General features: G+C 65.9%; 111 protein-coding genes, 1 tRNA gene and 1 pseudogene (1 of these 113 cut by a window edge). 40 read left to right on the forward strand and 73 right to left on the reverse strand.

Going from position 1 to position 114901, the window contains the following annotated elements; translation table 11 throughout:
• Nucleotides 1–445 precede the first annotated feature (445 nt).
• The 7 genes from ACSYG9_RS00005 to prfB form a co-directional block, all read right to left on the reverse strand.
• Nucleotides 446–1276: an EamA family transporter gene (locus ACSYG9_RS00005; protein WP_454843050.1), complete on the reverse strand. Its 831-nt coding sequence runs from the start codon at nucleotides 1274–1276 to the stop codon at nucleotides 446–448.
• Between the two features lie 20 nt (nucleotides 1277–1296).
• Nucleotides 1297–1770 carry an SsrA-binding protein SmpB gene (gene smpB, locus ACSYG9_RS00010; RefSeq protein WP_169685965.1) on the reverse strand — a complete coding sequence of 158 codons (474 nt, stop codon included), beginning with the start codon at nucleotides 1768–1770 and terminating at the stop codon, nucleotides 1297–1299.
• A gap of 68 nt (nucleotides 1771–1838) precedes the next feature.
• On the reverse strand, nucleotides 1839–2744 hold the full coding sequence (gene ftsX, locus ACSYG9_RS00015; protein ID WP_440125281.1) for a permease-like cell division protein FtsX: 906 nt from the start codon (nucleotides 2742–2744) through the stop codon (nucleotides 1839–1841).
• Between the two features lie 55 nt (nucleotides 2745–2799).
• Nucleotides 2800–3489: a cell division ATP-binding protein FtsE gene (ftsE, locus tag ACSYG9_RS00020; RefSeq protein ID WP_169685961.1), complete on the reverse strand. Its 690-nt coding sequence runs from the start codon at nucleotides 3487–3489 to the stop codon at nucleotides 2800–2802.
• A 31-nt stretch (nucleotides 3490–3520) separates the two neighbouring features.
• Nucleotides 3521–3970, reverse strand: a complete 450-nt coding sequence (locus ACSYG9_RS00025) for a hypothetical protein (RefSeq protein ID WP_440125282.1) — start codon at nucleotides 3968–3970, stop codon at nucleotides 3521–3523.
• Nucleotides 3967–4803 carry a mechanosensitive ion channel domain-containing protein gene (locus ACSYG9_RS00030; protein ID WP_440127478.1) on the reverse strand — a complete coding sequence of 279 codons (837 nt, stop codon included), beginning with the start codon at nucleotides 4801–4803 and terminating at the stop codon, nucleotides 3967–3969. Before ACSYG9_RS00030 ends, ACSYG9_RS00025 begins: the two co-directional genes overlap by 4 nt.
• A gap of 104 nt (nucleotides 4804–4907) precedes the next feature.
• The gene (gene prfB / locus ACSYG9_RS00035) at nucleotides 4908–6026 is read right to left on the reverse strand and encodes a peptide chain release factor 2 (RefSeq protein ID WP_169685957.1); all 1119 of its coding nucleotides are present in this window, start codon (nucleotides 6024–6026) and stop codon (nucleotides 4908–4910) included.
• Between the two features lie 39 nt (nucleotides 6027–6065).
• Here prfB and hisN point away from each other — a divergent pair, with 39 nt between their 5' ends.
• The 4 genes from hisN to ACSYG9_RS00055 all read left to right on the forward strand — a co-directional run bounded on the left by hisN (nucleotide 6066) and on the right by ACSYG9_RS00055 (nucleotide 11486).
• Nucleotides 6066–6854, forward strand: coding sequence for a histidinol-phosphatase (gene hisN, locus ACSYG9_RS00040; RefSeq protein WP_440125283.1), 789 nt, complete (start codon nucleotides 6066–6068; stop codon nucleotides 6852–6854).
• A 149-nt stretch (nucleotides 6855–7003) separates the two neighbouring features.
• Nucleotides 7004–8395: an acyl-CoA dehydrogenase family protein gene (locus ACSYG9_RS00045; protein WP_440125284.1), complete on the forward strand. Its 1392-nt coding sequence runs from the start codon at nucleotides 7004–7006 to the stop codon at nucleotides 8393–8395.
• A 29-nt stretch (nucleotides 8396–8424) separates the two neighbouring features.
• Complete coding sequence (locus ACSYG9_RS00050) at nucleotides 8425–9636, forward strand: acyl-CoA dehydrogenase family protein (protein ID WP_440125285.1); 1212 nt, start codon at nucleotides 8425–8427, stop codon at nucleotides 9634–9636.
• Between the two features lie 236 nt (nucleotides 9637–9872).
• Nucleotides 9873–11486 (forward strand): acyl-CoA synthetase, encoded by a 1614-nt coding sequence (locus ACSYG9_RS00055; protein WP_440127479.1) that lies wholly within the window; start codon nucleotides 9873–9875, stop codon nucleotides 11484–11486.
• Nucleotides 11487–11727: 241 nt separating this feature from the next.
• Here the strand turns inward: ACSYG9_RS00055 and ACSYG9_RS00060 are convergent.
• Nucleotides 11728–11804, reverse strand: a tRNA-Met gene (locus ACSYG9_RS00060).
• A gap of 422 nt (nucleotides 11805–12226) precedes the next feature.
• On the opposite strand from ACSYG9_RS00060, the gene ACSYG9_RS00065 reads away from it, so the two are divergent.
• Entirely contained in the window at nucleotides 12227–12745 is a 519-nt protein-coding gene (locus ACSYG9_RS00065) for a transglycosylase family protein (RefSeq protein WP_454840662.1), read from the forward strand.
• Between the two features lie 104 nt (nucleotides 12746–12849).
• Here the strand turns inward: ACSYG9_RS00065 and ACSYG9_RS00070 are convergent, their stop codons facing one another.
• Nucleotides 12850–15861: a UPF0182 family protein gene (locus ACSYG9_RS00070; protein WP_440125287.1), complete on the reverse strand. Its 3012-nt coding sequence runs from the start codon at nucleotides 15859–15861 to the stop codon at nucleotides 12850–12852.
• A gap of 164 nt (nucleotides 15862–16025) precedes the next feature.
• On the opposite strand from ACSYG9_RS00070, the gene ACSYG9_RS00075 reads away from it, so the two are divergent.
• Complete coding sequence (locus ACSYG9_RS00075) at nucleotides 16026–16625, forward strand: PPA1309 family protein (protein ID WP_440125288.1); 600 nt, start codon at nucleotides 16026–16028, stop codon at nucleotides 16623–16625.
• Between the two features lie 34 nt (nucleotides 16626–16659).
• Here ACSYG9_RS00075 and ACSYG9_RS00080 read toward each other — a convergent pair whose 3' ends face one another.
• Complete coding sequence (locus ACSYG9_RS00080; RefSeq protein WP_454840663.1) at nucleotides 16660–17685, reverse strand: YlbL family protein; 1026 nt, start codon at nucleotides 17683–17685, stop codon at nucleotides 16660–16662.
• Nucleotides 17686–17772: 87 nt separating this feature from the next.
• On the opposite strand from ACSYG9_RS00080, the gene ACSYG9_RS00085 reads away from it, so the two are divergent.
• The 3 genes from ACSYG9_RS00085 (at nucleotide 17773) to ACSYG9_RS00095 (ending at nucleotide 21537) form a co-directional block, all read left to right on the forward strand.
• Nucleotides 17773–19200, forward strand: coding sequence for a zinc-dependent metalloprotease (locus ACSYG9_RS00085; RefSeq protein WP_454840665.1), 1428 nt, complete (start codon nucleotides 17773–17775; stop codon nucleotides 19198–19200).
• Between the two features lie 92 nt (nucleotides 19201–19292).
• A complete protein-coding gene (locus tag ACSYG9_RS00090; RefSeq protein ID WP_440125291.1) occupies nucleotides 19293–20174 on the forward strand; it encodes a TOMM precursor leader peptide-binding protein in 882 nt (293 codons plus the stop codon).
• 37 nt (nucleotides 20175–20211) lie between these two features.
• Complete coding sequence (locus tag ACSYG9_RS00095; RefSeq protein ID WP_440127480.1) at nucleotides 20212–21537, forward strand: AarF/UbiB family protein; 1326 nt, start codon at nucleotides 20212–20214, stop codon at nucleotides 21535–21537.
• Between the two features lie 45 nt (nucleotides 21538–21582).
• Here ACSYG9_RS00095 and ACSYG9_RS00100 read toward each other — a convergent pair whose 3' ends face one another.
• Nucleotides 21583–21894 carry a WhiB family transcriptional regulator gene (locus ACSYG9_RS00100; RefSeq protein WP_440127481.1) on the reverse strand — a complete coding sequence of 104 codons (312 nt, stop codon included), beginning with the start codon at nucleotides 21892–21894 and terminating at the stop codon, nucleotides 21583–21585.
• 121 nt (nucleotides 21895–22015) lie between these two features.
• Nucleotides 22016–22183, reverse strand: a complete 168-nt coding sequence (locus ACSYG9_RS00105) for a hypothetical protein (protein ID WP_440125292.1) — start codon at nucleotides 22181–22183, stop codon at nucleotides 22016–22018.
• A gap of 105 nt (nucleotides 22184–22288) precedes the next feature.
• Here ACSYG9_RS00105 and ACSYG9_RS00110 point away from each other — a divergent pair, with 105 nt between their 5' ends.
• Both ACSYG9_RS00110 and ACSYG9_RS00115 read left to right on the forward strand, forming a co-directional pair.
• Complete coding sequence (locus ACSYG9_RS00110; protein WP_440125293.1) at nucleotides 22289–22648, forward strand: VOC family protein; 360 nt, start codon at nucleotides 22289–22291, stop codon at nucleotides 22646–22648.
• 256 nt (nucleotides 22649–22904) lie between these two features.
• Nucleotides 22905–23795 (forward strand): alpha/beta hydrolase-fold protein, encoded by an 891-nt coding sequence (locus ACSYG9_RS00115; protein ID WP_440125294.1) that lies wholly within the window; start codon nucleotides 22905–22907, stop codon nucleotides 23793–23795.
• A 24-nt stretch (nucleotides 23796–23819) separates the two neighbouring features.
• Here the strand turns inward: ACSYG9_RS00115 and ACSYG9_RS00120 are convergent, their stop codons facing one another.
• Entirely contained in the window at nucleotides 23820–25955 is a 2136-nt protein-coding gene (locus tag ACSYG9_RS00120; protein WP_454840668.1) for an ATP-dependent DNA helicase UvrD2, read from the reverse strand.
• Between the two features lie 130 nt (nucleotides 25956–26085).
• Here ACSYG9_RS00120 and ACSYG9_RS00125 point away from each other — a divergent pair, with 130 nt between their 5' ends.
• Nucleotides 26086–26355 (forward strand): mycoredoxin, encoded by a 270-nt coding sequence (locus tag ACSYG9_RS00125; RefSeq protein ID WP_440125296.1) that lies wholly within the window; start codon nucleotides 26086–26088, stop codon nucleotides 26353–26355.
• Nucleotides 26356–26406: 51 nt separating this feature from the next.
• Here the strand turns inward: ACSYG9_RS00125 and ACSYG9_RS00130 are convergent, their stop codons facing one another.
• Nucleotides 26407–27267: an SDR family NAD(P)-dependent oxidoreductase gene (locus ACSYG9_RS00130; protein ID WP_440125297.1), complete on the reverse strand. Its 861-nt coding sequence runs from the start codon at nucleotides 27265–27267 to the stop codon at nucleotides 26407–26409.
• A 114-nt stretch (nucleotides 27268–27381) separates the two neighbouring features.
• On the opposite strand from ACSYG9_RS00130, the gene ACSYG9_RS00135 reads away from it, so the two are divergent.
• A complete protein-coding gene (locus tag ACSYG9_RS00135; RefSeq protein ID WP_454840670.1) occupies nucleotides 27382–28002 on the forward strand; it encodes a TetR/AcrR family transcriptional regulator in 621 nt (206 codons plus the stop codon).
• Here ACSYG9_RS00135 and nudC read toward each other — a convergent pair.
• Both nudC and ACSYG9_RS00145 read right to left on the reverse strand, forming a co-directional pair.
• Nucleotides 27992–28891 carry an NAD(+) diphosphatase gene (gene nudC / locus ACSYG9_RS00140; protein ID WP_440125299.1) on the reverse strand — a complete coding sequence of 300 codons (900 nt, stop codon included), beginning with the start codon at nucleotides 28889–28891 and terminating at the stop codon, nucleotides 27992–27994. The genes ACSYG9_RS00135 and nudC overlap by 11 nt on opposite strands.
• A 10-nt stretch (nucleotides 28892–28901) precedes the next feature.
• Nucleotides 28902–29637, reverse strand: a pseudogene (locus ACSYG9_RS00145) (potassium channel family protein); the annotation flags it as partial.
• 34 nt (nucleotides 29638–29671) lie between these two features.
• On the opposite strand from ACSYG9_RS00145, the gene ACSYG9_RS00150 reads away from it, so the two are divergent.
• Entirely contained in the window at nucleotides 29672–30061 is a 390-nt protein-coding gene (locus ACSYG9_RS00150; RefSeq protein ID WP_440125300.1) for a DoxX family protein, read from the forward strand.
• A gap of 7 nt (nucleotides 30062–30068) precedes the next feature.
• Here ACSYG9_RS00150 and ACSYG9_RS00155 read toward each other — a convergent pair whose 3' ends face one another.
• The 3 genes from ACSYG9_RS00155 to ACSYG9_RS00165 are packed head-to-tail and all read right to left on the reverse strand — an operon-like array spanning nucleotide 30069 to nucleotide 37458.
• Entirely contained in the window at nucleotides 30069–30752 is a 684-nt protein-coding gene (locus tag ACSYG9_RS00155; RefSeq protein WP_440125301.1) for an alpha/beta fold hydrolase, read from the reverse strand.
• A gap of 5 nt (nucleotides 30753–30757) precedes the next feature.
• Complete coding sequence (locus tag ACSYG9_RS00160; protein ID WP_454840673.1) at nucleotides 30758–34108, reverse strand: ATP-dependent helicase; 3351 nt, start codon at nucleotides 34106–34108, stop codon at nucleotides 30758–30760.
• Nucleotides 34105–37458, reverse strand: coding sequence for a PD-(D/E)XK nuclease family protein (locus ACSYG9_RS00165; protein ID WP_440125303.1), 3354 nt, complete (start codon nucleotides 37456–37458; stop codon nucleotides 34105–34107). Before ACSYG9_RS00165 ends, ACSYG9_RS00160 begins: the two co-directional genes overlap by 4 nt.
• 145 nt (nucleotides 37459–37603) lie before the next feature.
• Between ACSYG9_RS00165 and ACSYG9_RS00170 the strand changes: the two genes are divergently transcribed.
• From ACSYG9_RS00170 to ACSYG9_RS00180, 3 genes are read left to right on the forward strand one after another with little or no spacing between them, the layout of a single operon-like run.
• Entirely contained in the window at nucleotides 37604–38332 is a 729-nt protein-coding gene (locus ACSYG9_RS00170; protein WP_440127482.1) for an alpha/beta fold hydrolase, read from the forward strand.
• Between the two features lie 2 nt (nucleotides 38333–38334).
• Nucleotides 38335–38628, forward strand: a complete 294-nt coding sequence (locus ACSYG9_RS00175; RefSeq protein ID WP_440125304.1) for an MGMT family protein — start codon at nucleotides 38335–38337, stop codon at nucleotides 38626–38628.
• Between the two features lie 43 nt (nucleotides 38629–38671).
• Entirely contained in the window at nucleotides 38672–40414 is a 1743-nt protein-coding gene (locus ACSYG9_RS00180) for an NTP transferase domain-containing protein (RefSeq protein WP_440125305.1), read from the forward strand.
• A 5-nt stretch (nucleotides 40415–40419) separates the two neighbouring features.
• Here the strand turns inward: ACSYG9_RS00180 and ACSYG9_RS00185 are convergent, their stop codons facing one another.
• From ACSYG9_RS00185 to ACSYG9_RS00220, 8 genes are all read right to left on the reverse strand, one after another.
• Complete coding sequence (locus ACSYG9_RS00185; RefSeq protein WP_440125306.1) at nucleotides 40420–41139, reverse strand: CbiX/SirB N-terminal domain-containing protein; 720 nt, start codon at nucleotides 41137–41139, stop codon at nucleotides 40420–40422.
• Nucleotides 41136–42269: a uroporphyrinogen-III synthase gene (locus ACSYG9_RS00190; protein ID WP_440125307.1), complete on the reverse strand. Its 1134-nt coding sequence runs from the start codon at nucleotides 42267–42269 to the stop codon at nucleotides 41136–41138. Before ACSYG9_RS00190 ends, ACSYG9_RS00185 begins: the two co-directional genes overlap by 4 nt.
• Nucleotides 42266–42703 (reverse strand): nitrite reductase small subunit NirD, encoded by a 438-nt coding sequence (gene nirD / locus ACSYG9_RS00195; RefSeq protein WP_440125308.1) that lies wholly within the window; start codon nucleotides 42701–42703, stop codon nucleotides 42266–42268. The genes ACSYG9_RS00190 and nirD overlap by 4 nt, the downstream gene beginning before the upstream one ends.
• 88 nt (nucleotides 42704–42791) lie before the next feature.
• Nucleotides 42792–45326, reverse strand: coding sequence for a nitrite reductase large subunit NirB (nirB, locus tag ACSYG9_RS00200; protein ID WP_454840675.1), 2535 nt, complete (start codon nucleotides 45324–45326; stop codon nucleotides 42792–42794).
• Nucleotides 45327–45376: 50 nt separating this feature from the next.
• Nucleotides 45377–46807 carry an MFS transporter gene (locus tag ACSYG9_RS00205; protein ID WP_440125310.1) on the reverse strand — a complete coding sequence of 477 codons (1431 nt, stop codon included), beginning with the start codon at nucleotides 46805–46807 and terminating at the stop codon, nucleotides 45377–45379.
• Between the two features lie 132 nt (nucleotides 46808–46939).
• Nucleotides 46940–47794, reverse strand: a complete 855-nt coding sequence (locus tag ACSYG9_RS00210; RefSeq protein WP_169685901.1) for a TIGR02569 family protein — start codon at nucleotides 47792–47794, stop codon at nucleotides 46940–46942.
• Between the two features lie 141 nt (nucleotides 47795–47935).
• Nucleotides 47936–49138 carry an adenylyltransferase/sulfurtransferase MoeZ gene (gene moeZ, locus ACSYG9_RS00215; RefSeq protein WP_440125311.1) on the reverse strand — a complete coding sequence of 401 codons (1203 nt, stop codon included), beginning with the start codon at nucleotides 49136–49138 and terminating at the stop codon, nucleotides 47936–47938.
• A 63-nt stretch (nucleotides 49139–49201) separates the two neighbouring features.
• Nucleotides 49202–50182 (reverse strand): DUF3152 domain-containing protein, encoded by a 981-nt coding sequence (locus tag ACSYG9_RS00220; RefSeq protein ID WP_440127483.1) that lies wholly within the window; start codon nucleotides 50180–50182, stop codon nucleotides 49202–49204.
• A 307-nt stretch (nucleotides 50183–50489) separates the two neighbouring features.
• Between ACSYG9_RS00220 and ACSYG9_RS00225 the strand changes: the two genes are divergently transcribed.
• Nucleotides 50490–51152: a TetR family transcriptional regulator gene (locus tag ACSYG9_RS00225; protein WP_440125312.1), complete on the forward strand. Its 663-nt coding sequence runs from the start codon at nucleotides 50490–50492 to the stop codon at nucleotides 51150–51152.
• An 88-nt stretch (nucleotides 51153–51240) separates the two neighbouring features.
• Here ACSYG9_RS00225 and ACSYG9_RS00230 read toward each other — a convergent pair whose 3' ends face one another.
• Both ACSYG9_RS00230 and ACSYG9_RS00235 read right to left on the reverse strand, forming a co-directional pair.
• Entirely contained in the window at nucleotides 51241–51471 is a 231-nt protein-coding gene (locus tag ACSYG9_RS00230) for a DUF3107 domain-containing protein (protein WP_132470929.1), read from the reverse strand.
• A 46-nt stretch (nucleotides 51472–51517) separates the two neighbouring features.
• Nucleotides 51518–52222, reverse strand: a complete 705-nt coding sequence (locus ACSYG9_RS00235; protein WP_440125313.1) for a ferritin-like fold-containing protein — start codon at nucleotides 52220–52222, stop codon at nucleotides 51518–51520.
• A 202-nt stretch (nucleotides 52223–52424) separates the two neighbouring features.
• Between ACSYG9_RS00235 and ACSYG9_RS00240 the strand changes: the two genes are divergently transcribed.
• Both ACSYG9_RS00240 and ACSYG9_RS00245 read left to right on the forward strand, forming a co-directional pair.
• The gene (locus ACSYG9_RS00240; RefSeq protein WP_440125314.1) at nucleotides 52425–54101 is read left to right on the forward strand and encodes a DEAD/DEAH box helicase; all 1677 of its coding nucleotides are present in this window, start codon (nucleotides 52425–52427) and stop codon (nucleotides 54099–54101) included.
• 4 nt (nucleotides 54102–54105) lie between these two features.
• Nucleotides 54106–55338: an Rv3212 family protein gene (locus tag ACSYG9_RS00245; protein ID WP_454840679.1), complete on the forward strand. Its 1233-nt coding sequence runs from the start codon at nucleotides 54106–54108 to the stop codon at nucleotides 55336–55338.
• Nucleotides 55339–55373: 35 nt separating this feature from the next.
• Here ACSYG9_RS00245 and ACSYG9_RS00250 read toward each other — a convergent pair whose 3' ends face one another.
• The gene (locus tag ACSYG9_RS00250) at nucleotides 55374–56174 is read right to left on the reverse strand and encodes a ParA family protein (RefSeq protein ID WP_454840680.1); all 801 of its coding nucleotides are present in this window, start codon (nucleotides 56172–56174) and stop codon (nucleotides 55374–55376) included.
• Nucleotides 56175–56284: 110 nt separating this feature from the next.
• Between ACSYG9_RS00250 and ACSYG9_RS00255 the strand changes: the two genes are divergently transcribed.
• On the forward strand, nucleotides 56285–56755 hold the full coding sequence (locus tag ACSYG9_RS00255) for a GNAT family N-acetyltransferase (RefSeq protein ID WP_440125317.1): 471 nt from the start codon (nucleotides 56285–56287) through the stop codon (nucleotides 56753–56755).
• On the opposite strand, the gene ACSYG9_RS00260 is transcribed toward ACSYG9_RS00255, so the two are convergent.
• Nucleotides 56735–57208: a hypothetical protein gene (locus tag ACSYG9_RS00260; protein WP_440125318.1), complete on the reverse strand. Its 474-nt coding sequence runs from the start codon at nucleotides 57206–57208 to the stop codon at nucleotides 56735–56737. The genes ACSYG9_RS00255 and ACSYG9_RS00260 overlap by 21 nt on opposite strands.
• A 47-nt stretch (nucleotides 57209–57255) precedes the next feature.
• Between ACSYG9_RS00260 and ACSYG9_RS00265 the strand changes: the two genes are divergently transcribed.
• A complete protein-coding gene (locus ACSYG9_RS00265; protein WP_440125319.1) occupies nucleotides 57256–58218 on the forward strand; it encodes a diacylglycerol kinase family protein in 963 nt (320 codons plus the stop codon).
• 6 nt (nucleotides 58219–58224) lie between these two features.
• Here the strand turns inward: ACSYG9_RS00265 and ACSYG9_RS00270 are convergent, their stop codons facing one another.
• On the reverse strand, nucleotides 58225–58425 hold the full coding sequence (locus tag ACSYG9_RS00270) for a hypothetical protein (protein ID WP_454840682.1): 201 nt from the start codon (nucleotides 58423–58425) through the stop codon (nucleotides 58225–58227).
• 17 nt (nucleotides 58426–58442) lie between these two features.
• On the opposite strand from ACSYG9_RS00270, the gene ACSYG9_RS00275 reads away from it, so the two are divergent.
• Complete coding sequence (locus ACSYG9_RS00275; protein WP_132470936.1) at nucleotides 58443–58697, forward strand: WhiB family transcriptional regulator; 255 nt, start codon at nucleotides 58443–58445, stop codon at nucleotides 58695–58697.
• Between the two features lie 112 nt (nucleotides 58698–58809).
• Here the strand turns inward: ACSYG9_RS00275 and ACSYG9_RS00280 are convergent, their stop codons facing one another.
• Nucleotides 58810–60282 (reverse strand): histidine kinase N-terminal domain-containing protein, encoded by a 1473-nt coding sequence (locus ACSYG9_RS00280; RefSeq protein WP_440125321.1) that lies wholly within the window; start codon nucleotides 60280–60282, stop codon nucleotides 58810–58812.
• 17 nt (nucleotides 60283–60299) lie between these two features.
• Nucleotides 60300–60515, reverse strand: a complete 216-nt coding sequence (locus ACSYG9_RS00285; protein WP_169685882.1) for a biotin/lipoyl-binding carrier protein — start codon at nucleotides 60513–60515, stop codon at nucleotides 60300–60302.
• A 104-nt stretch (nucleotides 60516–60619) separates the two neighbouring features.
• Between ACSYG9_RS00285 and ACSYG9_RS00290 the strand changes: the two genes are divergently transcribed.
• On the forward strand, nucleotides 60620–60694 hold the full coding sequence (locus ACSYG9_RS00290; protein WP_022597109.1) for a 50S ribosomal protein bL37: 75 nt from the start codon (nucleotides 60620–60622) through the stop codon (nucleotides 60692–60694).
• A 112-nt stretch (nucleotides 60695–60806) separates the two neighbouring features.
• Here the strand turns inward: ACSYG9_RS00290 and rsrA are convergent, their stop codons facing one another.
• Nucleotides 60807–61085 (reverse strand): mycothiol system anti-sigma-R factor, encoded by a 279-nt coding sequence (gene rsrA / locus ACSYG9_RS00295; RefSeq protein ID WP_440125322.1) that lies wholly within the window; start codon nucleotides 61083–61085, stop codon nucleotides 60807–60809.
• Nucleotides 61082–61732 carry a sigma-70 family RNA polymerase sigma factor gene (locus tag ACSYG9_RS00300; protein ID WP_440125323.1) on the reverse strand — a complete coding sequence of 217 codons (651 nt, stop codon included), beginning with the start codon at nucleotides 61730–61732 and terminating at the stop codon, nucleotides 61082–61084. Before ACSYG9_RS00300 ends, rsrA begins: the two co-directional genes overlap by 4 nt.
• Nucleotides 61733–61968: 236 nt before the next feature.
• Between ACSYG9_RS00300 and ybaK the strand changes: the two genes are divergently transcribed.
• Entirely contained in the window at nucleotides 61969–62466 is a 498-nt protein-coding gene (gene ybaK / locus ACSYG9_RS00305) for a Cys-tRNA(Pro) deacylase (RefSeq protein ID WP_440125324.1), read from the forward strand.
• 23 nt (nucleotides 62467–62489) lie between these two features.
• Here ybaK and ACSYG9_RS00310 read toward each other — a convergent pair whose 3' ends face one another.
• On the reverse strand, nucleotides 62490–63236 hold the full coding sequence (locus ACSYG9_RS00310; RefSeq protein ID WP_454840683.1) for an SOS response-associated peptidase: 747 nt from the start codon (nucleotides 63234–63236) through the stop codon (nucleotides 62490–62492).
• Nucleotides 63237–63315: 79 nt separating this feature from the next.
• Here ACSYG9_RS00310 and aroA point away from each other — a divergent pair, with 79 nt between their 5' ends.
• Together aroA and rsgA are read left to right on the forward strand one after the other, a co-directional pair.
• Complete coding sequence (gene aroA, locus ACSYG9_RS00315) at nucleotides 63316–64602, forward strand: 3-phosphoshikimate 1-carboxyvinyltransferase (protein WP_454840685.1); 1287 nt, start codon at nucleotides 63316–63318, stop codon at nucleotides 64600–64602.
• Complete coding sequence (gene rsgA, locus ACSYG9_RS00320) at nucleotides 64569–65588, forward strand: ribosome small subunit-dependent GTPase A (protein ID WP_440125327.1); 1020 nt, start codon at nucleotides 64569–64571, stop codon at nucleotides 65586–65588. Before aroA ends, rsgA begins: the two co-directional genes overlap by 34 nt.
• A gap of 72 nt (nucleotides 65589–65660) precedes the next feature.
• On the opposite strand, the gene ACSYG9_RS00325 is transcribed toward rsgA, so the two are convergent.
• From ACSYG9_RS00325 to ACSYG9_RS00350, 6 genes are all read right to left on the reverse strand, one after another.
• Entirely contained in the window at nucleotides 65661–66896 is a 1236-nt protein-coding gene (locus ACSYG9_RS00325; RefSeq protein WP_440125328.1) for a fatty acid desaturase, read from the reverse strand.
• A gap of 61 nt (nucleotides 66897–66957) precedes the next feature.
• Nucleotides 66958–68253, reverse strand: coding sequence for a fatty acid desaturase (locus ACSYG9_RS00330; RefSeq protein WP_440125329.1), 1296 nt, complete (start codon nucleotides 68251–68253; stop codon nucleotides 66958–66960).
• A 47-nt stretch (nucleotides 68254–68300) separates the two neighbouring features.
• Complete coding sequence (locus tag ACSYG9_RS00335) at nucleotides 68301–69431, reverse strand: 2Fe-2S iron-sulfur cluster-binding protein (protein WP_440125330.1); 1131 nt, start codon at nucleotides 69429–69431, stop codon at nucleotides 68301–68303.
• A 74-nt stretch (nucleotides 69432–69505) separates the two neighbouring features.
• Nucleotides 69506–69976 carry a DUF6912 family protein gene (locus ACSYG9_RS00340; RefSeq protein WP_454843051.1) on the reverse strand — a complete coding sequence of 157 codons (471 nt, stop codon included), beginning with the start codon at nucleotides 69974–69976 and terminating at the stop codon, nucleotides 69506–69508.
• 36 nt (nucleotides 69977–70012) lie between these two features.
• Nucleotides 70013–71425, reverse strand: a complete 1413-nt coding sequence (locus tag ACSYG9_RS00345; RefSeq protein ID WP_440125332.1) for a wax ester/triacylglycerol synthase family O-acyltransferase — start codon at nucleotides 71423–71425, stop codon at nucleotides 70013–70015.
• Entirely contained in the window at nucleotides 71422–71874 is a 453-nt protein-coding gene (locus ACSYG9_RS00350; protein WP_440127484.1) for an HAD-IA family hydrolase, read from the reverse strand. Before ACSYG9_RS00350 ends, ACSYG9_RS00345 begins: the two co-directional genes overlap by 4 nt.
• Before the next feature lie 328 nt (nucleotides 71875–72202).
• Between ACSYG9_RS00350 and ACSYG9_RS00355 the strand changes: the two genes are divergently transcribed.
• Entirely contained in the window at nucleotides 72203–72547 is a 345-nt protein-coding gene (locus ACSYG9_RS00355) for an Rv3235 family protein (protein WP_440125333.1), read from the forward strand.
• Nucleotides 72548–72553: 6 nt separating this feature from the next.
• Here the strand turns inward: ACSYG9_RS00355 and secA are convergent, their stop codons facing one another.
• The 15 genes from secA to ACSYG9_RS00430 all read right to left on the reverse strand — a co-directional run bounded on the left by secA (nucleotide 72554) and on the right by ACSYG9_RS00430 (nucleotide 90151).
• Complete coding sequence (gene secA, locus ACSYG9_RS00360) at nucleotides 72554–75358, reverse strand: preprotein translocase subunit SecA (RefSeq protein ID WP_454843052.1); 2805 nt, start codon at nucleotides 75356–75358, stop codon at nucleotides 72554–72556.
• 185 nt (nucleotides 75359–75543) lie between these two features.
• On the reverse strand, nucleotides 75544–76212 hold the full coding sequence (gene hpf, locus ACSYG9_RS00365; protein WP_440125334.1) for a ribosome hibernation-promoting factor, HPF/YfiA family: 669 nt from the start codon (nucleotides 76210–76212) through the stop codon (nucleotides 75544–75546).
• Between the two features lie 215 nt (nucleotides 76213–76427).
• Complete coding sequence (locus tag ACSYG9_RS00370) at nucleotides 76428–77072, reverse strand: ComF family protein (protein ID WP_440125335.1); 645 nt, start codon at nucleotides 77070–77072, stop codon at nucleotides 76428–76430.
• 30 nt (nucleotides 77073–77102) lie between these two features.
• Nucleotides 77103–78887: an MtrAB system accessory lipoprotein LpqB gene (lpqB, locus tag ACSYG9_RS00375; RefSeq protein ID WP_440125336.1), complete on the reverse strand. Its 1785-nt coding sequence runs from the start codon at nucleotides 78885–78887 to the stop codon at nucleotides 77103–77105.
• On the reverse strand, nucleotides 78884–80587 hold the full coding sequence (gene mtrB, locus ACSYG9_RS00380) for an MtrAB system histidine kinase MtrB (RefSeq protein ID WP_440127486.1): 1704 nt from the start codon (nucleotides 80585–80587) through the stop codon (nucleotides 78884–78886). Before mtrB ends, lpqB begins: the two co-directional genes overlap by 4 nt.
• 50 nt (nucleotides 80588–80637) lie before the next feature.
• The gene (gene mtrA, locus ACSYG9_RS00385; protein WP_281499284.1) at nucleotides 80638–81315 is read right to left on the reverse strand and encodes an MtrAB system response regulator MtrA; all 678 of its coding nucleotides are present in this window, start codon (nucleotides 81313–81315) and stop codon (nucleotides 80638–80640) included.
• A 5-nt stretch (nucleotides 81316–81320) separates the two neighbouring features.
• Nucleotides 81321–81986: a dTMP kinase gene (locus tag ACSYG9_RS00390; RefSeq protein WP_440125337.1), complete on the reverse strand. Its 666-nt coding sequence runs from the start codon at nucleotides 81984–81986 to the stop codon at nucleotides 81321–81323.
• 38 nt (nucleotides 81987–82024) lie between these two features.
• Nucleotides 82025–83494: an adenosylhomocysteinase gene (gene ahcY / locus ACSYG9_RS00395; RefSeq protein ID WP_440125338.1), complete on the reverse strand. Its 1470-nt coding sequence runs from the start codon at nucleotides 83492–83494 to the stop codon at nucleotides 82025–82027.
• 96 nt (nucleotides 83495–83590) lie between these two features.
• Nucleotides 83591–84208: a TetR family transcriptional regulator gene (locus ACSYG9_RS00400; RefSeq protein WP_440125339.1), complete on the reverse strand. Its 618-nt coding sequence runs from the start codon at nucleotides 84206–84208 to the stop codon at nucleotides 83591–83593.
• 46 nt (nucleotides 84209–84254) lie between these two features.
• Nucleotides 84255–84440, reverse strand: a complete 186-nt coding sequence (locus ACSYG9_RS00405) for a rubredoxin (protein ID WP_440125340.1) — start codon at nucleotides 84438–84440, stop codon at nucleotides 84255–84257.
• Entirely contained in the window at nucleotides 84437–85702 is a 1266-nt protein-coding gene (locus ACSYG9_RS00410; protein ID WP_440125341.1) for a fatty acid desaturase, read from the reverse strand. Before ACSYG9_RS00410 ends, ACSYG9_RS00405 begins: the two co-directional genes overlap by 4 nt.
• A gap of 190 nt (nucleotides 85703–85892) precedes the next feature.
• Nucleotides 85893–87131 (reverse strand): mannose-6-phosphate isomerase, class I, encoded by a 1239-nt coding sequence (manA, locus tag ACSYG9_RS00415; RefSeq protein WP_440125342.1) that lies wholly within the window; start codon nucleotides 87129–87131, stop codon nucleotides 85893–85895.
• Nucleotides 87131–88213: an SIS domain-containing protein gene (locus ACSYG9_RS00420; protein ID WP_440125343.1), complete on the reverse strand. Its 1083-nt coding sequence runs from the start codon at nucleotides 88211–88213 to the stop codon at nucleotides 87131–87133. The genes manA and ACSYG9_RS00420 overlap by 1 nt, the downstream gene beginning before the upstream one ends.
• A gap of 94 nt (nucleotides 88214–88307) precedes the next feature.
• Entirely contained in the window at nucleotides 88308–89678 is a 1371-nt protein-coding gene (locus ACSYG9_RS00425) for a phosphomannomutase/phosphoglucomutase (protein WP_440125344.1), read from the reverse strand.
• 77 nt (nucleotides 89679–89755) lie between these two features.
• Nucleotides 89756–90151, reverse strand: coding sequence for a DUF3499 domain-containing protein (locus tag ACSYG9_RS00430; RefSeq protein ID WP_440125345.1), 396 nt, complete (start codon nucleotides 90149–90151; stop codon nucleotides 89756–89758).
• Between the two features lie 104 nt (nucleotides 90152–90255).
• Here ACSYG9_RS00430 and ACSYG9_RS00435 point away from each other — a divergent pair, with 104 nt between their 5' ends.
• Nucleotides 90256–90753: a metallopeptidase family protein gene (locus tag ACSYG9_RS00435; RefSeq protein WP_440125346.1), complete on the forward strand. Its 498-nt coding sequence runs from the start codon at nucleotides 90256–90258 to the stop codon at nucleotides 90751–90753.
• A gap of 128 nt (nucleotides 90754–90881) precedes the next feature.
• Here ACSYG9_RS00435 and ACSYG9_RS00440 read toward each other — a convergent pair whose 3' ends face one another.
• A complete protein-coding gene (locus ACSYG9_RS00440; RefSeq protein WP_169686803.1) occupies nucleotides 90882–91142 on the reverse strand; it encodes a WhiB family transcriptional regulator in 261 nt (86 codons plus the stop codon).
• A 344-nt stretch (nucleotides 91143–91486) separates the two neighbouring features.
• On the opposite strand from ACSYG9_RS00440, the gene cofD reads away from it, so the two are divergent.
• Genes cofD through ACSYG9_RS00455 form a run of 3 tightly spaced genes read left to right on the forward strand, consistent with a single transcriptional unit; the run spans nucleotide 91487 to nucleotide 94400 of the window.
• On the forward strand, nucleotides 91487–92476 hold the full coding sequence (gene cofD / locus ACSYG9_RS00445) for a 2-phospho-L-lactate transferase (RefSeq protein ID WP_440125347.1): 990 nt from the start codon (nucleotides 91487–91489) through the stop codon (nucleotides 92474–92476).
• A complete protein-coding gene (locus tag ACSYG9_RS00450; RefSeq protein WP_440125348.1) occupies nucleotides 92476–93846 on the forward strand; it encodes a coenzyme F420-0:L-glutamate ligase in 1371 nt (456 codons plus the stop codon). Before cofD ends, ACSYG9_RS00450 begins: the two co-directional genes overlap by 1 nt.
• A 2-nt stretch (nucleotides 93847–93848) precedes the next feature.
• On the forward strand, nucleotides 93849–94400 hold the full coding sequence (locus ACSYG9_RS00455; protein ID WP_440125349.1) for an NUDIX domain-containing protein: 552 nt from the start codon (nucleotides 93849–93851) through the stop codon (nucleotides 94398–94400).
• 19 nt (nucleotides 94401–94419) lie between these two features.
• Here ACSYG9_RS00455 and ACSYG9_RS00460 read toward each other — a convergent pair whose 3' ends face one another.
• Genes ACSYG9_RS00460 through rfbD form a run of 4 tightly spaced genes read right to left on the reverse strand, consistent with a single transcriptional unit; the run spans nucleotide 94420 to nucleotide 98123 of the window.
• Nucleotides 94420–95205, reverse strand: coding sequence for an SGNH/GDSL hydrolase family protein (locus tag ACSYG9_RS00460; RefSeq protein ID WP_454840690.1), 786 nt, complete (start codon nucleotides 95203–95205; stop codon nucleotides 94420–94422).
• On the reverse strand, nucleotides 95198–96283 hold the full coding sequence (locus ACSYG9_RS00465; protein WP_440125351.1) for a mannose-1-phosphate guanylyltransferase: 1086 nt from the start codon (nucleotides 96281–96283) through the stop codon (nucleotides 95198–95200). The genes ACSYG9_RS00460 and ACSYG9_RS00465 overlap by 8 nt, the downstream gene beginning before the upstream one ends.
• Nucleotides 96280–97197, reverse strand: coding sequence for a glycosyltransferase (locus ACSYG9_RS00470; protein WP_440125352.1), 918 nt, complete (start codon nucleotides 97195–97197; stop codon nucleotides 96280–96282). The genes ACSYG9_RS00465 and ACSYG9_RS00470 overlap by 4 nt, the downstream gene beginning before the upstream one ends.
• Nucleotides 97198–97256: 59 nt before the next feature.
• Complete coding sequence (gene rfbD, locus ACSYG9_RS00475) at nucleotides 97257–98123, reverse strand: dTDP-4-dehydrorhamnose reductase (RefSeq protein WP_440125353.1); 867 nt, start codon at nucleotides 98121–98123, stop codon at nucleotides 97257–97259.
• Between the two features lie 237 nt (nucleotides 98124–98360).
• Here rfbD and ACSYG9_RS00480 point away from each other — a divergent pair, with 237 nt between their 5' ends.
• From ACSYG9_RS00480 to ACSYG9_RS00510, 7 genes are all read left to right on the forward strand, one after another.
• Entirely contained in the window at nucleotides 98361–99887 is a 1527-nt protein-coding gene (locus ACSYG9_RS00480; protein WP_440125354.1) for an LCP family glycopolymer transferase, read from the forward strand.
• 37 nt (nucleotides 99888–99924) lie between these two features.
• On the forward strand, nucleotides 99925–100635 hold the full coding sequence (locus ACSYG9_RS00485) for a TIGR03089 family protein (RefSeq protein ID WP_440125355.1): 711 nt from the start codon (nucleotides 99925–99927) through the stop codon (nucleotides 100633–100635).
• Between the two features lie 83 nt (nucleotides 100636–100718).
• The gene (locus ACSYG9_RS00490; RefSeq protein WP_440125356.1) at nucleotides 100719–101111 is read left to right on the forward strand and encodes a hypothetical protein; all 393 of its coding nucleotides are present in this window, start codon (nucleotides 100719–100721) and stop codon (nucleotides 101109–101111) included.
• Nucleotides 101111–101845, forward strand: coding sequence for a putative T7SS-secreted protein (locus ACSYG9_RS00495; RefSeq protein ID WP_440125357.1), 735 nt, complete (start codon nucleotides 101111–101113; stop codon nucleotides 101843–101845). The genes ACSYG9_RS00490 and ACSYG9_RS00495 overlap by 1 nt, the downstream gene beginning before the upstream one ends.
• The gene (locus ACSYG9_RS00500; RefSeq protein WP_454840693.1) at nucleotides 101842–102234 is read left to right on the forward strand and encodes a hypothetical protein; all 393 of its coding nucleotides are present in this window, start codon (nucleotides 101842–101844) and stop codon (nucleotides 102232–102234) included. The genes ACSYG9_RS00495 and ACSYG9_RS00500 overlap by 4 nt, the downstream gene beginning before the upstream one ends.
• A complete protein-coding gene (locus tag ACSYG9_RS00505) occupies nucleotides 102231–102863 on the forward strand; it encodes a hypothetical protein (protein WP_440125359.1) in 633 nt (210 codons plus the stop codon). Before ACSYG9_RS00500 ends, ACSYG9_RS00505 begins: the two co-directional genes overlap by 4 nt.
• Before the next feature lie 65 nt (nucleotides 102864–102928).
• Nucleotides 102929–103687, forward strand: a complete 759-nt coding sequence (locus tag ACSYG9_RS00510) for a hypothetical protein (RefSeq protein ID WP_454840695.1) — start codon at nucleotides 102929–102931, stop codon at nucleotides 103685–103687.
• 39 nt (nucleotides 103688–103726) lie between these two features.
• Here ACSYG9_RS00510 and ACSYG9_RS00515 read toward each other — a convergent pair whose 3' ends face one another.
• The 5 genes from ACSYG9_RS00515 to ACSYG9_RS00535 all read right to left on the reverse strand — a co-directional run bounded on the left by ACSYG9_RS00515 (nucleotide 103727) and on the right by ACSYG9_RS00535 (nucleotide 108795).
• A complete protein-coding gene (locus ACSYG9_RS00515) occupies nucleotides 103727–105193 on the reverse strand; it encodes a Fis family transcriptional regulator (RefSeq protein ID WP_454839453.1) in 1467 nt (488 codons plus the stop codon).
• Entirely contained in the window at nucleotides 105186–105539 is a 354-nt protein-coding gene (locus ACSYG9_RS00520; RefSeq protein ID WP_054806697.1) for a helix-turn-helix domain-containing protein, read from the reverse strand. The genes ACSYG9_RS00515 and ACSYG9_RS00520 overlap by 8 nt, the downstream gene beginning before the upstream one ends.
• Nucleotides 105536–106696: a tyrosine-type recombinase/integrase gene (locus ACSYG9_RS00525; protein ID WP_440126680.1), complete on the reverse strand. Its 1161-nt coding sequence runs from the start codon at nucleotides 106694–106696 to the stop codon at nucleotides 105536–105538. The genes ACSYG9_RS00520 and ACSYG9_RS00525 overlap by 4 nt, the downstream gene beginning before the upstream one ends.
• A gap of 201 nt (nucleotides 106697–106897) precedes the next feature.
• Nucleotides 106898–107287: a hypothetical protein gene (locus ACSYG9_RS00530; protein ID WP_440125361.1), complete on the reverse strand. Its 390-nt coding sequence runs from the start codon at nucleotides 107285–107287 to the stop codon at nucleotides 106898–106900.
• A 65-nt stretch (nucleotides 107288–107352) separates the two neighbouring features.
• On the reverse strand, nucleotides 107353–108795 hold the full coding sequence (locus ACSYG9_RS00535) for an MFS transporter (protein ID WP_440125362.1): 1443 nt from the start codon (nucleotides 108793–108795) through the stop codon (nucleotides 107353–107355).
• Between the two features lie 146 nt (nucleotides 108796–108941).
• On the opposite strand from ACSYG9_RS00535, the gene ACSYG9_RS00540 reads away from it, so the two are divergent.
• Nucleotides 108942–109421, forward strand: a complete 480-nt coding sequence (locus ACSYG9_RS00540; RefSeq protein WP_440125363.1) for a MarR family transcriptional regulator — start codon at nucleotides 108942–108944, stop codon at nucleotides 109419–109421.
• 2 nt (nucleotides 109422–109423) lie between these two features.
• Here ACSYG9_RS00540 and ACSYG9_RS00545 read toward each other — a convergent pair whose 3' ends face one another.
• The 5 genes from ACSYG9_RS00545 to purE all read right to left on the reverse strand — a co-directional run.
• Nucleotides 109424–111868, reverse strand: coding sequence for an FtsX-like permease family protein (locus ACSYG9_RS00545; RefSeq protein WP_440125364.1), 2445 nt, complete (start codon nucleotides 111866–111868; stop codon nucleotides 109424–109426).
• Nucleotides 111865–112650, reverse strand: coding sequence for an ABC transporter ATP-binding protein (locus tag ACSYG9_RS00550; RefSeq protein ID WP_454840698.1), 786 nt, complete (start codon nucleotides 112648–112650; stop codon nucleotides 111865–111867). The genes ACSYG9_RS00545 and ACSYG9_RS00550 overlap by 4 nt, the downstream gene beginning before the upstream one ends.
• Before the next feature lie 113 nt (nucleotides 112651–112763).
• Nucleotides 112764–113396 (reverse strand): response regulator, encoded by a 633-nt coding sequence (locus ACSYG9_RS00555; protein ID WP_454843053.1) that lies wholly within the window; start codon nucleotides 113394–113396, stop codon nucleotides 112764–112766.
• A gap of 82 nt (nucleotides 113397–113478) precedes the next feature.
• Nucleotides 113479–114657, reverse strand: a complete 1179-nt coding sequence (locus ACSYG9_RS00560) for a DUF7134 domain-containing protein (protein ID WP_440125367.1) — start codon at nucleotides 114655–114657, stop codon at nucleotides 113479–113481.
• 11 nt (nucleotides 114658–114668) lie between these two features.
• Nucleotides 114669–114901, reverse strand: partial view of a 5-(carboxyamino)imidazole ribonucleotide mutase gene (gene purE / locus ACSYG9_RS00565; RefSeq protein WP_440127487.1) — the 3' end only. It continues 271 nt past the right edge of the window; the window shows 233 of its 504 coding nt (coding positions 272–504); its start codon lies off the right edge, out of view; the stop codon is at nucleotides 114669–114671.

The raw sequence follows: 114901 nt of genomic DNA on the forward strand, positions 1-114901 counted from the left end.
AGGCTTCTCCGTGTGCAGTCCGCTATGCCTCTACTTGGATCTCCCGGTCTCGCGAACAAGCCGTGATGACGATCCCAGTCACTGTTTGATGTCCCATCCGACTCCGTGACCGAGCCGGTAGGTAGAGCCCTCTAGCTGATGCCAGTACCCGACCCGAGGGCGAGATCGGACTGACAGACACGCTTCGCTACTTAGGCAGCGAGAGCGTAGTCGCGCTGATTGGAATCGGCGCTTAATTGGTTGCAGCGACGCTTACGGTGGTCTCTTGCCTGCACCGACACGCTTCCCTTGACTCAACGTACGTAGTCGAAACCGTTCAGCCCCGTACGCGCCTGCGACGTTCGCAGGACTACCTACATTAACGTCACCCGCACCCGATGTCATTCCCTTTTCCAGGATTGTCCGGATGACGCCGCTCACAACCCCTGATGACCGAGTCGAGCGCTCAAGTCGCGGAGGTGATCATCGCGACCGACACACACGCGAGCGCCATGCCTGTGTACTGGACGCGACCGAGTCGCTCTCCCAACACGACGAGCGCCAGCAGCACCGTGGCCGCGGGATACAGAGCTCCGACGACACTCACCAGCGAGAGCATCCCACCCTGGAATGCGAACATCATCGCGGCGTTCGACACCACGTCGAGCAGTGCGACGGCGACGACATGCGGGTACAACATCCGTGGCGGACCGGTGAACTGCCGCACGGCCACGGCAACAGCCCACACGACGGCGGTCGCGGAGAGACGTTGGAACACCAGCGGCCACAGACCGGTTCCATCGGGGACCTGGTCGAGCGAGATGAACGTGAGTGCGAACGCCACACCACCCGCTGCGGTGAGTCCCGCGACACGAATGGTGAAGGCCGGGTGGTTGTCGCCACCGACGGTCTCGTGCGACTCCCTGCTGACGAGCACGACCGCCACGAGCGCGACGACGATTCCGATCCCCGCGAGCGGCCCGGGACGCTCCCCTGTGACGAGGCCCGCGAGAACGGGGATTCCAGCTACGAGCAGCGCAGTCACCGGCGATACCACCGACATCGGGCCGGATGCGAGGGCACGGTAGAACCACCACACCGCGAAGCCACCGAACAGGCCCGACGCGGCACCCCAGACCAGAGATTCCGCCGTCACGTCACCGCCCGCGAACGGTGCGATCACAAGGACGATCACCAGCGACAGCGGATACGAGGCAACGACGAACGACAGTGCGGTGGCCCGCCGAGAAGCGACACCACCGAGAAAATCGCTGACTCCGTAGCCGATCGCGGCCACGAGAGCCAACAGGACCGCGGTCAGCGCATACCTTTCACCCGCCTGCCGAGTTCGCGGGTCACCTCGCGTTCGGCGGTACGACGGGCAAGATCCTGCCGCTTGTCGTAGTCCTGCTTGCCCTTGGCGAGTGCCAACTCGACCTTGACCTTGCCGTCCGAGAAGTACATCGAGAGCGGAACCAACGTCTGGTTGCCCTCACGGGTCTTGCCGACCAGCGCGTCGATCTCCCGCCGGTGCAGCAGCAGCTTGCGGGTGCGACGCGGAGCATGGTTGGTCCAGGTGCCGTGCCCGTACTCCGGGATGTGCAACCCGCGCAGCCATACCTCCCCGTCGTCGACCGTCGCGAACGCGTCGACGAGAGACGCCTTCCCTTCCCGTAGGGCCTTCACCTCGGTACCGACAAGCGCGATGCCCGCCTCGTACGTATCGAGGATGGCGTAGTTGTGCCGCGCCTTACGGTTCGTGGCGATGACCTTCCGGCCCTTTTCCTTCACGTGCAGGCCTTTCAGGTTCAAATCGGTCGAAGTGGAACACAGTCCAGCATAGGAACCCGCACAAATCGTTATTCACGCACGTACAAGCGCAACGTCGCGTACGCGGTGATCGCCGCCATGCCCACGCCGACGAGTACGAGGAAGGGAGCGACGAGCAGGATGTCGCTGTCGGTGATTCTCGCAACGATGTTCGCGCCGTAGACCTCGGCGAGCATGTCGTCGACGAACAGCGACTTGGCAGCGAACAATCCGCCGATGGCAAGGGCTGCACCGACGATCGCGGCCACGACGGCTTCGAGGAGGAACGGCAGCTGGGTGTACCAGCGGGTTGCACCGACCAGGCGCATGATGCCGACCTCGGTGCGGCGAGTGAAAGCGGCAATCTGCACGGTGTTGGCGATGAGCAGGATCGCCGCGACGGCCTGGATGGTCGCGATCGCGAAGGCCGCGTTACGGATGCCTCCGAGCACACCGAACAACCGCTCGACCAGGTCTTGCTGGTTGAGGATGCTGTCCACACCCGGCCGCTCCGCGAAATCGGTCTGAATGATCGCGAAGCTCGACGGATCCGACATCTTCACCTTGAACGATGCGGGAAAACTCTCGGGACTGACGAGCTCGGCCAATTCGGGTTGGTCCGCGAAGACACGCTCGGTGGCGTCTGCCACCGCATCGTCGCGACTGAGGTACTGGACGGACACCACGTCGTCGGTGTTCTCGAGGTCGGTGCGCAGGGTGCTGCAGAGTTCCTGTTCACATTCCGGGTCGAGCGACGAAATGTCCTCGGTGAGGAACACTTGGATCTCTACTCGGTCGAGGAAGATCTTCTGCGTCTTGTCGGCCATCTGGACGACGAGCAGACCCGCACCGAACAGCGCAAGCGAGATGGCGGTGGTGAGAATCATCGCAACGGTCATGGTGAGGTTGCGGCGCAGGCCGGTGGTGACCTCGCTGAACAGGAAGCTGACGCGCATGGGAGTCAAGGTCCTTCGGTTGCCGGATGGACTGGTCTCGGAACGGGCGACCGGGTCAGCGACCCACGCCGTACACACCACGTGCTTCGTCGCGGACCACCCGGCCCAGGTCGAGTTCGACGACGCGGCGACGCATTGCGTCCACGATGTGGTGATCGTGGGTGGCCATGAGCACCGTGGTGCCGGTGCGATTGATCCGTTCGAGCAGAAGCATGATGTCCTGGCTGGTCTCGGGATCGAGATTGCCGGTGGGCTCGTCCGCCAGCAGAACCAGCGGCCGGTTCACGAACGCGCGCGCGATCGCGACACGCTGCTGCTCACCACCGGACAGTTCGGTGGGAAGGCGCCCCGCCTTGCCGGACAATCCGACGAGGTCGAGGACTTCGGGCACGGTCCGTTCGATCACGGAACGGGGCTTGCCGATGACCTCGAGCGCAAACGAGATGTTCTCCGCCACGGTCTTGCGCTGCAACAGACGGAAGTCCTGGAAGACGCAGCCGAGATTCTGGCGCAGTTTCGGGACCCGCCGCGCCGACAACTTGTTGACGTGGAAATCCGCTACATGGATCTCACCACTCGTGGGCGTGTCCTCGCGCAGCAGGAGGCGCATGAAGGTCGACTTTCCGGAGCCGGACGGGCCGATGAGGAAGACGAACTCGCCTTTGTCCACCTCGACGGACACGCCGTCCAATGCGGGTCTGGTCGACGTCTTGTAGGACTTGGACACATTTTCCAGGCGGATCACGACGCCATGCTAGCCGTTACCGGATGGTGACCTATTGCCCCGGCTCGCCGGTCGGTTCTGTGCCCGACTCCCCGTCGAATCCTGGGAGTCCCGGGATCTGCGGCAATCGGAAGGGATTCGCATCGGTCGTAGTGGTCTCGGGTGGCCGCGTACCGGTTGTCGGGGCGGGCGTGTCGCCCGGTGCCGTCGTGGCAGTCGTCGGTTCGGACGAGGGCGCAACGTCGGTGGTGGTGGTCGGAGGCGCCTGTTCAGTGCTCGACGCGGGTGGAACGTACGGCACGAAAGGTGTCTCGGAGATGATGACTGCTCCGGTGGGCGGAGTTCCCGTTCCGTCGGCCTGGCTCTTGTCCTGATTGAGAGTCAGATATGCCGCCCACAGGACGAGCCACACAATGCACAGCGCGAGGGTGCTGGTGCGTACGCGCCCGTGGAGCAGATGAGCCGGGATCCGGATGCGGTGCGATCGCTGGTCGTCGGTCACGGTTCCCCCGATCGTTCGACGACGCTTGCAGTGTCGAGTTGCGGACTCACTGTGATTCCCTTGGCACGAAGGGCACCGGCGATACGGGCGCGGAGCAGACGACCAACCTGGAACTGCTTCCCCGGCAGAGTTCGGGCGACGATCCGCATGCTGACCTGGTCGACCTCGAGGCTCTCGACGCCCATCACGCTCGGCTCGTCGAGCAGGAGTTCTCGCACGCGCGGCTCCTTGTACGCGGCGACGCCCACATCACGGAGGATGTCACTGACCGCACCGATATCGGCACTGACCGGAATCGGGACGTCGATTACGGCGCGCGCCCAGTCCTTCGACAGGTTGATGGCCTTGTTGATCTGGCCGTTCGGCACTGTGATCACTTCGCCGGCAGCGCTGCGGACCCGAGTCACCCTGAGGGTGACGTCCTCCACGGTGCCTACAGCGTCCTCCGACGACCCTGTGACCGAGATCTGCACGGTGTCACCGAATCCGTACTGACGTTCGGTGATGATGAAGAAGCCGGCGAGAATGTCCTGCACGATGCGCTGCGCGCCGAAACCGACAGCAGCACCCACAACGGTTGCCGGTGCCACGAGCGAACCGATCGGCAGGCTGAGATAGTCGAAAATCTTGAGCGCGGCAACGATGTAGACGAACGCGATCACCATCCACGTCACGACCTGTGCCACCGAATGGCGATGCTTGGTCGCCTCCGAGCGCACGAGGTCGTCGGACTGCCGGTAGCGATCGTCGATCCGCCGGGTCACCCGGCTGCCGGTCCACGAAACGAACCGGGCGATGATGACGGCACCGAGGATCGTCAGAGCGATCAGCAGTCCGCGGGTGGTGACCCAGTTCAGCAGGACATCGGTGGGAAACAGCGTTCTTTCCTTCGAAGAGGGACCCGGGCCGGGATCCTGCCCGCCACGGACCTACCGGCTCACGCGTTCTGTTCCTCGCCCATCCGCCAGCGGATGCCGGCTTCGAGGAAGCCGTCGATGTCGCCATCGAGAACCGAGGACGGGTTGTTGACTTCGTACTCGGTGCGCAGGTCCTTGACCATCTGGTACGGGTGCAGCACATAGGAGCGCATCTGGTTTCCCCACGAGCTGCCGCCGTCGCCCTTGAGGGCATCCATCTCGGCGCGCTCTTCCTGACGCTTCCGCTCGAGGAGTTTGGCCTGGAGGACGCGCATCGCAGACACCTTGTTCTGCAGCTGCGACTTCTCGTTCTGACAGGTGACGACGATGCCGGTAGGCACGTGTGTGAGGCGGACTGCGGAGTCGGTGGTGTTGACCGACTGTCCGCCGGGGCCGGACGACCGGTAGACGTCGACGCGGACGTCGTTCTCATCGATATCGATGTGGTCGGTGGTCTCGACCACCGGCAGCACCTCGACCTCGGCGAACGAGGTCTGGCGTCGGCCCTGGTTGTCGAACGGACTGATTCGAACGAGGCGGTGCGTGCCCATCTCGACGGACAGAGTGCCGTAGGTGTAAGGGGCCTTGATCGCGAAGGTCGCCGACTTGATGCCTGCTTCTTCGGCGTAGGAGGTGTCGTACACTTCGACGCCGTAGCCGTGCTTGTCGGCCCACCGGATGTACATGCGCATGAGCATCTCGGCCCAGTCCGCGGCGTCGACGCCGCCGGCACCGGAACGGATGTTGACGAGGGCATCACGTTGGTCGTACTCGCCCGACAGCAATGTCCGCACTTCCATCGCCTCGATGTCGGCGCGCAGGGTCTCGCGCTCGGAGTCGGCGTCGGCCAGCGCAGCTGCCTGCGCTTCGCCTTCTTCGTCCTCGGCGAGCTCATAGAGCACGGGGAGGTCCTCCAGTCGCTGGCGTAGCTCTTCGACGCGGCGCAGTTCGCTCTGCGCATGGGAAAGCTGACTGGTGACCTGCTGGGCATGCTCCTGGTCGTTCCACAGGTCGGGATCGGCCGCCTGATGTTCGAGCTCGTCGATACGGCGGCGCAGCTCTTCCACATCGAGAACCGACTCCACCGTCCGGAGGGTCGTCGCGAGCTCGGCCAGGTCTGCGGAAACATCGGGATGCACGATTCTCTAGGCTACCGGCTAGGGGCTAGCGTCTGACGCATGGCCACCGACTACACCGCCGATCTCGAACTCGCACTACGTCTCGCCGACGCCGCAGACGCCCTCACCCGCGACCGTTTCCGCGCGCTGGACCTGAAAGTCGACGACAAACCCGACCTGACACCGGTCTCCGACGCCGATCTCGCGGTGGAACGCCTGGTGCGGGAGACACTCTCCTCCGAGCGGCCCGGCGACGCGATTCTCGGGGAGGAATTCGGTGGCGATCCGGTCTTCGAAGGCCGCCAATGGGTGATCGATCCGATCGACGGCACCAAGAACTTCGTGCGGGGTGTGCCGGTGTGGGCGAGCCTCATCTCCCTGATCGTCGACGGTGTCCCGGTTGTCGGCGTGGTCAGCGCTCCGGCACTGCACCGCCGGTGGTGGGCCTGTTCGGGGGCCGGCGCGTGGTCCTCGCACGACGGCGGTGAACCACGTGCCATCGCGGTGTCCGAGGTCGGATCGCTCGCGTCGGCGTCGCTGAGCTTTTCGAGCCTCTCCGGCTGGAACGACCGCAACATTCGTGAGCGGTTCGTCGATCTGACGGACGAGGTGTGGCGCGTGCGCGCCTACGGCGACTTCTTCTCCTACTGCCTCTTGGCGGAGGGCGCGCTCGAGATCGCGCTCGAACCCGAGGTGTCGCTCTGGGATCTGGCAGCGCTCGATGTGCTCGTCCGCGAAGCGGGCGGGGTGTTCACGAATCTCGACGGCAGGGCAGGACCACACGGGGGAAGTGCGATCGCGACGAACGGTGCACTCCACGACGAGGTCCTGAGCCGACTGAAGTCCTGATGCCCACCCGACACTGCCCGCGCTGCATTTCACCTGCGGCGCGGGCAGTGTCGTCCTGCCCGGACAGCCGGGAACTTACTCGAGAGTAGACACATACCTTACTCAGGAGTAAGATTGATCTCTGTCCGCTCCGATACAAGAAACTTCTGGTGATCATGAGCAAGCAAGACAGTGTGGCCCGGAACACCCCCCGAGACACGTCCGCAGTCGGCCTCAACCCGATCAAGCGGGACGCCATGGGAGCAGCGATGCGCGTGCTCACGCGGATCACCGGGTCCGAACTCGCCGACCGCTACAACTTCCGGCAGACGATCGACCGGGTCACGTACGAGTCCACCAAGACCGGATTCAAGACCCTCGGCGCCGCGACCCGCACGTTCAAGAAGGTGTCCGGCGGCAACGGCCCCGAGCGTCTCGCCGCCGCGAAGAACGCCGACTACTTCGACCTCACCCCTACCGACGATCAACAGATGATCTCGGAAACTGTGCGCGACTTCGCCGCCGAGATTCTGCGTCCGGCGGCGCACGACGCCGACGAAGCTGCAGCCGCACCCGCCGACCTGCTCGCCCGCGCCGCCGAGCTCGGCATCACGCTCGTCAACGTGCCCGAAGCGTTCGACGGCGCCGCCGCCGAGCGTGGAGTGGTCACCAACAGCCTCGTCGCCGAAGCCCTCGCCCATGGCGATATGGGCCTGGCGCTGCCGATCCTCGCGCCGAGCGGCGTCGCCGTAGCACTGACCGAGTGGGGCACCGACGACCAGCAGAAGACCTACCTGCCCGCATTCGCCGGCGAGGACGTTCCGCAGGCATCCGTCGTCATCGCAGAGCCCCGCGCACTGTTCGATCCGTTCGCGCTGCACACGAAGGCCACGCGATCCCCGAGCGGGTACCGGCTCAACGGGGTCAAGGCCCTCGTCCCGGCGGCCGGTAGCGCTGAACTGTTCATCGTGGCAGCGGAACTCGACGGCAAGCCCTCGTTCTTCATTGTCGAGGCCAAAAGCAAGGGTGTCGTCATCGAGGCCGATCCCAGCATGGGCCTGCGCGCCGCCGGCCTCGGCCGCCTCCTGCTCGAGGATGTCGCCGTGCCGCAGTCCGCGCTACTCGGCGACGAGAACCCGGACGTTCGTGCGGAGCAGTACGCCGACGCGGTCCGGTTGTCGCGCCTCGGCTGGGCGTCGCTCGCCATCGGCACCGGGCAGGCCGTACTCGACTACGTGGTGCCGTACGTCAACGAGCGCGAGGCATTCGGTGAGCCGATCAGCCACCGCCAGGCGGTCGCGTTCATGGTCGCGAACATCAAGATCGAACTCGACGGCCTCCGTCTCGTCACCCTCCGCGGCGCAGCCCGCGCCGAGCAGGGTCTGTCGTTCGCTCGTGAGGCAGCGCTCGCCCGCAAGCTGGCGACGGACAAGGGAATGCAGATCGGTCTCGACGGCGTCCAGCTACTCGGCGGCCACGGCTTCACCAAGGAACATCCCGTCGAGCGTTGGTACCGCGACCTGCGCGCCATCGGCGTCGCCGAGGGCATCGTCCTCGTCTGAGCGGCCCTGACATACACAAGGAACCTGTGATGATCAATCTCGAACTTCCCAAGAAGCTCAAGGCTTCCGCGAATCAGGCCCACCAGGTCGCCGCCCAGATCTTCCGACCCGTCTCTCGCAAGTACGACCTCGCGGAACACGAGTATCCCGTCGAGCTCGACACTATGGCGGCAATGGTCGAGGCACTCAACGATTCCGGCCAGGGCGCAGCGGGCGCGACGCTCGGCCGCGAAGGCAAGGCGAAGGAGTCCGATGACGACAACGCCAACGGCGGAAACATGGCCGGCCTTCTCAATGTCATCGAAACCTGTTGGGGCGACGTTGGATTGACGTTGTCCATCCCCTACCAGGGCCTCGGCAACTCGGCTATCGCCGCGGTGGCGACCGACGAGCAACTCGAACGATTCGGCAAGGTGTGGGCCTCGATGGCGATCACCGAACCCAGCTTCGGATCCGACTCGGCCGCGGTCACCACCACTGCCGTTCTCGACGGCGACGAGTGGGTCCTCAACGGCGAGAAGATCTTCGTCACTTCCGGCGAGCGCTCTTCACACGTCGTCGTCTGGGCATCGGTGGACAAGTCGAAGGGCCGGGCGGCGATCAAGTCGTTCGTCGTGCCCCGCGATGCGCCCGGATTGAGCGTCGCGCGGCTCGAGCACAAGCTCGGCATCAAGGCCTCCGATACTGCGGTACTACTGCTGCAGGACTGCCGCATTCCCAAGGACAACATCCTCGGTTCGCCCGAGGTCAACGTCGAGCAGGGCTTCGCCGGGGTCATGCAGACCTTCGACAACACCCGCCCGATCGTCGCAGGCATGGCGATCGGTCTCGGTCGCGCAGCACTCGAGGAACTGAGGAGCATTCTGTCGGAGGCCGGGGTGGAGGTCAGTTACGACACTCCGGCGAACAATCAGCACGCCGCTGCCGCCGAGTTCCTCGCACTCGAAGCCGACTGGGAAGCCGCGTATCTGCTCGCCCTGCGGGCGACGTGGATGGCCGACAACAAGAAGCCCAACTCGCTCGAGGCGTCGATTTCGAAGGCGAAGGCCGGTCGTACGGGTACCGCGGTCTCGCTCAAGGCCGTCGAACTCGCCGGCACCTACGGGTACTCGCAGCGCCCGCTGCTCGAGAAGTGGGCCCGCGACAGCAAGATCCTCGACATCTTCGAAGGCACGCAGCAGATCCAGCAGCTGATCGTGGCCCGTCGTGTGCTCGGAAAGTCGTCTTCCGAGCTGAAGTGACCGCGCTGCCGTAGACCCTGCTACAGCTGCTCGGAGTTCTCTTCAGGGGAGGCAGGGAGACCCTCGCCGCACTCGAGTGAGGCGAGGGTTTCGCCTTGTCGGGGCTCTCGAGATCCCGACATTTCCCCTCACGAGGGACCCCGGCGCCGCTACCGTGTGGTGAAATTCACCGCAGCGGAGGGGGCCCCTTGTCCGAGCAGGACGTTCTGGAACGACTCACCGGGGGTCGCACGAGCATGCGGCAGATCACCGACAGTCTCGGCGCTCTCGCGGTCATGCGACGCAGCGGCCTGTTGCATTTCCCGCGCATCGACCGAAGCCTCGCGACAATGGCCGCCGCCAGGAAGTACGGCCCCTTCGCCGGCGCGGTACATTCACACGCCAGCCGAGGCCTCGACGCCACGGCGATCTCCGACGAACGCGGCGATGTCACGTACATAGAACTCGACGCGGCTTCGAACGCGCTGGTCCGCGCATGGAAGTCCGACGGGTTGACACCCGGATCCATTGTGGGCGTGATGGCCCGCAACCACCGGGGTCTGGTGCTGACGATGGTCGCTGCCGCAAAACTGGGCGCGCGACTTGTGATGATGAACACCGGGTTCGCGCCGCGGCAACTCGTCGAGGTCGCGGTCCGAGAGAAGGTGTCGGCCTTCGTGTTCGATTCGGAGTTCGCGGCCGTCGCCGCAGCGCTTCCCGCCGATGTCCGAAGATATCTCTCGTGGCAGGACAATCCCGTTCAGGGGATTCCCACGCTCGACTCCGCCGCCGCGGGTTTCGACCGCTCCGCCGTTCCTCCGCCCGAGAGCTTCGGCGGCTTCGTCCTGCTCACGAGCGGCACCACCGGTACGCCCAAGGGCGCCCCCCGCGCCCGCACGTCACCACTGGCCTCTGCGCAGTTCGTCGACCGTGTCCCGTTGCGTGAAGGACAGACGATGGTGATGGCGGCACCGGCCTTCCACGGAACCGGTGTCTCGCAGCTGGCGCTCGCGCTGGCACTCGGGCAGACGGTCGTGATGGTGCGCCGATTCTCCCCGATCGATACCCTGCGCGCGATCGAGGCCCACCGCGGGAACGTCCTGGTCGTCGTACCCACCATGCTCCAGCGCATACTTGCGCTGGGCGCGGCGACGATCGCCGAGTTCGACACGTCGAGCCTGCGCATCATCTTTTCGGCCGGCGCGGCACTGTCTCCCGACATCTGTCGCCGCACCCGAGAGTCGTTCGGCGACGTCCTCCACAACCTGTACGGCTCGACCGAATGCGCGGTCGTGACCGTCGCAACGCCCGAGGACCTTCGTCGCGCACCGGGGACCGCGGGTCGTGCACCGGTGACCTGCCACGTCGAACTGTTCGACGACGACGGTGGCCGCATCACCGCACCGGGCGAGGTCGGCAGGATCTTCGTCAAGAGCGGACTGAGCTTCGCGGGCTACACCGACGGCCGCGACAAGGAACGCATCGGCGGCCTGCTCTCCACCGGCGACGTCGGGCACTGGGACGAGCAGGGCTATCTGTTCGTCGACGGCCGCGACGACGACATGATCGTCTCCGGCGGAGAGAACGTGTACCCGCTCGAGGTGGAGAACGTGCTGGCCGAACGCGAGGATGTACTCGATGTGGCTGTCGTCGGTGTTCCCGATCCCGATTTCGGTCACCGGCTGCGGGCCTTCGTGGTGCCGGACCCCGATTCCCAGCCCACCGCCGACGAGATCAAGACATTCGTCAGGTCCAATCTCGCCCGCTACAAAGTGCCGCGCGACGTGGTGTTCGTCGACCGACTCCCCCGCAATGCGACCGGCAAGCTCCTCCGTCGAGTACTCGAAGAAATGGACGCGCGCTCACAATAGGCTGATCACACCATGAATCCCGTCGTCTGGCTGCTCGTCGGCTCCGTCTTCATCTTCATCGGGTCGTCGCGTCAGGCATGGTTCGAGCTGCAGGAGTGGCGTCGGCAGCTGGAGTCGACACTCGGGCTCTGCCGTAGTCGCGCACGACCCCAATCCTCGAGCTCTTCTATCGCTGACCCAATCGCCGGGGGTCAACAGCCAAAAAAGATCGAGGCCGGACAATGTCCGACCTCGATCTTCGTGGTAGCGGGGACAGGATTTGAACCTGCGACCTCTGGGTTATGAGCCCAGCGAGCTACCGAGCTGCTCCACCCCGCGTTGCAAGAACAAAGTTACACGAGCGGGGAAACGAAAGGCAAATCGCCTGAGCCACCGAGGTTTTGAAGTCCAATCTGGTGACCCCGGTCACTTTTTGCTCATGATCCCCAACACATAACGGATGAATAACATCTTTGTGACGAGAGTGTAATTTTTGCTCATGACCTGCGGGAACACGCCGGACTATCTCACATTCTGGACATGAGTCGAGGAAATCTGCCGGATGACGCCTCCCCCGCTCCCCTTGTACGGTCGGTCCCGGTTCGACTCCACCGAACCACCACCGGACCGCCGCCGCTGAGTCTGCCCCGCGGGAACCGGTGCCTACGAAGATCTTCGGAGGGGCAGAAGCACCGCACACCCCATCACGACACGAAGTGTCGAGGAAGTGCTGGTGCCGCGAGCGGGAGAGGACCCACAGCATGACCACACCGTTGACCAAGCGCGCCCTTCGTACCGTCGTCGTGACCGGCGCACTCGCCGCCGTTCCGCTCGGCCTCGCCGCCGGGACGGCGTCTGCTGCACCCCACAACTGGGACGGTGTCGCGCAGTGCGAAAGCGGTGGCAACTGGGCGATCAACACCGGAAACGGGTACTACGGCGGCCTGCAGTTCTCACAGAGCACCTGGGAGGCCAACGGCGGTACCGGGAACGCGGCCCACGCCTCGAAGGCGGAGCAGATCCGGGTCGCCGAGAACACGCTGCAGACCCAGGGCCCAGGTGCGTGGCCCACCTGCGGCCAGTACCTGACCACTGAGAGCGCACCGGCGGCACCCGCACCGGAGGCGCCCGGCGCCCCGGTCCTACCCGATGCCCCCATCGCCGAGGTGCCGGCTCTCCCGGTCGAGGTCCAGCAGGCCATCGACGCTGCGGGCGATCTCGCCGCGCAGCACGGCTTCGACGCACAGTTCTCACAGCTCGTCAGCATCGCCGGACTCTGACACTGCCGATCGACGACACTGCCCGATCAACGACGAGGTCCCGCCCATGGGCGGGACCTCGTCGAGGCATGTGGCCTTGCGCCACGGTGCGTCAGAGCCGGTGATCAGCCGCCACTCGACTGGTAGCTCTCGACCGCACGCTGCACCCGCGCGAGGGCATTGCCGTAGGCGTCGAAGTCGCCACTGCGCTGCGCGTTCGCGAGCTCATCGAGCGCCGAATCCAGTTCGGTCACCGCAGCCTCACGGCTTGCCGGTGGCACCGCCACCGGGGGCGATCCCGGTTCCGGTTGCTGACCTTCGTCGGGCACCGCACCCTCGACCGTCTCGGAGCGAGTATCGTCCTCGACCTCCGCGCTCGACACCGCTGACCCACCGGGAGCCGTCGCGACGTCGCCTACACCTGGACCGAACACCTGATCCAAGGCCGCAGCCAGGGTCGGTGCGTAACCGATCCGCACGCCGCCGCCCGAACCCGGCTCACGGTAGCTGACCAGCACACGCGAGAGCTGCGGGAACGTCGATGTACTGCCCGCTGTCGGGTTGCGCTCGGTGTACATCGGCTGGACGTACAGGATGCCACCCTCGGCAATCGGCAACGTGAGCAGGTTGCCGTACTGGATCCGGTTGGATCTTTCGAGCAGCGTCCGCTCGGAGGCGACACGAGTGTCGGAGATCATCGCGTTCTGTGTCTGCTCCGGACCGAAGGTCTGCGTATCGGTCGGTAGTTGCAGGATCGTGAACTGCCCGTAGTTCTCCGGATCTGCCTCCACCGAGATGTACGCAGACAGGAACTGACGGTTGTAGCCCACCATCGCGGACGTCAACCGGAATCTGGCGTCGGCGGTCTCCTCATCACCCATCAACAGGTAGTACGGCGGCTGATTAGCGGTGGTGTCCACCGTCGGGTCTGCCGGGACCGACCAGAACGCGTTGTTGGTGAAGAACTCGAGCGGCTCGTCGACGTGGTACTTGGCGAGCATCTCCCGCTGAACCTTGAACAGATCCTCCGGGTAGCGGAAGTGCGAGCGGAGCTCGTCGGAGATCTGATCCTGCGCAGTCACTGCATCCGGGAAGACCCCCATCCAGGCATTGAGAACGGGATCCTGCTCGTCGACCTGGTAGAGCGTGACCGTGCCGTCGTACGCGTCGACGGTCGCTTTCACCGAATTGCGAATGTACGAGACTTCCTTGCGAGGCAGCAGACGTCCGGTGTTCTGATCGATGCTGTCCTCGAGGAGACCTTCGAGCGAGCTGCGCTGGGCATACGGATAGTTGTCGAGCGTGGTGTACGCGTCGACGATCCACACGATGCGGCCATCCACTGCTGCCGGGTAGGCGTCGCCGTCGGCGGTGAGCCACGGCGCAACCTTGGTTACGCGGTCGCGGGGGTCGCGGTTGTACAGAATCTTCGAGTCGCCACCGATCGCGCTGGAGAAGAGGATATTGCGCTCGGCATATGTCGCGGCGAATGCGAACCGGTTGATCCAGTTGCCGATATCGACGCCGCCCTCACCGGTGTAGGTGTAGGTCTCGGTGTCGGTGTCGTACTCGCGCGGTGCTGCGCCCTCACTACCACCGACGATCGCGTAATCGGGATCGGCCTCGGCGATCACCTCACCGAAGTAGATGCGCGGCTGTTCGACGGGGATGACCTGGTTGCCTGCCGCCTGCGAGGCGAGGTCGCTGATCATATAGACCGGGTAGCCGCTGTTGCTGTTCGCAGCTTCTTCCGCCGAGGTACTGGCGGCGGCGTTGACCCGATTCGCAGGAGCGGCGACCAGACCGTTGCCGTGGGTGTACACGGTGTGGCGGTTGATCCAGTCGGTCTGGTTCCCGGTCAGGCTTGTCGGAGACAACTCACGTGCGGCGACGATGTAGTCCTCGACACGACCGTCGACCTCGTAACGGTCGATATCGAGAGACTCGGGGTAGCCGTAGAAGTTCTTGAGCTGAGTCTGCTGAGTAAACGTACGTGGGAGCACATTCGGGTCGAGTAGTCGGGTGTTCGCGATCGTCGTGATGTCGGCGGGAACCTCTTCGGGAGAGACGGTGCCTACCCCGGGATAGTCCTCATACGTGACCTTGTCGTCGGTGATCCCGTATGCCTCACGCGTGGCCGCGATGTTCCGTTCGATGTACTCGCGTTCCTTGTCGGCGGCGTTCGGCCGGACGGAGAACTGCTCGACCATGAGCGGGTAGATCGCGCCGACGAGAATCGACGACAGCACCAGAAGCGCCGTTGCAAGAGCGGGGATCCGCAGATCGCGGAACACGATCGCCGCGAAGAACGCGATCGCACAGATGATGGCGATCGCCATCAGGATCAGCTTGCCGGGCAGAACTGCATTGATGTCGGTGAAACCTGCGCCGCTGAACGTGGGTTCCTTCCGGCCGCTCCACAGCAGTTCGTACCGGTCCAACCAGTAGGCCACCGCTTTGAAAGCGACGAACAGGCCTGCAAGGACTGCCAGCTGAATCCGAGCTGCATTGGAGATGTGGCCACCACTACCGCCCCGCCCCGCGAGGCGGATTCCGCCGAAGATGTAGTGGGTGACCAGACTCGCGAAGAACGACAGGATGATCGCGACGAACAACCAGTTGAGGACGAAACGGAAGAACGGCAGGTCGAACGCGTAGAACCCGACGTCCAAGCCGAACTGGGGGTCGGTGGTGCCGAACGATCCCCCGTTGAAGAACATCTGGACCGTCACCCAGCTCGACTGGGCGATGAGGCCGGACAACACGCCGATGCCGATCGGAATACCGAGCCCGAAGGCGCGCATCCGGGTCATGACCGTCGTGCGATACCGCGCGATCGGATCACCGGGACCGGCTGTCGGCACGAACACCGGACGCGATCGGTAGGCAAGGAACAGTGCAAGCCACAGCACCGCCGCAACAAAAAGGCCGACGACGAAGAACAGCACAACTCGCGTCAGGAGAACTTTGACGTACACGCCGCGGAAATCGACGGAGCCGAACCACAGCCAATTGGTATAGGTATCCAGGATTCTCGGGCCGAGAAGCAGCAGCACGGCCACCACCAAGGCGAGAATCAACAGAGCTTTGCTCCGCTTCGACAGACTCGGTACTCCGGTCGGGGGCCTCATGCCCACGTGCCACGCTCCCAACTCGTACGGCGACGCGGTGATCCGCGCCGTCTCCACCTCGTGTCACAACCCGGTGACCGTTTCGCCCTACTCTACGGAAACCGCGCGCCGCGGGTGCACCCACCGCTCCGGTGGACACATCCGGGTCTTCCGGATGTCAGGATAGGCATGTGAACGATCACCTTCCTGTTCCTTCCCCCGATGCGCTCTCACATGCCGTCCACGAGATCATCGATTTCGTCGATGCGGAGGGCTGGGACCGACCTCCGGTGATGTTCGCCCTCGTCCCCACTGCCTTGCTCGCAGCCGCGGAGCCGACCCTCAGCGACCAACTCGACGACGGCCACCAGTACACGCCGGTCGTCCAGGATCTGCTGCCCGACGACATCGAGGGCGGCAGTCCCGCACTGGAGGAGTTCCTCGCGACCACAAGCTGGCCGGCTTCGGTATCCGGCTGTGCGCTGGTGCAAGAGATCGTCGTGCTCCCCCCTGCCGCGGAAACCGACCTGGATGAGGCGCTCGTCCCCCTGCTCGCCGACAGACATGCTGCCGACGATGCCGCCCTCGGCGCAGCACATGCGCACCCGGATCGCCGCGAGGCGCGTCTGATCTCGGCGGTGCTACGCGACGGCCCGTCGATGAGCCTGCTCGAGCTGCGCCCCACCGACGACGATCCGTTCGCGGGCGCCGAACTGCGAGTCGCCGACGACCTCGCGCCGAATGTCGTCGAAGCGTTGTATGCGACGCTCGAGGCGGGCGAGGACGACTGAGCGGGGCACCCCGGCCACACCCGGTCACCGGGAATCAGCCGCAGGTGGGCGCGTCGCCTCCGGAGGTGACGGCCTCGAGTGCGTCGATTGCACCGTCGAGCGTTTCCACCTCGATCAGCCGGATACCGTCGGGCGTGTCGGACAGCGCTTCGGCGCAGTTGTCGGCCGGAACCAGGAAGAACTCGGCGCCGCCCTCGGCGGCCGCGGTCAACTTGTGGGTGATGCCGCCGATCGGCCCCACGACACCGTCGGAATCGATGGTGCCGGTACCTGCGACGTGCTTTCCACCGTTGAGTTCGCCCTCGCTGAGTTTGTCGACGAGGGCGAGGCTGAACATCAGGCCCGCCGACGGACCACCGACGTCGGCGAGGTTGAACGTGACGGAGAACGGGACCTCCGGGAGTTCCTCGGTGCCGATTCCGAGAAAGCCCTTGTCGGGGTCGCTGGGGCGTCCCCCCACCGTGACGGGAACAATCTCCTCGACGCCGTCCCGTTCGACCGTGATCTCCAGATCACTGCCCGGCGCGGTGTCGCCGACCACGCGCTGGACCTGGCCGGCGGTGCTGACCACCTCACCGCCCACCGCGAGGATTCGGTCGCCTTCATGGAGCAGATCCGTTGCCGGGGCGTCGTCGGCCACCTGCGCAACTCGGAGCGTGACGGGCATGTCCAGATAGTGGAGCGCAGCGAGTTCGGCACTCCGCTCGGACTGCGCGAACTGTGCGTGATCTGCCGCCTTGACCTCGTCCTTGCTACGCGTCGGCGGGTACACCTGTTCGCGCGGAGCGAGACCGTAGCGTCCGCTGAACCAGGCCAGGACCGTCTGGGCGAGCGTGAGGTTGTCGGTGACCCCCACCGTGGTCATGACCAGTTCGCCGGTAGTGGGGTCGGATTCGACACCCTCGATTTCGATGACCGGTGTCCCCTCGACCTCGCCGAGCGTGTCGAAGGTCGGCCCCGGACCGAGCGCAACATAGGGCACACGCACATTGAATGCCAGCACCGCGAGGACCAATACCGGGAGCAGAACGGCAAGGGGCAGCACGAAGCGTCGATTCACCCGGCCAGGGTAGCGGGCGCGCGCTGTTCGCGTTCAGCGTGACCACACCGGCCGTTTCCGACTCCGTCCCCTTGTACCGTTGACGGTATGAGCGACACCCCCTTCGGATTCTCCAACCCCGACGACGATCCCGACCGCAAGAAGGACGGGGGGTCCGACGGCGGTGCAAGCGGCTCCGAGGGCGGATTCCCGTTCGGTTTCGGAGTTCCCGGCAGCGGCGGCGACAACCCGTTCGGTGCGCAGGGCTTCGATCCGTCCCAGTTCGGGCAGATGCTGAGCCAGTTCGGCCAGATGCTCAGTGGCATGGGCAGCGCTATGGGTACAGGTGAGTCCGGTCCGGTCAACTACGACGTGGCCACCAAGCTGGCCCGTCAGCAGATCGGATCGGTGACCCCCGTGTCGGCGGGCGCGACGGACGCTGTGCGCGACGCTGCGCGCCTCGCAGAATTGTGGCTCGACGCCGCGACCACACTCCCCGCCGGCGCCACGAAGGCCGTCGCATGGACGCCGGTCGACTGGCTCGACAACACACTCGACACATGGAAGCGCCTCGCCGATCCGATCGCGGAGCAGGTCAACGGCATGATGGCGCAGGGTCTTCCCGAGGAGGCCCGAGCAATGGTGGGGCCGATGATGGGCATGTTCGCCCAGATGGGAGGCATCGCTTTCGGCTCGCAACTCGGCCAGGCGCTGGGTCAGCTTTCGAAGGAAGTGCTGACCTCGACAGACATCGGTATCCCGCTCGGTCCCGAAGGCACGGTGGCCCTGATGCCCGCGGCCATCGAAACGTTCGGTGAGGGTCTCGAACAGCCGGCTCAGGAGGTACTGGTCTTCCTTGCGGCACGCGAATCCGCCCACCAGCGGCTCTACAGTCATGTGCCGTGGTTGCGCCAGCGCTTGCTCGGTGCGGTCGAGGAATACGCGCGCGGAATCAAGATGGATTTCTCGGCGATCGAGGATCTTGCGCAGGGCATCGATCCGGCGGCGCTGACCGACCCGTCGAAGATCCAGGAGCTCCTGGGCCAGGGCGCGTTCGAACCTCAGACCACGCCGGAACAGAAGGCCGCGCTCGAGCGGCTGGAGACGATGCTCGCGCTGGTCGAAGGCTGGGTAGAGATAGTCGTCTCCGACGCTCTCGGTGATCGCCTCCCCGGGGTCGCAGCGCTGAGCGAGACTCTCCGCCGTCGACGCGCAACGGGTGGTCCCGCAGAGCAGACCTTTGCGTCGTTGGTAGGCCTCGAACTCCGGCCTCGGAAGCTGCGGGAGGCCGCGACGCTGTGGCGACGCCTCACCACCGATGCGGGTGCCGACGCACGCGACAAGGTCTGGGCACACCCCGACCTGCTTCCGGATTCCTCCGACCTCGACAATCCCACCGCGTTCGTCGACCGGGTGATCGGGGGCGGAACCGATGCATTCGACGATCCCATCGCGCAGCTGAAGGCGACCATGGAACGCGAGAAAGCCGAACACGACGAAAATTCGGACGACGAGAATCCCGACGCGTCGAACTGAGACCTCTTTGCTCTGGTCACAGGCGTTCAGCCCTGTGGATAACTCGGTGATCCGCCCTCGGCCGGAGCACCGCGGCTGCGATGCTTCCCGGTATGACCAGTTCCGTTCGTGCCCAAGCGCAGGTTGACACCGGTAGCGACACCGCCCTTTCGTTCGATCCCGCACTACTGGTGTTGAGACGCGCCGACGGTCGCGTGCAGGTGGGATGGGGACCCGAGACCGGTCGCGTCATCGTGCCGCCCGAGGGTCTCGACGAATTCGATGTGCGGACCGTCCTGCAGTTGCTGGACGGTGCGCACACGGACGACGAACTCGTCGAGACCGCAGTCGAGCGAGGCGCCGATGCCGCCGGCGTCCGGTTGTTGCTCGACGATCTAGTGGCAACCGGACTCGTCCGAGGGTCGGCATCGGCCAAGACCCGTGTCGCCCCGACGCCTCCGCATCGGATCAGGCTCTACGGCGATGGCCCGCTCGCCGATGCACTGTGCGCGCAGCTGTCGTTGCGGGACACCAAATGGTCCCGGTCGGGTAGATACACCGGCGACGAACGTCTCCAGGAGGGTCTCGCGTGCGTGGTCCTCGCCGATATCCAGGTGCCCGATCCGCTCGTTGTGCGCGACCTCATGCAGCACCGGGTCCCGCATCTTGTGGTCCGAACACGGGACGGGCGCGGAATCGTCGGTCCATTCGTCGTCCCTGGCAGCACGAGTTGCTTACGGTGCGCTGACCTGACCCGCACGGATCTCGATCCATCGTGGCCCGTTCTCGCCGCCCAGCTGTGGGACCGGCCCGGTCACGCGGATCGCGCGGTGGTTCTCGCCACCGCTGCCATCGCACTGGCCGAGCTCGATGTAATTCTTGCCGGGTCCCTGCCGCTCGCTGTGGCCGATCACACCGTGGAGATCGATCTGTCGTCGTTCCGGCTGTCGAAGCGCCGCTGGTTCCGTCACCCCGACTGCGAGTGTTCGATGTGACCGCCCCGGGTGGAAGATGATGTGGGGCCGGTCAGGCATGATGGTGTGCGTGGCCGACATCCCTCGCAAAAGCTCTTCCCGCACCGCCAAACTCGCGAGCATTCCGTTGGGGATCGCGGGACGCGCCGCGATGGGCTTCGGTAGGCGTCTGGCAGGGGGCGATCGCGACGAGATCGACGCCGAGATGGCGGCGAAGGCCGCGGAGCAGCTGTTCACCGTGCTCGGCGAGCTCAAGGGTGGCGCCATGAAGCTCGGGCAAGCGCTCAGCGTGATGGAGGCTGCGGTCCCCGAGGAACTCGCCGAACCGTATCGAGAGGCCCTCACCAAACTCCAGGCGGAGGCGCCACCGCTGCCCGCAAAGGCCGTGCACCACGTACTCGACCAGCAGCTCGGCACCAAGTGGCGCGAACGCTTCACCTCGTTCGACGATGTGCCGACCGCGTCGGCCAGCATCGGTCAGGTGCATCGGGCGGTGTGGTCCGACGGGCGGAAGGTTGCGGTGAAGGTGCAGTACCCGGGCGCCGACGAGGCGCTGCGCGCAGACCTCAAGACCCTGTCGCGGTTCGCGAGCCTGTTCTCGACCGTGATGCCGGGCACCGACGTCCGCGCGATCCTCGACGAACTCTCGGCGCGCACCGAGGAGGAGCTCGACTACCGCATCGAGGCCGACAATCAGCGTGCGTTCTCGAAGGCCTTCGACGACGACCCCCAGTTCTTCGTACCTCGCGTGGTCGCAAGCGCACCCAAAGTCACTGTCACCGAATGGCTTTCCGCTACCCCCTTGTCCTCGATCATCACCGGCGGGACACAGGAGCAACGCAATCGCGCGGGCGCTCTGCTCGCCGAGTTCCACTTCTCCTCCCCGTCGCGAGTGGGGATGCTGCACAGCGATCCGCACCCGGGCAACTTCATGTTGCTCGACGACGGACGGCTCGGCGTCATCGATTTCGGCGCCACCGCCGCGATGCCGGATGGTTTCCCGCCGGTATTGGGCCGGATGGTCCGGCTCGCCCTCGACGAGCGGTTCGACGAGCTGACGCAACTGCTGTACGACAACAAGTTCGTGTTGCCCGGCCGGACCGTGACGGACCGGGAGATCGCGGACTATCTCCGCCCGTTCACCGACCCCATCCGGACAGAGTCGTTCCACTTCACCCGATCGTGGTTGCAGCAGGTCGCGGGTGTGGCCACCGACTTCTCCGGTCCTCAGTTCCGGACCGCCCGCACGTTGAATCTTCCGCCGGAGTATCTCAGTGTCTTCCGGGTCCTGTTGGGCTCGGTGGGGATCTGCGCTCAACTCGACGCGTACGCGCCCTACATGCGAATACTCACCGAGTGGCTGCCGGGGTTCGTCGACGAGTGACCGGCCTGGGCGGGCGAGGCCGGACGCCTCGCCCGCCCAGGGCGGTCATGCACACACCAATTCCTTCTCCGGATCGGTGACGACGGGATGCTTGCGGGGACGCCCGCGAGGACGCTTACGTGCGACGATCGCGCCGCGGTCGAGGATCTCGCCGCCCCATACTCCCCAGGGTTCCTCGCGGTCGAGAGCGGCTGCGAGACACCGCGAACGCACGGGACATGCGGAACACAGTGCCTTGGCGCGTTCGAGGTCAGCGGGTGTGTCCGCGAACCACAGGTCCGGGTCGTAGTTGTGGCACGGCAGGATCCCGGCACGTGCACCGGTCTCTTGGTCGGAATCGTGCGGGGCGGTCGACAGGGTGTCGCTCGGCACGAGAGCTCCTTTTCGATGGTTCGGATTGAATGCGGTGCGAACCCGGCCGAAAAGCAGTGTGGCCACGGTCCGCTGGGCGGGGTCCGTGGCCTGGAATCGGAATCGTCTACCGGAGGCGAACCTCGGGCAGACCCCTGACCACGGACGAAACAGCTGCGGCACGCACACGACGGGCGCGCGGAGCAGCCACGTCGGCTGCGCCGGCGGCGGCAGCGATGAGTGCGAGCGCTGTGAAGCCGAGCATCGGTGCTACCTCCTGCCATGGTTCGTGCACGGGCTCTCCCGTGACATCGTCATCCACAGTAGTGACGTCCCCATGGATGACACAAGTTATTTTCTACCTGCGGTTTCACACCTCCGCGGCGGTTACGGTGGACGCATGACACTCGCGACGACGAGATTCATCCCAGTGCTCGATTGCCCCGACCCGCGCGCCCTCGCCGATTTCTATCGCGACCTGCTCGGCTGGCGGCTCGTGAAAGACCGCGACGACTGGTTCGAGCTTGCCCGTGACGACAGCACCGCGATCGCATTCCAACTCGCCCCCGACTTCGTTCCACGACGATGGCCGGAGGAAGGTGTTCGCGCCCACCTCGACTTCAGCGTTCCGAATCTCGACGAGGCCGAGGGAGTTGCACTCGGCCTCGGCGCCACCCGTGTTCTCGGCCCATCGACAGCCCCGACGTTTCGCGTATTCCGTGACCCGGCGGGCCACTACTTCTGCCTCTGTGCCTGCTGACAGGACTTCGGGTCGCCGAACTGCAGATCGATGACCGAGAGCCGGCCGAGACCGTATTGCAACCGACCGAACACCGTCACGCAACCCCCGCGCTCCTGTCGAATGCGACGATCGGTTGATGCGGAAGTTGTGCGTGAGGTCAATGTTACGTGTGTTGTCTGCGTCGTCGGTTACAGTACTGGCCTCGAGCATCGGGTTCGGCGGGCTCGCCGCGGCTCAGCCAACCGCGGAACCACAGCCGCCTGGAGCCAGCGCGGTGTCGGATATCGCTCCACACGTGGTGGAGACCCGGGAGATCTCCCCCACCCACACCGTCGTCGACGTCTACTCGCCCGCAATGAATCGGGTGATCTCCAACGACGTTCTCCGGCCCGCACACGGCGGCTCGCTACCTACGTTGTACCTGCTCAACGGTGCTCTCGGCGGTGAGGACGGAGTCGGCTGGATGAACAACTCACAGGTGCCCGCGTTCTTCGCTGACAAGAACGTGACCGTCGTGCTGCCGATCGGCGGACGTTTCAGCTTCTACACCGATTGGGGAAGCTCCGATCCGATCCTCGGCATCAATATGTGGGAGACGTATCTGACTCGGGAACTGCCCGGCGTGATCGACCGCGAGTTCGGCGGGACCGGACTGAACGCAGTCGCGGGGTTGTCGATGAGCGGTGGGCCCGCTCTCGATCTGGCGATCCAGGCGCCCGATCTGTACCAGGCTGCGGCATCGTTCAGCGGATGCCCTGCACCGAGCAACCTCCTTGCCAGCGTGGGTATCTCGACCATGATCGCCAGCGGACTGAACAATCCGCTCAACATGTGGGGCCCTCCCGGCAGCCGCGAGTGGCGCGCACACGACCCCGCGTCCAACGCCGCGAAACTGGCAGGCACCGCCGTGTATGTCAGCGCATCACGCGGTGCCGTCGGTGTCGTGGACCGGATCCCGGAAGGCGCGATACCGCCGATCGGCGGGATGGTCGTCGAAGCACTCGTCCACCGGTGCACCACCATGTTCGTCGATGCGCTCGAAGCAGCGGGTGTCCCCGCGACGGTGTCGTTGCGCGACACCGGCGCGCACACGTGGGCGCTGTTCGAAGATCAGCTCCGCGAAGCGTGGAGCACCACGATCGCCCCTGCGCTGCAGACAGGATGAGCCGGCCGGGTCCCGACTCGAGTCCTACAGATCGAGGGTGTCGCCTGCCCGCTCACCGCGCACGAGTGCGAGTACGTCGGCCCCGAACTGTTCGAGTTTTCTCGCGCCGATCCCCGGGATGGCGACGAGCGCCCGATTGTCGGCGGGTTGTTGTTCTGCGATCGCGACCAACGTGTTGTCGGTGAACACCACATAAGCAGGAACCGAGAGTTCCTTGGACCGGTCGCGTCGCCAGTCCTTCAATGCCACCAGCAAGTCCTCGTCGAGGTTCGATGGGCACCCTTCGCACCGGCCGAGTTTCGTGGACGTCGACGTCATCAACGGCTTGCCACAGACCCGGCATTGCGGCCGCTTCCTTTTCGACGGTGCCGGTTCGATGATCTTCGATGCCGGCGAACTGTCGGGGATCAACCCCAGCAGGAATCGTGATCGGCGCCGGGTCTTCCGCCCACCCTCGGTACGCGACAACGCCCACGAGAGCTGCAGATGCACACGCGCGCGCGTCACACCCACATACAGCAGCCGACGTTCCTCCTCGAGTCCGGCGTCGTCGGGTGCGGTGTCCTTGTCGCCGGTGACGTGCGTGATCGGCAACATGCCGTCGGTGAGCCCGACGAGGAACACGGCATCCCACTCGAGCCCCTTCGCCGCATGCAACGACGCGAGGGTCACGCCCTGTACGGTCGGTGGCTGCCTTGCTTCGGCCCGTGCCGCAAGATCGCGCAGCAGGCTCGCGAGAGTGAGGTCCGGCTCGTGTTCGAGGAGTTCCTCGGTGAGCTGGGCGAGAGCGGTGAGCGAGGCCCACCTCTCGCGCGCCTGGGTACCGGAGGGTTCGGAGTCTGTCAGCCCGAGCGGAACGAGGGTAGCCCGGACCAGATTCACAAGGTTGGTTCCGCGATCCGCGTCCTCGGGCAGATCGTCGCGAGCCGCGGTCTGGCGCAGGGCGTTCACGGCCTGGCGCACCTCGGCACGCTGGAAGAACCCTTCGCCTCCGCGAACCTGATAGGGAATGCCGGACTCTGTGAATGCCTGCTCGTAGGCCTCGGACTGAGCGTTGATCCGATACAGGACGGCGATCTCGGATGCCGGCACACCCTCACGCAGCAGCCTGGCGATGGCCTTCGCGACAGCTTTCGCTTCGGCGGGCTCGTCGTCGTACTCGGCGAAGACCGGTTCGGGCCCCGCGGGACGCTGTCCGATCAGCTGGAGCCTGGTCCCGGCGATCCGGCCCCGAGCTTGACCGATCACCCGATTCGCAAGGTCCACGACTTGCGGAGTGGATCGATAGTCGCGCTCGAGCCGGACCATGGTGGCCTCGGGGAAGCGCCGGGAGAAGTCGAGCAGATACTTGGGCGACGCTCCCGTGAACGAATAGATCGTCTGGTTGGCGTCGCCGACCACCGTCAGATCGTCCCGGTCGCCGAGCCATGCATCGAGCACGCGCTGCTGCAACGGAGTGACGTCCTGGTATTCGTCGACGACGAAGCAGCGATACCGGTCGCGAAACTCCTCCGCCACCGTCGTGTTTCCTTCGAGAGCGCCGGCAGTCTGTAGCAACAGATCGTCGAAGTCGAGATAGATGCCGTCTTCGCCCCGGTTCTTGAGCGATTCGTATCCTGCGTAGACCTTCGCGACCCGCTCGGCGTCGGCGGGTGGCTCACGGCGTGCCCGGGCTGCGGCCGCGGGGTAGTCCTCAGGCGCGTGGAGTGACCCTTTCGCCCATTCGATCTCGGACAGGAGGTCGCGGACCGTGTCGGTGTCGGTCGCAAAACCAGCGCGGTGCGCTGCCTGCGACACCACCGCGAACTTGCGGTCGAGGAGGTGCCATGGGATGTCGCCGACGACCTGCGGCCAGAAGTAACGCAGTTGCCGAAGGGCGGCGGCGTGGAAGGTGCGCGCCTGTACCTGAGGGCCCGCCCCGCCGACACCGAGCTCCCGGAGGCGCGAACGCATCTCGCCCGCGGCGCGCGCCGTGAAGGTCACAGCGAGGACCTGCCCGGCCGAAACATGGCCGTCGGAGACGAGGTGGGCGATCCGGCGTGTGATGGTGCGCGTCTTGCCGGTACCCGCGCCTGCGAGAACGCACACCGGACCTCGGGGTGCGAGGACTGCTGCTGCCTGTTCCGGGTCGAGACCGTCCACCGCCGCTTCCACACGCATGGCCCCCATCATGGCAGTGCCGACCGACAACGCGACCCACCGGCGTCATCACCGTGAGCGCCGCCTGTGTCGGGGAACACATTTCGCAGAATCCGGAACAGATCGGTGCTCATACGACGTTGTCGCCGTCATGACGACCCTCGATAGGACATCGACCGACACGCCTCCGCTGACCATCTACTCCACCACGTGGTGCGGCTACTGCAAGCGACTGAAGAAGCAACTCGACGAGAACGGTATCGCTTACGCCGAGATCGATATCGAGTCCGATCCCGCGGCCGCCGAGTTCGTCGGAAGTGTCAACGACGGCAATCACGTCGTCCCGACGGTGAAGTACGCGGACGGCACCACCGCGACGAATCCGCCGCTGTCCGCCGTCAAGCGGGCACTGGGTCTGTAACGCCCGCAGAGTCGAGCGGGCAGCGCCGAGCGAGGACCTGCACCGCCCGGCTCATTCGGTCGGCAGTCGTTCACCGGGAGCCGGAACGGCCGACTCCGCAGCCCGGCTCACCGCCTCCCATGCCGACCAGGTATCGATGCGCCGTTGCGCTGCATCGATGGCAGCGTCGAGCACCGCGCTACCGAGAATGAGACGCAAAGGCGGCTCATCACTGTCCACGAGTGCACTGATCGCCTTTGCCGCGAGCGCCGGTTCACTGTCGATGGCGGTATCGGCGAACTGTTCGGTGATGTCGGCGCGGAGCTGCGCGTAGTCGGCGCACGGTTCGGTGAACCCCATACCCGTGTAGAGATCGGTCCAGTATCCGCCGGGTTCGACGATGGTGACATCGACGCCGAAGCCCGCGAGTTCCGCCGCAAGTGCCTCACTCGCACCTTCGAGTGCGAACTTGCTGGCGCTGTAGATTCCCGAGGTCGGTCCGGTCACGACGCCGCCGATGCTCGAGATCTGCACGAGGTGACCGCCCCGCTGACGCCTCATGACACCCGCGACCGCCTGACCGACCCACAGCGCTCCGAAGAAGTTGGTCTCCATCTGCGCGCGCACCTGCGCTTCGTCGAATTCCTCGACGAATCCGGACCACATCGTTCCGGCATTGTTGATCGCGATGTCGATGCGACCGAAATGTGCGACCCCGGCATCGACCGCCTCGAAGACCGCGGCGCGGTCTGTGACGTCCGTGGGAAGCCGGAGCACCCTGTCGTCGTCGAGATCGGCAACGGTCCCGATCCCGCGAGAAACCGCGACCACACGATCCCCTGCGGCGAGCGCTTCGTCGACGAATGCCCGGCCGAGCCCGCGGCTCGCTCCGGTGACGAACCACACGCGCTCCCCTGAATCGAATCGTGTCATCTGCGCCCTCCAGTCAAGACGAGACGGTCCGTCTCGTTGTGATTCACACCGTAGCTCCCTCCCGCATTCGGGTCAAGACGGTCCGTCTCGTCTCGTCAAACGTATGATCACGCTATGCCTTCCCTCGAACCGAACCGCTCACGACGCAACGCCGCCTCACACACCGCCATCCTCGATGCGGCCGTCGAACTCGTCGCCGAAGTCGGCTACGCCCGCCTGTCCATCGAAGCGATCGCCGCACGCGCGGGAGTCGGAAAGCAAACGATCTACCGGTGGTGGTCATCCAAGGGGTCGGTGCTGCTCGACGCATTCCTGCGCAAGCACACCGTTGAGGGACATGAGGATTCGCCGGGTCTGCCCGACACCGGCGATCTCACCGCGGACCTGCGAACGGTGATGCGCGCGACGATCGAGGAACTACACGACCCCACCTTCGAAAAGCCCCTCCGCGCGCTGACCGTCGCAGTCCTGACCGACGACGCACTCGCGAAGGAGTACCTGAAGCGATTCGAGGCACCGACGCGAGAACTCAAGAAGCAGCGGCTCCGGTCGGCGCAGGAAGCCGGTCAGCTTCCGGACGACCTCGACCTCGACGCCGCGCTCGACGCGATCTTCTCACCGCTGACCCAGCGATGGCTGTTCCGGACCGGTCCGCTGACCGCCGACTACGCCGACCGGACCGTCGAGATCGCGCTGGACGGAATGCGACGAACCGGTTCGGTGATCAGCCGTTGACCCATCCGGAGATCAGGCCGCGCGCGATCGAGATCGAGCCGGGCAGCAACAACGGAGCCTCTTCGGAAGACGCCCAGTCTCCTGCAGCGAGCGCAGCGCGCACCTCCTCGCGCGTGAACCACCGCGCCTCCGCAATTTCACCGTCCAGAAACTCGACCCGCTGCTCCGGATCCGCCACGGCGGAGAAACCGAGCATCAGCGAGCGCGGGAACGGCCACGGCTGACTACCGAGATACTGCACGTCACGAACGTCGACGCCGACCTCTTCGCGGATCTCACGAACGACGCAGGCTTCGAGTGACTCCCCTGCCTCGACGAAACCCGCAAGCACGGAGAAACGACGCTCAGGCCACGACGGCTGGCGGGCAAGCAGGACCCGGCCATCGCCGTCGTGGACGAGACAGATGATGGCCGGATCGGTCCGGGGGAATTCCTCGTGCCCGGTGACCGTGCTGATCCGGGACCAGCCGGCGACCGTGGGCTCACTGGGGGAACCGTCGACAGCGCTGAACGCGGCCTGGTCGTGCCAGTTCAGCAGCGCCACTGCGCTGACCATCAGATCGGCATCGGAATCACCGAGATCTTCGCCGACCCGGCGAAGGTCGGCGACCGTACCGGTCTGCGCGAGGACCCGGACCGCCCACACGTGCGCACCGTCGCGAATCCCGAGGAAGACCGCGCCCGCAACCGGTTCGTGTCCCAGTTCGATCGCATCGGCGAGCACGAGAACCGATCCGTCCACAGGGGCCTGTCCACGGCGATCGATCCGCAAGAGCTTCGCTGTCGCCCATCCGGCACGAAGCGCGTCGACGTCGGATCGCAGTTCCTCGGCACGCTCGACCACGGTGCGCGACAACAGCGGTGTCTCACCCAATGCGAAAGCCCTCACACCGTGAACACTAACCACGCATAGCGCCGGAAGCCGAACCGGATACCAGCCGGATATACAGAAGCTTGTCGCCGGGCTCGATCGCATCGACTTCCGGAGAACCGATCCTCCACATGCGGCCGTCGCGCACCACCGCGAGAACGATGTCCTTGAGATGACGGGGCGAACCCCCTACTTCACTCTCGTCCACATCACGTTCGGCGATCGCGAAACCCGCCTCGGGCGTCAGCAGATCTTCGATCATCTCGACGACGTTCGGTGTGGTCGTGGCGATCCCGAGAAGCCGGCCCGCGGTCTCCGACGAGATCACCACCGAATCAGCACCCGACTGTCGCATCAGGTGGGTGTTCTCCGATTCGCGGATCGCTGCGACGATCTTCGCCTTCGGCGCGATCTCGCGCGCGCTGAGAGTCACCAGGACCGCGGTGTCGTCGCGGTTCGCTGCGACGATGACCGCGGCGGCGTGCTGGACACCCGCGAGTCGCAGCACGTCGGACTTGGTTGCCGAGCCCTGCACCGTGACGAGACCCTGCCGCTCGGCGGCTTCGAGCACGCGCGGGTCGGTGTCCACCACCACGATCTCGGACGGGGGGACCCCGTCGCCGAGCATCGCGTCGACGGCAGTATGCCCCTTGGTGCCGTAGCCGATCACGACGGTGTGATTACGCACGCGGAGCCTCCATCACTGAATCTCGAATGCCTGTCGGGGAGCATCGGCCGGCCCGGTGTGTCGTACCGGCCAGAACGGCAGCCTACGCGCCGGGCACTAGTGTGGCGTGCATGTCCACGCAACGTTCCCGCGGCCCCGCGCTGCGGCTTGCCGCGCTCCTCACCGGCGCCGGTGTCATGCACTTCGTCCTGCCCGCGCCGTTCGACGGCATCGTGCCGAAACAGTTGCCGGGCGAGGCCCGTCACTACACCTACGCATCGGGTGTCGCCGAGCTGGCCGTCGCGACGACGCTGGCGGTCCCCCGCACCCGCCGGCTCGGTGGCACCCTCGCCGCGGCGTTGTTCGTCGCAGTGTTTCCCGCGAACGTGCAGATGGCGATGAGCTGGCTTCGCAGCAAGCGCGTCTCCCCCGCGGCGAAGGCCGTGGCCGTGGCCCGTCTTCCCCTGCAGATCCCCCTTGTCACCGAAGCGTTGAAGGTCCGGCGTACCGCCCGGTGGTGACCTCCTCCTAACGGCGCGCCAGCAGGAGTTCGGTGAGCTCCGACGGACACACGAGTGCAGGCAGATGTCCGCTGTCGACAGTCTCCGGTTCGACGCCGAGCCTCTCGTTGGCCAACCTTGTGAGGAACGGAAGCGGAAAGAGCCGGTCGTGGCGCCCGGCGATCACTCTCACCGGCACGTCGGGCCAACCCTCCGCCTCCCACTGCGGTTCGAAAGCGTTGTCCGACAACCGACTCTCCTCACGCGCGAACGCTTGGTCGCGCAGCTCCACGGGCACATCATGGAAAAACAATTCCAGAGGGTCGGGTGCCGTGGCGGGATCGCGTCCGTCGAGGACGTCCTGGGTGCGCTTGGCCTCCTCGTGCCCGACGTTGCCCCACCACAGTCCGGGCGACTCGCCGGGTGCCGGGATCATCGGCGCCACCAGGACCAGTTCGTCGAGGGGAACACGCTCGGCGACGAGGACTGCGGTGAACGCCGACATCGACTGTCCCACGACGATCAGCGGTCGCTCGGCATCTCTGATCGCGGCGACCACGATGTCAGCATAGGTGCGCTGATCGGCCTGATCGTCGCCGTACGGAAGGTCGACCGGCATCGCCGTGTGTCCGCGCTGCGCGAGCAACGGCACCACCCGATGCCAGTACCACGAGTCGGAGCCCGCGCCCGGCAACAATACGAACGTCGACATCACCCTCACCTGTTCTCGGCGCCGGCAGACCGCACGAGCCGTTCGAGGAAGTCTGCGCCGGGCAGATCGCCGGGCGCCACCGTCCGGCCCGTCCTCACATAGTGGAATGCCGCACGGACCTTGTCGAGAGGGAGGTCGGCGGGGCGCCCGGTGATACGCGCGGTCCTCGCCGCCATCAATCTCGCCCAGGCCAGCCGATAGGCAGCAAGCTGCATCCCCACCGAGGCGAGCTTGTCGGCGTCCGGTTCGGCGCCGGTCTTCCAGTCGATGACCGTCCATCCGCCGTCCGGATCCTCGAAGACCGCATCGATCCGGCCGCGGATCACAGTGCCCGCCAAGGAGGTTTCGAAAGGCACCTCGACCTCGATCGGATTCCGGGCGGCCCATGGCGACCGCAGGAACGCTTCCTGCAACCTGTCGAAGTCGGATTCGTCGCCGCCGTCGTCGTCGGCGCCGGGCAGTTCGTCGAGGTCGAGCAGCCGGGTTGCACCGAAGCGACGTTCGAGCCAAGCGTGGAACGCTGTTCCCCGCCGCGCGAGCGGGTTGGGCCGAAACGGCAGGGGCCGGCGCAGGCGTGCCGCGAGAGCGTCCGGATCCGCGGCAAGATCCACGAGCTGGCTGACCGACAGCTGCGCGGGCATCACCACTTCGGCGCCGCGTTCAGCGCGCTGGTCGCGTTCCGCAAGCAGCGCATCGACGTCTGCCGCCCACTCGTCGGGGTCGCCGTCGGGCTGGTCGAGCGACTCGGGTTCGCCGGCGGCGACTGCGTCGAGGACCAGCGCGGCACCGCGTTCGACGTCGGCGCGCCTCGATCCGAGGGGGTCGCGTGGCCACACAGCGCTGCGCGGCGTCTCGGTCATCGGATTGACGGTGCCCGGCTCGGGTGCGGGTTCCCACTGATCGATGACGCCGAGTTCCGGGCGTTCGGTCAGCAGCGCATGCAGCTCTGTGAGGAACTCCGACGGGCCCTTGGGCTCCGACCCGGTATCGGCCCAGTGGTGTCCGGACACGTACAGCGCCCGCTCCGTCCGGGTCAGCGCAACATAGAACAGTCTCCTGTCCTCATCATGCTTGCGCCGTTTGAGTGCGTCCTTGTGGGCAACGATCGCATTCTCGACCATCTTGCGGTCGGACACGTCGTCGAGATCGAGCACGGGTACACCGTCGGTGCTCCCACCCGGTTCGTCACCCGGTTGAGCACGGTCGCCGCGGAGCCCGGGCGGGAGTTCGGCGAGCGCGCCGAGCCACGTCGACAGTCCGGTAGTCGACGGGAAGATTCCGGTACTCACGTGTGGAACGGCCACTACCTGCCATTCGAGACCCTTGGCCGAATGCACTGTGAGGATCTGCACCCGCTCGGGATCGACCTCGACCTCCCCCGGGGTGAGTCCCTGTTCGATCTCCTCGGCTGCCGACAGGTAGGCGAGCAGACCGGGCAATGTCGCATGGCCGCGACCGGCAAAGGACGCAACGACGTCGGCGAAGGCGTCCAGGTGTTCGCGACCTGCCACTCCACTGCGGCTGCCGACCCGGGCCTGCGCCTCGATACCGATCCCGAGGACGCGTTCGACCTCGGCCACGAGCTCGGTCAGCGGTTGCCCCAGTCGTTCGCGCAGCGAGGCGAGTTCGCGGGCAAGCGCCGTGATCCGCGCGAATCCGAATTTCGAATACTGTTCCGGCCGCCCTGGGTCGGAGATCGCATCCGCCAGCCCGGCCTGGTCGGCGTACTCGCCGGGCAATGCCGAGTCGAGAGCGTCATCGAGGGCGTCTGGATCGGTGACGGCACCGGTGACGCCATACCGGCCGGTGATCGCCAGTTCCTGCGCTCTGCGCCACAGAGCACGTAGATCCGCGGCGCCCAGCTGCCATCGCGCGCCGGTCAGGACCCGCACGGCGGCACTGCCTGCCATCGGGTCTGCGGCCAGACGCAGCATCGCAAGCACGTCGGCGACTTCGGGTGTGTGCAGAAGACCACCGAGGCCGACCACCTCGACGGGCAAACCGCGAGCACGGAGCGTCTCGGCTATCGGTGCTGCGTCGGCGTTGCGGCGCACCAGTACGGCTGCCGTGGGCGGCGGAACATTCTCGGCGCGCGCGGCCGCGTACTCGGCTTCGATCCGGTCGGCCACCCACCTGCGCTCGGCGTCGACGTCGGGGTGCATCGCGATCCGCACGTCGCCGGGCACCGCATCGGGACGTGGCCTCAATCTGCTCACGGCGACACCGCGGTCGCGCAGCGGCTCGGACGACACGTTGGCGAGTTCGAGCGCCTCCGGCGGATTGCGCCAGCTGGTCAGGAGTTCCAGCTTCGGTGCGGGTTCGCCGTCGGGGAGTGCGAAATCGGTCGCGAAGCGCGGAAGATTCGCGGCAGACGCCCCACGCCACCCGTAGATCGACTGCATCGGATCCCCCACTGCGGTGACGGCGAGACCACCGTCCTGGCCACCACCGAAGAGCGCCGACAGCAGGATCCGCTGAGCGTGTCCGGTGTCCTGATACTCGTCGAGCAGGACCACGCGGAATCGCTCGCGTTCGCCTGTCCCGACTTCCGGATGATCCCGGGCAACACGTGCCGCGAGCGACATCTGACTACCGAAGTCGAGCGCACCTTCACGGCGCAGGGTTTCGGCGAGCCGCTGCACCAGCGGGAGCAGTTGCACGCGGGCGTCCTGTGTCTCGAGGTAACCGAGGAGCGTCTTCGACGGCCCACCTCTTTGTCCCGGCCCGCCCGGCAAGGTGTGGATCAGCTTGCCGAGTTCGGTATGCGCTTCGGCCAGCTGTTCGGGATCGACGAGGTGCTCGGCGAGCTGCCCGGACAGCGCGAGGACGGTTTCGGTGACCGACGCGGGGTTCCGATCGGTGTCGAGCTCGCCGTCCCAGGCGCTGACCACCCGGTGCGCGATCTGCCACAGCTCGGTTTCCGAGAGCAACGCCGCCGACGGCTCGATCGGCAGCAACAGACCGTGCTCTCCCAGCAGGCGCCCCGCGTATGCGTGGTACGTCCCGACCTCTGGTTCGCTGCCCAGGATCCGATTGCGAAGACCGCCCGTGGGGTCGAGGTCGCGGACCAGCGGTGACCCGGCCAGTTTCGCGAGCCGCCGACGGATCCTGGTGGTCAGCTGTTGCGCGGCCTTGCGTGTGAAGGTCAGACCGAGGACCTGTTCGGGCTCCACGAAGCCGTTCGCGACGAGCCATACAACACGCGCCGCCATGGTTTCCGTCTTGCCTGCCCCCGCGCCGGCCACGACGAGGGCCGGGCCCATCGACGCCTCGATGACAGCGGTCTGTTCGATGGTCGGCGGTGGTTGGCCGAGTGCCTCGGCAAGTTGCTCCGCGCTCACCCGGGCCGGGCTCATCCGGTCACCTGCCTGCCTTCATCGTGGGCGGGACAACTCGATTGGACCGGACAATGCCGGCACCCGTCGTTGACCTGCGCCAGGAATTGCGGCCCGCGGGTCGCGGCCGCCGCTTCGTGGATCACGCCGCGCCAGTGCTCGAGTCCTTCCTCGTCGAGGGGTGGCTGAACCCGCTGAGTAGCCCCTTCCTTGTTGTGAGGCTTGGCCACGAAGACCAATCGCGCCCCGCCCGGCGTCGCGGCCGGCTCGCCCTCGACGGCACCCTCGGCGACTGCCACCTGATAGGTCGCCAACTGCGCGTGGTCGCGCGCGGCGTCCTTCGACACGGGATTCTTCGCAGTCTTGACGTCGACCACCACGGGGCGGCCCTCGGGGTCGCGTTCGAGCCGGTCGATGCGCCCACGAAGCCGGACGCGAGGCGCGCCCGCCTCACGAGGTTCGATCACGCCGTCGACGGTGACCTCGACGCCTACTTCCTCGAGTTCGCTGCGGGTTCCCTGCAGCCAGGTCGAGAAGGTGTCGAGCATTCTGCGCGTTCGTTCGAGTTCGCGACGCGCATACCAGTCGGAACCGAGGTCGACGGAACTCCAGGCGTTCTCGAGCGCCTGATCGATCCGTTCCGGAGGGATTCGTCCCGCGAGCGCCTGGACGAGGGTGTGCACGAGAGTGCCCGTGACCGCGTGCGAATTCTCGCCGTCGGATCCGCCGTGTCGCTCGAACATCCAGCGCAGCGGGCACGTGACGAGCTGTTCGACGGTGGAGGGCGACAGGCGTACCGCATCATCCGGTTCCCACAGCGACAAGGCGGTACTCGGATCTGCTGTGCCATACCACTTTTCGGGGTGAGCCCCTTGCACGCCTGCGCGAGCGAGCCGGGCGAGTTGAACGGCGGCACGATGCACGCGGTCGGGTTCGTGCTGGGCGAGCACCGGATCGCACACGACGGAACGCAATTCCGCGACGAGCGTGGGCAACGCGAGCACTCGCGTGCGCACTTCGTCGGGCACGCGCGGCTCGTCGGAGACGCTCTGGTCGTCGGACCCGAGGAGTTCGTCGACGAACCTCGACCGTACGAGTTCGGTGTCGCCGCCGACCGAGTCGACCGCGGTGACGACAAGGCGCGTGCGGGCACGACTGCAGGCGACGAGGAACAACCGCCGCTCGTCGGCGAGGAGAGGCGCTGTACGCGAGAGCCGGGTGCTGCTGCCGTCGCCTCCGTCGGCGCCGGACACCGCGTCGATGAGCGCTTCGATACCGAGCAAGGTGCCACGCGCGCGCAGGCTCGGCCACAACCCTTCCTGCACGCCGGCGACCACGACGACGTCCCACTCCCGTCCCGCCGCAGAGTGCGCGCTCGAGATGGTGACGGCCTCGGATTCTGCTGCGGCACGGCTGCGCACCGTGCCCGGGATCTCCTGTTCGGTGAGGTAGTCGACGAATCCGGAGATCTGGGCGCGCGGGAGCCGGTCTACGTAGTCGGCCGCCGCGTCGAACAGCGCCACCACGGCGTCGAGGTCGCGGTCGGCCTGCGCACCCACCGGACCGCCGCGCGCGGACGCCGCTACCCAGCGCCGTTCGAGGCCTGTCGCCTGCCACGCCGCCCACAACACGTCCTCCAGACCACCGCCGCGCAGCAACGCCGATCGCGCCTCGGCCACCACCGACAGCACCCGTTTCAGCGGAGCGGCCTCCACGTCGGTCAGGCCCCGCATCAGACGGTCGGATTCGGCGGAATCTTCGACGAGCAGGGTCCGGAGGAGCTCGGCGGAGTCCCGGTCGCCCTCGGATGCGAGTTCGGCCCGACGCAATCCGCGCCGGAGCCGACGCAGCGCGACCGGCTCGGCGCCACCGACCGGGCCCGACAGCAACGCGAGCGCTTCCTCGGGACCGAAGCGGCGCTCGGAGACCGCCCGCAACACCAGCAGCATCCCCGCGACGCTGTGCTGCCTGGCAAGCGGCAGTTCGGATGCAGCAGTGGTCATCGGCACACCGGCTGCGAGAAGTGCGCGGCGAAGTGGCGCGAGCACGCGCGGAACGGATCGGACGATCACGGCCATCTTCGACCACGGCACCCCGTCGATCAGATGGGCACGTCGCAGGGCATCGGCGACGACGGCAGCTTCCTTGGCCTGGGACGACATCACCGCCACGCGCACCTGACCCGATGTGCCGGTCGGATCGGGCAGCTGCACACTCTCGCCGGAGACGGCAGCCCCGGGTACCGAGGCCCCGCGGTGCGGCGGAAGGCCGGGAAGGCGTCCGGCTATCGCGCCCGTGACGGACGCGATTTCCGCTGCTTCACGGAAATCGGTGTCCAGGATGATGCGTCGCTGCGGATCGTGCTCGGCAAGCCCGGTGAGGAACTCCGGGTCGGCTCCGCGGAAGGTGAACACGCTCTGATCCGGGTCTCCGGCGATCGTGCTCGTACGTGTACCTGCGCCGACGACTCGCACGAGGTGCGCGGCCTGTGGATCGAGGTGCTGGGCGTCGTCGACGAGGAGATGCCGGATGCGACTGCGCTCCCCCGCAAGCAACTCGGGATCGGTCGCGAACGCCGCCAGCGCCGCGCCAACGAGTTCTGCGGCGTCGAGTGCCGGAGCCGTGGCTTCAGGAGCTTCGAGCCCTACGGCTCCGCGCAAGAGCATCACCTGCTCGTACCGCTGCGCGAACAACCCGGCCGCCACCCATTCGGGGCGTTCACGGCGTTCACCGAGCTCGACGAGGTCTTCGGGGCCCAGACCGCGCTCGTTGGCCCGCAACATCAGATCTCGCAGTTCCACGGCGAAACCGGTCATGCCGAGTGCGGGCCGGAGACGCTCCGGCCACATCGTCGCGCCGTCGTCGATGTCGCCGCGCAACAGCTCACGCAGAACGGCGTCCTGCTCGGCACCCGTGATCAACCGCGGGGGAGGATTCCCGTGGGCGGAAGCCTGCAAGCGCAGCACAGCGAACGCATAGGAGTGGACCGTGCGGACGAGCGGCTCGCGAGTGGCACGTGGGTCGGTCGCCGCACCGGCACTGAGCAGTCCCGCGGTGATCGCCTCTCGCACCGCGGTGGCGGCACGCCGAGAGTGGGTGAGCACGAGCACCGAGTCGGGTTGGGCCCCCGACGCGATGCGATGCACCGCAAGATCCACGAGCAGGGACGTCTTCCCCGTGCCCGGACCACCGAGGACCTGCCATGGCCGCCATTGCGAAGCCGGCGGAGCGTCGGCGAAGACCTGTTGGACATCCTGCGGCCACTGCCGGGCCGTGGACGTGTCCTCCGGCCGCCGGACGAGCCGCGCGGCCGGGCGGCGCGGGCGCTCGGGTGCGCCCCGCAGTCCGGTACGGAGATCGGCGTCGGTCATATCGACATCCCAGCAGACAGGTCCGACAGGGCGGCGCACCGCCTCGGTCGCCCGTGGCCGTACCCGGGATGCCATAGTGAACGAGGTGAGCGCCTCCGCATCGCCCCTCCACACACATCTGTTCGGCCCTTCCGACGGCCCTCCGATGCTGGCCCTGCACGGCCTGACCGGTCACGGCAGACGCTGGCAGAACCTGGCCGAGCGGCATCTTCCGGATCTCCGCGTGATCGCGCCGGATCTGCGGGGCCACGGCCGGTCGCCGTGGGAGCCGCCGTGGAATTTCGAATCCCACGTCCACGATCTGCTGGGTGTTCTCGACACGCACACCGGCGAGCCCGTCACGGTGGTCGGACATTCGTTCGGTGGCGCACTGGCACTCCACCTCGCCGCCGCCGAACCCGACCGCGTCCGAGCGCTCGTTCTACTCGATCCTGCGATCGCGCTGCCGCCCGACCGACTACTCGAGATCGCAGATCTCACCGTGCGCTTTCCCGATTACACGGATGCGGCCGAGGCTCGTTCGGAGAAGGTACACGGCGACTGGGGCCAGGTGGCCCCGGAGCTTCTCGATGCCGAGATCTCGGAACACCTGGTCGCACTCGATTCCGGCCGGGTGAATTGGCGTTACTGCGTGCCTGCATTGGTGGCGTCGTGGGGCGAACTCGCACGTGAGTTCGTGCTGCCGCCCAGCCACGTCCCCACGGTCCTTGCACGTGCGGGCAGGGTTCTTCCCGCATATACCTCGGACGAGTTCCGAGCAGCGCTGGCCGAGCGTCTCGGACCGCATCTGACGATGCTCGAACTCGACTGCGACCATATGATCGACCAGGCGATGCCCGCGAGTACGGCCGAATTGGTCAGGAAAGTGTTGTAGGTATGGTGACGACAGACACTCAGATCGAGCACGTACGCACGCTGGTCGCGTCGATTCCCCCCGGGTTCGTGGCAACTTACGGCGACATCGCCGACGCGGCGGGGCTGTCCAGCCCCCGCACCGTCGGGTGGATCATGCGGACCGACAGTTCCGACCTGTCCTGGCACCGGGTGGTCCCGGCGTCCGGCAAACCCGTCGCCCACCTCGCCCATCGTCAGTTGCCCCGACTCGCGGCCGAGGGCACGCCCGTCACCGGTGACCGGGTCGATATGCACCGAGCGCGTCACACTTTCTGACGGCGCACGCGCATCGTCGCGCGGTCTCGGGCAGCATGAGGGCATGTCCACGCTGTCCGAATCTGCGTCCGGGTCCGAGGCCGTCATCGTCGCGGGAGGGCGAGCGACCCGGATGGGTGGCGTCGACAAGCCCGCGCTCGTGGTCGCGGGCCGATCGATGCTCGACACGGCACTCGCCGCGGTGGCCGGTGCCGCCCGCATCACGGTCGTGGGCCCCCACCGCCACGGCCTCGACCCCGCTGTCGTCCAGGTTCAGGAGTCTCCGCCCGGTGGCGGGCCCGTCGCCGCGTTGGCGTCCGCGCGCCCCACCGCAGAGATCGTCGTGACCCTCGCGGCCGATCTTCCGTTCGTCAGCGCCGAGTCGATCGCTGCCCTGGTCGGTGCGCTCGAGGCCGCACCCGACGCGGACGCGGCGTTTGCAGTCGACAACGGCGGAAATCTGCAGTTCCTGCTCGCCGCGTGGCGTGGGCACGCGCTCGCCGCGCGTCTGTCGGCACTCGGAGCCGACCCCTCCGATCAGCCGATGAAGGCACTGCTTCCAGAGCGTTACGTCACGGCCGTCGTGCCAGGAACCGAGGACTGCGACACACCCGACGATCTGCATCGCGCCCGAGTGGCCACGAGCAGCCATGCCGACCCGGACGAAGCACGACGGCGTCTCAGGGAGGCTCAGCTTCCGCTGCCTGTTCGCAGTGTCGCGCGCGACGAGGCCGTCGGATCAACGCTTGCTTCCCCGCTGGTTGCCGCAGCGTCGCTCCCGCCTGCCGCGACGTCCGCGATGGACGGATACGCCGTGTGCGGGGACAGCCCGTGGACGCTGCGGACAGAGGTTCGATACGCGGGGGCAGCAGACGAATTCGCGCTCAGCCCCGGGGAGGCCGCCCGCATCGCCACGGGCGCGCACCTCCCGTGCGGCGCGACGTCCGTGGTACGCGACGAGTACGTCACCGTCGACGGCGGGGTCGTCACACGACTCCCGGACGCTCCGATCCGTGACGACTTCCGCCGTATCGGTGAGGAGTGGGAACCCGGATACGTACTGGCCGAAGCGGGATCGGCCGTGGCGCCCGCGGTCGTCTCGACAGCCGCGAGTGGCGAAGTGTCACACATCGACGTGCGCGGCCCACTGCGGGTCCATCTCGCACTCACCGGCGACGAGATCCGTCGCAGCGGCCCGCTGCGCGAGGGGCAGACCCGTGATTCACTCGGGCCGGTTCTTCCCCAGTTCGTGTCGTGGTGCGGAGCAGAGGTCGCAGGCGAGGTCCATCTCCGCGACACGGCCGACGCATTCGACGTCCTGCTGCGCACAAGCACCGAGGTGGACGCGATCGTGATCGTCGGCGCAACCGGTCGCGGGGCGGCGGATCAGCTGCGCGGTGCTCTCGATCGCGCGCGGGCCTCGGTGGTGGTCGAACGAGTTCGGTGCAAACCCGGGGGATCTCAGGTTGCCGCGGTACTTCCGGACGGCCGAGCAGTGCTGGGCCTTCCCGGCAACCCCGTTGCGGCACTGGCAACTCTGTTGGTGATGCTGCCCGCGATCATCGACGGGCGCACGGTCCGCACTGCGGCGATACCACTGACCGCGCCACTGGCGAACGCCGCGGACGTTGCGGGAGACGTCACCCGCTACCTCCCCGCGCGACAGCTCGCAGACGGCAAATGGATATGCGACAACATGATTCGAACCTCACATCTGGCAGGCCTCATCGGGCGCTCCGCGATCGCCTTGGTACCGCCGAATGCCGCCGACGGCGATGCGGTGGAACTCGTGCTCCTACCCCGATGACACCGTCAGCGGGTACGCGCGACTGCCGCCTCCGGCGGGAGCACCGCGGTGAACGCCGTCCGGTACCGCCGCGCGACCAGCTCGACGATCGAGTCGGTCACCCCCAGCGGTGCGGCGACTCCGTCGGCGCCGCACTCGAACAACCGGCTGTGGAACAACCCCTCGGCGAGCAGGTACGAGGCGATGAACACCCTGCGGGCCCCCTGCGCCCGCAGATCATCCACGACCTCGGCCACCCGAGGACTTCCGGTCGCGACGTAACCGATCCCGACCGCGCTTCGGGTCAGCACTTCCAGCATCCGCGCTGCCGCCCTGACGTCACACACTGCGCGCTGGTCGGACGACCCTGCCGCCGCGAGCACCACCGTGTCGCCGGGACACCATCCGGCATCCCGCAAGCGCGACACCAGCACCCTCGCCAGTACCGGATCCGGGCCGAGAGCATCCGTCACGACGACATCGCGGTGACCGCTGTCGGCGACCTCGCGGGGAACGTCGGTGTGCACGTGATAGCCCGACGCAAGAAACGCAGGCACGAGCACGGTCGGGCGGTCGCTGTCCCGCAGAATCTCGGCGGGCGACGGTCCGAGTACATCGACGAACGCCACGCGCGTCGGCCCAGCAGTCCGCGACACCTCGCCCGCGAGCCGAGCGATCATCTCGACCCCCCGAGGATTCCGGGTGCCGTGGGCGACGAGGAGCAATGCCGGAGCGGCCGAATTCATGGTTCCTCCAATTCCACCGCGAGCCGGTACCCACGTTTGACGACGGTCTGCACGAGCGCAGGCGCTCCGAGCGCCGAACGCAGCCGTGCCACCGCGGTCTCGACGGCGTGGGTGTCGCCGCCACCGCCGGGCAGGACGGTCAGCAGTTCCTCACGGGAGACCACGTTTCCCGGCTTGGCCGCCAGCGCACGGATCAGCGCCATGCCTGCGGGGGCAAGGCAGCGCACCTCGTCGTCGACGAGGACGCATCGGCCCTGCAGCCCGAGAACGTGCGCGCCGATGTTGATCCGAACCGCTCGCCGAGGCAGATCCTCCGCGATGTGGCGAGCGAGAGATCCGAGTCTCGCCCGCGTCGGCATCGTCACAGGAACCTCGAGTTCGAGCAGCGGCGCGGCGGTCACCGGACCGACGCACACTGCGGTCACTCCGGCGCGCAGCCCCTGCAGCATCGGTTCGAGCATTCCGATCGCCTTGGCCCTCATCAGCATCGACGCGACCGCCGGAGCGCTGGTGTAGGTGACGGCATCGAGTGCGCGGTCGCATATCTGCTCGATCATCCGGTCGAGCAACGTCGAATCCTCGGGTGGAGTCCAGCGGTACACGGGAACCGGTACCACGTCGGCCCCTGCGGATCGCAACACGTCGCACAGGTCATCTCCGGGTTCCCACTCGGTCCGCTCCCCGTGGAGTTGCACGGCAATCCGTTTTCCCGTGACGCCTTCGGCAAGGAGATGCTCGAGAACCTCGCTGGAGGACTCGGACTCGGGCGACCACTCCTCCCGCAGTTCCGCAGCCCGAATCGCACCCGTGACCTTCGGCCCCCGCGCGAGGATGCGGCTCGCGCTCAGTGCCCGCGACAACTCGTCCGCGAGGCCCCACCCGTCCGCCGCACCCATCCATCCGCGGAAGCCGATCGCCGTGGTCGCGATCGTCACGTCCGGCGGATCGGTGACGATGGCACGCGTGGCGTGCTCGAGTTCGGCATCGTCGGACAGTGGGATTATCCGGATCGCGGGAGCACGGACGACGTCGGCGCCCCGCCTGGTGAGCAGCGTCGCGAACTCGTCCGCGCGCCGCGACGCCGTGACTCCGATGGTGAACCCGCGTAGCGGCGTGTTCTCGGAGCTCACGAAACGACGCCGGTGTCCACGGCTTCGGCGCTCCTGCGCCCGCGGAGTGGGCTGTGAACCTGCACGACACCTGCCCACACGCGAACCTCGTAGACCGGAAGGCCCACGGTGGGGTCGTCGAGGCAGCGACCGTCGTCGAGCGAGTAGACCTGCTTGAGCAACGGCGACGCTACGGTCGGTTCACCGGCACGGTCACCGACGATTCCTCTCGACATCACAGCGGCGTGACCGATCGGGTCGATGTTGCCGACCGCACGCAACGTGCCGTCGTCGAGCAGGAACAACGCCACCTGCTCTCCCCCTCGCAGCAACACCGCCACGCCCCGCCCGGGAATGAGGTGGCTCAGCGGGCAGGCCGACGTCCATTCCAGCCGGCCGTTCAGCACACTGTCGCGTGTCGTGATCTCCGCGGTCGGCATCGCGATGACGGTCATGGGTCCTCCTCGAGACTTGTTACCCGAAATTCTGATCCTGCGGTGTTTCGACCGCGTTACCCGGCGGTTCCCGCCGGGTAATCACGTCTTACCCCGCATCCGCGGGCCTTATTGCAGGCATTCCCATCAGAATAGGGACCTTACGTGCACCGGATTCGTCGAACTGCACGGTGGGATCGGCCTCGTCGGGAGCATTGACGAACGAGACGAATCGGGCCAGCTTCTCCGGATCGTCGAGCACGCCGGCCCACTCGTCCTTGTAACCGGCGACGTGTTTGGCCATCGACGCCTCGAGTTCTTCACTGATACCGAGACTGTCCTCGCAGACGACGGCCTGGAGGTGTTCGAGCCCACCGTCGAGTGCGTCGAGCCACGGCGCGGTGCGCTGGAGCCGATCAGCGGTCCGAACGTAGAACATGAGGAACCGGTCGATGTACTTGACGAGCGTCTCGTCATCGAGACCACCGGCGAGCAACTGAGCGTGCTTGGGCGACTGGCCACCGTTGCCACAGACATAGAGGTTCCAGCCGCCCTCCGTGGCGATGATGCCCACGTCTTTTCCTCGGGCCTCGGCACATTCGCGCGCGCACCCGGACACACCGAACTTGAGCTTGTGCGGAGACCGCAATCCCCGGTAACGGTTCTCGAGGTCGACGGCCATGCCCACCGAGTCCTGCACACCGTAGCGACACCAGGTCGAGCCGACACAGCTCTTGACGGTCCGCAACGACTTGCCGTACGCCTGACCGGACTCCATACCCGCGTCGACCAGCCGCTTCCAGATCTGCGGCAATTGCTCGACGCGGGCGCCGAACAGATCGACGCGCTGGCCACCGGTCATCTTCACGTAGAGCCCGAAGTCGCGGGCCACCTCGCCGATCACGATGAGCTGCTCCGCCGTGCATTCACCGCCGGGCATCCGCGGCACAACCGAATAGGTGCCGTTCTTCTGGATGTTCGCGAGGAAATGGTCGTTGGTGTCCTGCAGGCCCGCCTGGCTGCGATGCAGGATGTGGTCGGAGTCCGTCGAAGCGAGGATCGAGGCGACAACCGGCTTGCAGATGTCGCAACCACGGCCGGTGCCGTGGCGCTCGATCAGCGTCGAGAACGTGCGAATCCCCGTGGCCTGCACGATCTGGAACAACTCTGCGCGGGATTGCTCGAAGTGCTCGCACAAAGCCTTCGACATCTCCACACCCGACGACGCGAGCAGCTGCTTGACGGTGGGAAGACACCCGCCGCAGGTGGTTCCTGCGTTGGTACACGCCTTGATCTGCGCGATATCGCATGCGCCCTCGGCGATCGCCCCGCAGATCGCACCCTTGGTGACGCCGTTGCACGAGCACACTTCGGCATCATCGGGCAGTGATCCCGCTCCCGGCTTCTCGCCGGCCGGTGAGATCAGCGACGCCGGGTCACCGGGCAGCTCACGCCCCACCAGGGGTCGCAACGATCCGTACGCCGACGCGTCACCGACCAGAATGCCACCCAGAAGGACCTTGGCATCGTCCGAGACGACGAGCTTGGCATAAGTGCCCTTTGCGGAGTCCGACAGCACCACCTCGAGCGCGCCGGGGGTCCGTGCGTGCGCGTCGCCGAAGCTCGCGACGTCGACGCCGAGCAGCTTGAGTTTGGTCGACATGTCTGCGCCGGGAAACTCGGCGTCGCCGCCGAGCAAACGATCGGCGACGACCTCGGCGGTGCTGTACCCGGGCGCGACGAGTCCGTAGCAGACGCCGTCGACCGCGGCTACCTCACCGATCGCGTACACGGTCTCGTCGTTGGTACTGCGACACGCGAGATCGGTGAGCACACCGCCTCGGCCTGCGAGGTCGAGTCCGGCCTCCCGCGCCAGATCGTCACGGGGCCGAACTCCCGCCGAGAACACGACCAGACCTGCGTCGATCGTGCTGCCGTCGGACAGCGACACCCGCAGTCCCGCTTTCGTCGGTTCGATCTTCTCGGTGGCGACTCCCGTATGTGTGACGAGACCGAGGCCCGTGACGAGCCGGTCGAGCACCTTGCCGCCGCCTTCGTCGACCTGGGCGGGCATGAGCCGGTCGTTGTACTCGACGACGTGTGCGGTCAGGCCCATACCGCGCAGGGCGTTCGCCGCTTCGAGTCCGAGCAGGCCTCCTCCGACCACGACCCCGTCGGCACTGCGCCCGGTGGTCTCGGCGTCGGCGACGGTCCGTGCTGCGGCGTCGCGGATCCCGTCGAGGTCGTCGAGGGTCCGGTAGACGAAACATCCGGGCAGGTCGTGGCCGGGGACAGGCGGAACGAACGCGTAGGAACCGGTAGCGAGGACGAGCGCGTCGTAGGGCAGGATTTCTCCGTCGCCGGTGGTGACCGTGCGCGCCGATCGGTCGATCGACGCGGCACGTGTCCCGATCCGGAGATCGACGAGATCGTCACCGCGGTAGTCGTTGCCGGCAAGAGCAAGTTCCTTGCGGTCCCACGAACCGACGTACGACGACAGACCGACGCGGTCGTAGGCAGGCTCTGTTTCCTCGCACAGAACCGTGATCGACCAGGCATCCTGATCGTCGCGGGCGCGCAACGCTTCGACGAAACGGTGGCCGACCATACCGTGACCGGCGACGAGTACGTTCTTGCGGCTCATGGTTGTTCACTTTCTCTTCATGCAGGTGGTGCTGGTACTGGTGGTGCCGGTCAGGGGGTCGCGGCCGGCTCGCGCGCTGCGCCCTGCCGCGGCACGCGCAGAAAGACGCTCCAGGTCACGACGATGCAGAGAAGATAGAAGGCTCCGAACACCCAGAAAGCCATGGTCGCGGACTGGGCATCACCCGAATACGAGGCACGAAGGACCAGGTTGATGCCGACTCCGCCGAGACCACCGATGGCACCGGCGAATCCGATGAGCGCACCCGCCATGCTGCGCGACCACGCCGCTTTGCCGGCCCGATCCAGGTGCTCGAGCCCCTGCGCCTTCGCCTCGAAGATCGACGGGATCATCTTGTAGACCGAGCCGTTGCCGAGTCCGGACAGGAGAAACAGTGCAACGAAGCCGAGGACGAATGCGACCATGATCCCGCCGGATGCGGCGCCGTCGGTGGCGTCGTCGAGAGTGCCCGCGACGATGAGAACGCCTGCGGCAAGTGCCATGGCAACGAACGTCCAGACTGTGATGCGTCCCCCACCGATCCGATCTGCGAGTTTGCCGCCGAGCGGGCGAGCCACCGAGCCGAGGAGCGGGCCGATGAAGGCGATCTGAGCGGCGTGAAGTGCTGCCTGTGCCGGGGTGTCGCCACCGGCGAGGAAGTTGATCTGCAGTACCTGCCCGAACGCGAAGCTGAATCCGATGAACGAGCCGAATGTGCCGATGTAGAGGAAGGCGATGACCCACGAGTCACTGAATTTCAAGCACTCGCCCATCGCACGGAGATCTGCGTGCTGGTCGCCGAGATTGTCCATGAACAACGCTGCGCCGAGCGCTGCACCCGAGCAGAGAACGAGGTAGATCGCGCAGACGATCCACGGTGCGGTATTTCCGACTGTCGCAATGACCAGCAGGCCGATCAGCTGGATCACGGGGACGCCGATATTGCCGCCGCCGGCGTTCAGACCCAGTGCCCATCCTTTGAGCCGCTGCGGATAGAACGCGTTGATGTTCGTCATCGACGACGCGAAGTTTCCGCCGCCGACGCCCGCCAACGCCGCAACCAGCATGAACGTGGTGTAGGAGTGGCCGGGGTTCAACATCAGATACAGCGTGGCCACGGTCGGGACGAGCAACACCAGTGCACTGAAGATCGTCCAGTTGCGTCCTCCGAACTTGGCGGTGGCCACCGTGTACGGAATGCGCAGGACAGATCCGACGAGGGTGGGCACTGCGACAAGGAAGAATTTGCCTGCGGCATCGATGCCGTAGATCTCGGTGGGCATGAACAGCACCATCACCGACCAGATCGACCACACCGAGAAACCGACGTGTTCGGCGATCACCGACCAGATCAGGTTGCGCTTGGCGATGTCCTTGCCGCCGGCCTCCCATGCGTCGACGTCCTCGGCGTCCCACTTGTCGATGTAGTGTTTGCGCGCGAATTTGCTTCGCAACGGCTCTTTTTCGAGTGCAACGATCACGCCGGCGACCCCTCTCAGGTTTCTGATGAACCCAAGGTATGGAGCAGGTGTTGCCGCGGTGCTGCCCGCGGTGACTGGAAAGTCAAGAGTTCCTCACCGGGCGCCGACACCCGCTGTGAGGGCGTCGCGGCGTCAGAGGAGCAGGCGCACGAGGTCGGTGGTGTGTGCGAGACCGGGGAACGCTTCCTCGGTGGACCGCGGGTGCAAAGCGTGTACCGCAAGACGGAACATCGCCGCGCGCAGGAGCATCTGCGGCCATTCCGGCAAATCCTCCCACCGGCCGATCAATGCGTCGTCGGCCCCGCCCCACGACAATGCGTCGACGACGGCCACCGCTGCGGCCCACGACGCCGGCCGCCAGTAGGGAGTGATATCGGTCAGCCCTGGAGCAGCCCGTCCCGCGAACAACACCGTGCCGAACAGGTCGCCGTGGACGAGCTGATCCGGAAGATGGACGGGCTTGCGAAACGTGGCGAGCTGGGCGATCAGGTCAAGACTCTTACGTCCGTCAGGAGTGACCGTTTCCGGCGCACCGGCGGCACGTGCCGAACGCAGCGGCACCGTCTCCCACGCGGCGCGGTCCGCCGCGACGAAGACGTCGACGTCCGCCCACGGTGCGACCGGGGGTTGCATCAGGAATCGAGGACGCTCGAGCTGGGACGTGGCTGCGTGCAGCCGTAGAGACAGTGACACCACTTCGTCGTGTCGAGGTTCGGACGTGCCGACGATGTAAGTGTCGGCACGCCAGCCGGAAACCACGTAGCGTCCGTCGGTCGCGCGGACCGGACGGGCCAGCCGCACTCCGTCCACGGTGAGGGTTTCCCGGACTTTCGCCGACCACGCTGCACGTGCATGGTCGGCGACCCTGGACAGGACCACATCTCCACACCGGTATCCTCCGTCCCAGTCGGCCCCGAGCGGGACCGGCTGGACGTCGCGGAGACCGAACGTGGAGCACACGTGTTGCGGGGGTTCGAGCGAACTCACGTGGCCAACCGTACCGTCGGCATGCGGCACCACAGGGAAGGCGCCCCGGCACTGAGGTCACAAGTTGACACCGATCCGCCGTGCGATCTTGCGCCTGCGCGCAAGAGCCGGGAGCCGGTTACGAATCGGCGCCCACCGGCATCAGTACAGCGGAAGGGACGTGTCCACCTGCTGGGCCCAGGCCACGACACCGCCCCGCAAGTGACTTGCGTCGGCGAATCCGGCCCGTTTGAGCACGGCGAGCGCCTCCGCCGAGCGGATGCCTGTTTTGCAGTACAGGACGAGCGGTGTGTTCTGAGGTAGCTCGGCGAGCGCGTCGCCGGACAGGATCCGGTCCTTCGGAACGAGTCGCGCCCCCTCGATGCGCACGATGTCCCACTCGACGGGTTCGCGGACGTCGATCAGCGCGACGTCTCGCCCCGAATCCATCATCATCCGCAACTCGGTCGCGGTGATCGTCGCATCCACCCCCGCCGTGACCGTGGGCTCCGGCACGAGCCCGCAGAACTCCTCGTAGTCGACGAGTTCGGTCACCGGTGCCCGCCCCGGGTCACGTCGTAGCGTGACGGTTCGGAAGTTCATGGCGAGGGCGTCGTAGATCATCAAACGGCCCAGCAGGGGGTCGCCGATGCCCGTGATCAGCTTGAGCGCCTCGGTGGCCATGATCGTGCCGACGGTCCCAGGAAGGACACCGAGCACACCACCTTCTGCGCACGACGGCACCATGCCCGGAGGTGGAGCCTCGGGGTAGAGATCCCGGTAGTTCAGCCCGCGTCCACCGGGAGCATCCTCCCAGAACACCGAGATCTGCCCTTCGAACCGGAAGATCGACCCCCACACATACGGCTTCCCGGCGATGATCGCGGCGTCGTTGACGAGGTAGCGGGTCGCGAAGTTGTCGGTGCCGTCCAGGATCAGGTCGTACTGCTCGAACAGCGCCACGGCGTTGGTCGAATCGAGCCTCTCCGGATGCAAGCGCACCGTGATGTTGTCGTTGATGGCACGGATGCTGTCGCGCGCGCTCTCACCCTTGGAACGCGCAACGTCCGCCTGCCCGTGGATGATCTGCCGCTGCAGGTTCGAAGTCTCGACGTGGTCGTCCTCGACGATGCCGATGGTGCCGACACCGGCTGCCGCGAGGTAGAGCAGCGCGGGCGAACCGAGACCTCCGGCACCGATGAACAGCACCTCGGCGTTCTTGAGCCGTTTCTGTCCCGCGACTCCGACATCGGGAATGATCAGGTGCCTGCTGTATCTCGCGATCTCCTCACGGGTCAGCTCACCTGCGGGTTCCACCAACGGCGGTAGGGCAAGGTTCGGTTCCACCGACGGCAGTGTGGTCACGATCTCCTCCTCTGCGGGTACGCCGCCGATTGTCCCACCGTCGACGACCTCGCTCCGAAGTGGTCATGCTCCGCGGGGAAACGGCCACGGGTTGAATCGGCAGACTTTCGCATCGGCGGGAACGATCCCTTCGGGGTCCAGTCGGGAGATATCGTCGTTCGCGGTGCCGTACGTCTGCTGCATCATGATCGGCGCGAGCCCACCGTCAGTGGTGCACCCTTCGTGTGCGGCGTAACCCACCGCGTGTCCCACCTCATGGTTGATCAGGTACTGGCGGTAGGAACCGATGTCGCCGTCGAACGCCACTGCTCCACGAATCCAGCGTGGCTCGTTGACGAAAACGCGTTCGGCACCGGGATTGAAGCACGAGCCTTCGAGTTCGATGTCGAATCCGCAGAACTGCCGGGTGGTGATCTGAGAGGTGAGCGAGATCCGGAAATCCGGCGTCTCGCTGTCGACCCGCCTGAATGCGAACGCGCGGTCGGCGGTCCAGCTCCTCGGATCGGCAAGCGTCTCGTCGACCATCTTGGCGAACGCAGCGTCTCCGCCGTACGCCGTGGTATCGATACCGTCCTCGATCTCGACCGTGTAGGTGAAAACCTGCCGCTCGCCGAATCCGGCCTGCTCGGTGTCTCCAGGAACCATCCGCCAGGTGCCCGCACCGCGCTCGGTGAAGGCGCCTCCTTCGGGCAGCGCGCCGGATTCCAGGCCGGCCGGGAAGCTTCCGTCGGCGATGGGCGACTCGGCGACGGTGGCGTCGGCCACGACCCCTGTACTGTCCTCGCCTTCCGCGCCCGCACCCATTGCGCCGCCCTGCACGGCATCCCACACCACGAACACGGTCACCGCAGTGAGCACCGGCACTGCGTAGGCGCGCCACCCGTAGCGCGCCACGAAGCGCCCGAGCCGGCTCTGCTTGCGCACATCTCGCGTCGGTCGAGGCCTGCGCGGCGGACGACGGTCGCCTTCGACCGGATCCCACTGAGCCCGGAGTGGTTGCCTGGATCCTGAATGCGGACCTGACCCGGCGGGTGACCGGCGCAGGTGAGGGCGGGAGTCCTGTGATTGCTGCGAGTCCTGCTGTGGCAGGGCCGAGCCGTGCGGTGTGCGGGTCGTACGTGCTCCTCCTCGGTCGATCACGGTTGCCAGAATGTCACACCGCGGTCGATCGGACGGGCTGTCCGTGACGGGTCCTGACTTCTCACGCAACGACCTACAGCACGATTCGAAAAGGCGGATACTCGACGGTAGGGCCGTCCGCCTGCATCGACACCGACCTGTAACCTGCAGAGATGATTCGCGTCGACGTGGCAATGCTCACGATCGTCGCTTGTGCAGATTGGGAGCAAGCATGACCGAAGTCGCCGCACGAGCCTCGGGACGAGGCAACACCAACGGCACGAAACGGGGCTCTCGCATGCCGAGGGACGAGCGACGCGCTCAGTTGCTCGACGCGGCCAGCGAAGTGTTCGTCACGCGGGGTTACCACGCCGCGGGCATGGACGAGATCGCCGACTGCGCCGGGGTCAGCAAGCCGGTCCTGTACCAGCATTTCCCCGGCAAACTGGAGCTGTACTGTGCTGTTCTCCAGAATTACGTCGACATCCTGATCAACGGGGTCCGACAGGCCCTGCGTTCGACCACCGACAACAAACAGCGCGTCCGTGCCGCGGTACAGGCGTTCTTCGATTTCGTCGACAACGACAGTCAAGGTTTCCGGTTGGTTTTCGAGTCCGATCTGATGGGTGAGCCCCAGGTGGCGCACCGCGTGGAGCAGGCCACCGAGGCATGCGTCGACGCCGTGTTCGATCTCGTCGCTCACGATTCGGGTCTCGATCCGTATCGTGCACGCATCCTCGCGGTGGGCCTCGTCGGTACGAGCCAGTTCACGGCACGTTACTGGCTCGATGCAGCACGGCCCATTTCCAAGGACGACGCAGTCGACACCACCGTCGCACTCGCCTGGGGCGGCCTCAAGCACGTCCCCTTGCAGCCCGAGCTGCAGAAGCGCTGACTCCCGCACCTAGGGCTACCACACCTGGATACGCGGAAGGGGCCGGGACGCACCCGAGTGCGTTCCGGCCCCTTCGGCGCGATCGACGTCAGTTCGCGGCGAAGCCGACCTTGCCGGCGGTACCGGGACCGATGTCGACGTACGTGACCTTCGTAGCCTGCACGAGGACCTTGCGGCCCTTCTCGTCGACCAGCGCGAGTACGCCCTTGTTTCCGCCGTTCAGAGCATCGGTCACGAGCGCTTCCACCTCATCGGGTGTCTGTTCGCTGACGATGACGATTTCGCGCGGGCTGTCCGCGACACCGATCTTGACCTCCACGAAAGACCTCCGAGATTCTCAGGCTGAACTGCTTGTCCTCGCCAGGCTAATGCAATCCCAGTACTGCCATCCGCTTGGCGTGCTCGACCTGCATACGATCGATGAGTGCCGCGATGTTGGATAGGTCTCCCGACGCGAGAATGACGAGTTCGGCCAGTTCTTCGCGCTGCGCGAGCACGTATTGAGCCTGCGTGATCGCCTCACCCAGCAGACGCCTGCCCCACAACATGAGCCGGTCCTTCTGCGTGCTGCTGCGTTCGACGACCGACCTGACCTCCTGCACTACGAACTCCGAGTGTCCCGTCTCGGCGAGCGCTCCGCGCACCACGGTGGCCACCTGCGGATCGAGCATGTCGGCGATCTCACAATAGAAGTCGGCCGCGATCCTGTCGCCGACATACGCCTTGACCAACGACTCGAGCCACGTCGAGGGTGTTGTCGACTCGTGATAGGCGTCGAGTACTTGGTGGTAGGGCTTCATCGCCTCGTAGATGTCCACACCTCGCTCCTCGAGCGCTGTGCGCAAGATCTCGAAATGGCCCATCTCCGAGGTCGCCATCTGCGCGAATGCGACCTTCCCCTGGAGCGACGGCGCAAATGCCGCTTCGTCGGCGAGCCGGTAGAACGCTGCGATCTCACCGGCTGCGAGCACCGAGAACAGTTCCGAGACACCCGGATGATCTGCCGGTAGAGGAGTCGCAGGCGGAGACAGGCGGGGTTCTGCTGCGGACGGCGATGTTTCGGCTCCCATGACGACAAAGGGTAGTACTACCTCGGCGAACGCGCCCCTCGCGGTACAATGAGTTCAGAAGACCGCGCTTCGAGTCGCTCACCGTGACCCGCGGTCTTCGACGATAATGTGCGCGCACCCGTTTGAGGATCGCTGCCGCGCTCGCGGGCCCGTCTACAAGCCCGCGTGAATTCGCAGGCCGGTCGCCTTGTCCACCTCGTGCGTGCGTGCCGAGACCAGGAAGGCCAGACCCCTGAGCAAGATCACCATCGACCACGAAGACGACGCAAGCGAGAACACCGTCTCCGCACAACTCGACGACACTCACATTGCCCCCACATTCGCCGAACTCGGCGTTCGCGACGAAATCGTCCGTGCGCTGTCCGAGACGGGCATCGAACGTACCTTCGCCATCCAGGAACTGACACTGCCGCTCGCACTCGCCGGCGACGACCTCATCGGCCAGGCCCGCACCGGTATGGGCAAGACGTTCGGATTCGGCGTGCCCCTGCTGCATCGCGTCACCACCACCGCCTCCGGTACCGCTCCGCTCGACGGCACGCCGCGCGCGCTGGTCATCGTCCCGACCCGCGAGTTGTGCATTCAGGTCACACAAGATCTCGAGAATGCATCGAAGTACCTGCCCGGCAGCGGCAAGAAGGGCCTAGAGGTCCTCGCCATCTACGGTGGCCGCCCCTACGAGCAGCAGATCGACCAGTTGAAGAAGGGTGTCGACGTCATCGTGGGCACCCCTGGTCGCCTACTCGACCTCGCCAACCAGTCACACCTGATTCTCGGCAAGATCGGTGTGCTCGTGATGGACGAGGCCGACGAGATGCTCGACCTCGGGTTCCTCCCCGACATCGAACGGATCCTCGGGATGGTTCCCGACAAGCGGCAGACGATGTTGTTCTCGGCAACGATGCCCGGGCCGATCATCACTCTCGCCCGCACCTTTCTCACCCGGCCGACGCACATCCGTGCCGAGGAACCCCAGTCCTCTGCGGTGCACGAGCGCACAAGCCAGCTCATCTACCGGGCCCACGCTCTCGACAAGGCCGAGCTCGTCGCTCGCGTCCTCCAGGCCGAGGGCCGCGGCGCGACGATGATCTTCACCCGCACCAAACGGACAGCGCAGAAGGTCGCAGACGACCTCGCCGAACGCGGTTTCGCGGTGGGCGCGGTCCACGGCGACCTGGGTCAGATCGCCCGCGAGAAATCACTCGGACGGTTCCGGGACGGCAAGATCGACGTTCTCGTCGCCACCGACGTCGCCGCACGTGGCATCGATATCGACGACGTGACCCACGTCATCAACTACCAGTGCCCCGAAGACGAGAAGACGTACGTACACCGGATCGGCCGCACGGGTCGTGCAGGTCGTACGGGCATCGCCGTCACACTGGTCGACTGGGACGATGTCCCGCGCTGGCAGCTCATCGACAAGGCTCTCGGCCTCGGTATACCGGAGCCCGTCGAGACGTACTCGAGCTCTCCGCACCTGTTCGAGGAGCTGGGTATCCCCGAGGGATCGACGGGCCGGATTCGTAAGCCCGCGACCATCCGCACCGAGCCCGAGGGCGGCTCGGGCGACCGTCCTGCTCGTAGCGAGGGCCCGACGCGGCCCAAGCGCACGCGGACCCGTCGTCGCACGGTGCGCGGCAAGGTTGCCACCACCGCGAGCACCGAGCAGGCGGATACCGCTGCAGCCGAGGCTCCGGCGGCGATTCCTGCCGGTGTCGAACCCAGCACAGGTGAGACCACTACGGATGGCTCCGCATCGGCCGGCCGCAGACGCCGCAGGCGCCGCCGCAAGCCGGCCGACGGCGAAGCCTCCTCGAACACGCCGTCGAACGCCGACGACGTGAAGAACGCAGTGTCGAGCAACTCGGCCCGCTAGCCACGTGCTCGCGCCCGAACGTCGCACACGGGCCGACCTGATCATTGCAGCGATACTCGTTGCCGCCGTCCTGGCGGCGGTGAGTGTCGTGTGGCTGCGGTCGGACGCACGCGGCACCACGTCGATCACCTGGGAGGGGGCGACCAGCGCCCCTCCTGTCGCGAAGTCCGTGCCCGACACCCTCGCGGAGTCGTGGCGCGCTCGAAGTGCTGCGACGGCACATGCCGTCGTGATCGCCGATACCGCTGCCACGGCCGACGGCGACACCGTTGTCGGACGTGACCTGCAGACGGGCGACGAACGATGGAGCTACCGACGCGACCGCCCCCTGTGTGCCGCGATCGGAGCCTGGGGTCACATCGTGTCGGTCTACAACGATCCACGTGGATGCGGCCAAGTGACAGCGCTCGACGCAGACACCGGTGCCCGTGGCGCACAACGTTCGAGTGATACCGATAACGAGGTGCGTCTCGTCGACACCGGGACACACTTGATCGCACTCGGCGACACCCGCCTGGAAATGTGGCGGTCGGATCTCGTGCGCACGGTCGAGTACGGCCGGGTCGATGCTCCGGTGAACCCAGGCGCACAGCCCCGCAGCGGCTGCGCGCTCCTTTCTGCGGACGCCGACAGCGGTCACCTCGCCGTTCTCGAGCAGTGTTCCAAGGAACCGGCCGCGCGGCTGACGCTGCTCGACACCACACCAAAGGACAGCCAGAAGCCCGAGGAGTTCGCATCCTCGATCCTGCCTGCCGCGGCGCCGGACGGCGATGCGCAGATAGTCGCCGTGGTCGACGACCACACCGCGGTCTATCTTCCTGCCGGCCCCGATGGCGGTGCACGTCTCGAAGTGTTCGACGGCTCAGGTTCGGCGGTCGACCGATACGAGTTGCCGCAGGTGACGAAATCCGGAGTGGACACCGGTCCGGCGGAGAAGTTCGACGATCTGCTCCTGTGGTGGACGGGTACCGACACGATCGCGCTCGACACCGAGGATTTCACGCCCCTCTGGACCGTCCAGGGCACCCTCGGGCACGGCTCCGAGATGGCCGGATCGGTGCTGCTGCCGGTCGACGACGCGATTGCGGTGGTCGATCCGGTCAGCGGCGAGATCGCCCGGACCATCGAGGTCGACCGCGACGCGGACGCCACAGTCTCGTTGTCCGTCGCGGGCGAGACGGTTCTCGAACAACGGGGAGACGACGTGGTCGCGCTGACAGAAAGCGGTCGACGTTGAAGTAGCCGATCAGCCGTTGCTGATCGGTTCCCGGCCTACGCCTCGGCTTGGACGGCGAGCGTGGCCGGCTTCGCACCGCTCGCCCAGCACTCCAGCAGGTTCTCCGCGAGTTCCCGGTATGCCTGCGCGCCCTTGTTCTTGCGCCCGGACAGCACTGTCGCGCCCGACGCCGACGCTTCGGCGAACCGCACTGTCCGCGGAATCGGGGGTGCGAGGACGGGCAGGCCGTACCGATCGGACACGTCGGCGAGCACGTCACGACTGTGCGTGGTCCGCGCGTCGTACAAGGTCGGTAGGGCTCCGAGCATCTCCAGATCCGGGTTTGTGATCTGCTTCACCTCATCGACCGTGCGCAGTAACTGCCCGACACCCCGGTGCGCAAGGGTCTCGCACTGCAGCGGTACCAGGACCGAGCGGGCGGCGGTCAGGCCGTTGAGGGTGAGGACGCCGAGGGACGGCGGGCAATCGACGATGATGACGTCGTAATCGTCCTCGGTCGCGGCGAGAGCGCGCCTGAGGACGTACTCACGTCCGGGACGCATCAACAGCAGCGCTTCCGCCCCCGCGAGGTCGATCGTCGCGGGCAGCAGCGTCAGCCCCTCCCCCGTCTCCAGGAGCACTTCCCCCATCTCGGCGTCGCCCATGAGCACGTCGTGCACAGATCGCTCGAGCCGATCCGGGTTGTGTCCCAGGGAAAATGTCAGACATCCCTGCGGGTCGAGATCCACCACGAGGACGCGCTGCCCGAGATCCACCAGGGCAGCGCCCAGTGACGCGACAGTGGTCGTCTTGGCGACGCCACCCTTCTGATTTGCCACCGCAAGTACTGTTGCCACGCGTCGATCCTCGCTCATTGCGGCACCGCGCGCGAGACTTGACGTTTCCACAGTTGCCCGGGCGAATCACCGGTGCACCGTTCGCCACGACACCAGGAGGCACCTCGCCTGTGATCCGCCGAGCCCGTCCCGATGACATCACCGCCGTCACCGACCTGATCTACGCCCTCGCCGAGTACGAACATGCGCGGGAACTGTGCACGGTGGTTCCGGAGCAGGTCCACACCGCTCTGTTCGGGCCTGACCCCTCGGTGTTCGCTCACGTCGCGGAAGAACCAGGCGGCTCGGTGGTGGGCGTCGCGCTGTGGTTCCGGAACTTCTCGACGTGGGACGGCGTACACGGCATCTACCTCGAGGACTTGTTCGTCCTCCCGGAGCACCGAGGCGCGGGATACGGGCGCGGCCTGCTCGCGGCCCTCGCCCGCGAGTGCGTCGAACGCGAGTACACACGTCTGAGTTGGTCTGTGCTGGACTGGAACGAGCCGTCCATCGGTTTCTACCGGTCTCTGGGCGCGGAGTCTCAGGACGAGTGGACGACCTTCCGGCTCAGCGGAGAAGCATTACGTGCGCTCGGAACCTGAACCGCTTCCGGTACCTGTCTCGGTGTCCGATTCCGGCGGTGCGTCCGGTGCATAGTCCTGCGCGAGCCACCCCGTCGTCGCCGGTGCGAACAGCAACACCAAGGCCGGAATCACGATCACTGCCATCAACGTTCCGAGCAGGGGCTGATGCGAGTCGGTGAGCAGCGACCACACCACGGGCAACAGAAGGATCTGCGCAACCACCGCTACAGCACGACCCCACCGCGCACCCCGCAACAATGCGATGCCCGCGGCCAGGACACCACCGAACAACAGACCCAGCCACATCGCGAACCCGTAGCCGTTCGTCACCGACTGGTCGTGTTCACCCGATGCGGCGCGAAAGATCGAGTACACCGCGAACCCCATCGCCACGGCACCCTCGAGAACGACGAGTATGCCGGCGATACGGACCGTCGACGGAATGGCGCTGCGGGAAGATTCGGTGGTCACCCGGCCAGCGTAGTGGACCCGACCAGGACCACTTAGGCTGATCTTCCGTGCGTGCACTGCTGATCGTGAACCCCAACGCGACGACGACCACACCGGCCGGTCGCGACCGACTCGCTCACGCTCTGTCAAGCCGGGTCGCGCTGACCGTGGCACATACGACACACCGCGGACATGCTGCGGAGCTTGCCCGATCGGCGCACGCCGACGGTATGGACGTGGTCATCGCTCACGGGGGCGACGGCACGGTCAACGAGATCGTCAACGGAATGCTCGGCGACCCGTCCCCTCGGGCCGCAGATCCGTCGATGCCTCTGCTCGCTGTGGTTCCCGGCGGTTCGGCGAATGTGTTCGCGCGCTCGTTGGGGATCGCCGCCGATCCGATGGAGGCCACCGAGCAACTGCTGACGCTGCTCGCCGAGCGGTCCCGCCGCCGGATCGGGCTCGGATTCTGTGAGGACCGCTGGTTCGTCTTCAACGCGGGCCTGGGACTCGACGCTCAGGTGTGTGAGGCCATCGACCTGTCGCGGGCCTCCGGAAAGAAGGTCACCTCCGCGCGGTACGTGAGGCACTCCGTCAAACAGTTCTTCGAATCGAAGAAGGTGGCGCCCGCGCTGGCCCTCGAGATTCCCGGCCGTGATCGCGTCGACTGCGTGTACTACGTCTTCGTGTCGAACTCGAGTCCGTGGACCTTCCTCGACAAGCGACCGGTGCACACCAATCCCGGCACGTCTTTCGATACCGGACTGGGTGTATTCGCTATGACCACCACACGGGTGGCCGCGAGCCTGAGAGTGGTGCGTCAATTGCTGGCCCCACACGGCGAACCGGAATCCCCACATCTGATTCGTGTCGACGACACTCCGCGGGTACGGGCAGTATCCACGCGCCCGATCGGACTTCAGGTCGACGGCGATTACTTGGGAATGCGAACTGACGTCGAATTCGTTTCGGTTCCGGACTTACTGGACGTAGTGGCTCCCGCGTCCGAAACCAAGCCGGTTATTCTGTGATTCGTCTTACATCGCCGCTGGCCAGGGTGTAAAAATGTACTTCGAGAACAACGCGGCATCAATGGCGGCGTGAGCTTCCCCACGGTCGTGGTCGATTCTATTGACTTCACGCTCGTTCGTGAAAGCATTCACAAGTAACTCCGCGGAAATACTTCGCGACTCCAGCATGAACTCGACAAGACCATCATCCGGTGCGCGCAGCACCATCGAAGGAGAGTAGAAGCATGGACTGGCGCCACAAGGCCATCTGCCGCGACGAGGATCCGGAACTGTTCTTCCCAGTGGGAAACAGCGGCCCGGCGCTCGCGCAGATCGCTGATGCCAAGCTCGTGTGCAACCGCTGCCCGGTCACCACCGAGTGTCTCTCGTGGGCACTCGAGTCCGGCCAGGACGCTGGCGTGTGGGGCGGCATGAGCGAGGACGAGCGCCGCGCGCTCAAGCGTCGCAACGCCCGGACCCGGGCACGCACCGCTGTCTGATGTAACTCCTGCGTGAGGCATCGAAGTCCGACGCACGGCCCGGCACCACTTCGGGTGCCGGGCCTTCGTGCGCTCTGAGCCACGTTCTATCGTCGGCTTCCACAAGTGGTCGTCACGTCGGCCGCTTCCCCAGCGGCAGGCTCAGCCGGGCTTCCGTTCCTCCTGAACTGCTCGTCTCCAATTCGATCGACCCTCCCAGCTCGGCTGCGACGAGAGTCCGGACGATCTGCAGGCCGAGACGATCGGAATCCTCGAGGCGGAAACCGTCGGGCAGCCCTTTGCCCTCGTCGTGCACCACCACATCGAGCACACGAGCAGAACGGTGTGCCTTCACGGTCACCGTGCCGTGTGTACCCGGATCGAACGCGTGCTCGACGGCGTTCTGCACGAGTTCGGTGAGGACCATCACGAGCGGGGTCGCCCGGTCTGCGGGAAACACGCCCAGATCCCCCTCCCGATGCACTCGTACCTGGCTGCCGACTGCCGACACATCGACGACGATCGGAATCAACCGATCGAAGACGTCGTCGAGATCGACTTCCTCGTCGACCGACATCGACAGTGCTTCGTGCACCAACGCAATCGACGTCACACGGCGGACCGCCTCGCCGAGTGCCTGCTGTGCTTCCCCGTTGCTCGTGCGGCGCGCCTGCAATCGCAGAAGCGCCGCGACGGTCTGCAAATTGTTCTTGACCCGGTGGTGGATTTCACGGATCGTCGCGTCCTTGCTCATCAACGCACGGTCGCGCCGCTTGACCTCGGTGACGTCGCGGATGACGACCGCCGCGCCCTCGATCCGGCCCCCAGGAGTCAGAACGAGGGCACGGATCAGGACCGTTGCGCCGCGGGCCTCGACCTCCATGCGCTGCCCGTTGCGGCCCTCCACCGCACTCCTCAGATAGTCGGAGACATCACGGCTCTCGAAGGGGTCGCTGACCAGTGCCCGAGTCGTCTCGATCAGATCCTGCCCGCGTAGATCCGCGTTGAAGCCCATGCGGTGATACGCCGACAGGGCGTTCGGACTCGCGTAGACCACACGTCCTTCCCGATCGAGCCTGATGAAGCCGTCACCGGCGCGGGGACTCGACTTCGTGTCGGAACGTGCCTCGGCGGTCGGGAAACTACCTTCGCTGATCATCCGGTAGAGCGCATCGGCGCATTCCAGATAGGCGGTCTCCAGTGCGCTTGCCGACCGTCTCGACACGCGTGCGGCGTCCCGGCTGAGGACTGCAACTATGTCGTCGCCCCATCGCACCGGAACGGCCTGCCTCATGTTGATCGCATCGCCGGAACCGGGCTGCGCAGTGACGATCCGTCCCGTTTCGAACGCTTCACGAACGTACGGGTGCTCGTCGTCCGAGACGATGATTCCCACGGCGTCCTCCGGCAGCACCGTCGAGGTCGTGGTCGGGCGGCACTGGGCGACGCACACGATGCCTCCTGGCTCCGCACTCACCCACAACAGCACATCGGCGAACGACAGGTCGGCGAGCAACTGCCATTCCCCCACCACCCGCTGGAGGTGGTCAACAGCGGCGCCCGGCAGGTCGGTATGGGTTGCGAGCAGCGCGCTGAGGGTCGACACCGTCCGAATTTCCGTGCTCAGGAGATGACCGCGATGAGGTCACCCTGTTGGATGACGTCGCCGACCGAGACGTCGACCGAGGTCACGGTGCCCGCGTTCTCAGCGATCACCGGAATCTCCATCTTCATCGACTCCAGGATGACCAAGGTATCTCCCTCCGCCACCACATCGCCTTCACTGACAACCACCTCGAAGACGGTGGAGACCATTTCGGCGCGCACATCCTCTGCCATCGAAAACCTCGATTCGCTGCTCCGGAGCCCGGACGGCGGACCTGCTGACAGGGCCACTCGACCGCACGTGGAACACTGTAATCAACCAGAAAGGAGATCCCACCATGGGTAAGCGAGGTCGCAAGAAGCGCAGCCGTAAGGGTAACGCCGCAAACCACGGCAAGCGTCCCAACGCCTGACACGTAGACAGACGTCGAGGGGGCCGGAAAGCAGTGCTTTCCGGCCCCCTCGACGTCGAATTGTGCCAGGAGTCGTACTGCAGCAGTAGACGCCTCGCAGGTGTCGCCCGGCCTAGTCGGTTTCTCTGACGTTCACCACGACGGTTCTCCGGATCTCGATCATCAGGCGCTCCCGCAGCCCCTCCGGCGCGTGTTCACCCCCGCACTTGCGGCTGAGCAGGGCCTTGACCTTCTCCTCGATGCCGTACGTCTCCAGGCACGAACCACAGTCGTCGAGGTGTCGTTGCAGTCGCGTTCTCGACGCTTCGTCGCACTCCGAATCGAGGAGCAGGTACACGTCTGCGATGACCGCTGAGCAGTCGAGTTGCTCGAAATCTGCCTGCTCGCTCACTGCGAGACTCCCTTCTGACCCTCGGTACCGATGGTGGTCACCTCGTCGGAGCCGCGCCCGCGGTCGAACCCGCGTTCACGCGCGACATCGGCGAGGAGCCCCCGCAGTTGCTTGCGACCCCGGTGCAGCCTGGACATCACGGTGCCGATCGGCGTACCCATGATCTCGGCGATCTCCTTGTAAGGGAAGCCCTCGACATCTGCGTAGTACACAGCCATCCGGAAGTCTTCCGGAAGCTCCTGCAGTGCCGCCTTGATGTCGTCGTCGGGCAGTGCATCGAGCGCTTCGACCTCTGCGGACCGCAGACCGGTCGACGAGTGCTCGGCGGTGGCCGCGAGCTGCCAGTCGGTGATCTCGTCCGTCGGGTACTGGGCCGGCTGGCGCTGCCGCTTCCGGTACGTGTTGATGTACGTGTTCGTCAGGATCCGGTACATCCAGGCTTTGAGATTGGTGCCTTCCCGGAACGATCTGAACGCCGAGAAGGCCTTGATGTAGGTCTCCTGCACCAGGTCTTCGGCGTCGGCAGGATTGCGGGTCATCCGCAATGCGGCGCCGTAAAGCTGGTCGAGCAAGGGCATCGCATCCCGCTCGAACCGCTCGGCCAGTTGTTCTGCAGACTCCTCGACCACACCGATCCCTTCACTCATCCCCTCGGTGAAGGCTACCGGGCAGTCGGGATCCGGGCCGGGGGGACGGCGGGGAGGACTCAGTACTGGCACCGGTGCTCCGATCTATTTGCTTCGATATGGTTCGCTCGGCCGGACCGAACTCATCGATCTGCGGCCCACGGGGATCAACAACCCTCCGGTGCGAGTTGTTCCCGAACCCCCGGATTCGCGGGCCTCCCGAAGTCCTCTCGACATCCGCTCCTAGGCTGATACTCATGGCCTCGACGTCGACACCTGCGACCACTCTGCTGAAGCGGGAGAAGGTCGAGCATCTGGTCCACGAATATTCGCACGACCCGAAGTCCGGCTCGTACGGCGCGGAAGCGGTGGACGTCCTCGGTGAGCGACTGGGGGTCGTTCCCGCGCAGATCTTCAAGACACTGGTGATCTCGCTGTCCGACTCGTCGCTCGCGGTCGCGGTCATCCCCGTCCCCGACATGTTGTCGCTCAAGGCCGCGGCGGGGGCACTGGGCGGCGGCAAGGCCGTCCTGGCTGAACGCACGGCGGCCGAACGCGCCACCGGGTACGTACTGGGTGGAATCTCACCGCTCGGCCAACGCAAGCGTTTGCGCACCGTTGTCGATGCCTCCGCGGCGCAGTGGGAACGCGTGCTGTGCAGCGCAGGCAGGCGGGGCCTCGAGATCGAACTCGCGCCCGCCGAATTGATCCGTCTCACCGACGCTGTGGTGGCACCCGTCACTTCGGGGCGCTGACGACCGGTCGATACCCGGGCTCTCTAGAGCAAGGCCAGCTGGTCACCGCTGCCGTCGTACGGTTCCACCAGTTCCGGCCCTTTGTTCCGAACACGGTTCACCTTGTCGGATACGCGCCGAAACTCGATGCCTGCGACCACCTCTGTGCTGGGCACGATCAGATCAGGATGCCCGAGGCTGTCGGGGTCGAGCCACGCATCCCATCGTTCGGAAGGCATGATCAGAGGCATCCGGTGGTGCACATTGCTCAGCTGTTCAATCGAATCCGCGGTGAGAATCGCGGTACTGAGCAGTGGTGGTGCGTCGGGGGTGCGCGGATCGCGCCACACCGCCCACACGCCTGCCATGTAGAGGCGTGAACCGTCCCCTTGCGACATGAAATACGGAATCTTGCGGGTCTTGCCGCCGGACGCCGGTTCGAGCTGCCATTCGTACCAGCCGTCCATCGGTACCAGGCAGCGCTTGTAGCGGAGCGACTGTGAGAAGGACGGTTTGGTCGCGACAGACTCGGAACGGGCGTTGATCAACGGCGCACTCGTGCCGACCTCCTTCGCGAAGGACGGCACCAGACCCCAGCGCATGCGGCGGATTCTGCGTCGAGCGGGGCTTTCCGGATCGTCACGATCGTGTCGTGCCACCACGGTGAGCACACCGGTCGTGGGCGCCACGTTGTACTCGGGCACGATCTCGGCGTCGCCCGTCTCGGCGATCGCGTCGAGCTCGGTTGCCAACATCGTCGGATCCGCCGTGATCGCATACCTGCCGCACATGCCACGAGTGTGTCAGCCGGACCCTGCACCTCGCCATTTCACCGCGCCGAACCATCCGCAGTCGAGGACCGACCGGTCGATGGGCGAAGATGGTCGGGTGAGCCTGTGGAGAGCACCTCGAGCCGTGAACTCGATCGACGCGTCCGTTGCCCTGCCCGGATCGAAGTCGATCACGAACCGCGCCCTGATCCTGGCCGCGCTGGCCGACGGGCCGTCGACGATCACCGGGGCATTGCGCAGCCGCGACACCGACCTGATGATCGAGGCCGTGCGCGCAGTCGGTGCCACCATCGCCGAGCGCGACGGCGGCACGACACTCGAGATCACACCCGGCACGTTGCACGGCGGGTCGGTCGAGTGCGGCCTGGCAGGCACGGTCATGCGGTTCGTACCGCCGCTGGCTGCGCTGGCCGACGGCGACGTGCATTTCGACGGGGACGAGCAGGCACGGGTCCGCCCGATGGGCACCGTCCTCGACGCGCTACGCGGCCTCGGCGCCGACATCGACGGCGACGGGCTTCCGTTCACCGTACGAGGCGAGGGCAGAGTACGCGGCGGCAGCGTCACCATCGATGCGTCCAGGTCCTCACAGTTCGTCTCGGGTCTGCTGCTGTCGGCCGCTTCCTTCGACACCGGTGTCGTCGTGCATCACGACGGCAAGCCGGTGCCGTCGATGCCGCATATCGAGATGACCGTCGAAATGCTTCGGGCGGCAGGGGTTTCCGTCGACACATCCGAGGCGAATACGTGGCGCGTCGCGCCGGGCACGATCAAGGCCCACGACGTGAAGGTCGAACCCGATCTGTCGAACGCCACACCGTTCCTCGCCGCCGCAGCGGTCACCGGCGGCACCGTCTCGGTGCCGCTGTGGCCTACGAGCACCACCCAGGCCGGGGATGCGATCCGCGGCATTCTCGAGCACATGGGCGCCGACGTGTCATTGGCCGACGGTGTCCTCACCGTGCGCGGACCGCAGCGACTCGTCGGCATCGACGTCGACCTGCACGACGTCGGAGAGTTGACTCCCACCGTCGCTGCGCTCGCCGCGTTCGCGACGACCCCGTCGCACCTGCGCGGAATCGCTCACCTGCGGGGCCACGAAACCGACCGGCTCGCTGCTCTCACCGCCGAGATCAACGGTCTCGGCGGATCTGTCAGCGAGACCGACGACGGCCTGCGAATCGAGCCGACGCCGCTACGCGGCGGTGTGTGGCGGTCGTACGCGGATCACCGGATGGCCACTGCCGGCGCGATCATAGGTCTCGTGATCGACGGAGTCGACGTCGAGGACATCGGCACGACGGCGAAGACACTGCCGGGCTTCGAGGCGCTGTGGGGATCGATGTTGACGGGAGTGCGCTCCTGAAACGGCGGCAGTACGACGAGTCCGATGTCCGGGTCCGCCCGGGCAGGGGTTCGCGACCGCGTACCAAGGATCGACCGGCCCACCGCGATGCGATGGACGGAATGGTCGTCTCCGTCGACCGCGGTCGGTGGGGTGTGGTCCTCGGCGGCGACCCGGAACGCACCGTCACCACGATGCGCGCCCGCGAACTGGGCCGGACTCCGATCGTTGTCGGCGACCAAGTGGGCGTGGTCGGTGATCTGTCGGGCCGTCCCGATACGCTGGCCCGGATCGTGCGCGTGGACGACCGCACCACGGTGCTGCGTCGCACCGCGGACGACACCGACCCGTACGAACGGGTAGTGGTTGCCAACGCCTCGCATCTGCTGATCGTCGTCGCGCTTGCCGATCCTCCCCCGCGCACCGGTCTCGTGGAGCGCGCACTGGTGGCCGCGTTCACTGGTGGGTTGACGCCGGTGCTGTGCCTGACGAAGAGCGACCTGGCCGATCCCGACGAGTTCGCCGCACACTTCGCAGACCTCGCCGTTCCGGTGATGCTCGTCGGGCAGGACAACGACCTCACCGAGCTGACCGCACTGCTGCACGGCCGCGTGACGGCGCTGATCGGCCATTCCGGCGTGGGTAAGTCGACTCTGGTGAATCGGCTGGTCCCCGACGCCGCACGCGCCACCGGTGTCGTCTCCGGAGTCGGCAAGGGGCGTCACACATCCACGCAGTCCGTTGCTCTGCCGCTCCCCGGCGGCGGGTGGGTCGTCGACACACCGGGTATCCGGTCGTTCGGACTCGCGCACATCGAATCCGACGACGTCGTAGGCGCATTCTCCGATCTTGCGGTTGCCGTCGAGCAGTGCCCCCGCGGGTGCACCCATCTCGGACCGCCGGCAGATCCCGAATGTGCACTCGACAAACTCGAAGGTCAGTCGTTCCGCCGCGCGATGGCGGTACGGGAGCTGCTCGCCGCGCTCGCCACCAACGACTCCTGGTGATCTGTACTACGCACCAGAGCCCGGCTTCGTCGAAACGAAGCCGGGCTCTGGTGTTTCTGTGTGACGTGACGGTCAGCGCATCCCGAGCACACGGCGGACGAGACCACGCTTGCGGGTCTTCTCGATGGCGGTCGCCAGCCCCAGCCTGCGGCCGGTGACCGGATCCACCTCAGCAGATCCGCCGAAACCGCGTTCGGAGGCCGTCTCGGGCGCGGCGTCGCGAGTGTCTTTGAGGAACTTGTCGGGCAGCGACAGCTTGGCAATGGTCCGCCATGACTTCCAGTACTGCACCGCGAGCGGACCTGTCGTATACGGCAGGTCGTATTTGTCGCAGAGTTGACGCACCCGCACGGCAATCTCGGCGTACCGGTTCGACGGTAGATCCGGGTAGATGTGATGCTCGATCTGGTAGCTCAGGTTTCCGGTCATGAAATCCATGACCTTGCCACCCGAGATGTTCGCCGACCCGAGCATCTGTCGCAGGTACCACTCGGCGTGGGTCTCGTTCTCTATGTCCTGCTTGGTGAACTTCTCGGCTCCGTCAGGGAAGTGCCCGCAGAAGATCACGGCGTTGGTCCACAGGTTGCGGACGAGGTTCGCGGTGGCGTTGGCCTTGATCGTGGACTTCCATGCCTTGCCGGTCAGCGCCGGATAGACCACGTAGTCGCGGAGGTTCTGCTTGCCGATCTTGGCGAGCACTTCCTTGCCACGCGCCTTCGTCAGTTCACGATCGTCACGGCCCTGGATGACCTTGCCGAGTTCGAGGAGCTGAATCGCGATGCCGTATTGGAACAGCGAGGCGAGGATCGCGTTGTATGCGACGTTGCCGAGGTAGAACGGCTTCCATCGCTGATCGCGCGTGACCCGGAGCAATCCGTATCCGACATCGTCGTCCATGCCCAGGATGTTGGTGTACTTGTGGTGGTGGTGATTGTGGGTTGTCTTCCAGTGCGCGGACGGGTCGACGTTGTCCCATTCCCAGCTCGCCGAGTGCACCTCCGGGTCGTTCATCCAATCCCACTGCCCGTGCATCACATTGTGCCCGAGCTCCATGTTCTCGATGATCTTCGACAGGGACAGCATGGTGGTCCCGAGAATCCAGAGCGGACGCTTCCGCGAGCCGAGCAGCACCACGCGCCCCCCGATCTCGAGACCACGCTGCAGCCGGATGGTGTTGCGGACGTAGCGGGCATCACGCTCACCGCGCGAGTCCTCCACATCGCGCCTGATCGCGTCGAGTTCGCGACCGATAGCCTCGACGTCGGCCTCCGTGAGGTGCGCATACTCCTTGACATCCGAAATCGCCATGCACTTACCCTACCGTAGGTTACGACTCCGTAGGTTAACGGATTTCGGTCTGTGACGGGAATCACGCACTGCGGTGCGCGTGCGGCTTCCCGTGTCGCACAGCAGTCTTCATGCGTCTTCCCGCGACGGCGCCCTCCGCGTGCGCCCGCAACGCGGTGAGCAGACCTCGTCGCCGGCCCGTGATCGGATCTGTGGCAATAGCAGGCAATCCCACATTCGCTCGCACGTGCCGGAACTTGCGCTCGGACGAGGTCTCCGGCGCATCGTCGGATGTCGCCTGCAAGAACCGGTCGGGAAGAGCAAGTTTGTGAATCGTCCGCAGAGCGAGCCAGTACTGACGCCCCAGCGACCCGGTCGTGTAGGGCAGATCATATTTGCCACACAACGCACGAACCCGGGCCGCGATCTCGGGAAGCCGATTACTCGGCAGATCCGGGAACAGATGGTGCTCGATCTGGTAACTCAGATTGCCCGTCATGAAGCCCATGATCTTGCCGCCCGAGATATTCGCGCTACCGAGCAACTGGCGCAGATACCACTGCCCGCGCGTCTCACGCTCGAATTCGCCGGGAGTGAACTTCTCCGCGCCGTCAGGGAAATGCCCGCAGAAGATCACCGCGTACGCCCAGAGATTGCGGACGAGATTCGCAGTGAGATTCGCCTTCAGTGTCGATCGCCATGCAGGACCCGTGACCGCGGGGAACAACACGCCGTCCTTGAGGACCTGCTTGCCCGCTTTGACGGCGAACTCCTTGTTCGGACCTGAATTCCATTGCGTACGAGGAATACCCGAAAGTTCTTTCGCTGCCGAGAGATCGTGCAGCGCGATGCCCCACTCGAAGGTCGCAGCTAGGATCACGTTCGCCACCGGCTGCAGGAGGTTGATCGGACGCCACTTCTCGTCGCGAGTCATCCGGAGGATTCCGAATCCGACGTCGTCGTCCATCCCCACGATGTTCGTGTACGTGTGGTGCGCGTAGTTGTGGGCACGCTTCCAATGTTCGGACGGACCCGTCTGATCCCATTCCCAGGATGTCGAGTGGATCTCGGGATCGTTCATCCAATCCCACTGCCCGTGCATCACATTGTGCCCGAGCTCCATGTTCTCGATGATCTTCGATAGAGACAACGATGCAGTGCCCAACAACCACCACGTCCGCTCTCGGGACCGGAACAGCGCCAAGCGCCCGACGACCTCGAGTGCCCGCTGCAGCCGGATGGTGTTGTGGATGTACCGCGCATCGCGCACACCGCGCGACCGCTCGATATCTGTTCGAATCGCGTCGAACTCACGTCCGAGCGCCTCGACATCGGCATCGGTCAGATGCGCGAATTCGCGAATATCGCTGATAGCCAAACGGGGCCCTTCCCCCTGTGTTGAACGACCTGTGTCGAACGACGCGGTCAGGCGTCGAGCGTGCAATCGCCCGCGGCCGCAGAAATGCAGGTCTGGACACGTTCGCCCTCTGCATGCTCCTTGCCCGACCGAAGGTCGACGATGTGCCCCTTTGCCAACGGCACAACACAAGTCTGACAGATTCCCATGCGACAGCCGAACGGCATGAGAGCACCGACACTCTCCCCTGCCTCGAGCAGGGTCGTTGCGCCGTCGACGGCGACCGTCTTACCCGACTTGGCGAAGGTCACCGTACCGCCGGATCCCGACGTGTCGGCTCGGGACACCGCGAATCGCTCGAGGTGGAGTTTCTCATCGACACCCGCACGCTTCCAGAACGCAGCGATATCGTCGAGCATCGCCTGAGGACCGCAGGCCCAGACCGTGCGGTCGCGCCAATCCGGGCACACCTCGTCGAGGCTCGACAGAGCGAACTTGCCCTGTTCGCGCGTGAACTGCAGGTGCGAACGGAATTGGTCGTGGCTTTCGTCGAATCCCTCCAGTTCTGAGCGGAACATCACGCTGTCCGCGGCGGGCGCCGAGTGGACATGAACGACGTCCGAGATCGCAGCGTCTCGTTCGGTCGCGCGGCGATCGAGCGTCCGGAGCATCGACATGATCGGCGTGATACCACTACCCGCCGTGAGGAAGAGAATCTTCTCGGGGGGCGGATCCGGAAGGACGAAGTCCCCCTGAGGGGCCGCCAGCCGAACAACAGTACCGGCCGGAACACCGCTGACCAGGTGGCTGGAGAGAAAACCCTCCGGCATCGCCTTCACAGCGATCGAGATGAGCTTGTCGTCGCGAACGGGCGTGGAGGTCAGTGAATACGACCGCCAGTGCCAGCGCCCCTCGATGTGCAGCCCGATACCTACGTACTGGCCCGGCTCGTACTCGAAGTCGAAACCCCACCCCGGGCGGATGACGATCGTGGCGGAGTCGGGCGTCTCCGAACGCACTTCCACGATTCTGCCGCGGAGCTCACGTGCCGACCAGAGCGGATTGACCAGATGGAGGTAGTCGTCGGGCAGCAATGGCGTGGTCACACGCGCAACGGCGCCGCGCAGCACATTCGACAAGGACCGCTCCGAAGACACGACGTGTGCCGCCGGCTTCTCGATCCATTCCTTCAAACCCATCCGACACCTTCTCCTCGCCGACTCCTACGCCACCGTAGGTTAACAGAAGCTACGGTGGCGTAGGTTGCGAGATCTCAGAGCAGCTCCAGAAGGAAAGGCACCTCCTGAGCCGCATACCACGCGAGCTCGTGATCCTCGGCGTCGCCGAGCACGAATTCCGCTTCCTCATCACCGAGATCCGCCGCGTCGATCACCGCCACGGCCCGCGCGACATCGCTCTCGGCCGTGCCCAGATCGACGTGGACCGACGCGAGAGCCGACATCGGAACCGGCGCGTCGAGCCTGATCACCGCATCGTCGAGATCGGGGCGGGGCGTCGCGACGTCGACGTCTGCCGCGATCACGACGCGCCGAGGTCCGAACGTCCCGTCGTCGTCCTCCGCTGCGAGCAGGCGCAGCGAGGCTCTGGCGGCCTCTCCCATCGCAACCTCGGCCAGCTCATCGTCGTCGCCCGCCGTATACGCCTCACGCAACGCAGCAGTGACAGCGAAGGCCGTCCCGCTGACCGCCTCGATCCGGCCGTCGGCCACGAGCCGCTGCAACATCGCGAGCGTCGCCGGCACATAGACGCGCGTCACTTCTCACCTACTGGCATCCAACAACTCCTCGAGTGACTCGTGCAGCAATGATGCGAGGACATCCACGTCGGGCATGGCATCGCGGTCCGCATTCAAACCGTAATAGATGTTGCCGTCGTACGACGTGAGGGCAACGCTGAGCGCCTGCGTCTTGAGCAACGGCGACACCGGGTACATCGCAAGGACGCGCGCTCCCGCGAGATACAACGGGTGCTGGGGGCCCGGCGCGTTGGTGATCATGAGGTTGAACATTCGTTGCGAAAACCCCGTCGCCACCCGCGCACCCACGGCGTGCATCGTGGCGGGGGCAAAGCCCGACAGCCTGATCATCGTCTGCGCGGCGATCCGGCGACGCTGCCGCGAATACGCCTCCCCGGCGTGCGAGATGTGGGACAGACGTACCACCGCATTCGGTTCGCCCACCGGTAGATCCACCAGGAACGACGACACCTCGCCCTGGGGATGGACCTGAATGGTGTCACTCGCGGCGGCCGGCCCCTCCTGTTTCTGTATGTACACCGACATCGGCACCATCGCGCGGACTGTCGTCGCTTCGGTGAGCGGTTCTCCACGCGACAACAGCCAGTAACGTAATGCGCCCGCGATGACGGCAAGGACCACGTCGTTGATCGTGCATCCGTAGCGGGCATGGATCTTTCGATAGGGTTCGAGATCGGACTGCACAACAGTGAACCGCCTGCTGCGTGAGATGGAGGCATTCAGCGGCGATTCCGGCGCGGACTGCGCAGCAGTCCTCGCAAGCCTGCCCACCACATCGACAGTTTCGGTAACCGTCGACGCGATATCGCCCAACGCAGCGCGCACCGCTGCCACGCCCTCCCCGGGCCGCGCCACCACGCCCGCAAACGCACCCACAAGCAACGCTATGTCGGACGGCTCCCGCTCAGGCATCCAGAGTTCTTCGGCGACCTCGCGCGGCTCGGGCGTGCGATCGAATAGCACCTGCCCGATCTCGAGGGAGTCCTCGCCGTCGACGAGTGACGAGTGGGATTTGGTGAACAACGCTGCCCGGCCGTCGGCGAGACCTTCGACGAGATACATCTCCCACAGCGGACGCGTGCGATCGAGCGGACGAGAGATCAAACGCGCGATCAGGTCGAACAGCTGCTCATCCGATCCGGGCCGGGGCAGCGCCGAGCGTCGCACGTGGTAGGTGATATCGAAGTCCCGATCATCCACCCAGACCGGACGTGCCATACCGAAGGCCACTTCACGGACCTTCTGCCGGTACCTCGCGACCTCCGGGAGACGCGTTTCCACGAGGCGGACGACATTCTCGTAGTCGAGCCCGCCCTCCTGCGGTTCGAGGATCGCCAACGATCCGATGTGCATCGGGGTGTTGCTCGTCTCCAGGTAGTAGAACGATGCGTCCTGCGCCGTCATTCGGCTGGTCATTGCGAAGCGCCCCCCTCGATCCCGTCGGCATCTTCCGATGCCACACCGATATTGAAGAGTACGGCCAACTCCTCCCTCGTCGCGCGCGGAACGTGGTGGTGGACACCGACCATCCCCACCGCGGTGGCCCCGCGAACATTCACGACGAGATCGTCGACGAACACACATTGCGACGGTTCCAGCGCCAATCGTTGTGCCACGAGAAGATAACTGGCTGCATCGGGTTTCGCTACGCCGACGTCGCCGGACAGGACGACCTCATCGACCATCAGGTCCGTCCGCAGGCGGCGCAGCGCACGGGCACCGGGCCCTGCTCCACCGGGATCGTTACTCAGGATCGCCGCGCGCACACCGCGACTGCGCAACTCGGCCACCATCGTCCACAGCGCCCGAGCCTCCGTACCCGGTCCGGCGAGGACCCCTCCGAAATCCAAGATCAATCCGCGCAGCACTGTTCGCTCCTCGGCTTCTGATCACGTCACCCGAGCCTACTGCGCGACAATATGTCACGATGTCCCCGGTTCCGTCCTCTCCCGGAGCCTGCCACCGACCGGTGTCCGCCGGCCGGTACCAGCCGACGCCCCGGGAGTCTCGCGTATGTCACCTCCACAGTCCGGTCGCTTCATCCGGCCCGTTCCACATTTCGAGCCGCCGGTTCAGGAGCCCTGCACCGCGCACCGCCCGCATGCGCTACCCCGGACCACCCCGCACTCCGGGCGATCCGGACGAACTCGCACAGCAGCGGAGCGGCGTCGACCGCACCAGTGGGCGCACACGGTGCCGAACAGGGACGTCGATGCGAGCGCGCACCGGTTCGCAGACCTCGCCGTGAGGCTCGTTCTGGAAGTCGTGGACGGCCGCCGACCGGACGCGCAGCTCGCGACGGTCCTCACGCCGGCCCTGGTCCAGACCTTCGGTGCCGCGCGTCGTGCGCGAGGCGACGCGGACTCGGCAGTCGTGCTTCGCGCACGTCTGCAGACGGTCGATGCCCGCACGGCAGAACTGTTCGGGTCCTACGCGCGCGGGCATCGGGTGTTCGCGATGGCCGGACGGGTCGTACGTGCACCGGCACGCGGACACACCCGTCACGGATGGGTGATCACGACCCTGTGGCTCGGCTGAAAAGGATCAGCCTTGCCGGTTCGTCTTGGTCTTGGCGTCCTTGCGCGCAGCGGCGCGGCGTTGTCGGCGCGTCCCGCTCTGCTGGGGGTTTGCCCCTTCGCTCGGGCCGGTACTGCGGGCCACATGGGCACGACCGTCCTCCGCCGGACCGGTGTACGTCAATCGACGCTCGGTCTCGTCGAGTCCTTTCGCGCGCAGGGCCATCGGAGCAGGCTGCGGCCGCGGTGGCGCAGGCTGCTGCTGTGGCTGCTGCTGAGGCTGTGCAGGTTTGGTCAACGAGGGTGCGTTGCGGGCAGCCGCCGCAGCGGACGCGGGGGTGACGGCAACTCCGCCTCCCGGGGTCTGCGGCTGGGATGCATTCGCCTCGACCTGCAGGTTGAACAGGAAACCGACCGATTCCTCCTTGAGACCTTCGAGCATGCCGGTGAACATGTCGAAGCCTTCACGCTGATACTCGACGAGCGGGTCGCGTTGGGCCATCGCTCGCAGACCGATGCCCTCCTTCAGGTAGTCCATCTCATAGAGGTGCTCGCGCCACTTGCGGTCCAGGACGGAGAGCAATACACGACGCTCGAGTTCGCGCATCGCGCCCTCACCTGCGATGCTCTCGATCTCGGTCTCGCGGCGCGCGTATGCTTCGCGTCCGTCCTGCAGCAGGATCTCGCGCAGCTCATTGCGGTCGAGATCCTCGTTCTCCGCGACGAGCTTCTTGTAGTCCACAGCAACCGGGTAGAGCGTCTTGAGGGCGGTCCACAGCTGCTCGAGGTCCCAGTCCTCGACGTACCCTTCGGCGGCCGCACCGTCCACGTATGCGGTGACGACATCCGTGAGCATGTGCTCGACCTGGCCTTCGAGATCCTCACCACGCAGGATCCGGCGACGCTCCTCGTAGATGACGGTGCGCTGCTGGTTCATCACCTCGTCGTACTTGAGAACATTCTTGCGGATCTCGTAGTTCTGTTGCTCGACCTGAGTCTGCGCGCTCTTGATCGCCTTCGAGACCATCTTCGCCTCGATCGGGACGTCGTCGGGCAGATTGAGACGTGTCATGATCGATTCGAGGGCCGCGCCGTTGAACCGTCGCATCAATTCATCGCCGAGCGACAGATAGAACCGGGACTCACCCGGGTCGCCCTGACGGCCGGAACGACCGCGCAGCTGATTGTCGATACGCCGCGACTCGTGCCGCTCGGTACCGAGGACGTACAACCCGCCCGCCTCGCGCACCCGGTCGGCGTCGGCCTTGACCTCGGCCTTGATCTGTTCGAGGGCCGGATCCCACGCAGCCTCGTACTCCTCGGGAGTATTGACCGGGTCGAGACCGCGCTTACGCAATGCGATGTCGGCAAGGATGTCGGGGTTGCCACCGAGTACGACGTCGGTGCCACGGCCGGCCATGTTGGTCGCCACAGTGACCGCGCCGGACCGGCCCGCCTCCGCGATGATCTGAGCCTCCTGCTCATGGAACTTCGCGTTGAGGACGCTGTGGCGCACGCCCTTCTTGGTGAACTGCTTCGACAGGTACTCCGAACGTTCGACGCTGGTGGTACCGATCAGAACGGGCTGGCCTTTCTGGTGCCGCTCGACGACGTCGTCCACCACGGCGGCGAACTTCGCCTCCTCGGACTTGTAGATGAGATCGCCCTGATCCACGCGGATCATCGGGCGGTTCGTCGGGATCGGGATGACGCCGAGGTCGTAGATCTGATGGAGTTCGGCGGCTTCGGTCTCGGCCGTACCGGTCATGCCCGAGAGCTTGTCGTAGAGCCGGAAGTAATTCTGCAGTGTGATGGTGGCGAGGGTCTGGTTCTCCGCCTTGATCTCGACCTTCTCCTTGGCCTCGATGGCCTGGTGCATGCCCTCGTTGTACCGGCGGCCCGAGAGCACACGCCCGGTGAACTCATCGACGATGACGACCTCGCCGTCGCGAACGATGTAGTCCTTGTCCCTGGTGTAGAGCTCTTTCGCTTTGATCGCGTTGTTGAGGTAACTGACCAGCGGTGAGTTCGCCGCCTCGTACAGGTTGTCGATGCCGAGTTGGTCTTCGACGAATTCGACGCCGGCCTCGTGCACACCGATGGTGCGTTTCTTGATGTCCACCTCATAGTGGACATCGGCCTTGAGCATCGGCACGATGCGCGCGAACTCCGCGTACCACTTGCTCGACGCGTCGGCCGGTCCCGAAATGATCAGCGGCGTGCGCGCTTCATCGATGAGGATCGAGTCGACCTCGTCGACGACCGCGAAGCTGTGCCCGCGTTGCACGAGATCGTCGAGGGAATGCGTCATGTTGTCGCGCAGATAGTCGAAGCCGAACTCATTGTTCGTGCCGTATGTGATGTCGGCCGCATATGCGGCGCGGCGCTGGGCCGGAGTGAGTCCGGAGAGGATCACATCCGTCTCGAGGCCGAGGAACCGATGAACACGGCCCATCCACTCGGAGTCGCGCTTGGCGAGGTAGTCGTTGACGGTGACCACGTGGACACCGTCGCCGGACAGAGCATTGAGGTAGGCCGGAAGAACACAGGTGAGAGTCTTGCCTTCACCGGTCTTCATCTCGGCGATATTGCCGAAGTGCAGGGCCGCGCCACCCATGATCTGCACGGTGTAGTGCTTTTGACCGATGACGCGCCACGATGCTTCCCGAGCCGTTGCGAACGCCTCAGGCAACAGGTCGTCCAGGGTTTCCCCGTCCTCGAGCCTGCCGCGGAACTCTGCGGTCTTGGCCTGCAGCTCCTCATCGGTCAGGCTTTCGAACTCCGGGGCGATGGATTCGACGTGCTCTGCGATGTGCTTGAGCCGCTTGACCATGCGACCTTCACCGAATCGGAGCAGCTTCGTCAGCGACAGCACTGGTGTGTTCGTCCTCAATCTCGGGTACCTGCACGGACAAGAAAATCCGGCCGAGGCCTTTCGGACCCCGGCCGGATTCCATGGTAGGCGTTCTATCGAGCGGACGGCGATGGCGACTACCTCATCGCCGCCTCACACAGACGTCATCCGAGTCTGAGCAACCCGTAGTCGAACGCATGGCGGCGGTACACCACCGACGGTTTGTCCGTCTCCTTGTCGTGGAAAAGGTAGAAGTCGTGGCCCACGAGTTCCATCTCGTACAGTGCGTCGTCGACCGTCATCGGATCTGCCCTGTGTTCCTTGGTACGGACGATCCGGCCGGGGCCCTCCGGTTCCTGCTCGTATCCGTCGAGGTTGATGTCCGGCGAGATTCCGAGCGAGTCGTCTTGCGCGAGCTCCGCTGTTGCCTCTGCAACCGATACCGGGGTCTTGTCCCCGTAGGAGACCTTACGGCGGTCCTTCGTGCGACGAAGCCGCGACTCGAGCTTGGCCGTCACCGACTCGAATGCTGCATAGAAGCTGTCGGCCGCGGCCTCCGCGCGAACGACGGGTCCTTTTCCTCTGGCCGTGATCTCCACCCTCTGGCAACTCTTCATCTGGCGACGGTTGCGCTCGTGCTGTAGTTCGACGTCGAACAGGAAGATCGTCGGGTCGAACCGTTCGAGCCGAGCTAGCTTCTCCGACACGTAGATCCGGAAATGATCCGGTACCTCGACGTTGCGGCCTTTCACCACCACATCGGCGTTCACGGTCTGCGGAGCGGAGTCGCCGGTATCGGCGACCGCGACGGTGGAATTCGAAGGGGTCGTCACTCGTACCTCCCGAGTACGGCCGGCGCAGCACGCGCACCGGCAGGATCGATGAGCGCCTCGGCGCTCTGCCCGACACGAGACAGATCGAGTATTTCTACCCGTCTACCTTGTTGTTTCCGGGTCTGAGGCCGACGGTAGTACGTAACCGGAAGGTCCGCCACTGTTCCGATCGAATTCACTTTTTCGGCAGTTCGCCGCCTATCACACAGACCCGCTCAGGCATGTGCGATCGCCAGAATTCCGGACGTCCGAAACCCCTCTTTTCGGAGCACTCGGACAGCCTCGGCCGCAGTTGCGCCGGTGGTGACAATGTCGTCGATCACGAGCAAGGGAAGTCCTCGCGGTACAGAGGCGGCCCGAATCGAGATGCGTCCGGCAAGGTTGGCCTGCCGCTGACGCGCCGACAAGCCGACGGAGTCGCGTACCCCGGCATCGGTGACCAATACGGGATGTACGTGGAGCAACCGATCGTGAGAGGCCGCGCACCGGGCCATCCGGGTGACCGGGTCTCCGCCGCGCGCTCTCGCTGCCCTGGCGCGGCTCGGTGCAGGCACCACGAGCAGAGGCCCGCCGGGGATCTCACCCCATCGCCGCAATCGGGCGATCGCGACCGCCACCGCCAATCCGAGTGGTGTCGCGAGGTCGCGGCGACCGCGCTCTTTCGCAGCGACGACAGCGCTGCGCCGAGCGCCGGAGTACGCCCCGAGCGCCCACACCGGCACCCCCGGGTCGACCCGCGCATGCACCCGCGCAGGCGAGTCGTTCAAAGTGCGGGCGCACCTCCGGCACCACGGAGTGCCCGGCGTCTCACAGCCGCCACAGCGGACGGGCAGCACCAGGTCGAGGAGCGCTGAGAGCACCTGCACAGTGTGCCGGGCCGGTACGACAGGTCAGCCGGGCAACACCGGCACCGCGGTCAACCCGGCCAGGCCTGGCACTTCCCGCCAGTACCGGTCACCTGCAGGATCGCTGTTGTTCAGTTGGAAGACCGCTCTCGTGTCGGCGACGTACTCGGTGGTGGTCGATGCTTCGACCGCGACGACCGGTGGTGTCAGGTTCCGGCTCGGAAGCGCGTCCATCCGCGATCCGTCGATCGCGATCTGAACGACGGGAATGTCGGAGGCCGAGCGGGAGACCACGACTGTGTCGGAAGTGCTCCAGTCCAGCGACAAGGCGGGCCCGCCCAGATCGAACGCTATCTCGCGGGGACTCGTGAGCGAGAACTCACCGTTCGGGGTCTGCACCACGATCGCGATATACACGCGTCCGTCGATGATCATCGCGGCGCGCACACCGTCGCGCGACAGACGCAATTCGCTGATGCGGCCGCCGAGCGCGCGGAACGCTCCGGCCTCGACCCCCACGACTGTGACGCGTCCGCTACCCGGTTCTCGGACCGCCCTCACGACGGCAGTGCCATTGACGACCGCCCACACGGAATTGCTGTCGGGTGCCCACGACGGCCGGGTGATGGACGCTCCTTCGACAGCCGGTTCCGGCGTTCCGTCGTTGTAGGCACCGACCACGAGCTCCGCGGCAGGCTCGGGTGCCGGCCGACCGGTGTCCGCTACGGCCGCAAGAAGGGCTCCGTCGCGCGACATCCCCACCGAACGAAGGTTGTCGACCGAACCGAAGAAGCCCTGAACCGGCGTGACGCCGGTTTCCGCGACACTGACCAGACTGCCTCCGAGAAGCGCATGCAACCCGATCGGTGTCCCCGAAGTCGCCAGTGGATTCATCGTCGCCACATCCGCGGTGGTCCACCCGTTGGGGTAGCGCTCATCCAGAGGCTGTCCGTCCGAGAGGAGGACGTACGGCCCCGCGATCTCGGCGTTGGCCAGCGTCCAGATCACCTGAGCGGCGAGGAGTTCCCTTGCCGGTTCCGCCAGCGACGCGAGTCCGCCGAAATCCACTCGGATCCCGCCGAGGCCCACGCCGACCTGACTGGTCCGGCCGTCCGCCTTGGTGATCGGACCGAGGATCGTCGTGTCGGCCAGCTCGTTGTGCACGGCGGGCGCAAGCGAAGGTTTGGGTCCTTCGATGAGGAGCCCGATCAGCTGCGTCGCCGCTTGCTCGGGGGTTCCCGATATCCATCGCGGATCGGGAACGACGGTGCTGCCGTTGGGAGTGACGAAGTACAACGACCGACGTTGATAACTGTTGAGGAATCGAGCCTTGTCCATGATCACGCCCGGCGGCGTCTCGTCGATCCGCCATTCGCCGTTGTCCCGGACCAGCGTGAACTTCGCTTCGAGATCACCGTTGTCGGCGCGGTAGAGGCCGCCCTCCTCGAGATGTCCGACGATGTTCGCGCGCACGACGTACTTGGCGGTGTTGTCGTCACGCTCCTCGGCCAGCACATCGACCTTGTCGACGATCGTGGCACTGGCTGCGTCGTCCCACCGCGCCGACATCTCCGAGGTGAGGAACTGGCGAGCCGCGACGTGGCGGTTGGTGGGGTCGGTACTCGCCTGGAGGAAGTCTCGCAGGAGCAGGTCGGGTTCGCGTCCCGGTTCGGGTGCAGGCACCTCCGTCGTCGCCGGGCCTCGGTCGATCGTTCCGATGGCCTGGGGCGATGAGGAATCGGGAAGGCTCGCACAACCGGACGCCACCAACGCGAGCGCCGACAACAGGGCGATCACGCAACCGACCACACGTGAGCGTCGGTAGCTCATGTCGCGGCTCCTTCGGATGGTGCAGGCTCATTCGTTCCGGTGCTGTCGCTCGTTCCGGTCTTTTCTGGACCGGCCGCGTTCTCGACGCCTCCCGCGTTCTCGCCTTCCGGAACTTCCGGCGGGGGCTTGCCCTGGACCGCACGAACCGCAGTGGGCACGAGCGGGAGTGGGCTACGGCCCGCCTTGCGCCCCCGCACGCGTGGCAACGTCAACCGGAAGCTCGCGCCTCGACCCGGCTCACCCCACGCTTCCAGCTTGCCGTTGTGCAGATTCGCGTCCTCCACACTGATCGCCAGTCCCAGACCGGTGCCACCCGAGCGTCGTACCCGCGACGGATCGGAGCGCCAGAATCGGTTGAAAACGAGCTTCTCCTCCCCCGGGCGCAGGCCGACGCCCTGGTCGCGCACGACGAACGCGGCCGCATTGTCGTCGGCACGTAAGCGCAGCAAGATCGGTTTGCCCTCGCCGTGGTCGATGGCGTTGGCGAGGAGATTGCGCAGGATCCGCTCGACACGACGCGGATCGACGTCCGCGTTGACGGCATCGTCCGGCAGATCCACGATCAATTCGGTCGCTGTCTCGCGCGCGAGATGACGGACCGTCCCGATCGCCGCCCGCGCACACATGCGCAGGTCCAGCTGCTCGGAGGCGAGTTCTGCCACTCCGGCGTCGTGTCGACTGATCTCGAGGAGGTCGTTCAGCAGTGACTCGAACCGGTCGAGTTCGGCGACCAGCAGTTCGGATGCACGCTTGAGGGAAGGATCCAGCTCGTCGCTGCCGTCGTGGATGAGATCGGCAGCCATCCGGACAGTGGTCAACGGAGTGCGTAGCTCGTGGCTGACATCGGAGGTGAACCGCTTCTGCAGGTTGCCGTATTCCTCGAGCTGGGTGATCTGCCGCGACAGGCTCTCCGCCATCTCGTTGAACGACATCGCCAGGCGAGCAATGTCGTCCTCACCGCGCACCGGCATGCGTTCCTTGAGCCGACCGTCCGCGAAGCGCACCGCGATACGCGAGGCCGAACGAATCGGCAGAACCACCTGGCGGGCGACGATCATGGATATCGCTGCCAGCAACACCAGGAGCACACCGGCACCGACGAGAAGGGTTCCGCGGACCAACGCGAGGGTACGTTCCTCGCCGGCCAACGGAAATACCAGATACAGCTCGAGCGTCGAGATGTCGGACTCGGTCGGGCTACCCATGATCAGTGCCGGACCCGAATATCCGTCCGGGTCGTCGACCGTCGCGAATTGGTAGGCGATCTGATCGTTCTGCACGAACGCGCGCAGATTCTGCGGGATCTGGTCGGCTGCCCCGCTCGACGTCGGCGCTCGTGGCCCGTCGCCGGGGACGATGAGCACCGGATCGAAAGTCCCGGCGACGCCGGTGTCCTGCCCTGCATCACTTCCCCTGTTGGTCAGGCTCGCGGCAGCACCGTCGAGCCGGACTGTGAGAGAACCGGAATCGTCGGCTCCCGCGAGCTGGGCTTCCACCAGAGCACGAGAGCGTTCCATCTCCTCGGTGGCGGCATCGATCTTGACTTCGAGGAGACGGTCGGTGATCTGGCTCGTGAGGACCACCCCCAGCACGAGCATCACGATCAGTGAGAGGGAAAGGGTCGATGCAACGACCCTCAGCTGAAGTGATCGACGCCAAGTATGCGCGAGCCCACTGCTCAGCGTGCGTGACCACCTCAGCAGCGGCAGAGTTCTCCGTGTGATCCTCCGCCGCAGACGGTACCCACGGATCACGGCGGTCCGGCCTTGTAGCCGACCCCCCGGACAGTCAGCACGACCTCGGGATTCTCGGGATCCTTCTCCACCTTCGCGCGCAGACGCTGCACGTGAACGTTCACCAGTCGGGTATCAGCGGCGTGACGGTACCCCCACACCTGCTCGAGCAACACCTCACGTGTGAACACCTGCCGCGGCTTCCGGGCGAGTGCGACGAGTAGATCGAATTCGAGCGGCGTGAGGGAGATCTGCTCCTCGCCGCGGCTCACCTTGTGTGCGGGGACGTCGATCGCGATCTCGCCGATGGACAACATCTCGGCGGGCTCCTGCTCGGTGCGGCGCAACCGCGCCCGCACCCGCGCGACGAGTTCCTTCGGCTTGAACGGCTTGACGATGTAATCATCGGCGCCGGACTCGAGACCGAGGACGACATCGACGGTGTCCGACTTCGCGGTGAGCATGACGATGGGCACGCCCGAATCCGACCGGAGCACCCTGCACACGTCGATCCCGTTCATGCCGGGCAACATCAGATCGAGCAGGACGAGATCGGGGCGGATCTCGCGCACTGCGCCAAGAGCCTGAGTCCCGTCGCCCACCACGAAGGGTTCGAACCCTTCACCACGCAGGACGATCGTGAGCATCTCTGCGAGTGCAGAATCGTCGTCGACAACCAGAATCCTCGGCTTCATGACCTCTATCGTGTCACTCCTTGACCGTTGTGAAGCAGATTTGAGATCTGAACGGCGAGTTGTCGCGGGTCGGAATCCGGTCCGGCCACAATCCACTCCGACGCCCACCGGTCCGCCGCAAGCCCGTCGTACACCGCACCGGTGCGTGCCTGTAGGTCGGTGTCGCGCTCGTAGGCATCGCGCTCACGCGTGGAATCAACGGCCTCCCGCGTGCGCGCGCGCTCGGCGGCGAGATCGACGGGGACCCGCAGCAGCACTTGCAGATCCGGTCTCGGAAGGCCGAACCTGCCGAACTCCAACTCGCCCACCCACTCGACGGACGGTCCCGATGCCGACTCGTGGTGCCGGGCAGCGGTATACGCGGCGTTCGATGCCACATACCGATCGAGCAGCACAATGTCGTTGCCGGCGAGAAGCTTTCGGAGTTCGTCCACCGCGTCACGGCGATCCAGCGCCCACAGCAGTGCCATCGCCTCGATACTGGAGGCGGTGTCGCCGTGCCCGCCTCGCAGGGCCTCGGCCCCGAGGTCGGCGTGCACGGATTCCCCGTATCGAGGGAAGGCGAGCGTCGCCACCGACGCACCGTGCGCACGCCAGGTCTCGACGAGGCCGGCGGACAACGTCCGCTTGCCTGCCCCGTCGAGACCTTCGACGACGATCAGAACACCCATGCTGCTCGAGTTTCTCGTAGCTCCGGACCGTAGCCGTATCAGTAGCGGTAGTGCTCGGGCTTGTACGGACCCTCGACATCGACGCCGATGTATTCGGCCTGCTCCTTGGTGAGTTTGGTGAGCGTGCCACCGAGCGCCTCGACGTGGATCCGCGCTACCTTCTCGTCGAGATGCTTGGGCAGGCGGTAGACCTCGTTGTCGTACTCGTCCGGCTTCGTCCACAGTTCGATCTGTGCGATCACCTGGTTCGCGAACGAGTTGGACATGACGAACGACGGGTGACCCGTGGCGTTGCCGAGGTTGAGCAGACGCCCCTCGGACAGGACGATGATCGTGTGGCCGTCGGCGAAACGGAACTCGTCGACCTGCGGCTTGATGTTGATCCGCGTGACATCGGCGGCACGTTCGAGCCCTGCCATGTCGATCTCGTTGTCGAAGTGACCGATGTTGCCCAGGATCGCCTGGTGCTTCATCGCCTTCATGTGCTCGAAGGTGATGATGTCCTTGTTGCCCGTCGAGGTGATCACGATGTCGGCGCGGCCGATGAAATCCTCGACGGTGACAACGTCGAAGCCGTCCATCATCGCCTGCAGCGCGTTGATGGGGTCGACCTCGGTGACGGACACGCGTGCACCCTGGCCACGCAGCGCTTCGGCGCAGCCCTTGCCGACGTCGCCGTAGCCGCAGACCAGTGCCGCCTTGCCGCCGATCAGGACGTCGGTGCCGCGGTTGATGCCGTCGAGCAGGGAGTGGCGGGTCCCGTACTTGTTGTCGAACTTGCTCTTGGTGACCGAATCGTTGACGTTGATCGCCGGGAACGCCAGCTCTCCGGCAGCCGACAGCTGGTAGAGCCGCAGCACACCCGTCGTCGTCTCTTCGGTGACGCCCTGCACGGACTCGGCGACGGTGGACCACTTCTTCGAGTCCGCGGCGAGCGACTCGCGCAGCAACTGCAGGAACACCTGGTACTCGGTGGAGTCCTGCTCCTCGTCCGTCGGCGGCACGACACCGGCCTTCTCGAACTGGGCACCCTTGAGGACGAGCATCGTGGCGTCGCCACCGTCGTCGAGAATCATGTTGGCCGGCTCGCCGGGCCACGTGAGCATCTGCTCGGCTGCCCACCAGTACTCTTCGAGAGTCTCACCCTTCCACGCGAACACCGGCACACCCTTGGGCTCGTCAGTGGTGCCGTGCGGGCCCACCACCACGGCTGCCGCAGCATGGTCCTGCGTAGAGAAAATGTTGCACGATGCCCACCGGACCTCGGCGCCGAGCGCGACGAGCGTCTCGATCAGGACCGCGGTCTGCACCGTCATGTGCAGCGAACCTGAGATCCGCGCACCCTTCAGCGGCAGGACCTCGGCGTATTCACGGCGCAGCGCCATCAATCCCGGCATCTCGTGCTCGGCCAGCCGGATCTCTTTGCGGCCGAACTCGGCCAGCGAGAGATCGGCGACCTTGAAATCGAGCCCGTTGATCTGGTCTGCGACAAACGTGGTGTCTGACACTGTGCGGATGCCTCTTCCTATCGGCAATCGGTGGATGCCCACCAGGCTATACAACACTCGGCCGTATGACCTGCCCCAGCCCGGCTCACCGTGCACTCAATCCGCCACGGTGACCTTCTCGACGAAGGGCACGAGGATGTCGGCGAGCTCTGCCGCGACATCCGACCCCGACGTCGGGGGCATCGAAATGAAACTCAGCGCCACGCGCACGACGACGCGGGCCAGCATCGCGGCGTCCTCAGCGGGTGCCGAGATCCAGCTGTTCGCGAAAGTGTCGGCGAGTCTGCCTGCGCCCCGCTCGAGGATCGGCGCGGCGTCGGTCGTGATCAAGCGCAGCAGGTCGGGTTTGGCCTCGCCGTCGAGCAATGACCGCACGAGCGGGTCTGCCGCAGATGCGACGAAGTACGACGCGAATCCGTCGACGAGGGCTGCGCGCGCATCACCGACGTGTGCATACACCGAATCCCCCACCGTATCGGCAAATTCGTCGACGAGGCGCAGCGCGTACCCCTGGGCGAGGCCGTTCCGAGACGAGAATTCCTTGTAGAGCGTCTGCCGACTGATCCCGGCCGCACGGGCAACATCGCTCATGGTGACCGAAGACCAGTCCCGTTCGAGGAGCAGACCGCGCATGGCGTCGAGGATCGTCGCGCGCAGCAGGACCCGGCTCGCCTCGTGGAAGTGACGAGGGGACTGTCCGTGCACCGGTGCCATGACCGTGACGGTCTCACGACCGTGCGGGTGCGTCAAAGCGCACAGCTCATCGCCGGACGATCTCGATCATCTCGAAATCGGCCTTCGCCGCGCCGCAGTCCGGGCACGACCAATCGTCAGGGATGTCGTCCCACCGGGTGCCCGGATCGATACCCTCCTCGGGCCAGCCCTGTGCTTCGTCGTATTCGAATCCGCAGACGAGGCAGCGGAACAGTCGGTACGCGTCGGTCATGATTCCTTCTCGAAGTCGGCCGTCCGGTCCTGATTCGCATTCGATGTGGCGCGGTGACGGGCGAGGATCGTTTCGCGGCGCCTGGGGTGCACGTTGATCCGGGAGATATCTCCGGAGTAGTGCTCGAGGACTCTGTGGTCCATCACCCTGCGCCACAGCGGCGGGAAGTAGGCGAGCGTGAGCATCGTCGCGTAGCCCGCGGGCAGCTGAGGGGAGACCTCCATGCTGCGCAGCGTCTGGTAGCGCCGTGTCGGATTCGCGTGGTGATCGCTGTGTCGCTGCAGGTGATAGAGGAAAACATTCGTCACCAGGTGGTCGCTGTTCCAGCTGTGCGCAGGGGTACACCGCTCGTACCGTCCGCTCGCCGTCCGCCGGCGTAACAATCCGTAGTGTTCGAGGTAGTTCACGACTTCCAGCAGACTGAAACCGAACACGGCCTGGATCATCAGATACGGCACGATCCCGATCCCGAATGCTGCGATGAGCACGGCGAACAACACGACCGAGATGAGCCACGCACTCAGCACCTCGTTGCGCAGCGTCCACACGGGGTGGCCGAGACGCTCCAGCCGGTCACGTTCGAGCCGCCAGGACGAACGCAGGCTCCCGACCACACTGCGCGGCAGGAACTCCCAGAAGCTCTCTCCGAACCGCGCCGAAGCCGGATCCTCGGGTGTCGACACCCGGACATGGTGGCCACGGTTGTGCTCGACGTAGAAATGACCGTAGAAGGACTGCGCGAGCGCGATCCGCGACAGACGTCGTTCCAGCCGGACGGTCTTGTGTCCGAGCTCGTGCGCGGTGTTGATGCCGATGCCCGCGACCACACCCACCGAGATCGCGAGGCCGATCTTCGAGACGACACCGAGGCCACCGTCGATACCGAGCCACGACAGGTCCCCGGACGACCACAGGTAGCACGCCCACACCAGCGTCGCGAACTGGAACGGTAGGTAGAGGTAGGTGCAGTACCTGTAGAAACGGTCGTTCTCGAGCGCCTCGACGATCTCGTCGGGTGGGTTCTCGCCATCGGGGCCGACGACAAGATCGAGGGCGGGGACGAGCACGAACACGAGGATCGGCCCGATCCACCAGAGAACCGGTGTGACCGAGTCGAGCCCCAGCCGGTTGCCGCCCCAGACCAACGCCGTGGCCATGAAGACCGCGGTCGGTGGGACGAGACCGAGCAACCAGAGGTATCGCTTGCGGTCTCGCCATTGCGATGCGGAGGGGTTCTGGACCCCTTCTGTGCGCGTGGCCATGCCCATTCCCCTTCGAGTCGGAGGTAGATGACCTACATCACCCATTGATTGACATTACCCGAGCAGTCGTACGCGGTCTAGACAAATCTGTGCTTTTGTAATCGGTCATAGCCACGCATAAAGGGGCGCTCCCGTAGGAGCGCCCCTCATGCGACAGTTCCAATTCGTCCGAGCCGGTGCGCTCGCGAGGTCACCTGTCCGCGCGGTCCCCCCCGAGACGAGCACGGAACACCTGCACATCGACATCACCAGCGATGACGTCCAGCTTCGGATCGGACGCGGGAAGCCACACCGAGCGACCCTGCCCCAATACGATGCTCTCTCCGCCACACTCGACGGTGGCCGACCCCGACGTACACAACAGGATCTGCGGTCCGCACGGCGCCAGCGACACCGTCTCCCCCGCCTCGAGTTCGAGCCGCGACAGAGCGAACTCCGGCGCCGGCGTGCGATACCGCCATTCATGCGTGCCCACCGGGTCGGCCTCGAGGACAGGGACATCCGGTGAGCCGAAATCGAGCACTCTCAACAGTTCCGGCACATCCACGTGCTTGGGAGTCAAGCCACCGCGCAGGACATTGTCCGAGTTCGCCATGATCTCGATGCCCATCCCGTGCAGATAGGCGTGCAGGTTCCCGGCGTCGAGATACAGGCCCTGCCCCGGCTCCAGAGTGATCCGGTTCAGCAACAACGATGCGAGGACACCCGCATCACCGGGATAGATCTCGGCGAGCTGCAATGCGGTCCGCACCTCGGCAACGAACTCGCGGGGCACATCGCCTCCGGTCGCGAGATAGGTCACGCACCCATCCAGGACGCGTGGAACGAGCGCGGACAGCGCCTGCGCAGGCAACGTGATCCACGTGGTGAACAAGGCGCGGAGGCCGTCGGAGTCCGGCTGTCCCGCAAGCAGGCCCACATAGGGATCGAGTTCGGGCACGCGCAGCGCCTCGAGCAACTCGACGGTACGAGCCGCATCGCGGAAACCCGCGAGCGCCTCGAAACGCGTCAACGCAACAACCAGTTCGGGCTTGTGGTTCGGGTCGCGGTAGTTGCGCACCGACGAGTCGAGTGGCACACCGAGCGCTTCCTCGCGCGCATAACCCTCGGCGGCCTGCACGGCACTGGGATGCGCCTGCAAGGACAACGGTTCCTCTGCCGCGAGCAACTTCAACAAGAACGGCAGCCTCGGCCCGAACCGTTCGACGCTGTCGTCACCCAGCTGCGCGGGAGGGTCGTCATCGAGCAGGTCGAGCAATGACACCGGTGCCTGACCGTCGTCGACCACCCGAGCCGGATCCGCCGGGTGCGCGCCGAACCACAGTTCCGCTTCGGGATGATCGGACGGCACGGTCCTGCCGCACAAGGTGGCAATGGCAGTGCGCGAACCCCACGCGTAGGAGCGCACCGCACCTTCGAGACGGTGCACTACCGACCACCGGCCAGTCGCAGATAGGCCGCAGCCAATTCCAGTCTCGCGGTCAGTACGGCCACCTGTTCGAGCACAGATGGGACCTCACGGGCTTCGAACTCCCCCACAACAGACACCAATTCCATATCCGGTAGTGCCGCGGCTCGGCGTCGCGCGGCCGGTCGGTCCTCGTCCGTGCTGAGCACGAACACCCGTACCGGTGCGGCCGGCGCGGGCCCGTCCAGTTCTTCGTCGTGGAAGAACGGGTCGTACGCGTCGGGACCAGCGGTCGAGTCGAGCAGACGATTTCGTGCCACGAGCGCGTCCGGTAGCGCCGCCGGGGTGGCGATCACACCGGCAACCATCAACAACGAATCCGTGGCGTGTCGCGCCAGCACCGCGGTGGTCTGCGAATCACCCGCAATCACCACGCGGCGCGACAACATCCGCGTCGCCAGCGACTTCGCCGGGTTCTCGAAGACCTCGTTCGACGGGTGGTCACGCGCAGACTCTGCATCGACCGAATCGGCGATCATCCCGAGATCAGGGAGCGCGCTGCCGAGACGGGAGGCTTCCAGCGAGTCCAGCACCGCGCAGAACACAGCGAGGTGCCGCGCGAACGCATAGGCGGTCGGCACATGTACACGCGGCGCCAGCACCAGCGCGCGACCCGCAGCCACCGATCGAACCGGCCCTTCGTCGGGGGCGTCCACCACGACCTCCGCACTTCGCCGGAGCGCACCGTCGATGGACGCGGCGAGCGCCGGATCACCCGCGTCGTCTCCCGCCACGACGACGATATCGAGCGGACCGACCCAGGGGGGTGTGGCGGGAACGGCAACGAGTGGCACTGCACAGCGATCCGAGAAGAGAGCGACTACAAGTTCCGCTGCGCGACCGGCGCGGACGTCCCCGCCGACGAAGACGACGCTGCGTGGATGGACGCCATGAAGACGGCCGCGCACGCCCTCCTCCGCAGCAGAGACGCTCGCGCGAATCTGCGCACCCCCGAGTGCGGCGCTGCGCAGGATTCCATCGACATCGGCCTCGATGAGTGCACTCGCATCATCGAAGTCGAACAGCGGCGAGGGAGCCGTCACGACCGCGCCCCCTTTCTCTCCTCACAGAATCGAGTCGGCCCCGATACGGCACGCGCACGGGGTACTTCGATTATCACTGCCACGAATGCTTCCGTCACGCACGCACGACGGCCAGGATTTCCTCGACCAGCGCGCTGACCTCCGCGCGGGTGGGCGCCTCCACATTCAGCCGCAGCAACGGTTCGGTGTTGGACGCACGCAGGTTGAACCACGCATTGTCGGGGAGATCGACGGTCACGCCGTCGAGCCGGTCGACCGACCGAGCACGGTCGGCGAACGCGGCGAGCACAGCTTCTGTCCGTTCCGACGCGTCGCTGACGGTGGAGTTGATCTCTCCTGACGCCTCGTACCGGTTGTAGGACGCCATGAGGTCGGACAGCGAACCGTCGTGGCCCGCGAGCGCGGCCAGGACATGAAGGGCGGCGAGCATGCCGGAGTCGGCGCCCCAGAAGTCGCGGAAATAGTAGTGAGCGGAGTGTTCCCCGCCGAAAACCGCACCGGTCTCGGCCATCTGCTGCTTGATGAACGAGTGGCCGACCCGAGTGCGCACCGGCTTGCCGCCGAGTTCGGTGACCAGTTCGGGGACGACACGTGAGGTGATCAGATTGTGGATGATCGTAGCGCCCGGTTCCTTGCCGAGTTCGCGGGCCGCGACCAGAGCGGTCACGGCAGACGGGGTCACGGGTTCACCACGCTCGTCGACGACGAAGCAACGGTCTGCGTCGCCGTCGAAAGCCAGGCCGACATCGGCACCGGACTCGGCGACGAGGCGCTGCAGGTCTACCAGGTTCGCAGGCTCGAGCGGGTTGGCCTCGTGGTTGGGGAACGTTCCGTCGAGTTCGAAATACAACGGCACCAGCTCGATCGGTAGCGCACCGAACGTGGCCGGGACGGTGTGTCCGCCCATCCCGTTTCCCGCATCGACTGCAACCTTGAGCGGGCGCATCTGCGACAGGTCGACCAGTCCCCGTACGAACGACGCGTACTGCTCGAGCACGTCCTGTTCGCTGATCGTGCCGGGGGCGCCGTCATAGGCCGGCACCCCTTCGATCACTTCGGCGGAGATTGTTCCGAGTCCGGTCTCCTGGCCGACCGGCTTCGCGCCGGCCCGGCACAGTTTGATGCCGTTGTACTCGGCCGGGTTGTGGCTTGCGGTGAACATCGCACCGGGGGCATCGAGGATGCCGGAGGCGAAGTACAGCTGATCAGTGGAGGCAAGACCGATGAGTACCACGTGGAGACCCTGTGCGACGACCCCCTCGGCGAAGGCGTTCGACAGAACCGGAGACGACTCACGCATGTCATGACCGATCACCACGCGGGATGCAGCGCTGTCGTCGCGGACGAGACGTGCGAACGACGCACCGACCTCGCGGACGAAATCCTCGTCGATCTGCGTCCCCACCACGCCGCGAACGTCGTACGCCTTGATCACGGCTGCAACCGATTCGGCAGATCTCGCCACTGTTTCCGCTCCTGATCGTCGAATTGCACCGCGCCATCCTCGTGGCGCAGGTCCGCGATCAGCCTAGTGCGACGGAGTCAGCTCGTGGGATCGGGCAACACTCGAAGGTGGCCTCGGCGGCCGGTACGCGCAGCCGAAGGAACCGCCGCACGCGGCGCGACCTCGGCCACTGCCGGGTCCGTTTCGACCCGGTCGCGTTCGCCCATGCCTGCCTCGCGCACCGCTTCGGCGAGGGCGGTGAGATCGTCTTCGTCGGGGGTGGCGGTGTCGAACGCCCCCTCGTACCGGACGAGTTCCCAACCTTTCGGCGCGGTAATTCTCGAGCCGTGCGTTTCGCACAGATCCCACGAGTGCGGCTCTGCGACCGTGGCAAGGGGCCCTACAACAGCGGTCGAGTCCGAATACACGTAGGTCAGCGTCGCAACAGCAGGGTTCTTGCACCCAGGCCGGCAGCATCGACGCAGTGATCTCACGCCTCGGAGCGTAGCGTGTCACCGGCCCCGGGACTATTCGGACACACCGGGGAGTAGCCCTCCGATTTCGGTTGTCGTAGTCTCCCTGTCGTAATCTCCACTGCATGGCCCGAGCACGTCGTACTACTCCCGTGTCGTCCCGCACGGCGACGCGACGCGGTCGCGGAATCCGCGGACCGCTGTTTCCCCACGACCTGCCTGCGCGCAAGTCACGGGCCGAGAAGTTCGACCTCCTCGTCCTCAGCGCGTTCGCGCCGATCGACGCTCAGTGGCACGACCGCCTCACGAAACTCGACCTTGCGGTCGACGACGTCCCGAAGATTCGCGCGCGCGACCCCGACTCGGTGAACTGGCCCGACGAAGTCGTCGCCGACGGGCCGGTCCCGCTGTCGCGGCTCGTCCCCGCGGGGATCGACCGCAGGGGCGCCGCGACTCGCGCCCGGATCGTGTTGTTCCGCCGCCCGCTCGAGCTCCGCGCCGAGGATCCCGACGATCTCACCGACCTCGTGCACGACGTCCTCGTCCATCAGGTCGCGACATACCTCGGCATCGAACCGGAGGTCGTCGATCCGGAACTCGGCGATCTCGGCGACGAGGATTGAGGCCGGCGGGAGACGAACACGGCGAAGGCCGGGCACTCGGTCACCCGAGTACCCGGCCTTCGTCGTGGATCGTCTCCGGACACCGATGAATCAAGCCCGTACTCCCCGTACCGGGCCGGACCAGACCGTCAGACGATGCCGCGCTTGAGACGCCGCCGTTCCCTTTCGGACAGCCCGCCCCAGATTCCGAAACGTTCGTCGTGAGCAAGGGCATATTCGAGACACTCGTCACGAACCTCACACCCCAGGCAGATGCGCTTCGCTTCCCGCGTCGAACCACCCTTTTCAGGGAAGAACGCCTCCGGGTCGGTCTGTGCGCACAGTGCACGTTCCTGCCACTGCTCCTCGACGTCCGTCGAATCACCAAATCCTGTAATCAATTGCAGAATCGGTGTGCCACTGTCGGAGTCGTCGCAGACACTCTCGACTGCAGTATCGATCCGAGAGATCTCGAAAACTTCGCGCTCGTCGGCCATCCTCCGCCTCCTCACCTGCAGCGCCGCAACTTTCGCGGATCGGGATCTTTCTGCCACCCCCCGAATCTTGCTCGAATGCAACGTCGTCACAGTCGATCCCGATCCGGAAACCCGGAATGACACATATGTGATTAGACACGCCGGGCGTGTCGCGGTCAAGCGGAACGAATTTTCTCGCTTACGATCGACGACTTTGCAATTTCTTGGTTTAGGACGGCGCTCGCCGGGGTACCACGCGCACCGCATAGGCTGGCCCCGTGAATGTGACTGTATTGGTCGGAGGTGTCGGCGGTGCCCGTTTCCTCACAGGACTGCGAGAACTCCTCGGCATCGCACCGGGCTCGGACATCGACCCCGACGCGCCACATCGGATCACCGCCGTCGTCAACGTCGGTGACGACGTGTGGATGCACGGCCTGAGGATCTGTCCCGATCTCGATACATGCATGTATACGCTCGGCGACGGCATCGACTCCGAGCGAGGATGGGGCCGGAAGGCCGAAACCTGGAATGCCAAGGAAGAACTCGCCGCCTACGGCGCAGACCCCGACTGGTTCGGTCTCGGCGACCGCGATATCGCCACCCACCTGATCCGTACGAGGATGCTGCGCACGGGATATCCGCTCTCCGCTGTCACCGAAGCGCTGTGCGCACGATGGAAGCCCGGCGTGACGTTGCTACCGGCATCCGACGACCGCAGCGAGACCCACGTGGTGATCACCGATCCCGCCGACGGCATGCAGCGCGCGATCCACTTCGAGGAATGGTGGGTGCGTCACCGCGCCCAGGTTCCTACCCACAGCTTCGCCCACATCGGGGCCGACGACGCGAAACCGGCACCCGGCGTCCTCGAAGCCATCGAGTCCGCCGACGTGGTCGTTCTTGCGCCGTCGAACCCCGTCGTGAGCGTCGGTGCGATCCTCGCCGTGCCGGGCATCCGCGGCGCACTACGGACTACGAAAGCGAAGGTCGTCGGCCTGTCCCCCGTGATCGGAGGTAAGCCGCTACGAGGCATGGCCGACGCGTGCCTCGACGTGATCGGAGTCGACACCACCGCCGAGGCAGTGGGCAGGCACTACGGAGCCCGCAGCGGCACCGGAATCCTCGACGGCTGGCTCGTGCATTCGACCGATGAGGCCGACGTTCCCGGCGTCGAGGTACGAAGCGTGCCACTACTGATGACCGACGTCGACGCGACCGCCGATATGGCCCGCGCCGCACTGGAACTCGCCGGAGTGCAATTGTGATGCCCGCAGACAGCACGACCGCCACCTCCGTGCGTGACCACGCGCCGGGCGGCCCCATCGAGATCAGACCTGTCACCGGCCTACCGGAGTTCCGACCCGGCGACGACCTCGCGACCGCGCTCGTCGCTGCCGCGCCGTGGATCGTCGACGGCGACATCCTGGTGGTCACCAGCAAGGTCCTGTCGAAGACCGAGGGACGCATCGTGCCCTCCCCCACCGACCCCGATGCACGCGACGCACTCCGGCGGCGACTCGTCTCCCAGGAAGCGGTGCGGGTGCTCGCCCAGAAGGGCCGCACACTGATCACCGAGAACAAGCTCGGCATAGTGCAGGCCGCGTCGGGCATCGACGGCTCCAACGTCGACGGCGCGGAACTCGCGCTACTGCCCGAGAATCCCGATGCCAGTGCCGCGGCGCTGCGCGCTCGGATCTTCGAACTACTCGGAGTGCGGGTCGGCGTGGTGGTCACCGACACCATGGGCCGCGCGTGGCGTGTCGGCCAGACCGACGCCGCGATCGGATCCGCCGGGCTACCGGTGCTCCACGGCTACGAGGGCTCCCACGACTCGCAGGGCAACGAACTCATGGTCACGTCGGTCGCACTCGCCGACGAGATCGCGGCCGCGGGTGATCTCGTCAAGGGCAAGCTCGGCGGAGTCCCGGTCGCAGTGGTTCGCGGCCTCGACCTTCGCGACGATGGTTCCACCGCACGCGCACTCGTACGCGGCGGAGAGGACGACCTGTTCTGGCTCGGCACCGCCGAGGCGCTCGAACGGGGCCGACGCGAAGCACTGCTGTTGCGCCGGTCGGTACGCGAGTTCTCCACCGACCCCGTCGACCCCGAAGATTTACGCGACGCAGTTGCCGAAGCACTCACCGCGCCGGCACCCCACCACACCCGTCCTGTCCGGTTCGTGTGGGTACGCACCGAGCAGGTACGACGACGTCTTCTCGACGGCATGCGCGACCGCTGGGCCGACGACCTCACGGGCGACGGACTCGATCCCGTGGCCATCGAACGCCGTCTCGCACGCGGATCGATCCTTTACGACGCGCCCGAAGTGCTGGTGCCGTTCTGGGTTCCCGACGGGGCCCACGAGTACCCGGATGCGCGCCGCACCGCCGCCGAAGCCACGATGTTCACCGTCGCCGCGGGCGCTGCCGTACAGGGTCTACTCGTCGCACTCGCCACACGCGGCCTGGGCAGCTGCTGGATCGGATCGACGATCTTCGCCCCCGACGTCGTGCGTGACGAACTCGATCTTCCCGACGATTGGTCGCCTCTGGGCGCGATCGCGGTGGGGTACCCGAAAGACGAGCCGCTGCCTCGCGAGGTGTCGGAGCCCGGCGACTCCCTGCGGGAGCTGTAGCCGTGTCGGCCGAGTCGTTGCACGCGTCCGCACTCGAGCGGCTGGGCGCGTGGCGCACCGATTCGGAGAACGCAGAGTCCTTGAAACACACGATGCTCGCGTTCCTCGATTCCGCGCCCGGCGGCTGCCTGCGTTCGCACGTTCCCGGGCACATCACCGCGTCGTCGCTCGTTGTCGACGCCGATCATCGCAATGTGCTGCTCACGCTGCATCCGCGGGTGGGCAGGTGGATCCAGCTCGGCGGGCACTGCGAACAGAGCGACGAGACCGTCGTCGATGCCGCACTTCGTGAGGCTTCGGAAGAATCGGGGATCGACAACCTCACGATCGACCCGAACCTGCTCTCGGCGCATACGCATCCGATCACGTGTTCACTCGGCAAGCCCACACGACACCTCGATCTGAGGTTCCTCGTCACCGCACCGGTGGGCTCGGTACCGGTGCGCAGCAACGAGTCGACCGATCTGCAGTGGTGGCCGGTCGACGCGTTGCCTGCCGATGCCGAACACGAGACGATCGAACACCTCGTGCGGCTCGCTGCCGCCCGCCGCTGATCTGCCGGCGGACGGCCCCCTACAGGTCGACGGGTGCGGGGACCGGACGCTTCGGAGCGATCCCGTCACCCGACGATTCGCCGCGGACCCGTCGCCGGACCCACGGCATCAGGAACTCACGTGCCCACTTGGCGTCTGCTCGACGCTGCTCCGGGCGAGCTACGACCGCTGCCGGTCCGAGTTGCACAGGCTCGATCTCGTGTTGCGCTCCGAGCGTGTCCAACACCCTGATCGCCATGTTGCGGTGCCCTTCCGGCGACATGTGCAAGCGATCGAAGTCCCACATGCGGTAGTCCCGGTATTCGCCGAACCGCCAATAGTCGACCAGCGTCGCACCGTGGCGATCGGCGACCTCACGGACGAGTTCGTTGTAGATGGCGACCCGTCCCCGCAGGTGCCGGAACACCGGTGCCCAACCGACGTCGTACGCAGTCCACATCAGCACCCTGGCGCCGGTTCCAGTGAGCGCGGCGATCGCCTCGTCGTATTGTGCGACGAGTCCGTCGAGATCCAGACCCGGCCGCATGATGTCGTTTCCACCTGCGTAGATCGTCACCAGGTCGGGTTCGAGCGCAAGTGCGGCATCGAGCTGTTCGTCGAGGATCTGCCGCAGCAACCGTCCGCGGATCGCAAGGTTGGCGTAGCCGAACTCCTCGTTGCCACGAGCAAGTTGCTCAGCGACACGATCGGCCCACCCGCGCACACCGTTCGGGCGGGACGGATCGTCGTCTCCGACGCCCTCGGTGAACGAATCCCCCAGCGCCACGTACTTCGTGTAGGTCGCGGCAGTCTCGAAGTCAGACATCTGTGCTGAACCTGATTCCTCCATCCGGGATCTGGACCCCGGGCCATACCCGCGCACCACGTAGCAGTTCGCAGCGCGCACCGATGTCGGCACCGTCGCCGATCACACCGTCGCGAATCAATGCACGCGGACCCACCCGCACACCGAAACCCACGATCGTGCGCTCGATCACCGCACCGGCCTCGACCCGCGCGCCGTCGAAGATCACCGCACCGTCGAGGCGCGCACCCGCGCCGATCTCGGCGCCGCGGCCGATCACCGTGCCACCGATGAGCAACGCACCCGGAGCAACGGACGCACCGGAATGCACCAGCGACTCGCCGCGCTGCCCCGGCAGTGCCGGCGACGGAGCGATACCGCGCACCAGATCCGCCGAACCACGCACGAAGTCCTCCGGGGTGCCCATGTCGCGCCAGTACGCGGCGTCGACGTGGCCGAAAAGCTTCTTGCCCTCCGTCAGGAGTGCGGGGAACACCTCGCGCTCGACCGACACCGGCCGGCCCTCCGGGATCGCCTCGATGATCTCGCGGCGGAACACGTAGCAGCCCGCGTTGATCTGATCGGTCGGCGGATCCTGGGTCTTCTCGAGGAAAGCGGTGACCCGGCCGTCGGCATCGGTCGGCACGCAGCCGAACGCGCGGGGGTCGCCCACACGAACGAGATGCAAGGTGACATCCGCCTCGGTGCGGACGTGGGTGTCGAGCACGGCCCCGAGATCCGTTCCACCGAGCACGTCGCCGTTGAACACCATGACGTTCTCTGCGCGAAGCTTCGGCAGCACGTTGCGGATGCCCCCGCCTGTCCCGAGCGGCTCGGTTTCGGTGACGTACTCGATCTCGAGGCCGAGATCCGATCCGTCCGCGAAGTGTTCCTCGAAAACCTCCGCCTTGAACGACGTGCCGAGAACCACATGCTTGATTCCCGCCTCACGAATCCGCGCGAGCAGATGTGTCAGGAACGGCAGTCCCGCGGTGGGCAGCATCGGCTTCGGCGCCGACAGGGTCAGCGGGCGAAGCCTCGTTCCCTGCCCCCCGACCAGAATCACCGCGTCGGTATGCGGTGCGGCAGCACTCGTCATTGTCTCCCCTGTTTCTCGTCGAGATCGGTCCCCTCATGACCGACCTTGCCTGCATCGCGCTCGCGCACTGCCGAAGCAACCGCCATCTTGGATCGCACCGCGAGGCCACCACGCAGAGCCCAGCGCAACGGTGCCTGCCACGGATGCGGATGCCGATCTGCCTGGAACCGGTACGCACTCTCATGGTGCGCCGGAAGCATCAATTCCGGGTGACGCCCCGCGGCGTGTCCCTTCGCGTGGGTGACCTCCGCGGACGGAACATAGACGTTGTGCCAACCGGCTCGCCCGAGCCGATCGCCGAGGTCCACATCCTCCATGTACATGAAGTACCGGGAATCGAATCCGTCGACGCTGTCGAACGCGGCACGGCGAAGAAGTAAGCAGGATCCGGAAAGCCAACCTACGGGCCGCTCGCTGATCGCTTCGTTCTCCTGGCGGTAACGCTGCGTCCACGGGTTCGTGGGCCATACCGTGCCGAGCAATGCGTGGCCTGCCCCGGAAGACAGCGTCGGCACCGTACGCGCGGACGGATAGATGGTCCCGTCCGGTTCACGGATCAGCGGCCCCAGCGAACCGGCGCGCGGCCACCGCTGCGCTGCCTCGAGAAGGGTGTCCAGTGAGCCGGGACCCCACCGGACGTCGGGATTGGCGACCACCACGAACTCCGCCGACTCGTCGATCTCGGCAACCGCACGGTTGACTGCGCCGCCGTAGCCGATGTTCCCCCCGGTATGCAGCAGGGTCACATTCGAATGCGCCTTCGCCGCCGCTTCCGGCGTGCCGTCGGTCGAGCCGTTGTCTGCCATGATCACGCGGGTCGGCAGCGAGGTCGCCGTCGTGAGCGAAGTCAGGAAGTTCTCCAGGTGCTCGCCGGGCGAGTAGGTCACCGTCACCACGGCCAGCGTCGAATCCACGCGCGCAACCATAGCGGCCGAAGCAGTGTGCGACGAGTCACGGGCAGACTTCGCGGAGCTCACGCGAGCGCATCCAGCGCGCCGAGCGCCGCCTCCAACGCTTCCCGCCACGGCCGGAGCGGAGTGAGGCCGGCCGCCGACCAGGCCTGCCCGTCCAGCACCGAGTACGCGGGACGCGGAGCCGGCCGGACGAACTCGTCACTCGTGCAGGGCAGGACCCGGTGCGGGTCGGCGCCGACACCTGCGAAGACTGCACACGCCAGGTCGTACCACGTGGCCTCACCCGCGTTGGTCGCATGCAAGATCCCCCCCGGCACAGGATCGGAGGCGGCGCGAAAGGCGAGTTCGAGCAGGCCGGCAGCAAGATCGCGCGCATAGGTGGGGCACCCCAGCTGGTCATCGACGACACGCACGGTGTCACGTTCATGTTCGAGACGTCGCATCGTCGCGACGAAGTCGTTTCCCTCGCCGGTGTAGACCCACGCGGTCCGTACGACGTGCGCGGACGGCAGGATCGCACGAACGGCCTGCTCACCGAGCAGCTTGGACCGCCCGTACGCGCTTCGAGGATCGGGGCGCGCATCGACCGCATACGGCTGTGTTGCGTCGCCGGCGAACACGTAGTCGGTGGAGACATGGATCAGAGCCGCGCCGACGTCGGCGCACGCCCGGGCAAGCACGGCCGGACCGTGCCCGTTGACGGCCGTGGCCGCGTCCTCGTCGGTCTCCGCTGCATCGACCGCGGTGTATGCAGCACAGTTGATCACCACGGACCCCGGCGCGACGGCCGCAGCCACCGCCGCCTCGTCGGTGATGTCGAGTTCGGCCGAGCCCACGCCACGAACAGGAGTGCCCGAAGACGTCCCCAGGTCGATCACGTGGCTGCCGAGCTGACCGTGGGCCCCGGTCACGAGAACGTTACGCACGTGGCCGAGTCTGGCACGCCGGTGTCGAACACGCCCGTCGGGGAATTCCACCAGTAACCTTCATCGAGTACCCGGACGCAAGCCGAAGGAGGACCGCACGTGCCGTCAGAGCCGCCCCGCCGCAGGACCAGGGCGCGCCCCAGCACGGATGAGCGGCGCAGGACGCGTCCGACGCGCTCGTCGTCCAGGCCTGTTCGAGAGCCGAGCGCCTCGCGGCGCGCCGCCGGTGACCGCGCCATGCCCCAGGCCACCCAAGGTGTCTCGCGGGTGTTCACAGGGCGACCACGCCAGTTCGCCGCCGCGGTCGCCGCCGCACTCGTCTTGATCGCCACCGGCGTCGGATGGCGCACCTACGATTCGTTCGCATCGTCGCTCGCCTCGGTCGAAGGCCTGAACCTCGGAAACGGCAAGGACGGCGCCCTCGACATTCTCTTGGTGGGCACCGACAGCCGCACCGACGCGCACGGCAACCCTCTGTCGCAACGCGAACTCGATGCGCTGCGTGCCGGCGAGGAGGTCGCCAACAACACCGACACCATCATCTTGATCCGGGTACCGAACGACGGAAGCTCCGCGACGGCCATCTCCATCCCCCGTGACACGTATGTCGAGGTGCCGGACATCGGGATGTCCAAGATCAACGCCGCATATGGCGCCACGAAGGAACTCGCGCGGCTCGAGGCCGTCGAATCCGGCGAGGACGAAGCGGCGGTCGAGAAATCCTCCACGAAAGCGGGCCGGGATGCGCTGATCGAGTCGGTCGCGGACCTGACCGGCGTGACGGTCGATCATTACGCCGAGGTCGGTCTGCTCGGGTTCGTCCTGCTCACCGATGCGGTCGGCGGCGTCGATGTGTGCCTCAATGCCGCGGTCGACGAACCGTTGTCGGGTGCTCACTTCGCAGCAGGCGAGCAGACCCTTCAGGGGTCCGACGCGCTGAGCTTCGTCCGCCAGCGTCACGACCTGCCGCGCGGCGATCTGGATCGGATCGTGCGTCAGCAGGTGTTCATGGCGTCGCTCGTGCAGAAGGTCCTCAGCGCGAAGACGTTGAGCAATCCGTCGAAGGTCGGACAACTGACCGCAGCGGTGCAACGCTCGGTAGTGCTCGATTCGGATTGGGACATCGTGCAACTCGCTACCCAGATGCAGGATCTCGCGGGTGGTGCGGTGCAGTTCTCGACGATTCCGGTGCAGGACATCAATGCGATGACCGACTACGGCGAGTCTGTCGTCCAGGTCGATCCCGATGAGGTGCGCGAGCATGTCGCGGCCCTGGTGGGTGGGGACTACGAGGGGTCGGAGACGACCACCAGCGATTCACCGGCGCCCGACATCGATCCGTCGTCCGTGACCGTGAACGTCTCCAACGCAGGCAGCGTGTCCGGATTGGCGTCCGAGGTGTCGCTGGCGATGAGTTCCGAAGGCTACGGCGAAGGTGTTGTCGGCAACTACGCGGGCTCGGCGATGACCTCGACCACTCTGTATGCAGCCGACCCCGACTCCGACGAGGCGCTGGCCGTCGCGGCGGCACTCGGGGATGTCGACATCGACTCCGACCCGAGCCTCCCGGCAGGCACCGTCGAGCTCGTGCTCGCCGACGACTACACCGGCCCTGGCTCGTCGTCCTACTCCGGGTCGAGCTCGGCATACACGTCGGACACGACAGCGCAGTCCGACGTGATGCCTGCGGGTGAGTCGGCGACGCCTGCTCCGGCCGCACCGCCCATCGACGCCGGATCCGACGGGCCGCGCTGCGTCAACTGATCGATCCCGACCCAACTCCCGAGAACGAGGATTTTCCGTGACCACCCTGACCTCAGCCCTGCTCGACCCGATCCTCGCGGCCGATCCTGCCGGTCCGCGAATCACCTGGTACGACGACGCGACCGGCGCTCGGATCGAATTGTCAGCACTTACGCTCGCGAACTGGGCAGCCAAGACCGCCAACATGATCCGCGACGAGTTCGGAGTGCTGCCCGGTGGCCGGGTTTCAGTGCTGCTGCCCGCGCATTGGCAGAGCGCGGCGGTTCTGCTCGGTGCGTGGTGGGCAGGCACCGAGGTGGTCCTCGCCGCCGATCCCGACTCGGATCTCGCGCTCGTCACCCCGGACCGCCTCGGCGAGGTCGACGACGTCGCCGAGGTGGCCGCGTTGTCCCTCGACGCTTTCGGGCGTCCTGTCCCCGATCTGCCGCCGGGTGTCACCGACTACGCCACGAATGTGCGGCTGCACGGCGACCAATTCCGCCCGTCCGGCGCCGGCGGCGCCGCGCTCGACGGTCGCACGGTCGCCGATCTCCTTGCGGCAGCAAAGGAGTCTGCGGCGCGATCCGGGATCACCGGCACCGACCGTGTGTTGTCGAGCCGCGACTGGACCACCGTCGACGAACTCGTCGACGGGTTGCTCGCTGTGCTCTCCGTCGGAGCTTCCCTCGTCCAGGTGAGCAATCCCGACCCGGCCGCGATCGATCGTCGCGTCGAGAGCGAGAAGATCACCGCACGATTGGACGCATGACGCACGCCTCCGTGCTGCGCCACCGAAGTGAGGTCGGTCCCGTGCTGTAGGCTCCTCGCCGGAGACGACACGTAGGGGGATTCGTGCCGGGGGGCTCACCATCAGAAGAACTGTTCATCGACGTCGTGGCCGTGGCCATGCTCGCGTCGGCGCTCGACACGGCTGCGGACGACATGTCGGCGGCGGTCGATGCGCTCGGATCGATCAACGGCCAGGATCTCGGCGGTGCCGAATTAGATCGTGCCGCAGCTAATTTCCGTGACCGCTGGAAGGACGGCATCCGCAAGGTCGCGTCGGCCACAGACGGTCTCTCGATAGCGCTGACAGAGACATGCAACTCCTACAGCGCCCAAGCCGAAGCAACCGCTGCAGCATTGAGCACGATCGGTTCGGCACTGCCCGACGGTGGCGACTCCACCGGGGATGCTGCACCTCCACCCGCCCAGTTCCTCGGCGTACTGCGGGGAGACTTCTGATGTCCGCACCCAGCACGTCGGGCGATTCGAATACCGCGCTGTTCCCGAACCTCGGCTTCGATCCTGCCCCGGGCAACCCCGCCACGGTCGGTTCGGTCGCCACGCAACTACACACCACCACACGCACACTCGACGAGGCGCACCGAGCACTGGTCCGGATGGGGTACAGCGACGGCATCTGGCGATCGACCGCCGCTACAGCATTCCGCACTCGGAGCGCCGAACTTCCACCGGTACTCGACACCGCCGGTTCCTCACTCCAGCAGGCCGGTCGGGCGCTCGAGGCATGGAGCGACGATCTGGCCTCCCTCCAGAAAAGGGCAGTTGGCCTCGAAGAGCTTGCTCGGTCTGCGCGCAGCAATGTCGCTGCGGCAGAATCCAATCCTGCCCTCCAGGAACGCCATCGCACGTACTCCGATCCCGACCAGTTGGCAGCTGCACAGGCCCGGCTCGACAGCGCCGTCGCGGAGCTGGACCGTGCCCGCACCACACTCGACGACATCATTTCGCGCGCCGAGTCGCTCCGGATCCAGCATCGCGAACTCGTGGACGAGACCGCACGTGCGCTCCGTAAGGCCGCCGAACAAGCGCCCGACGAAGGATTCTTCGAACGGCTCGGCCGCCGCCTCGACAACTTCCTCGACGACGTCGGCGATCTGTTCGAGGACATCTGGGATTACGTGCAGGACAACGCGGATCTCATCAACGAGTTGTCGAACACCTCTCCACATTGAGTACGGTCATCGGCACCGCGGCCATTGTCACAGCCTGGCTCCCCGCAGTAAGCGGACCGTTGGCCGCCGTCTCAACAGGGCTGGGTGTTACGGCGCTCGCCGGTCATGCTCTTGCGAAAGCAGCAGGTGCAGAGGTTCACCCGATGACATTCGCTCTCGACATCGTCGGCGTTGCAGGCGGGTTGACACGTCTGTCCGACTTCGCGGCCCCGATTGCTGCGTCAGTTGTTCCCACCGCCGCACAGGCAACCGGCGCCGATGTCACCAACATCGTTGATGATGTCCAAACCTATCTGATTGCTGACACACCGTCACAAGCCATCACACAACAGGTCCTCGGCCCAGTGCTCGGCCCGCTCGCGAACACTGTGATCAGGGAAACCCCATGAATGTACGGTTCGATGCCCCGCCCGGGCTCGCCCTCGTCCCCCTCCACGAGGAGATCTCTCTGAGAAGAGCCGCCGCCGAAGAACTCGTCGCGTCGGCCACCGCACCAGACAGGCACGCCGGTGTGTCGAGTGTTCTCGCGGCAGGCGAACTTCTGTCACGCTGCGATCTGGTGCTGGCCGGCACTCTCGCCCTGCCTGATACCGAGACAAGTGAGTTTGCCGCAGTGACGCTTGCTGTTCGAGCTCTTCCTGTCAGGCACGGACTCTTCGATCGGCCCGAAGCACGGGACGAGCTCGCCCGAGCAGTCGAGAAGACGATGGCTCAGGCCAACCCCGCCGCGGCCGTTCAGTACCGCCTACTCGGATGCGGACCGGTCGTCCTGGTACTGAGGGCGTCCCTGTTCGACCTGCCGGGGGATGTCACCGTCACCGGCGAAGCGGTGGCCATCACGTCCGATTCGCTCCAGGCAATTGTTCCACCGCCCGGAGTCAGCGAGGTGGCTGTGCTCGATATCAGTAGTTCATCGCGCGTACTGTGGCCGCGGTTCGTGGAGGTTGCACTGACGATGATCGACAGCATCCGCATCGACCCCTCCGACGACGCCGATTCCGCCGGAACTACCAGGTGAGCCGTCGGCCACGCTCTGGACGGGAATTGACCGCCTTCGTTCCGACTCGTCCAGAAAGGTGAGCGATGAACCAGCTCACGATCTTCACCGAACTTGCGGCGGCGAGTGGAACCGGGGAGGTACCCGAGTGGTGGCATGCACCGCTCCTCGTCACCTTGGCAATTGCCGGGCTGGCCGTTGTGCCGATCAGGTGGGCCAACTATCGGTGGAAGGTTCATCGTGGACGGCGCCACGCCCCCTCAACCGATATACAGGAAGCACAGATTCGGGCGATCCTCGACGGCCGGCCGCTCGTCACTCTCGATCCGCGCGATTTCACCCTCACCGTAGCCCGAATCAATCGCATTGCAAACGAGTTCGGGTATCACTACGTCAATGAATGCGGAAACAGATTCGGGAGCACACGAGTGGATTTCCAACGCCTTCCCGAACCCCCACCACCCCGCATACCGCACATATCACGGCGTCGGACGCAGGGACGTGCCTTCGGATCTGCCGGGACGAACGCCTCCGTATATCTGCCACCAGAGAATGCTGAGAACCTCGGCACGCATTGGGATCCCGAGACGATCGATAGCATCCGCATGTTCGCGTCCGCGCGTTTCACAGGGGCCGACGTGGTGCGGGTGAGGAAGAAGGAGATCGAACCTCACCTCGGCCTCGCCACGATGATCGCCCGCGAATACGGGTACGTCTTCGGATGGTCACATATCCCTCAGAACCGGACGGCGTGGGATTCCCGGCCGGAGGTGTACCACTTCCGCCGCTTACTGGCAACGAGACGTATTGCAGTGAGACGAGTTGCCGTTGAGATCTGCTCCTGATCCGCGGTGGTTCGGACGGGTGTCAGGGCGAACCGATGGTCAGGTCGATTGTGCATCGTCGATAGCTGCGATGTATTCGGCGTAGCCGGCCGACGAGGCAGCAGCGTGCCGTTCGATCGTGGCCGGGTGATAGCCCAGGGTCTCGGCGATGATCGCCACGGGTGCGAGTCTGCTGAGTTGCTCGAGGGTACCGAGCCGGGCAGCACGCGCACTGAAGGTTCTTCTGAGTCGGTCTCGTGCAGTCGCGGAATCGAGGTGCCGACCGGGAGTGTAACCGCGAAATACCCAGTTGCTGTGGGGATGTGCGGCCGTCTGGTCGTGACGGGGATTGACGGTGAGATCACGCCACGGTTGGTCGAGCGGTGTGGGCAACGCAATCTCGAGGTCGGCGAGTCGAATGGTGACCTGCTCCTCGGTGATGGTGACATCGTCCCAGCGGAGCTGGACGATGTTCTCGATCTGTTGGGCGAAGACGAGGACCAGGATGGCCAGAGCACGATCGCGGGACGACAGTTCGTCGGTGTGGACCGCCACCTGTAGTGCATGATCCTGTTCGGCGGCGCTGAGACGTCGGCTGGTGCCGCGGCGATGCTTGGGCACGGTCAACTCCGGTGTGGCCAGTCGGCTCGCGATGGCCCAACCGAGAAAACGGTCGACGATCAGCCGGGTCGTGGAGCCGGTAGCGATCCAGTGATCGAGATGGCCTTGCCGCAGGTCGCCAAGTCCGAGGCCTTCGTTACTGAGCCAGTTGACGAAGTCGATCGCGACGGTCACGGTCTGCTTACTGCGCAAGAAGGCACCGTGTGAGACCGTCTCGCTCTGGTTCATGCGGCGCAGCACATGCCACCGGACATAACGGTCGATGATCTCGCGCATCGCCGGCTGGTGGACGCGGTTGAGAGCTTCGGTCGTCCACTGTCGGTATCGGATCCGGATCTCGTCACGCGGGGGCAGGACACCGTACTCGACGAGCAGTGCCCGAACGTAGTCACGTGTGCGTGAGGCAGGCAGCGCATCGAGGCTGCCGTGGGTGATCGTCGGTGCGGTCGACAGACCCTCGAGGAACGCGGTGACGTGGCGTTGCCGGATCCAGGTGATCCCACTGTTGGGTCGCGCCATGGCCTTCAACGCCACTGCGACCGGTGCCAGCTCCGCGACGATCGTTCCGGATTGCGGGTCGGTGAGCAGGTCATCGACCAGGCTGGCGAGTTCGCAGCGTTGGCAGCGGCCGCCGCGGTAGAGTTCGTCCTCGACGCCACAAACCCGGCAATCGAGGTTCAGAGCGATCCCGGAGCACCGGCGACACACCGGATGGCCGTCGAGAACCCCGGGGAGCACCCCGGTGTGGCCGCAGCCGCAGGTGCCGCGGGTGCGTTTGGCCTGCTGGTAGCAGTAGTTGCAGATCGGGCCGTCGGGCCAGTTCGCGGCGATCGGGTAATGCCCGCGACACCGGGTGCACGGGATCGGCCACGCGTCGGGGTCGCTGGGTTTGCGTGGTCTAACCATCGTCGTCCGGGGCGATCACGCGGATGCGCCGGGCGATCCGCGGCTCCGTTGTGACACCGAAGTTTTCGGGCCTCCGGGGTGCGTCGGCGGTCTTCGCGGCCCGCATTTCGACGAACGGTTCGAACAGATCGTTCGGTGTGCAGTCGAGAATGTCGCACAAGGCGGCGAAGGTGCGGGCCGGGATCCGTTCCGGGGTCGCGGTCACCAACCGGTGGACCTGTGCGTTGGATAGGTTGATACCCCGCGATTTGAGCAGGGGGATCAGCTCGGTGGTCTTCCACAAATTGCGTTGGGCCATGAGCTGACGCAGATTCCACCTGTAGCCGATTCGGCGCTGCTCACTCATGAGCCGGTCCCATCCTCTGTTCCGATGCCACGGAGTCGAGTGGCGATAATCCGCTGCACGGTCTTCTGCTTGAAGTCCGTGGACACCGAGGTATACAGCGCGGTGGTCGACGAATACCCGTGGCCGACCTGCTGCTGGACGAACAACGGGTCATAGCCGGCCTCGATCAGATGCGTGACGTAGGAATGGCGCAGCGCGTGCAAGGTGAGCTCGCCGGGCAGGCCGGCACGGTCGCGGGCGTGGCGGAACGCCCGATCGAAGTTGCGCACCCCCGACCCGTCGGCGCGTTCGGACGGCCACAGCAGCCTGGAGCGATCCGCGGTGGGGAACCGCTCCCGGCCCTGCGGCGACAACCAGAATTCGAGCAACGGCACCACCCACTCGAACTCGGGCACCGTCAGCACGGTGCGCCGACGCGGGCCGGAACCACTCGTACCCTTGGCCCACCGCACCTGCACGGCGCCGAACCTGCGGTAGTGCGCTACATGCGGGTTGGGACCGAAATCGACGTACTCGAGCATCGCCAACTCACGTCGTCGGAGCCCGTAGGCGTAGGCCACCTTGAACGCAATCGAGTCCCGCAGTGCTGGCAGCCACCGTTTCGATCGCTTGGCGAACTCATCGTCGACGAAGTCGTCCACCACATCGAAAAACCGCTGCAGCTCCGTTCGGGTGAGGCTGCGACGGCCGGGTGTGACCGCGTCGTCGGTCGCGTGACGGGGCGCATTCCATTCGAAGACAACCTGCGCCGGAATCTGACCGAATACCTTCTCGCAGAACGGTATCCATCCGTATCGAGGTTCGGTCACATAGCAACAGAACGTCCGGATCGACCCGGCGTTCGACCGCAATGTCGACAGCGCCAGTCGACGTTGTCCACTGCGCCGGTCGGCCATGAACTCGTCGAAGTGGTGGGGGGACCACGTCCAGGGATATTCGTTCGTATGCTGCTGGAAACGCCCGACCAGCCGACATGACGCCTCGATGTGCGCCACTGTCAACCCGCGGGCCAGCTGTTGCGCTCGCCAGCCGTCCAGCATCGCCTCGAAGGCACGATCCTCGGCGCGCAGCAAGCCGACGGTCTGATCACTCAAGAAGGCGGGAATTCTCCCCGGGACCACGTCCACACCCTGGGACCCTACGCGAGAATCTCTCATCAAATGAGAGAAACGGCCTCGGACCTGCACACCAACCACCCGGCCGCCATCCCGACACGTCAAGCACGCCTCAGCGGAACCCCGTCATCACTTGCAGGAACGGTTGTCATGGCATGGTGGGATGAGTAGTTGCATCTGTTTGAACTCGTCCTGGTTTGCACCCGATACTGTGACTTATGAAATGTTCTGTACGTGGATAATTCATACGCTCGGGCAGTAGCCCCCGTCACCGAGCCCCGCTTCGATCTCGAACCTGTTGCGCGAACCGGGATTGTGTAATTCCTCCCACAGATAGCGCACCGCGAAACCGAGGCCGTGTCGTGCCCACTGATCGGCGTGGACGGCCTCGTGTCGAAGCAGCCGACGCGACGGCGGCTTGCGGGTGAGGAACACTCCACCGACGGTGGTGCCACCCCGCGCGAACCCTCCGCGCATGCCGGTGCTCACATAGAGACCGAACTCGTCGTCGAATGTGATCACACCACCTCGGAGTCGTGCCCAACGCAGGGCGAGCGCGGTCGCGATGCGCGCAGACGGCACACCCCGCGACGCCCGTGCCGTCCGGTACGAACGACGATCTTCTCTCGGCACACGTCGAGCGTAGCGACGTACGGTGGGCGATCCCCGAAGAGGGATCGCCCACCTGTGACCGAGTGTCAGACCCGGGCCGGGACCGGCTCGTCCACGTGGTCGAGCTTCTTCCGCTTCGCGACCGGGATGGTCAGCGTGATTGCGGCCGCGACCAGTGCGACTCCACACCCGATGAGCAATCCGGTACGGAAGCCTGCTTCGGTCGGAAGCGAGTAGTCGCCGACCTGAACACTCATCTGGGCCAACACGACACCGACCACCGCGGCCGAGATCGACGTGCCCATTGCGCGCATCAGGGAGTTGACGCTGTTGGCCGACGCGGTCTCGGACTGCGGCACAGCCCCCATGATCAGGGCGGGCATCGCGCCGTAGGCGAATCCGACACCGGTGCTGCAGATCGCGGCGACGATCATCAGGCCCCACGTGGAACCCATGAGTAATTGCGACGAACCATACGCGATGGCGATGATCACACAGCCTACGAAGAGGGAGACCTTCGGACCACGCACCGACGACAGCCGGCCGGCGATCGGCGACACCGCCATCATCATGATGCCGCCCGGAGCCATCCACAGGCCCATCGCCAGCATCGATTGCCCGAGACCGTATCCGGTTTCAGTGGGCAACTGGAGCAACTGCGGGATGATCAACGATTGCGCGTACATACCGAACCCGACGACGACCGATGCCGCATTGGTCAGCAGCACGAGCGGGCGAGCCGCAATCCTCAGGTCGACGAGAGGTTCGGAGAGCCGGAGTTCCCACCATCCCCAGACCAGCAGGACGACGACAGCGACGGCGAACAGGCCGAGAGTCGTCGAGCTGCTCCAACCCCAGTCGGCACCCTTCGACACGGCGAGCAGCAATGCCGTCAGCGCGATGCCCAGACCGATCGCGCCCACCACGTCGAAACGTCCGACGTTCGGCTTTCCGGGAACGGCGGGCACCACCTTCCAGAGCAGGACCAGGACGAGAGCACTCAGAGCGGCGGTCGCCCAGAACAGCACACGCCAGTTCGTGTTCTCTGCGACGGCCGCAGCGATGGGGAGACCGAGGGCACCACCGATGCCCATCGACGCGCTCATGAGAGCGATCGACGAGTGGAGACGCTCGGGGGGAAGCACATCCCGCAGCAAACTGATTCCCAGCGGAATCAAGCCGACACCGAGCCCCTGCATGCCGCGCCCGATGAGCATCGGCACCAGCGACGACGACATCGCACACACGATCGCACCGAGGACGAGTGGAATGGTGCAGAGCAGCAGCATGCGACGTTTGCCGTACATGTCGCCGAGCCGCCCGATGACCGGGGTCGCCACTGCGCCCGTCAGAAGGGTGACCGTGATGACCCAGGATGCGTTGGACGCGGTCGTGTTCAACATCACGGGCAGCTGCCCGATCAGGGGAACCACCAGCGTCTGTGTGAGGGCACCGACGATTCCGGTGAACGCGAGCACCCCCACCAACAGTGAGGGACGCACTTGCGGCGCCGCAACAGAACCTTGCATTGACGAACTCCGTCTTCGAGTAAAGAAAAACCCAAACCAGTGGGTAATATGTATCGAGCACATGGTATGCATGATGCATATCGACGGGTCAACACCGAGTTCGCCCATACTGGGAAAACACGACCTAGGAGTGATGAGACACACAGATGGACAAGCCGACGCACCTGATCGAGTTCGAAATGATGCTCATCGGGCGGCATCTCAACTTCTTCGGCCCCCGCAGGCGAGATGCCGGACGCCTCGACCGCAGTGCCTACACCATGCTCAGTCGGCTTTCGGCCCAAGGACCGATGAGCATCGGTCAACTGAGCGACGCCTTCGGACTCGATTCCTCTACGGTCAATCGCCAGACCTCTGCATTACTCAAGGCCGGTTTGGCCGAGCGCATCCCCGACCCCGAGGGAGGCATCGCACGCAAGTTCCAGATCACCGAAGACGGTGCCCGGCGCCTCGACCACGAACGCGCCCGAGCGATCGAGTCGCTCGAGCGCGTTCTGGCCGACTGGGATACCGAAGACGTGGCCCAATTTGCGCGGTACCTCGAACGGTTCAACTCCGACATCGAGCGAATGTCGGGCTCACCATGGACGCGGCACACGAATATCGGGCAGCCTGAGACCCCGTGACCTCACCCTGCCAGTGCAACGATCGGCGACACCCGGCTCGCCCGCCGCGCCGGCACGAGCGAAGCGACGATACCTGCGGCGCCGCCCGCGACAACGATGCCTGCCAGCTGCAACCAGGGCACCGCGTCGAGGCCGACATGGCCAGCACCGATGACCGACGCGGTACCGCATGTCCCGAGCAGCACGCCGAGTGCGACTCCCAGGACGGACGCAACTCCCGCGATGATCACCGCTTCACGCACGAGAAGGCTGCGCACTCCTGACCGGGACAGTCCCACCGCGCGAAGCATGGCCGTTTCACGTCGCCGTTCGAGGACCGACAGCGCCATGGTGTTGCCCACCCCGATGAGTGCGATCACCACGGCGACCGACAGGAGGCCCCCGACGATCAGCAGCATCGTGTCGAGGACGTTCTCGAGTGTCTGCCTCATCTTCACAGCTCCGACCACCTCACTACCCGGAAACGCTGCCGCAGCCACCCGCGCCACCTCGTCGGTGACCGCGACCAAGTCCTCCTCGGACAGTCCGTCGTCCAGTTTCAGCCACATGGTGTCGGCCGCCGCCGAATCATCGACCCTTCTCAGGTCGACCATCGAGATCATGTCCGGCGCCCCGGCGTCTGCAATGGCGACGGTCAGATCCTGCATTCCGGTACCACCTCCGACAGTGACGATCTCGCCGTCGCGCACACCCGCGGCCTCCGCCAGCGATCGTTCGAGCACGATCGTCCCGGCCTCGGGCAACCGCACATCGGCGCGGATGGTCGATGCGGCGGATGCCGGATGGACGCCGAGCACGGAGAACTCCGCACCTGCCACAGTGACCGTCGCAGACGCGACCTCGGTGCCCGCGTGAACCCCGTCGATCGCGGTGAACCCATCCGAAGCTCCGACGGGCACGGGCTCCGAAGTCGCGGCGACAGCGATATCCACCGGGAAGTTCTGGTCGACGACCTCGGGCGCTCCGGCCTTCAGCGTGCCGATGCCCACCACGATCGTCGCCGTGAGTGTCACCCCGATGAACAGGGCCGTCGCTGTCGATGCCGTTCGCCGCGGATTACGTCGCGCATTTCCGGCCGCGAGTGCTGCGATCGGCCCGCCGATCCGGGCGAAGAGCTCACCGACAGCTCCCACAGTGGCGGGCACGATCCGGCGAGAAGCCAGGACGATACCCACGAACAGCAGAAGACCTCCGGGACATGCGATCAGTACGTTGCTCACCCCAGCACCGATCGCGAGCATCGTAGAGCCTCCCGCCACCCCGAGCAGTGCGCACGCGCGGCGCAACCGCGACTCGGCCACCGGCTCGGCCTGAGCCTCGAGCGGATGCATCGCCGCGAGTGCCGGTACCCGCGTGGCCGCCCGCGCCGCGCCGTTCGCCGCGACCACCGTGAGCACAGTTCCGAGCACGAGTCCGGCGACGACCGTCGCGATCGTCACAGAGATGGACGTGAGCGGGATCGGAGCATCCGCTGCGCGTGCGGCCGCAACCACACCCATTGCGAGACCGCACCCGGCGAGCACCCCGAGAGCCGCCGAGACGCAGCCGACGATCAGCGCCTCGCCCCGTACGCTGCGCCGCACCTGGGACACGGTGACACCGACACACCGCATGAGCGCGAGCTCCCGCGTACGCGCGGCAAGCAACACTGCGAAAGTATTCGCGATGACAAGTCCCGCCACGACCACAGCGATCGCGGCGAAGCACAGCAGTACGTTGCGCAGCAAAGCAATGTCCCCGACGTACGCGTCGGCCACCGCCGTGCCACGATCCTCACCCGAGACCACCTCGGTCCCCGGCGCGGCGAGCGCAACCGCGTCGCGCACCGCATCACCGTCGCCCACGACACGTATCTCCCAGTCCGCAGACTCTCCGGACCAGGCCCGTACCTGCGCAGCGTTACCGAAGATCTGGCCCGAATCCATCGCGAGAGGCGAACCGGCCACGTCCACGACACCGACCACAGTCACGGACGCGGGCGCCGTCCCACCCGACAGATCGGCCACCGTGACGGTGTCACCGACCGCCCGTCCCGACGACGAACCCACCGCTATCTCTCCGTCGCCGGCGGGCCATCGGCCATCCGCGAGCCGTTGCCAGCGCATCGACTCGTCGGATGCGATCGTGGCCGCAGTACCGTACGCGGATGCTCCGTCCGCGTACGCGAGCCGGACGTCAGCAGTCACATCGAGGGCGACCGCGCGCACGCCCGGCACTGCGCCGACCGCGGACACCGTCCGATCGGGGTCTGTCCCCGACTCCTCCGGCACCACCACCGCGGTAACACCTTCGTACTGTGCTGCAGCCGATTTCGTGATCGACGCATTCACGGTGTCACTGAGAACGAGAGTCAGCACGACAAATGCCACCGCGACGATCACCGCGAGCGCCGTCGCGACGTACCGTCCTCGATGAGCGCGTGCCTGAGCCAGAACAAGGTGTCTCATCGCGCCGTCACCGCAGTTCCGGCGGCGCTCAGTGCGCGCATCGTGTCGATGACGGAATCAGCGGTGGGTTCCGTGATCTCTCCGGCCACGCGACCGTCCGCAAGCAGAACGACACGGTCCGAGTAGGACGCAGCAACCGGGTCGTGTGTCACCATGACCACCGTCTGGCCGGTTTCCCGCGCACTCGACCGCAGCATCGACAGCACCTCCGCGCCGGACTGCGAATCGAGATTGCCCGTCGGTTCGTCGGCGAAGATGACGTCGGGTTGCGGCAACAGCGCCCGCGCGACAGCGACACGTTGCTGCTGACCGCCGGACATCTCGTGTGGCAGATGGTCGAGACGAGCGCTCAGACCGAGGCGGCCGGTCACCTCGTCGAACCACTCCTGCGACGGTCGCGTACCGGCGAGGCGCATCGGCAGCAGCACGTTGTCGCGGGCGGTGAGCACCGGCAGCAGGTTGAACGCCTGAAATACGAAACCTATACGGTCGCGGCGCAATCCGGTCAGCACGGCATCCGAGGCAGCACTGATCTCGACATCCTCTCGGCGACCGTCACCGTGAAGAACCACACGTCCGGAATCGACACCGTCGAGACCGGCGAGGGCATGCATGAGGGTCGATTTACCGGAGCCGGACGGCCCCATGATCGCGGTGAAGCGGCCGCGCTCGAATGCTACGGAAACCCCGTCGAGGGCCCGCACCTCGGCATCACCGCGTCCATAGACACGGACCACGTCGTGAGCGGAACAAGCCGGAACGAATGTGCTTCTCGAAGTCATACATCGACGGTAGGAACGATGTGTCGCGAGAACATCGGAGCGCAGCTCCATCTTGCCCACGCCGCCCTCGGACCGCGGTGGTACCGACCTACGACGCAGATCCGACCACGGTCCTACTCATTCGCTCCGAGCAGCTCGTCGGGCCGCACCAGACCGGCCCGGAATGCGAACAGCACTGCCTGGACCCGATCGCGTGAACCGGTCTTCGCCAGAACCCTACCCACGTGGGTCTTCACGGTTCCCGCCGACAGCACGAACCGGTCAGCGATCTCGGTGTTGGTCAGCCCGTGAGCCATCGCGACGAGAACTTCGAGTTCACGAGGCGTGAGATCATCCGAAACTGACACTGCTGCAGCAGAACTCGATTGCCCGTCTCCCAACAGCGGGGTGACGTGCTGCAGCAGACGACGTGTCGCGCGCGGTGCCATGACAGCATCGCCCCGGTGCACCGTCCGCACTGCATCGAGCAGGTCCTCCGGAAGGGCGTCCTTGAGGAGGAAACCGCTCGCGCCGGCAGCGATGGCCTGAACGACGTAGTCGTCGTTGTCGAACGTGGTGAGCACCACAACTTTCGGGGCATCCGGAGCGCCCAGCAGGGCGCGGGTTGCGGAGATACCGTCGAGCCGCGGCATCTGGACGTCCATGAGGACCACGTCGGCGCGCACCCGACCGAGTTCGACGACCGCAGCCTCGCCGTCGGAGGCCTCGGCGACAACGTCGATGTCGGGTTGCGACTCGAGCACCATACGGAAGCCCGCGCGCACGAGCTGCTGATCGTCGACGAGTGCGACGCGAATGGGGTCGGCGAATTCGATCACGACGGCCAGCCTATGCCGGGACCTCAGCACGGACCCGATAGCCACCGCCTTCCCGTGGCCCGGTGATCGAGCGACCGCCGTGCAGCCGAGCACGCTCTTCGATACCGGTCAGACCCTGTCCCCCCGGCCGAGCTTCCACGAGTGCGGCGGCGCCGCGCCCGTCGTCGACGATCTCGACGACGAGCGTGTCGGTGCGCCAGTCGAGGGTCACCTCGGTGTGAGCGCGAGGCCCGGCATGTTTGAGGACGTTCGTGAGGGATTCCTGCACGATCCGGTAGACGGACAGGCCCAGGCCGTCCGAGACATCACGGATCTCCCCTGTCACAGCGAGCGTCACTTCCAGGCCGCTCGTGCGTATCTGTTCGACGAGCGTGGGGATGTCGCAGATACCCGGTGTCGTGGTGAATTCACGCGGCGCCTCCTCTCGCAGTACCGACAGCAGCGATCGCATGTCGGTCAGCGCCCGTCGACCCGTTTCGGAGATCGTCGTGAGTGCGGTCGCTGCCGCATCCGGGTCGGCGGACGCTGCGTACCGGCCACCGTCGGCCTGCGCGATGATCGCGGTGAGCGAATGCGCGACGATGTCGTGCATCTCCCGCGCGATGCGGGTGCGTTCCTGAGTAGCGGCGAGTTCGGCTTCCTTGAGTCGTTCGACCTCGAGCAATCGGTTGCGTTCGGTGAGGGCTTCCATCTCCCGCACCCGCAGACCCCGGAGACGACCGAATGCCCAAACCCCGCCCACGAACAGTGCCACCATCGTCGCCGAGGCAACCGTATCGACGAGGGTGCGCCCTTCGTACTGCCCGAAGAACCGGATCCCGGCCAGCGCTCCCCCGGTCACCGCTGCCACCAGGGCGATGCTGGCCCACAAGCGCGGGGCATACGCAGCGAGCGCATACACCGCCATGGGCACCGCGACCGGCGCCACCGGCGACATGTCCGAGGACACCGCGAGGTGACCGAACGCCGCAGCGGCCACGATCGCGCCCCCGAGCACGGGACGGGTACGGCGCCAGGCCAGAGGCACACTCAGCGCGAGGACGAGCGCCGCATCACTCCACTCCAGATCCGAGGTCGCCACGACGAGCAATCCGAACGCCGTGACCAGGCCGGCGATGACCGAGTCGACGGCGAGCACGCGGCCACGACTCCACCATTGCCAACGTTCGATCATCGAGGCGGTCTGCACGGATCACACCGTCAGCCGAGCAGCTTGCGCCGCAACGCCTCGTCCTTGTCGAGCACCATGCTCTCGAGTCCGGCCTGGAACTGCTCCATGCGTTCACGCAGCGCCGGGTCGGCAGTCCCGAGAATGCGGGCCGCGAGCAGTCCGGCGTTACGTGCGCCGCCGATCGACACGGTGGCCACGGGAACCCCAGCAGGCATCTGCACGATCGATAGCAGCGAGTCCATTCCGTCGAGGTACTTCAACG

The sequence above is a fragment of the Rhodococcus sp. SJ-2 genome (assembly GCF_053750035.1).

What these genes read in the sequence shown, in the direction of transcription:
- ACSYG9_RS00400 (WP_440125339.1), bottom strand. Translation starts at nt 84,208, where the DNA reads ATGGCACCGGTGCACGGACAGTCCCCTCGTCACTTCCACGAGGCGAGC.
- mtrA (WP_281499284.1), bottom strand. Translation starts at nt 81,315, where the DNA reads ATGAAGCCGAGGATTCTGGTTGTCGACGACGATTCTGCACTCGCAGAG.
- ACSYG9_RS00175 (WP_440125304.1), top strand. Translation starts at nt 38,335, where the DNA reads ATGGTGACGACAGACACTCAGATCGAGCACGTACGCACGCTGGTCGCG.
- ACSYG9_RS00285 (WP_169685882.1), bottom strand. Translation starts at nt 60,515, where the DNA reads ATGGCAGAGGATGTGCGCGCCGAAATGGTCTCCACCGTCTTCGAGGTG.
- ACSYG9_RS00450 (WP_440125348.1), top strand. Translation starts at nt 92,476, where the DNA reads ATGCCCGCAGACAGCACGACCGCCACCTCCGTGCGTGACCACGCGCCG.
- ACSYG9_RS00540 (WP_440125363.1), top strand. Translation starts at nt 108,942, where the DNA reads ATGGACAAGCCGACGCACCTGATCGAGTTCGAAATGATGCTCATCGGG.
- ACSYG9_RS00185 (WP_440125306.1), bottom strand. Translation starts at nt 41,139, where the DNA reads ATGAATTCGGCCGCTCCGGCATTGCTCCTCGTCGCCCACGGCACCCGG.
- ACSYG9_RS00150 (WP_440125300.1), top strand. Translation starts at nt 29,672, where the DNA reads ATGTCCACGCAACGTTCCCGCGGCCCCGCGCTGCGGCTTGCCGCGCTC.
- ACSYG9_RS00275 (WP_132470936.1), top strand. Translation starts at nt 58,443, where the DNA reads ATGGACTGGCGCCACAAGGCCATCTGCCGCGACGAGGATCCGGAACTG.
- ACSYG9_RS00465 (WP_440125351.1), bottom strand. Translation starts at nt 96,283, where the DNA reads ATGACGAGTGCTGCCGCACCGCATACCGACGCGGTGATTCTGGTCGGG.
- ACSYG9_RS00095 (WP_440127480.1), top strand. Translation starts at nt 20,212, where the DNA reads ATGATGGTGTGCGTGGCCGACATCCCTCGCAAAAGCTCTTCCCGCACC.
- ACSYG9_RS00165 (WP_440125303.1), bottom strand. Translation starts at nt 37,458, where the DNA reads ATGACCGACGCCGATCTCCGTACCGGACTGCGGGGCGCACCCGAGCGC.
- ACSYG9_RS00085 (WP_454840665.1), top strand. Translation starts at nt 17,773, where the DNA reads ATGAGCGACACCCCCTTCGGATTCTCCAACCCCGACGACGATCCCGAC.
- ACSYG9_RS00160 (WP_454840673.1), bottom strand. Translation starts at nt 34,108, where the DNA reads ATGAGCCCGGCCCGGGTGAGCGCGGAGCAACTTGCCGAGGCACTCGGC.
- ACSYG9_RS00405 (WP_440125340.1), bottom strand. Translation starts at nt 84,440, where the DNA reads ATGACCGACGCGTACCGACTGTTCCGCTGCCTCGTCTGCGGATTCGAA.
- ACSYG9_RS00335 (WP_440125330.1), bottom strand. Translation starts at nt 69,431, where the DNA reads ATGGGTTTGAAGGAATGGATCGAGAAGCCGGCGGCACACGTCGTGTCT.
- ACSYG9_RS00495 (WP_440125357.1), top strand. Translation starts at nt 101,111, where the DNA reads ATGTCCGCACCCAGCACGTCGGGCGATTCGAATACCGCGCTGTTCCCG.
- ACSYG9_RS00520 (WP_054806697.1), bottom strand. Translation starts at nt 105,539, where the DNA reads ATGAGTGAGCAGCGCCGAATCGGCTACAGGTGGAATCTGCGTCAGCTC.
- ybaK (WP_440125324.1), top strand. Translation starts at nt 61,969, where the DNA reads ATGGCCTCGACGTCGACACCTGCGACCACTCTGCTGAAGCGGGAGAAG.
- ACSYG9_RS00110 (WP_440125293.1), top strand. Translation starts at nt 22,289, where the DNA reads ATGACACTCGCGACGACGAGATTCATCCCAGTGCTCGATTGCCCCGAC.
- ACSYG9_RS00130 (WP_440125297.1), bottom strand. Translation starts at nt 27,267, where the DNA reads ATGACACGATTCGATTCAGGGGAGCGCGTGTGGTTCGTCACCGGAGCG.
- ACSYG9_RS00545 (WP_440125364.1), bottom strand. Translation starts at nt 111,868, where the DNA reads ATGAGACACCTTGTTCTGGCTCAGGCACGCGCTCATCGAGGACGGTAC.
- aroA (WP_454840685.1), top strand. Translation starts at nt 63,316, where the DNA reads ATGGGCGAAGATGGTCGGGTGAGCCTGTGGAGAGCACCTCGAGCCGTG.
- secA (WP_454843052.1), bottom strand. Translation starts at nt 75,358, where the DNA reads ATGGTCAAGCGGCTCAAGCACATCGCAGAGCACGTCGAATCCATCGCC.
- ACSYG9_RS00180 (WP_440125305.1), top strand. Translation starts at nt 38,672, where the DNA reads ATGTCCACGCTGTCCGAATCTGCGTCCGGGTCCGAGGCCGTCATCGTC.
- ACSYG9_RS00460 (WP_454840690.1), bottom strand. Translation starts at nt 95,205, where the DNA reads ATGTCTGACTTCGAGACTGCCGCGACCTACACGAAGTACGTGGCGCTG.
- ACSYG9_RS00345 (WP_440125332.1), bottom strand. Translation starts at nt 71,425, where the DNA reads ATGACCAGCCGAATGACGGCGCAGGACGCATCGTTCTACTACCTGGAG.
- ACSYG9_RS00340 (WP_454843051.1), bottom strand. Translation starts at nt 69,976, where the DNA reads ATGTTGCAGCGGCTCGTGGCCGACGGCCGGATCGAGGCGGTCAGCGGG.
- ACSYG9_RS00535 (WP_440125362.1), bottom strand. Translation starts at nt 108,795, where the DNA reads ATGCAAGGTTCTGTTGCGGCGCCGCAAGTGCGTCCCTCACTGTTGGTG.
- ftsX (WP_440125281.1), bottom strand. Translation starts at nt 2,744, where the DNA reads ATGCGCGTCAGCTTCCTGTTCAGCGAGGTCACCACCGGCCTGCGCCGC.
- lpqB (WP_440125336.1), bottom strand. Translation starts at nt 78,887, where the DNA reads ATGAGCTACCGACGCTCACGTGTGGTCGGTTGCGTGATCGCCCTGTTG.
- ACSYG9_RS00505 (WP_440125359.1), top strand. Translation starts at nt 102,231, where the DNA reads ATGAATGTACGGTTCGATGCCCCGCCCGGGCTCGCCCTCGTCCCCCTC.
- ACSYG9_RS00120 (WP_454840668.1), bottom strand. Translation starts at nt 25,955, where the DNA reads ATGCGTGTGGAAGCGGCGGTGGACGGTCTCGACCCGGAACAGGCAGCA.
- nirD (WP_440125308.1), bottom strand. Translation starts at nt 42,703, where the DNA reads ATGACCGTCATCGCGATGCCGACCGCGGAGATCACGACACGCGACAGT.
- ACSYG9_RS00325 (WP_440125328.1), bottom strand. Translation starts at nt 66,896, where the DNA reads ATGGCGATTTCGGATGTCAAGGAGTATGCGCACCTCACGGAGGCCGAC.
- ACSYG9_RS00055 (WP_440127479.1), top strand. Translation starts at nt 9,873, where the DNA reads ATGCGGCAGATCACCGACAGTCTCGGCGCTCTCGCGGTCATGCGACGC.
- ACSYG9_RS00410 (WP_440125341.1), bottom strand. Translation starts at nt 85,702, where the DNA reads ATGGCCACGCGCACAGAAGGGGTCCAGAACCCCTCCGCATCGCAATGG.
- ACSYG9_RS00235 (WP_440125313.1), bottom strand. Translation starts at nt 52,222, where the DNA reads ATGGGAGCCGAAACATCGCCGTCCGCAGCAGAACCCCGCCTGTCTCCG.
- ACSYG9_RS00135 (WP_454840670.1), top strand. Translation starts at nt 27,382, where the DNA reads ATGCCTTCCCTCGAACCGAACCGCTCACGACGCAACGCCGCCTCACAC.
- nirB (WP_454840675.1), bottom strand. Translation starts at nt 45,326, where the DNA reads ATGAGCCGCAAGAACGTACTCGTCGCCGGTCACGGTATGGTCGGCCAC.
- ACSYG9_RS00555 (WP_454843053.1), bottom strand. Translation starts at nt 113,396, where the DNA reads ATGGTGCTCGAGTCGCAACCCGACATCGACGTTGTCGCCGAGGCCTCC.
- ACSYG9_RS00480 (WP_440125354.1), top strand. Translation starts at nt 98,361, where the DNA reads ATGCCCCAGGCCACCCAAGGTGTCTCGCGGGTGTTCACAGGGCGACCA.
- ACSYG9_RS00125 (WP_440125296.1), top strand. Translation starts at nt 26,086, where the DNA reads ATGACGACCCTCGATAGGACATCGACCGACACGCCTCCGCTGACCATC.
- ACSYG9_RS00510 (WP_454840695.1), top strand. Translation starts at nt 102,929, where the DNA reads ATGAACCAGCTCACGATCTTCACCGAACTTGCGGCGGCGAGTGGAACC.
- ACSYG9_RS00065 (WP_454840662.1), top strand. Translation starts at nt 12,227, where the DNA reads ATGACCACACCGTTGACCAAGCGCGCCCTTCGTACCGTCGTCGTGACC.
- ACSYG9_RS00435 (WP_440125346.1), top strand. Translation starts at nt 90,256, where the DNA reads ATGGCCCGAGCACGTCGTACTACTCCCGTGTCGTCCCGCACGGCGACG.
- ACSYG9_RS00155 (WP_440125301.1), bottom strand. Translation starts at nt 30,752, where the DNA reads ATGTCGACGTTCGTATTGTTGCCGGGCGCGGGCTCCGACTCGTGGTAC.
- ACSYG9_RS00550 (WP_454840698.1), bottom strand. Translation starts at nt 112,650, where the DNA reads ATGACTTCGAGAAGCACATTCGTTCCGGCTTGTTCCGCTCACGACGTG.
- hisN (WP_440125283.1), top strand. Translation starts at nt 6,066, where the DNA reads ATGGCCACCGACTACACCGCCGATCTCGAACTCGCACTACGTCTCGCC.
- ACSYG9_RS00050 (WP_440125285.1), top strand. Translation starts at nt 8,425, where the DNA reads ATGATCAATCTCGAACTTCCCAAGAAGCTCAAGGCTTCCGCGAATCAG.
- ACSYG9_RS00270 (WP_454840682.1), bottom strand. Translation starts at nt 58,425, where the DNA reads ATGGTGCTGCGCGCACCGGATGATGGTCTTGTCGAGTTCATGCTGGAG.
- ACSYG9_RS00390 (WP_440125337.1), bottom strand. Translation starts at nt 81,986, where the DNA reads ATGGGTGTTCTGATCGTCGTCGAAGGTCTCGACGGGGCAGGCAAGCGG.
- ACSYG9_RS00300 (WP_440125323.1), bottom strand. Translation starts at nt 61,732, where the DNA reads ATGAGTGAAGGGATCGGTGTGGTCGAGGAGTCTGCAGAACAACTGGCC.
- ACSYG9_RS00170 (WP_440127482.1), top strand. Translation starts at nt 37,604, where the DNA reads ATGCTGGCCCTGCACGGCCTGACCGGTCACGGCAGACGCTGGCAGAAC.
- ACSYG9_RS00515 (WP_454839453.1), bottom strand. Translation starts at nt 105,193, where the DNA reads ATGGTTAGACCACGCAAACCCAGCGACCCCGACGCGTGGCCGATCCCG.
- ACSYG9_RS00090 (WP_440125291.1), top strand. Translation starts at nt 19,293, where the DNA reads ATGACCAGTTCCGTTCGTGCCCAAGCGCAGGTTGACACCGGTAGCGAC.
- ACSYG9_RS00525 (WP_440126680.1), bottom strand. Translation starts at nt 106,696, where the DNA reads ATGAGAGATTCTCGCGTAGGGTCCCAGGGTGTGGACGTGGTCCCGGGG.
- ACSYG9_RS00225 (WP_440125312.1), top strand. Translation starts at nt 50,490, where the DNA reads ATGACCGAAGTCGCCGCACGAGCCTCGGGACGAGGCAACACCAACGGC.
- ACSYG9_RS00310 (WP_454840683.1), bottom strand. Translation starts at nt 63,236, where the DNA reads ATGTGCGGCAGGTATGCGATCACGGCGGATCCGACGATGTTGGCAACC.